The sequence below is a fragment of the Bacillus sp. NTK074B genome, assembly GCF_017303375.1.
In the GTDB taxonomy this organism is placed as follows: domain Bacteria; phylum Bacillota; class Bacilli; order Bacillales; family Bacillaceae_B; genus Rossellomorea.
This window is the reverse complement of the sequence record NZ_JAFKOH010000007.1, coordinates 115,134-220,460: the sequence shown is the minus strand read 5'-3', so window position 1 is coordinate 220,460 and position 105,327 is coordinate 115,134. Positions and strand designations below refer to the sequence as shown.

Here is a 105,327-nt window from a genome sequence, read left to right as displayed (position 1 = left end):
GGAAAGCGAGCACCACTCGCTGCAATCAACAGCCACTCGCTACATCCAAAAGCAACAATGTTTACGAAAACAGCCTTCTTTTAAAATAAAAGTCTTGTTAGTAATGAATATTCGGAAGACTACAAAAACAAAACCATTAACTCTTCATCATAATATTCTCCATTATATTTCAATGCTCTTTTTTCCGTTCCGTAGGGCTTAAAGCCGCACGAATGGTAAAGACCCCTTGCTGTTTCATTTGTTGTAACCACTGTGATCAAAAGCTGTTCAATTCCATTTGTTTTCCTGGCACGGTTTACGGCCGATTCCATCAATCCTCTGCCTACACCTTGTCCTCTGTGTGAAAGGTTCACATACATAGCGTAGATGGATGCTTTATGATTCATTTTTATCCCTTTTTCCCGCACCATTGTCACTGCCCCTACCAATTGATTCCCTGAGAAGCAGCCAAACGTGCAGTTCCCATCATGTGAAAGTCTTTCAGCTGCATTCTTGATTGGGTGCTTATGATTTATCGCTTCTGCATAACTGCTGCCAAAGCTTTCAGGGTTCTGTTTCAGCATTTCAAGCCTAAGGTTCCAATAATCCTCAGCATGAGTTTCGTTTAATAATATGATTTCCAATATTTTCTGACCTTCCTTCCATTACATGATATGATAAAGGAAACTATTATATTCTTTATTCAACAGGATTCGACATCCATAAAGAAAATACCTTTAAAATAATGACGATCGGAGGAACTCTCATGAACGATTGCCTTGGCTGCAAGCTTGCCAATGGGGAAGAGAAAGTATACATCGTTTACGAAGATGAGCATGTCACCTGCTTGTTGGATCATGCTCCACATCACCCGGGTCATACACTGATCCTTCCTAAGAAACATAGGGTGGAGGTAATCGAAATGGAGCTAGAAGTGAGCCTCTCGATCATGAAGGCATCACAACTCGTGACGACAGCCATTCATGCCTTATACCATCCATATGGAGTGACAATCTGCCAGAATGGGGGCATCTACAATGAATTGACTCATTATCATATGCATGTCATACCACGAAATGAAGAAGCAGACCGATTTGGTGATTTATTCTTTGGAAATGCTGAGATCGAAGAACCATTCGAAACATTGGAAGAAACCGTAAAAAAAATGAAAAGCCACATCAATCGAATACTGGAATAGGAGAATTCAGAATGACCCTACATAAAGACTTTCAAGATAAAGTAAAAAAATATGCCGAGCTTGCCATCAAAGTCGGGCTGAACGTACAGGCAGATCAACCCGTTTGGATCTCTGCGCCGCTAGGAACAGAAAATTTTGTACGTATCGTTGTGAAAGAAGCCTATCTTGCCGGGGCAAGAAATGTACATGTCCAATGGTACGATGAGGAGATTATGAGAACCCATTATGAAATGGCGCCGGAAGATGTCTTCTATGAATATCCAAGCTGGCTTGCTGCTGCGCATGAATGGGTGGTGGACGTTAAAGGAGCGTTTCTGCAAATAGAAGCTAATGACCCAGATCTCCTAAAAGGAATCGAACCTGACCGAATCCTTAATTATGAGAAAGCCAGTGGAGATGCACTAGATCGGTTTTATGAAGCGATCGAAAAGGACGAAATCAGCTGGTCGATCGTCGCCATCCCTTCCGAGAAATGGGCTGATAAAGTATTTCCCGAACTACCGCAGCCTGATAGAGTCCCAAGTCTGTGGGAAAGGATATTCACATCGGTTCGAATCGACCGTCCGGATCCCATTACCGCTTGGAAATCCCATATCCAAGCCCTCTCCGATAAAGCGACGCAACTCAATTCCCTGAGTCTCCGCAGCCTTCACTATACTGATAGAGGGACGGACCTTTCAATCGATCTGCATGAGGACCATATTTGGCTTACAGGTGCAAGCAAGACACCTCTGGGTACCAATTTCATAGCGAATATGCCGACTGAAGAGGTGTATACTGTCCCTGTGAGAACAGGGGTGAATGGAACGGTCACCAGCACCAAACCCCTGGCCTATAACGGAAATGTGATTGAGGGCTTCACCCTTACTTTTGCTGACGGGAAAATTACTGAAGTGTCGGCTGAAGCAGGGGAAGAGATCCTAAAGAAATTAATTGAGACCGATGAAGGCGCAGCCTACCTGGGTGAAGTGGCTCTGGTTCCACATCAATCACCGATCTCAAATTCAGGTGTTCTTTTTTTCAATACTTTATTTGATGAGAATGCATCAAATCATTTAGCGATCGGATCTTCTTACCCTACTTGCATTAAGGATGGGAACATCTTATCGGATGAAGAGCGTGAGGAAAGAGGACTCAATGAAAGTGTAGTACATGAAGACTTTATGATTGGTTCAGAAAGCATGGATATTGATGGTGTTTGCCGTGATGGAAGAAAGATTCCTATCTTTAGGAATGGGAATTGGGCCTTTTAAGACGGTAAGGTGAAATAGAAAAATATGGACACGATCGATTTGTAGTTTGAAAGAATTCACTATAAAAGTACGTTCTTTCAGATTCATTTTTTGTGAGGACACGCAAAACAAGGTGGATTGATTGTTTAAGATGAGGATTAATAAAATGACATGGGGATTGATAAATTTAAAACAGGAGCAATAATATAAGATCAAGATTCTAAAAGGGTGATCAGGATTAGTTCTCTTATTGGAAAGGTAAACGTTGGTTTTACTCTAATTCCGTCCTCCTGGGAGAACGTCCCATAAAGGTTCTCCTTTTGCCAAAATCCAAAAAGTTGGTCATACCAGTTTAGTTCACCACCATTTACATATTGTGGTAAAATCAATTTATACAACTTTGAAACCATGCCAATGTAACTATGGTATAATTTCTCCTTGTGAAAACCATACGTAGAATATGTACTAAGGAGTGGAAGAAAGTGAGTTTTGAAGGTCAAAAGATTCTGCCAGCCATACGATCCATGAAAGATTTTGATAAAATGCTCGAAACCTCTTTCGAATACGGGGTATTTCTCGATCTTCATGTCGGAATGCTGAAAAGCGTATTTGAATTTGCCCGTAAAGAGAATCGCAAAATGTTTTTACACCTGGATCTCATGCATGGTCTGGCGAGTGATGAATATGCAGCGGAATATGTTTGTCAGGAGATCAAGCCTTATGGCATCATTTCCACTAAAGGGAACGTCATAAAAAAAGCAAGGCAAAAAGGGGTCTTTGCCACACAGAGAATGTTTGTCATTGATTCCAGCGCCATGAATCGAAGCATCGAATTGATTCAGAAGACGGATCCGGATTTCATCGAAGTACTTCCCGGAGTCGTCCCTAAGATCATTAAAGAGATCGGAGAAAAAACTGGTAAACCTATCTTTGCAGGTGGTCTGATTGACACGGTGGAAGAAGTGAAAGCTGCTCTTGATGCAGGTGCTACGGCAATCACAACTTCGAACCGAATCCTGTGGAAACATTTTGACAGGTAAAAAATAATGAAAACCCATTGACACCGCTTTCATTATGGAGTAACATAATGCACAAGTTAATACATTGTGAAAGAGACGAAGAGACTCACGTGAAGTGCCTGTACCATTGGGCATATTCCGTGAGTCTTTTTGTTTTACAATCCAACAGGTTCTGTTTTTAACTTCCAAGGTAATTAATGCGATTATATTCTGTAATTATAGGGTAAACGAGCTTAAAAGCCTCGAAACTGTATTCGATGCACTTGGATGCGATTCGTCACAAATGCCGCGGACATATTTTTTAGATATCGCTTTAAACAGGACTATATCAATCGAAACGAGGGATGTTACATGAATGCATTTTTAGGAGAAGTGGTTGGTACAGCGATGCTGATTATATTCGGTGCCGGGGTTTGTGCCAATGTGAATTTGAAGAAGTCATTTGCTTATAACGCCGGGTGGATCGTCATCACATTTGGATGGGGATTAGGTGTTGCCATGAGTGTATATGCTGTCGGGCAGTTCAGCGGCGCTCACTTAAATCCGGCTGTCACACTGGGACTTGCTTTTAACGGGGATTTCCCATGGACTGATGTTCCGAAATACATCCTTGCTCAAATGATCGGGGCGATTATAGGGGCATCCATCACATATTTACACTTTCTGCCGCATTGGCACGCAACAAAGGATCCAGGAGTTAAATTAGGCGTTTTTGCTACAGGTCCTGCCATTCCACATTATTTTTCAAATTTATTGAGTGAAATCATTGGAACTTTTGTGTTAGTAGTAGGATTATTATCTATAGGGGCGAATACCTTTACAGACGGATTAAATCCATTTATTGTCGGTTTCCTTATTATCGCGATTGGGATCTCACTTGGTGGGACAACCGGCTACGCCATTAATCCTGCCCGTGATCTTGGACCGCGCATTGCACACTTTCTACTTCCCATTCCAGGAAAAGGACCATCAAACTGGGGATATTCATGGATTCCGGTAGTCGGACCAGCCCTTGGGGGATCATTAGGTGGAGTATTTTATAAAGCGATCTTCATTGGACAAGTCACTGCTAGCTTCTGGATCGTTCTGATCATCACATTTGCCGTGCTTGGACTTGCTTATGCAAGTGACAGAAAGACCAGTTTAGCGAAAAAAGTACATCAATTATCAACTGAAAATTAATATTTGGAGGGGTTTTCAATGGAAACATTCATCTTATCTTTGGATCAAGGAACAACAAGCTCAAGAGCGATTCTTTTCAATAAAAAAGGGGAAATCGTTCATACCGCACAAAAAGAGTTTACACAGTATTTCCCTAAACCGGGCTGGGTGGAACACAGCGCAAATGAAATTTGGGGGTCTATCCTGGCTGTTATTGCAAGCGTTTTATCTGAATCCAGTGTAAAACCTGATCAGATTGAGGCAATCGGTATAACAAATCAACGTGAAACGACTGTAGTATGGGATAAAGAGACCGGTGATCCTGTTTACAATGCGATTGTGTGGCAGTCCCGTCAAACAGCCGGGATCTGTGAAGAATTAAAATCAAAAGGATTGAACGAAACCTTTCGTGATAAAACTGGATTATTGATTGATGCGTATTTCTCCGGTACAAAGGTAAAATGGATCCTGGATAATGTTGAAGGGGTAAAAGAAAAAGCGGAAGCAGGCAAGTTACTGTTTGGAACGATCGACACCTGGCTGATCTGGAAAATGTCAGGAGGAACCGCACACGTGACGGATTATTCCAACGCTTCCCGCACCTTAATGTACAATATCCATGAATTGAAATGGGATGAAGAGATCCTTGATATTCTTGGAGTACCGGCAAACATGCTTCCAGAGGTCCGTCCCTCTTCAGAAGTGTACGGAAAAACGGTTCCGTATCATTTCTTTGGAAGGGAGATTCCGATTGCGGGTGCCGCAGGAGACCAGCAGGCTGCGTTATTTGGACAGGCATGTTATGAGAAGGGTATGGCCAAGAACACGTACGGTACAGGATGTTTCATGCTGATGAACACTGGTGAGAAGGCTGTGAAATCTGATAATGGCCTATTAACGACTCTTGCATGGGGAATCGACGGAAAGGTAGAATATGCTCTTGAAGGAAGCATATTCGTAGCCGGTTCTGCCATCCAATGGCTTCGCGATGGATTGCGCATGCTGAAAGATGCAAAGGATAGTCAGGATTACGCAGAGAAAGTGGACTCAACTGATGGGGTCTATGTCGTTCCAGCATTTGTAGGACTGGGGACTCCCTATTGGGATAGTGACGTACGAGGGGCTGTTTTCGGACTGACACGAGGGACTTCAAAAGAACATTTTGTAAGAGCGACTCTCGAATCACTTGCTTACCAAACAAAAGATGTGTTGACAGCGATGGAAGCAGATTCCGGGATTTCCCTCAAGAAACTCAGAGTTGATGGGGGGGCTGTCAAGAATGATTTCTTAATGCAATTCCAGAGCGATCTATTATCCGTACCAGTCGAACGCCCAGTAGTCAATGAAACGACCGCTCTTGGTGCTGCCTACCTTGCAGGACTTGCCGTCGGTTTCTGGAAAGACCGCGAAGAAATTTCCAAGCAGTGGAATAAAGATAAACAATTCGAACCTGAAATGGACACGCACACTCAGCAAGAATTGTATGACGGATGGAAGAAAGCAGTAAATGCAGCTATGGCTTTCAAATAATAGAATCCTATGATATAATGGTTACAAGTTAATAAACGGTTAGAGACTTAGAGAGACCGAGCATACATTATGGCACATTACAGTCATGATGTTTGTTTCGGTCTCTTTTTTTATGGATAAACAGTAAAGTATAAACGATTTCAATAATCCCTAGGAGGAACTTAAACCATGACATTTTCAAGTACTGCAAGAAGAGAAGTAAAACATACATTGTCCGAGAACCATTTCGACCTGATCGTAATCGGTGGAGGAATTACGGGAGCTGGGATCGCTCTCGATGCATCCAAACGCGGAATGAAGGTTGCCCTCGTCGAAATGCAGGATTTCGCAGCGGGAACGTCCAGCCGTTCAACCAAATTGGTGCATGGAGGATTACGGTATTTAAAACAATTCGAAGTAAAAATGGTGGCAGAAGTAGGGAAAGAACGTGAAATTGTTTACGAAAATGGACCACATGTCACCACTCCCGAATGGATGCTGCTACCTCTTCATAAAGGAGGGTCATTTGGCAAATTCAGTACTTCAATTGGATTGAAGGTATATGACTACCTTGCCGGTGTAAAGAGAAGCGAAAGACGGTCCATGCTCTCTGTCTCGGAAACGTTGTCGAAAGAGCCCCTCGTCAAAAAGGACGGCTTGAAAGGCGGCGGCTACTACGTTGAGTATCGTACCGATGATGCCCGTTTAACGATCGAAGTCATGAAAGAGGCAGTCGCTCATGGGGCCACGGTCTTAAACTATACCAAATCCCAACGTTTCCTCTATGACAATAAGAAAGTTGTGGGAATTGAAGCAGAAGACCTCGTTACTGGGGAAGAGATTCAAATCCGTGGATCTAAAATCGTCAATGCAGCAGGACCATGGGTGGATGATGTCCGTGGAAAGGATTACAGTACCAATAACAAACAGCTTCGTCTGACCAAGGGGGTTCATCTTGTCATTGATCAGAGCAAATTCCCTCTTCACCAGGCTGTTTATTTCGATACCCCCGATGGACGCATGGTTTTTGCGATTCCCCGTGACGGGAAGGCATATGTAGGGACTACTGACACATTCTTTGACTCGGAGAAAGCATCTCCCCATATGACATCGGAAGACAGGGATTATATATTGAACGCCATTCACTTCATGTTCCCTGACGTATCAGTCGGGAAAGAGGATGTTGAATCCAGCTGGGCAGGTGTTCGTCCACTGATATTCGAAAAAGGCAAAGACCCTTCAGAAATTTCCCGGAAAGATGAAGTTTGGGAAGCGGAAAGCGGCCTCATTACCATTGCAGGAGGTAAATTGACAGGTTACCGGAAGATGGGGGAACATGTCGTTGACCTTGTTTCTAAAAGATTAAAAGAAGAGAATAAACAAAAGTTCCCGGCTTCTTCAACGAAGCATATGCCGATTTCAGGCGGACATTTCGGAGGATCCAAGAACTTCCCATCCTTCATTGATCAAAAAGCAGGAGAAGCCCTTCATTATGGTTTAACTGAGGAAGAGGGCAGAAAACTTGCCGGCATGTACGGTTCAAACGTGGATCAGCTCTTCAAATTGGCTCATGCTTATAGTGGCACTACTGATGAAATGTCCGTACCTCCTTATTTATACGCCCAACTTATTTATGCCATCCAGGAAGAAATGGCAGCCACACCTGTGGATTTCTTCATTCGACGAACAGGGGCATTATTCTTCGATCGTGAGTGGGTAGAAAAGTGGAAAGAACCTGTCATCGAAATCATGTCGAAGTTATTGAATTGGAATGATGAGCAGAAAGCAAAATATACCGCAGATTTAAATAATGAATTGAAAAATGCGGTGATACCAGTTGATTTACAGGAATAAGAAAAAAACGGCAGAAATTCTGCCGTTTTTTCTTATTCACTTTTCCCCCTCCAAATTGGTAGAATGAGGATATAACTCTATGTATCGAACTGGAACAATTGGACTATACTTTCAACCAACTGTCTGAAGCGGCTTCCTGAATAATGAACCATTTATTGTCTACGGTAACAGAAAAGCGTTGGGAGCTGACTACTTTACTTATCGAAGAAATATTGAATTCAAACGAGTGAACTTGCCCCAAAAGGACTATTACATCAAAATTGAAACATTTGAGGATCGTTTATTTGTTTCGAGTCTTAATTTCTATTCGAATGCAGGGAGATTCGTTATATCAATACGTGCTAAATAAAATTATGCTTACAATTATAGAAACTTACGAAAGGGAGCTGAAATTGCCTAAAGCCTACCGTTCATTTCTTTAGACACCCACTCACCACATCTGGTGACAGTTGTAAAAGAGCCGCTAAAGATTTAAATTTATAATAGATATTGACACGACTCCTTGTCTAAAGGCTGGCTTCAATGGGATGAAGCCAGCCTTTTTTTTGTTTTCTTAAGAATACCCTTAAAGTGACGATTATAAATTTGTTATACTGGTAGCAAAAAGAGAGAGTACGCGTGGGGGAAAAAATAGCCGGAGTGACTGGATTCAACAGCGGCTTCGGATTACTGACAACCTTGGAACGTGCTCAGATTGGGTTTACGGTAATTGCGACGATGAGGTATCCTTATAAAAGAGAGAATTGCTCAAGCTAAGAGCTTAAGTGTAGAACCTTTCATCCGTATTGTGGCCCTCTTAGTGAGTAATGCGGGATATGCAGCCAGGGGATTTGCCGAAGAGATAAGCGTCGTAGAATACAGGGAACAATTCGAGACGAATGAAATCGGTGTTATGAGTATGACTCACTTGTCCTTTCCTATATGAGAAGCCAGAACTGTCTATAAGTCTGAATATAAAGAATTTTATCCACAGGAAGGAGAAATTTTTCAAAAAGGCGAATATGCTAAGGGAGATAGTATCTTTTACACGTGAAACGAGGTGAAAGGATGTACGACTGGATGGGGGCATCGGCTCTTTGTATGAAGGAAGGCCGTTTATTGATGGTATTACAGGGAAAAGAAAACGAGGAGAAGCGGTGGTCTATTCCATCAGGAGGACTTGAACCAGAGGAAACCTTACGGGAATGCTGTAAGCGTGAAGTGTGGGAAGAAACCGGCTACGAGGTGGAAGTTGGAGGACACCTCTATACAAAATGGGGAAATGAGGGAAGCATTAAGACAAAGATTCATTATTATGAATCAGAGATTGTCGGAGGGAAACCAACTCTTCATGACCCAGATCAATTAATACATAAAATCGATTGGATTTCACTATCCGAGTTAAAGAATCTACCCCTGTGCTTTCCTGAAGATGAATCAATCCTTGAAGCATATATGTATAAAAAGCAAAGCGCGACGGGGAATAAAGATGTTTTAGCTAAGTAGACTATATAAACCAACACATTAAGGAGAGATTAGAATGGTAAAACGTACTGGAGAAGTCATCATGGGAGTAATAGGGATTGTATTATCCGCCCTATTTTCCATCATTGGAATTGTGTTGAATATGGGGATGAACAGCCCCGAAGTAATGTCTCAAATTGAAGAGGGAATGGAAAGTGATCCGAATCTTCAGGAATCGGGGATGTCAGCAGGAGATATGAATTCCATTATGGAAGCAGCTGAATCAATGGGATCTTACCTGGTCATATTGGGCATCATTGCAGCCATCATCGGAATCATTGCTGTCTTTACAATTGTTAAGAATAGAAAGCCCGTTCTATCCGGTATCATGTTTATCATAGCAGCACTAGTCATAGGTTTAGGCACCCTCGGTTTCGGATTTATTCCGGGCCTCCTGTTCTTGATCGCAGGCATTATGGCGTTCGTACGCAAACCTAAGAAGACAGACCCGGTTTATTAATAAACTGCTCCAGATCTTTTTTGGTACCGGTTTGTACTCATCTTGCTTTCCAACCGGTTTTATATTATCTTATAAGAAGAGATAATGAAACGAAAAAACAAGAGACACTGGCGGCAACCAGCGTCTCCTGCTACACAGCAAACTGCAAGGAAAGCAGTGGCCCAATAGAGAAAGGAATATAACTCTACCCTTCAAAGTTCAGGCGCTTCATGAGGGTGGGGTTATTTCTTATTGTCATTCGAAATAACTATGGCAATGATGGAGACAATTAAAGAGCCAAAGGTAATCATCAGCGTTAACGCCTCGTACGTTGTCACTATAAGCACCACCTCCTTTACAAGGAAGTGGCCACTCCCACCCTACATTCACTGTATACTGAAAATTATATCACAATCACTCTCCGTGCTTTATAGGCAAGAGGTAGGAAAAGCTTCCCTCGGCAAAAAAAGAAACAACAACTTTGAATTCCCTCCGAGGAACAAGGCATTTCAAACTTCCACTGAAATATGTTAGCATAGATATGCTCATACGAAACGACTACATAACATCACGATAACTCAAGGAGGAATATAGTATGAAACAACGTATAGAACAACTGAAAAATTGGTTAAAAGAAGAAAAAATCGACGCAGCATTTATCAATTCAACTGAAAATGTATTCTACTTAACGAATTTCCACACTGATCCACATGAGCGATTAATGGGACTATTCGTATTCCCGAATGCCGAACCATTTGTTGTCTTACCAGGAATGGAAGTACGTCAAATTAAAGATGCTGGGTGGAGCCATGAAGTAATTGGCTACTCTGATCATGAAAACCCTTGGGAATTCATAAAAGAAGCCATTCAATCAAGAAGCGTAGCGGGAAGCAGGGTTGCTTTCGAGAACGAGGTTGTAACCTACGGCCGCAGTCAAGCGTTCCTAAGCATCTTTGATTCACCGAAAATCGTGAATGCCGAAGACAAATTAAACCAGATGCGATTAGTAAAAGATGAAAACGAGATCGAAATCATGCGCCGTGCTGCTGAAATGGCTGACTTCGGGGTAGAAGTAGGTGTAAGTACCCTTCAGGAAGGCGTAACAGAGATGGAGGTCCTTGCTAAGATTGAGTATGAACTGAAGAAAAAAGGCATTCGTGAAATGTCATTTTCAACAATGGTTCTTTTCGGTGAAAAGGCTGGGGACCCTCACGGAAACCCGGGGGATCGAAAGTTAAGAGCAGGAGATCTTGTTCTGTTTGATCTTGGGGTTGTTCTTGAAGGATACACTTCAGACATCACCCGAACGGTTGCCTTTAAATCCGTATCGGATAAACAAAAGGAAATCTACGACACAGTCCTGAAAGCAGAGCTTGCCTCTTTAGAAGCGAGTAAGCCCGGAAATCGAATTGGAGACCTGGATCAAACTGCCCGTGATATCATCACTGATGCAGGTTACGGAGATTACTTCCCCCATCGTATCGGTCATGGATTAGGAATTAATGTCCATGAGTTCCCTTCCATGAGTCATTTAAATGACGGCATATTGAAAGAAGGGATGACCTACACGATCGAACCTGGTATATATGTACCTGAAATCGGCGGTGTGCGAATTGAAGATGACGTTCTCATCACAAAGGACGGCTACGTCACCTTAACCAATTATCCAAAAGAACTACAAATTATCGAATAAATACGAAGAAGGCTGACGAATGAGAGTCAGCCTTCTTTTAATGATTTCTAAGGGTTGTATGACTTCATACTCAATCCCCCTATTTTATAGAACAAGAGTTCTAAAAAATGCTATAATAAAAGAATCAAAAAAAGGAACAGGAGAATGATATGAAAGTCGTAATCGCTGAAAAACCCGACCAAGGAGCAACCCTTGCCAAGCCTTTTCCCCATAGGAAACGACAAGGATACATTGAAATCCATCCAACCGATGTGTTCCCTGAAGGTGCTTATATCACGTGGGCAGTAGGACATCTTTTTCAGCTTCAAGCACCAGAGAATTATGAAAGCAAATGGAAGAAATGGTCACTTGAAGACCTTCCGATCATTCCTATTAGATTTCAATATGAGTTGCAGAGGTCTAAAGCGAAACAATTCGCCGTCATTAAAGACCTTCTGAGAAAAAGGGAAGTCACAGAGATCATTCATGCAGGGGATGCTGGTCGTGAAGGGGAATTGATCATCCGGAATATCATCTCCATGTCCAAGGTTCAGAAACCTATGAAAAGGTTATGGATTTCTTCCCTTACCGAGAAAGCCATCATTCAAGGTTTCGAAAGTTTACGGGAAGAAAGGGAGATGAGAAGCCTTTATTTTGAAGCCTATTCACGCGCCTGTGCCGATTGGCTGGTAGGGATGAATGCTTCGAGGGTGTACAGTATTCTCCTCAAACAGCAGGGGATGTCAGATGTATTCTCTGCAGGGAGGGTTCAGACCCCGACACTTGCTTTGATCGTGAGAAGGGATGAAGAAATTGATCGATTTAAGAGTGAACCCTTTTGGGAAGTGAAAGCAAACTTTCAAATCGGCGGGTATACCTATGATGGGATATGGCAAAAAGATGGGGAAAGCCGGATTCAATCCCAGGAGCTTGCCGGGAAGATTGCTTCTTTCTGTCAGGATAAGCCCGCTGTGGTAAGTAAGATGAATATAGAAAAGAAAGAGTTCTCACCCCCCTTACTGTTCAATCTTTCAGCCCTTCAGGCAACAATCAATAAAATGTATAAGTTTTCACCTAAGAAAACACTGGATGTGCTGCAGAAGCTTTACCAAAAAGGGATCGTATCCTATCCAAGATCTGATTCCCAATATGTAACAAGAGGCGAAGCTGAAAGCTTTCCTGAAATTTTGACTAAACTGAAAGAATACAGTCCTTACAATCAATGGATCCCAACTCCCCAAGGAAGCTTACTGAACAATAAGCGGTTTGTAAACGATGCGAAGGTTTCAGATCACTACGCCATCATTCCGACTGAGCAAGTAACAGACCCAAAATCCTTATCAGAGGATGAAACGAAGATTTATGATGTGGTCGTAAGACGTTTTATTGCAGCACATCACGATAAAGCCATCATAAATTATACAACCATCATTACAACCGTTGATGGAAGGGCTGAGTTCATTTCCAAGGGTAAGCAGATCCTCCAGGAAGGCTGGCGAAAGGTCCTAATCCAAACTGAGAAAGAAGATGAACCACTCCTGCCACCTGTAAAAGAACAGAATAAAGGTGTGGTGAACAGCCTCCATACAAAGGAAGGCAAAACACAGCCCCCCAAACGATACACAGAAGGACAACTTATCACCTTAATGAAGACTGCAGGAAAGTATATGGAAAATGATGAGCTGGAGAAAGTGTTGAAACAAACCGAGGGACTGGGCACGGAAGCTACGCGGGCAGGAATCATCACAATGTTGAAGGATCGGAAGTACATCGACATTCAGAAAAATATCGTGTTCCCCACTGATAAAGCAAAGGTACTCATAAGGGCCATAGGGCAGAATGTGTTAGCATCTGCAGAAATGACGGCAAAATGGGAACAGCGTCTTCAGGAAATTGGAACAGGCAAAGCCTCAGCCCCTGAGTTTATGGAAAAGGTGAAAAAATTGAGTTCACGCCTGGTTCAGAACGCCCTCGAGGAATCTCGAACATGGAAGTTCGAGGATCTCGATACAGATTCCATCCAACGAACGAAAGGAAGAAAAGGCAAAGGCCATTCCAAAACGAGTGTCGGCAATTGCTTGAAATGTGGTGGGAAAGTGATTGATAAAGGGAAGTTTTACGGCTGCTCCAATTATCAAAGTACAAAGTGCAGCTTTACCATTTCCAAAACCATCCTATCAAAGAGAATCACTCAGAAAATGGTCAAAAAGGTATTAACTAATGGAAAATCTGATCGCATAGACGGATTCAAAAAAGGGGAGAAAGAATTCTCGGCATACCTTAGCTGGGACTCCCATCAAAAAAAGATTCAATTTCAATTTGATGTAGATTAATCAGGATAGAAGTATACGGCTTCATTCACTTAGAGCCGTTTTTCTGTTCCTTTTTCCCAACAGGTGTGAGAATTCCTATTAGAATAAGTTTATTTTTGTGTGAATTGGTTAAAACAATAGAGTGATAGAAAATCAGTACTTTAAAATGGAGGGTGTATATTGAAAAAGATATTAATGGTCTTAACCAATGAAAGTAAAATTGACGATGAACACGAAACAGGTCTTTGGTTATCTGAGTTCGCTGAACCATATGAAGAATTTACGAATCAGGGCTTTAGTGTGGATGTAGCAAGCTTGAAAGGTGGTCGCATCCCATTGGACCCGAACAGCCTTGATGATGAACAAGTGGAAAAATGGAAAGGGGTCTCGAAGGAACTGGATCAAACCTTAGTCCTTTCCCAGTTAAATGTGAATGAGTATTCCGGCATTTTCCTGCCTGGCGGACATGGAACCATGTTTGACCTGCCTGAAAGTCCTGAGCTTCAGAAAGCACTTGCCCATTTTGCCGAAAATGATAAAGCGATTGGTTCTGTATGCCATGGTCCGGCAGGATTTGTCGGAACAAAATTATCAAATGGTAAATGGCTGGTCGAGGGAAAAAGCTTAACAGCATTCACGAACGAAGAAGAGCAGCAAACGGGGCTCGACTCTTTGATGCCTTTCTTGTTGGAAACAAAATTGAGGGAGCAGGGAGCTCAATTTGAAAAATCAGATGCATGGAGCAATCATGTGATCACCGACGGTAAATTCGTGACTGGCCAAAATCCACAATCCAGTCAGTCAGCAGCGGAAGCGTTCGTAAAAGTGTTGTAAACTACCATTCAATTCTGTGATGAAAGAGCATGGATCTTGAGATCCATGCTCTTTTTGTTTTCTCCTCGACAATATCCTCTAATGAATCTTCGTATATGATAAAATTGGGAGAAGAATGTATTGGAAAGGGGAGACATATGCAAGCGATTCGGGTCATCATACAAGTGTCTATTCTTTGTCTATTTTACGAAACAGGCAGGTGGTTGACGAACATTTTTCACTTACCCATACCCGGGAGCATCATCGGGATGCTATTATTATTTCTCTTATTATCAACAGGATTAATGAATGAACGTTTATTAATGGACGGTGCCAGTTTCTTCTTACAACATTTTTCCTTCTTTTTCCTGCCGCTATCTGTTAGCGCCATCGTTCTAGGACCCTACTTCATTGAATTTGGATGGAAACTGATCATTATTCTAGTTGCCAGTGGACTGATAGGCTTCTTGGCCACTTCTGTTTCAACAGATCGTTTCATTAGATGGAAGGAGAATAAGATTCATGACAGGTCTCATTAATCCATTAATTGCGATTGGCCTTACACTGCTCTATTTTTTCTTGGGGGTGAAGGTTTACAAACGTTGGACAAGCCCATTAACGATCCCCATCTTCTTAAGTACAATCGGGATGGTGATTACTTTACTTGCACTGGATATCCCATACAAACAATACGCACATGACACTTCCTTCATCACTTATTTACTTGGTCCTGCGACAGTGGCCCTGGCATATCCCCTATATCAGCATCGACATTTACTCACGAGAAATATTCAGCCTATCCTCATAGGCATTCTGACGGGAAGCGGATTATCCATGTTTGTGTCCTATTGCCTCAGCTTGTGGTTTGACATCCCAACAGACTGGAACCGTTCCTTATTAATTAAGACGATTACAACCCCGGTGGCGGTGGATATCGGATATACCATCGGGGCAAAGATCGAGGTCATCCCAACGGTTGTAATAGTTACAGGGATGTTAGGAGCAATGATCATACCGACGATCCTGAAATGGATGGAAATCAAGAACCCTATTGCAAAAGGGTTGCCATTCGGGGTCATTTCCCACGGGGTCGGTACAGCCCAGGCTATCAAAGAAGGAGAGAGAGAAGGGGCCGTAAGCGGTGCTGCTATGGCATTGACTGCAACCATCATGTCCTTTGTCATTCCTTTCCTTTTTATTCTGCTTTTGTAGAAGTACTTTAAAAAATATCCCCCCCATCAATCAGGGTTTACGATTTTAATAAATATGTTATTTACGGGATGGAAATGGAATATTATTTAAATGAAAAAATGGAAAGACTGAAACCTGATCAACCAATAGATTCAAAAGATGAATGGTGCTCAATTTTGTATTTACTCAACACAACAGGGGCTTTCCCTTTAAAAATGGAGGATCTTTCTGTATAGTAAGAGAAGGAAATTCAATTAGAGAAGGAAGATATTATGATTGTCAAAACTGATGAAGATCTACAGGCATTAAAAGAAATCGGGCGTATTGTCGCCAGTATACGGGATGAATTACGCGCCCAGACAAAACCTGGTGTAACGACGAAGGAACTCGACAAGGTTGCGGGAAGAATGTTTGAGGAAAATGGGGCTGTCTCCGGACCCAATGGAGAATATGACTTCCCTGGATTTACATGCATTAGTGTTAATGAAGAAGTTGCCCACGGCATTCCCGGTGATAGGGTCATAAATACCGGGGATCTTGTCAATATAGATGTCTCAGGTTCAAAAAATGGATATTATGCAGATACAGGCATTTCATTCGTTGCAGGGGAAGGCGATCCTAAATTGACGGATTTATGTGATGCTGCATTAAAATCTTTTCAAGCGGGACTTAAAAAGGCGAGAGCCGGTTCAAAACAAAATGGTATTGGAAAAGCCGTGAATAACGAAGCAAGGAAAAACGGATATACAGTTATCATGAATTTGACCGGCCATGGGATCGGCCGTTCTCTGCATGAGAAACCGGATCATATCCTGAATTATTTCGACCCTTGGGATAACGCCCTATTAAAGGAAGGAATGGTCATTGCATTTGAACCATTCATCTCTACTAAAGCCCAAAACGTAGTGGAGAAAGGCGACGGTTGGACTTATATCACACCTGACAACAGCCACGTTGCCCAAATCGAACATACCATCATCATCACCCAAAACGAACCTATCATCATAACTGAATAAATCATAAAGGGACGGACCTTGATTCCTAGGAATCAAGGTCCGTCCCTTTATGTATATGTTTTGTACAACTACTGGTGCATAAATGAGTAACGAGAAGGATATGCACAATCATTTCTTACCTTTCGTTACGCTTATATATGCTAAAAATCTCCAATAGTATCAAGGTATAGAGAGTTTTTTATATTTTTCGGATAAAATGATTGTCATAGGAAATAAGTTGGGGTAAAGTAAAGATATTGATGTTGTACAAAATTTATACATACTCACCAAAAAATAACAATATTATCGGAGGAACCCCTTAATGGTTGTACTATTCTCTAGAAAACCTAAGACAGAACCGATTGTGGTTCGCGAATCAAATACCATAGTCCTCAAAGACAAGAAACTGAATGAAAGACTTCATTATATGCAGTTTCAAGAGCACCACTTACAGGAATTGAATGAAATCCTCCCGATTTACGACCAATTATCGGACACTATCCTCGATACTGTCCTAGATCACCTGTACAAGCATCCCAGTTTAGTTGAAATTGCTGTGAATCATTCAAGCAGGGAACGATTAAAGGCCGTCTTTCATGACTACTTCAAATCATTATTCTCAGGGAAGCTGGACGATGAGTATTTTGCCATGAGAGAACGAATGGGAAAAACCCATAATCGTAATGGGGTTACAATCGATTGGTTTATTTCCACTTACACCACGATTCAACACCTGTTAATTCCAAGAATTGTGGAATTATATCAAAATGACCCTTCCAAACTCGCCTCTGTACTTATTGCGATTGATCACGGTATCCATTTAGATGCGAGCATCGTCTCAGAATATTACATTCAGAGCCGCATGGACGAACTTGAAAAACTGCATCAAGAAAACCAAACCCTTCAATTGGAAATGCTCAACATGAATACAGAACTCGGTTCATCTCTGAGTCAAACGGAACAAAGCCTGAATGATACAGCTGTAAAAGCCGAAAGAATACGTGCAGAATCGGAAAATACTGAAAAAAGCAGTAAAAATCTCCTTCAGCTATCTAAAATGAATAAAGATCAAACAGATCATATGATTGACAGCTTTGGGGCTATCACAGAACAAATCGAAACCCTTCTCAGAGAAATCCAAGGAGTTAAGAATATAGCCGAACAAATCACACCCCTTTCTAACTCAATCCAACAAATTGCAGAGCAAACCAATCTTCTGGCATTGAATGCATCTATCGAGGCAGCCCGTGCAGGAAATGAGGGAAGGGGATTTGCAGTCGTTGCATCAGAGGTAAGGAAGCTTGCGGAAGATTCAAAAGAATTGAGCACATCCATTCATAAGCTTGTGAACGAAAGCAATAAGCAAATCGGGGTTGTTTCAAACCGTGTACTCAACATGACTGACCTAACAGAAAACTCACGCAAGGAAATCTTGAATGTCCAAAGCGGGATCATGACGGTTCAAATGGAAATGGAAAACTATATGGATATGTTTAAACGAAACCAATGGGAGTTAAATCATATAGTTGAAGCAATCAGGAAAATCAACCATACAACGGATGAATTGGTTCAATTCGCATCCACCATCATTCAAAAGATGAACAAATAGAAACCAAAAGGGAAACCGTAATTTTTTGCGGTTTCCCTTTTGGTTTCTAACGCCTGTTTATACGATTTTTGTTTTTCCACACTCTTGACACTTTCGATAAAACTTTCCATCCAACACTCTGGATTTAAATATATTGTTTCCACATTCGCAACGACCACTATGCTGATCGGGATCATCTTTATAAAGTACCACCATTTCTTCCGGTTTTTCCAATGTTCTTTTCCTCCAATACAAATCATGTTTCTTTCTATAGTATAGAGGGAATCTATCTGCATGTTAAGAAAAATCGACACAGTCAGCCTAATTATACTTTACCTTTACGAACTATTTAAGGCTTTCTTACCGTCAGTATAATTCCAATTCCTAATTGAAACATATTGTCGTTTGCCATCTACACGTAACCAAATACATCCTTTATATCTATATTTCTCCTTTTTATTTTCCATAGTATTCCTTTACATAATAGTTTATACAAGAAATCGCTTACTATTACAGTAGTGAAATATTCTTGACGCACGATATTAAAGTTCCTGTTATTGAAATGAGATTTTACTATGTTAGTATTTTCCCTGTTAGCAAAAATAAATAAACCGCTAGCTACATAAGGAGGAATTTTTCTATGAAACTAAAAAAATCGATTATTTCTGTGGCTGCATTTACAACTCTTGCAGTTTCTGGTGGAGCTAGCGCTTCAGCACAAAACATAGAAGTAAAAAAAGGCGACACCCTTTGGGGACTGGCACAAGAGTATGGAACATCCGTTGATCAACTTATGACATGGAACAATTTAGGTTCACACGTAATCTATCCTGACCAGGAACTCCAAGTATCTTCAAAAGAATACTATACAGTCAAAAAAGGTGATACACTATGGGGAATCTCTTCCCTATATGGAATTTCAGTGGACAGCCTCATTGGCTGGAATGCATTGGAAAGTGACATTATTGTCCCAGGACAAGAATTAGTCGTTAACTTAGACGATAGAACAACTTCAGCTGCTGTAAATACTTCTGAGACAGCCTCAGCGCCTGCTCCAGAACAAAAAGCAGAAGTAGCTCCAGAAGCTGAAGCGAAAGCAGCTCCTGCAGCTGAGGAAGCTCAGCCTGCTCAAGCAGCACCTGCAACCGAAGAACAAGCAGTAAAAGAAATCTCTGTAGAAGCAACTGCATATACAGCTGACTGTGAAGGTTGCTCGGGTACAACGGCAACCGGCTTAAATTTAAAAGAAAACCCTGATGCTAAAGTAATTGCAGTAGACCCGAACGTCATACCGCTCGGATCAAAAGTGTATGTTGAAGGATACGGATATGCGACTGCAGAAGATACTGGCGGAGCTATTAAAGGCAACCGGATTGACGTGTTCCTTCCTTCTAAAGATCAAGCAGTTGACTTTGGTAGAAAAACTGTAAATGTAAAAATTCTTGAAACAAAATAATAGATATCAAAAACCACTGAGAGTTCATCTCAGTGGTTTTTTTGTGTTCCTTCCCACAACCTCATTATTAGCCTGCAATATTTCCCTTCAAAGAATAAAACTACCACAGATCGCGTTCCAATCGACAGAAAAGAAAAAATATTACACGCCTGTCATCTAATTGTTATTGGTTTATAAACAGTCTGTTATGTAGCTGAGGTAAGTCTATGTTACCATTTCAACTGTTGGTTTCATTACCAATCACAAAAGGAGGAATTTAACAAGATGAAAAAAGTATTATTTTCCATTTTTTCCTTCACAGTTTTTCTTTCAATCGGAGTTGCATCTGCTTCTGCAGAGAGCGATGAGACGGCTATCAATGACTATCACAATATAGAAGAAGGCGATATCCTTTGGGAAATCGCTAATCGATATCATGTTTCGATCGATGAGGTTGGAACTCGCAAACAATTGTTAGAAGAAGGATATCCTGTGAATGATGAAACACAAGGAAAACAAGCGGTAAAAGCAGCCAAAACAACTGATGAAAAGGAAGCTGATGTTGTCAAGGAACTAAACATCACAGCAACGGCTTATACGGCCCATTGTGAAGGTTGTATCGGCATCACCAAGACAGGGATAGATTTAATCAAGAACCCTGATGCCAGAGTGATTGCGGTAGACCCAAGCGTCATACCACTTGGCTCTAGGGTATATATTGAAGGATACGGTTATGCACGGGCCGAAGATACAGGTGGAGCAATTAAAGGTAACCGCATTGATATTTATATGGAAAAAGAAAAAGATGCGCTTCAATATGGAGTCAGAGATGTAAAAGTAAAAATCATAAAAGAATAAGTACAAGGACGCCGGTATTGGCGTCCTTTCTTATTTGTATTCATACTTAGTAGAGGAGCATATAGAATTAATCCTTCTCCGGCAATTTTCCCTGTCTTGCGGATGGAGCTACGGATTTCAACTCGATTTCCTCGCCCATCTGTTTCTGAGCCAATTTTTTTGCTGCTTCATGCTGTGATGAATTTTTATTTTTCATCTATTTCCCTCCTTAATTTAACTTCTTGATTAGTTTCTCCCAGACGCTCCTGTTTAGCCTTTAAAAACGAATCCAGAATTTCCAATTCATTTAATCAGTACTTATGTTAAAGAGGGTTCATACATTTTTATTTACTTCATATTAGACAAGGTATAAGAGAGCATTTAGCATTGGGAATTCATCATTATCAAGGTTCATTACTAAAACGATTTCATTTCCATATAATCATTTTATTACGGGGGGCGCTCAATCAGAAGAAATCTTATAAAAGAAAAGGAATGAAAACAAAAAAATGACAAAGACTATTAAAAATAATAATGGTTTTCACTTGCATAGTTAAACTTCTTTCTGATAGGGTAACAAATGTTGGTTTTATAAGAGAGTGACAAGGGAATAGGTAATAAGTAATCATTCCCTCATCCTCAGAATGCACATTTTCCCATCGGCATTAACTGAGACTCTTTCGACATGATGGGTCCGAATACAGTAGGTGTACATATCACCTAAAAATAAACAACTCGAATCCCACTGTAATTCCCATCACTAAGAAAAGAGCTAAAAAACCTTAGAATATGGAAAGGAGAATTTTATGAAGAGAATATCAAATGTTTTCTGGATTACCGTATTACTGGTTGCTGCTGCCGTAGCATATGGAGCATTGGCACCTAAATCGTTTGAAACCGTAACAGCAAATATGCAAACATTCATCACTTCAACTTTCGGTTGGTATTATCTTATTTTAGTTACAGTGATCGTCATCTTCTGTGTGTTCTTAATCTTTAGTCCCATGGGAACGATCCGTTTAGGTAAACCTGATGAAAAACCTGAATACACAAAAGGAACATGGTTTGCCATGTTATTTAGTGCAGGAATGGGAATTGGTTTAGTATTCTGGGGGGCAGCGGAACCGCTGTCTCACTATATGACCCCTCCAATGGCTGAAGGGGGAACCGACCAGGCAATTAAAGAATCGATGCGCTATACTTTCTTTCACTGGGGCATTCATGCATGGGGGATTTATGCGATTGTTGCATTAGCACTTGCCTATTATAAATTCCGTAAAGATGAACCGGGATTAATCTCCGCTACGTTGAAGCCTATCTTTGGAGACAAAGTGAATGGACCACTGGGAACGGTCATCGATGTCCTTGCCGTATTCGCCACGGTCGTAGGGGTTGCAACAACTTTAGGATTCGGAGCAGCACAAATTAATGGTGGGCTTTCCTACCTGCTTGGTATTCCGAATAACTTTACAGTCCAAGCAATCATTATCGGTATTGTAACCGTCTTATTTATGATTTCAGCCTGGTCAGGATTAAGTAAAGGAATTAAGTACTTATCCAATACCAATATGGTTTTGGCCATAGCACTTCTTGTACTACTGTTCTTCATTGGACCTACATTATTGATCTTGAATATGTTTACGGATACTATCGGTGCTTATATTCAAAATATCGCCGCAATGAGTTTCAGGATTGCGCCATTAAACGAAGAGCATCGTTCATGGATCAATGGATGGACCATTTTCTACTGGGCTTGGTGGATTTCCTGGTCACCATTCGTCGGCATCTTCATCGCACGTGTTTCAAGAGGAAGAACCATTCGCGAATTCTTGATAGGAGTACTTCTGCTACCTGCCCTTGTCAGCTTTATATGGTTCGCTACTTTCGGTACTTCTGCCATTGAAGTACAACAAGCCGGTGCGGCTCTTTCTGATCTTAAGACAGAAGAAGTTCTGTTCGCCGTTTTTAACGGACTTGAATGGTCAACCATCCTTTCTGTAATAGCCATTACCCTTATTGGTACATTCTTTATCACATCAGCTGATTCAGCTACATTTGTGTTAGGAATGCAAACGACTTACGGTTCGTTAACACCACCAAACTATGTTAAATTAACGTGGGGACTTGCACAGTCTACAGTGGCATTGATATTACTTTACAGTGGTGGATTACAGGCTTTACAGAATGCATTGATTGTCGCAGCGCTGCCGTTCTCAGTGATTATGGCACTCATGATGGTTTCCCTGTATAAATCACTGAATCAAGAGAAAAAGGAACTGGGCTTATACATTAAACCGAAGCCTAGAAAACCGAAGGAACCTAAAGAACAAATATAAAAGACCAAAACGCCTGGCAGCTGCCAGGCGTTTTTTCTTCACCTACATTTGTTGCAGCTAGACGTTTTACTCATTTTTTATTTTCCAAAACAACAGAAACCCTTTATTCATGCGCTATCCATCCAAATGGTTAAGTGGGACCGGGTAGTGGTTGATGATTTTATTAACCTACATCTTGTCCACTTCATACATTAATATCGTAGTAAGATAACTGGAGGTGACTGATGATGTATGGATATGGATACCCTGGATATGGATACGGCTGCGGTGGTGGTGGCTACGCTGGTGGTTTCGCGTTAATCGTAGTTCTATTCATCCTTTTAATTATCGTTGGAGCAGCGTTTGTTTGTTAATAATAAATAGATAATGGTTCGTTGCCCCGGGAAGCTACTGATGAAAACCGCTTCCTGGGGCATTTCTTTATACATAAATGGATTGTCACAATGGTCAACTTCTATTAAAATACAAGGTGCACCCATCATCTTGTAAAGGATCGACTTCACAATGACAAAAAATAAGGCTAGAAAAAAGAGGCCAAGTAAGAAAAAACGATCATCCCCTTTTAGGATACTCCTTATCCCCATCGTCATTTTGGCGATTTATTATGCTGTCAATCTTGGTGGCCATTCTTACCATCTCTCCTCAATAGGGAAAGATGAGATACCTTCAGAGTATATGCCCATCTATAAAGCTGCAGAGGATAAATATGGTGTACCCTGGTATCTGTTGGCTGCCCATCATAGGGTTGAAACCAAATTTTCCACCATGAAGACTCTCGTCTCACCTGCTGGGGCAGAAGGCCCCATGCAATTCATGCCATGTACCTTTGTAGGATGGTCCCACCCGAGCTGTACGGGGCTCGGGAAGGGTGATATTCCTTCAGATCAAAAAACGGATCCTGCCATCATTGATAAATATGGCGGGTATGGTGTCGATGCAAACGGAGATGGAAAGGCGGATCCTTTTCAAATTGAGGATGCCGTTTTCAGTGCCGCAAACTACCTTGCGCGGAATGGAGCAGCTGACGGAAAGATTGAACAAGCCGTTTTTGCGTATAATCACAGCGAACAGTATGTAGAAGACGTATTATATTATGCCGATCGCTTCGTGGAAGAAAATGAAAAACAAACTGGAAAGCCTATGTAGGCCGGCCATGAAAAAAGGAACCGTTCGTTGAAGACGGTTCTTTTTTCATTGTCCTGCTTGCTATACACCCACTGTATAAATTGGTATGATAAAGTTCTTGGTTTTTTAACGATAGATTGACGAAGGTGATATTTATGAAAACGACAAACATGATTGAAGAGTGGCAAACCGCCCTTGATATGGAAATCCTCCAACTGAAAAAAAGTGAAAATATCGGAATGCCAATAGAAGAAGGCCGATGTATACGAAAAGAGGAAGGCGCGTATATTTATTGGTTCACCCTCCACTTTCCCTCATCCCTGCCTGAGGGAGGCAGTGTCGTTTATAAGGGGAAGAACTCCTCTTATCAGGGTATAGTGATTAGCTCAGAGGACCGGGAGTGCATCATTGAGTTTGATCAATTCCTGGGAGATGTTTTGCCCTATGGTCATATCCTCCATGCGCCCTGGGACATCCTTTTAAAACTCATGGAGCGATTGAATGAAGCAAAAGAACGTCATGGAAAAACCCGGCGGATCGAGAATGTCTTACATCATGGCAAAAGCACCAGACACCCATCCGATTCATACAAGACCCCACTGCATGAAGCGTATGTCAGGAGCAAATACAATCCTGTTACCTACCTGTGGGGACCACCTGGAACCGGAAAGACCTATACACTTGCCAGAGTGGCGGCTTATCATTATTCAGAAGGGAAAAAGGTACTGATTCTCTCTCACAGCAATGCGGCAGTGGATGTATTAATAGAAGAAATGCACCATTTCCTAAACAACCATAACCGCTGGAAACCTGGGGATATCATCCGATATGGAACAAATCGTAAAAGCTACAGCAGTGATGTGACGGATTTAAGTGTCCTTCAATTACTGGAACAACAGGATCCATCTCTTTCAGAAGAAAAAGGCAGAGTCGAAATGTATAGAAGAAGATTGAAAAATAAATTGTCCAAATCCTATTCATCCTATGACTCTGAACGATTGTCACATCTTGAAGTTCATTATCAAAAAATCAAAGAAACATTTAAGAGGAGGGAAGGAGAATTGGTGTCTGACGCCAAAGTGATTGGCACGACACTATCTAAAGCTGCCATTGATCGTATTCTTTATGAAGATGAGTTCGACCTGGTAGTTGTGGATGAGGCAAGCATGGCATATGTCCCTCAAGTCGCCTTCGCTGCTACCCTTAGTGAAAAAATCATCATTTGTGGGGATTTCAAACAGCTTCCACCGATCTCGACTTCCTTTCATCCCATGGTAACCAAATGGTTAAAAGAAGACATCTTTCATTCAGCAGGCGTGGCAGGTGCTGTCGAGAAAGGGCAAAATCACCCACATCTCTTATTACTTCCGGAACAGAGACGAATGCACCCCAGTATTTCAGCATTCACCAATCAATATATTTATCATTCAAGGGTGGGTGACCATCCTTCCGTCAAAACGGTTCGGGAAGACATCACGAATAAAAAGCCATTTCCCTTCCATGGAGCGGTACTGTTCTCACTCATTGAAGGGACGGAGTGGGCAGAAATGCATAAAGGCTCAAGATGGAATGCATTATCCAGCTTAGTCACCATTCAGCTGATCCTTCAAGCATTGAATGATGGTTTATACTCGATAGGAATTGTCACTCCATACAGGGTTCAGGCGAAGTGGTATAATCTTTTGCTTGATGAGGTGGTTAAGAAAGAATTTCCTTCTGTTGATGTATATGCCGCCACCGTTCATGGCTTTCAAGGGTCTGAAAATGATATGATCTTATTTGATTTAGTGGATGGGGTTTCTCACGGTAAGCCCGGTACTTTGATAACCAGAAAAGGAAGTGAAAGGCTGATCAATGTAGCGGTAACCCGTGCCAGAGGAAAGTTTATTCTGGTGGGAAATGACCGTTTCATACAGGAGAAGACCAATGCCTCCAAACCTGTCCATCAACTTATTACTCACCTTCGGCAGGAGGGACGAACTGAAACCAGTTCGTCACTGTTTCCGACTTCTACAAAGAAGATGAAGTGGTTCCCATCAAATGAATATAAGAAGATGGAAAATGATTTTAATGCGGCTGTGAATCAAATCATTGTGAATGTGACTGATCCACATGATATCCCTAAACAGATGATGGATACATTGATAGCAGCTTCTGAGGATAAAGATGTCACCATTCAATCCGAATTTGGCCCCAATTTACCTTCAGCTTCAAGGATTGTAGTAAAACAGTCGACTACTTCTATCCCTTTCATTGCCATAGATGAAAAAGTGATCTGGTTCCATGCTTTCTCAAAGAAGGGTAAGGCATTTCCCTTCCACATAAGAATTTTATCCAGGAAAATAACCGACCGATTCTTTAAGATGATGGAAGAAAAATAAAAGATGATCCCCCCTGTGAGAAACGAGCAGGGGGGATCACCGACTATCGGTTTACGAATATACTCCATGTTTGTTTTGATCGAACTTCTCCTATGATTGTTGCAGGAAGGGAAAGCTTGTGAAGTTCTTCTATATATTGCTCACCCTGATAACTTGGTAAACTTATGAGTAGACCACCTGAAGTGATCGCATCGCAAAGAATCCATTGATCTTGCAGTGAAAGACTCTCATGGTAATGTACATTTTCCTGTAGCCATGAGTGGTTCGCTTTCGATCCGCCTGGTATGATTCCCTTTTCCGCTAACCGTTTAGTACCTTCTAACATAGGAATGGAGGAATAGGTAAATTCAATGGATACTGAACTTCCTTTAGCCATTTCATACGCGTGACCCATCAAGCCAAACCCGGTCACATCGGTCACGGCATTCGGACTGAACCTTTGCAGTACCTCTGCAGCTGTTTTGTTCAACATGCTCATTACATTGATGACCGCAGTCTCCTGAGTGGGAGTCACAGCTTTACGCTTGATCCCTGTTGTCAAGATTCCTACACCCAATGGTTTTGTCAGGACGATGACGTCTCCTTCTTGAGCACCCGTATTCGTCCAATATTTATTAGGATGAACGATTCCGGTGACACTTAGACCGAATTTAGGCTCTTGATCGTCGATGGAATGACCACCCACTGTCACGGCACCTGCTTCTATCACTTTGCTTTGAGCGCCTTTCAGAATGGCGGCAAGCATATCGCTTCCCAGCTTTTTGATAGGGAATCCTACGATATTCAAGACGGTTTTCGGCGTACCGCCCATGGCATAAACATCACTCAGAGCATTTGCGGCAGCAATTTCACCGAATTGATAAGGGTCATCTACAATCGGGGTGAAATAATCAACCGTTTGTACCATGGCGAGATCATCGGTAAGCTGAAAGATCCCGCCATCATCCGATGATTCATTCCCTACTAGTAATTCTTCCTTAAATGGTTGAGGAGGCAGCTGACGCAAAACTTGCGTCAAGTCACTGGGACTAAGTTTACAGCCTCAGCCAGCCTTTGAAGAAAGTTCTGTTAAACGGATGATCTCTTCCTTGCTCATATACTTCACCTCTTTATGTATGAATTAAACCCATTGTACAGGATAAAAATACGATAGAGCAAAGCAGAAGCTAGTTCTGAAGAAGAATTCCTCCATTTGCACAACCAATTTCTCTATTATAAAATGAAAAGACATAAACAAAACTATCTCAACTTGAAGGAGGAGGATATGTATGGACAAAGTAAAAATGACGATAGAATTTTGCATGATGTGAAACTATGCACCTAAAGCCGCGAGTTTCGCGGAACAATTATTCAATCATTTTAGATCCGATATTGAAGAATTAAGGTTAGTGCCTTCCTCCGGGGGCGCCTTTGAAGTTACTATAGGGGAAGAAAAGATCTATTCAAAGCTCGATACCGGTGTTTTCCCCGAAGTCGATCGAATTATTTCGACCATAGAAGCTTTATGACGAAAAAAGGTCTTAGCTTCCGCTAAGGCCTTTTTCTTCTATTCTGTAATAATGAATATTGGTTATTCATTCGACAATCCTTGAACCCGGATGACGTAAGATGAGGGGTTCGAACACTCCTTTTTGGGAACATTGATCTCGATCGTATGATGCTCAATGGAATAAGTGATCGCCCTTTGCTTTAAACAAAAAGGGAAACGTATAGTGCGTTTCCTGATCTTACATTCGTCCTTCAGCATGATCGATACCAACAATTGAGTATCCTTTTTCTTAATAATCATTTCCTCTGGACATATATTTGCTGTTTCGATTTCTAATATGAACGACTCTGTCGTGTCAAGGAAGTCTACACGAAATTCCTGTTCATCCAATTGAACTGTAGCAGGATCCAACAACCAATCCTTCATACTCTCCTCCCAGTTCTCTAAATAGAAATCCTCCTTATCCTTACTCATTTACACCTGACCCCCAACTACATCTTTTACATATTGTATTCGTTCTAATTTAAATGGTGAGGGTGTTATAATGGAGGCAAAGAGTGAAAGGGGAACATCCATGAATCAACTTGTCAGAAACATACCAGCCATAAACGAATTACAGAAAACCATACTCTTCCATACATTTCTTCATGATCATAATCTATCGAGAGAAAGAGGGACGGACCTCCTGAGAAAGGTGATTGCTTCCTGCAGGACTTCCATATTGAACGACGAGTGGAAAGGACCCCATCCTTCTTCAGAACAATTTATTGGCGAGGTCTTCGACCGATTAGAAACATTGATACACACTTCTTATTCCCTATCCCTTAAAAGGATCATTAATGCTACCGGAACTATTCTACATACAAACTTAGGACGAGGGCGGTTAGGCCGCGAGACAATGAATCATGTTCTGGCCACCGGTCACCATTACAGCAATCTGGAGTTTAACATTGACGAAGGGAAGAGAGGATCACGTCATACCCATGCGGAGAAGTTCATCTGTGAGTTGACGGGTGCAGAAGCGGCCATGGTTGTAAATAATAATGCCGCAGCTGTTTTTCTTATACTCTCAGCCCTTGCCAAACAAAAAGAAGTCATCGTTTCACGGGGAGAGCTGGTTGAAATCGGCGGATCATTCCGAATTTCATCCATCATGAAGGAAAGCGGTGCCTGCCTTCATGAGATTGGAACTACGAACAAAACCCACTTAGTGGATTATAAAGATGCAGTGAATGAAGAGACAAGAATGATCATGAAAGTGCATCAAAGTAATTTTATCATAAAAGGATTCACTTCTTCCGTAGCCTCAGATGAACTGGTTGCCGTAACCAAGAAGCATCCCCACGTTATTTATTACGAAGACTTAGGGAGCGGTGCACTTTACGACTTCACCCGTATGGGGATCGGAAATGAGCCCCTTGTGAAGAACGTCCTGGATAAAGGGGTGGACATCGTATCATTCAGCGGGGACAAATTATTAGGGGGGCCGCAAGCAGGAATCATCGCAGGGAAAAAGCAGTGGATCGACCAGCTAAAGAAACATCAGCTTGCCCGCGTACTCCGGGTTGACAAAATGACACTTGCAGCATTAGAAATGACGCTTCTACACTATATCAGGGGAGAGGAAAGAGAAAAAATCCCAACCATTGAAACCATTACCCATACTAAAGAGGACATCCTGAACCAATCAAGACAATTCGCAGATGATGTCACATCACTCGATTTCGGTTTCACATCAGACATTCTTGAAGGCCAGAGTCAGATTGGAGGAGGTACTATGCCAGAGGTTGGATTAGACACGTACTTTGTGTTCTTAAGACATCCTGTTCTATCATCACAGGTGATTTATGAAAAATTACGAACAGGTAATCCTTCCATCCTCACGAGAATTCAGGACGGTTCAATCCTTTTTGATTTACGAACCGTTTCTGGGCAAGAACAAATGGAGATCATCCAAGCTCTTAAATTCATTTACGAAACAAACTGAAAAGGGAGTGCAGACACCCCGCACTCCCTCGTTTTTTGATTACATATCATGGTGACTGTTGTTTTTTTGCCTCGTATGATTTCGATTCTTCACTTTATGTGACCCACTCAAAGGCTCCGGCTGGCCTGATTGTTTAGGAGCATTTTTGCGCATATCCTTACCATCATTTTTGTTCATATTCCATCCCTCCTACCCATTAGGATGCTAAGTTGATGAACAGATTATTCACGTATGGCCCCTGTCATTATTGGCTATACTATAAAGGCCAATTTCTGTTTAAGGAGAGATGATCAATGCCTTACCATAAAAATAAACAACAGGCGTTTCAAGCTGCTGATCAAGGTGTGACAGAAGTACAACATACCATCAATGAACTTGTATTGGATGGAGCTAGTTATGCTTCTCAACTGGCTCATTTGAAAAATGAGGTCAATGAGGCATACCAACAAATTGAAAATGCACTTGAAGTCGCATCGGATACACAAAGGGCACAGCTGCAACAATTCAAGTCCGATCTTTCTTCTATCGTCAATGAAGTGAACGAACAATAGGTGCACGACTCTGCCTTAAATGAAATAAAACCCGCTCTGGTGATTCAATCACCAGAGCGGGTTTTATTTGTCTATAAACAGGGTAGGGGAAAATAGATGCTGCAAACATCTTTCCCTATTCTTATTGTTATTGATTGGTTTTACGCTTTTTATTAAACTGTCGTTGTTCTGCCGTCAACGGTTCATTTGAAATCTCTTCATTATATCCGACACCCTGCCCCTGTGCTTTAGTTGCATTCATACCACTTATAACATGGTTTGCTCTTCGTTTAGCCAATGTAGAACACCTCCATAATGGTAGAATGCCACCTTCAGTCACTTCCTATGAAAGGAAAAGGCTAACAGATTTATTTTTTCGGAATAATGTTTTTTGTGATCTGACACGATTTGACATGGAGAGAAATGTTGTTATATCAATATTTCTTCTGAAACAAAAAGGAGTTTAACCATTTAGATAAGTAAAACTTATCAAAAACAATAACTTTATTGTTATTTACTTATGTAATCGCTTGTATTAAGATGTAAATGTGAGAAAAGTTCGTTTAGAACGAAAACTTTTCGACTTATTGTGTGATGTAGTTTAGAGGGGGAATCGAAATGGCAAAGAACGATGTATTTAATGCACGATCTTCTTTCGAACTAGAAGGAAAACGTTATCATTACTATCGTTTAAAAGCGCTTGAAGAAGCAGGAGTAACAAAAATTAACCGTTTACCTTACAGTGTAAAGGTACTCTTGGAGTCTGTACTTCGTCAATTTGACGGACGTGTCATTAACAAAGACCATGTAGAAAACTTAGCAAACTGGGGATCGACGGAAGTGAAGGATGCAGAAGTTCCTTTCAAACCTTCACGTGTTATCCTCCAGGATTTCACCGGTGTGCCGGCAGTAGTTGATTTAGCATCTCTACGTAAAGCTATGGCTGATATCGGCGGAGATCCTCAAAAGATCAACCCTGAAATCCCGGTTGACCTTGTCATTGACCACTCTGTACAGGTAGATAAATACGGTACAGCGAATGCATTGCAAGCCAATATGGACCTTGAGTTTGAACGAAACGCTGAGCGTTATCAGTTCCTTAGCTGGGCACAAAAAGCATTTGAAAATTATCGTGCTGTTCCACCGGCAACAGGGATCGTTCACCAAGTAAACTTAGAATACTTAGCAAATGTCGTTCACGCTGTTGAAACAACGGAAGGTGACTTCGAAGCCTATCCTGATACTTTGGTTGGTACTGATTCTCATACTACTATGATCAACGGTATCGGTGTACTTGGTTGGGGCGTAGGTGGTATTGAAGCGGAAGCGGGAATGCTTGGTCAACCTTCATACTTCCCGATTCCTGAAGTCATCGGAGTTAAAATGACCGGTGAACTTCCTAATGGAGCGACCGCGACTGACTTAGCCCTTAAAGTAACCCAGGTATTGCGTCAAAAAGGTGTTGTAGGGAAATTCGTTGAGTACTTCGGTACAGGTGTCGCAACATTACCACTTGCTGACCGTGCAACAATCGCCAACATGGCTCCGGAATACGGTGCAACTTGTGGATTCTTCCCGGTTGATTCAGAGTCACTGGATTATCTTCGTCTGACTGGCCGTGACGAAACACATATCAAAATGGTTGAAGAATACTTAAAGAAAAATGACATGTTCTTCACTCCGGAAAAAGAAGAGCCAACTTACACAGATATAGTGGAAATTGATCTTTCAGTAGTGGAACCAAACCTTTCTGGTCCAAAACGTCCACAGGATTTAATTCCTCTTTCTGATATGAAGGAGTCTTTCCATAAATCCATTACGGCCAAAGAAGGCGTACAAGGTTTTGGCTTGGATGCGTCTGAAATTAACAAAACAGCCAAGTACACAACTGAAGATGGTAAAGATGTTGTGATGCCAACTGGTGCGATCGGTATTGCTGCCATTACGTCATGTACAAATACATCGAATCCATATGTTATGTTAGGTGCGGGCTTAGTTGCGAAAAAAGCAGTGGAACTTGGAATGAATGTCCCTGATTACGTTAAGACTTCCCTTGCACCAGGTTCTAAAGTAGTAACTGGTTACCTGAGAGATTCAGGTCTATTATCTTATCTGGAAGATATCGGTTTTAACCTTGTAGGATACGGTTGTACAACTTGTATCGGTAACTCCGGTCCACTTCGTCCTGAGATTGAGAAAGCTGTATCAGATGCAGATTTATTATTAACATCTGTCCTTTCAGGTAACCGTAACTTTGAAGGCCGTATTCATCCATTAGTGAAAGCAAATTACCTTGCTTCACCACCACTCGTTGTTGCATATGCATTAGCAGGTACTGTGGACATCGATCTTCAAACAGATTCTTTAGGTAAAGATAAAGATGGTAATGACGTATTCTTCAAAGATATCTGGCCGTCACAGGAAGAAGTGAAGGATGCTGTCAAATCAACTGTCACTCCAGAATTATTCCGTAGAGAATATGAGCATGTTTTCTCTGAAAACGAGCGTTGGAATGAGATTAAAACAAGTAACGAACCACTTTACAGCTTTGATGACAAATCGACATACATTCAAAACCCAACTTTCTTCACAGGACTTGCGACAACACCTGAAGACATCCAGGGCTTAAACGGACTTCGAGTTGTTGGCAAATTTGGGGATTCAGTTACAACTGACCACATTTCACCAGCAGGTGCTATCGGAAAGGATACACCAGCAGGTAAATATTTACGTGCGAATAATGTAGAGCCTCGTGACTTTAACTCTTACGGTTCTCGTCGTGGTAACCATGAAGTAATGATGCGTGGTACGTTTGCAAATATCCGTATCCGTAACCAAATTGCTCCTGGTACTGAAGGTGGATTCACTACTTACTGGCCTGAAGACGAAGTAATGCCAATGTATGATGCGTGCATGAAGTATCAACAAGATGGTACGGGACTAGTTGTTCTTGCCGGAAAAGACTACGGTATGGGATCTTCTCGTGACTGGGCAGCGAAAGGTACGAACCTTCTTGGTATCAAGATGGTCATTGCTGAAAGCTATGAGCGTATTCACCGTTCAAACCTTGTGATGATGGGTGTTCTCCCTCTTCAATTCAAGAAGGGGGACAGCGCTGAATCATTAGGGTTGACAGGTAGAGAAACAATTTCTGTCAATGTGACGAACGATGTAAAACCTCGTGATATTTTAACGGTTACAGCTGTAGCTGAGGATGGAACGAAAACAGAATTCGACGTACTGGCTCGTTTTGATTCTGACGTAGAAGTAGACTACTACCGTCATGGTGGAATTCTGCAAATGGTGCTGCGTAACAAATTACAGTCATAATGATGCTTCTGAGCCCCGGGTTCCCGGGGCTTTTTTTATATCCCCTAAGACCCTCAAAAAAATACACGACTAAAGGAAGACAAGCCTACATAAGATGATAATAAAATCATTTCCATGAAAGGAGAGACTCCTTTGAAGGCCATATTCGGCATTTTGCTTGTCTCTTTACTAGTCTTCTCTTTCTATATTGACAACAAATCAGACCCTAGCTTATTTTCCAAAGACACATTTCAACAAGCCGATGGATATGACCAGTTAATCGATATAGAAGAAGGAGAGGCTGCTGAAACCACTCCCTTAGAGAACTATCCCGGTCCCAATGTCGGAGATAAGGCTGTTGATTTTAAGCTGGATACACTGAATGGAGGATCCAAGACATTATCTGAATTGAAAGGAAAGAAAGTGATTATAAACTTTTGGGCTACCTGGTGTCCACCTTGCAAAGAAGAAATGCCTGTCTTACAGGAATTTTATCGCAAACATGGAAAAAATGTAGAGATCCTGGCCATCAACATAGACCCTCAATACAACGTGAAAGAATACCAAAAAGCAATGGGACTGACCTTCCCCATCCTTATGGACACTGATGACAAAATTAATACTGCCTATGAAATCCTGACTGTACCGACCACCTTCATCATCAACGAAAAAGGCATCATTACCCACAAACAAATCGGTGCCATCACCAGTATTGACTCCCTTACATCCATGATTAAGTAAGGGACGGACCTTTCATATGCGAACAGTTGCGTCCCCCATCCCTACCTATTCCAGCTTCTATTGTGACCTTTGTTTAAAATATCTGACATTTGGATATACTACTTATACAAACAAACACAATAGAAAGGGAGGGAATGATATGCGCAGACCAAGGAAAAAATCGTTTGCAGACCTGGTAAAAGAAAATAAGCAGCAGCTCCTGCTCGACCAGGATGCCATTGATGCCATTGAAGAACGGATTGATGCAAGACTTGAAATAAAACGCCCTATAGGCAAAGCCGAGTAAGGAATTACAAGGCTTTTTTTTTTGCTTATAAATCTTTCTGCCAATAATTACGCCTTTTCTTCCTGCTCTTTTTGGTAATCATACTAGTAAGGGGGGAAGTTCATGAGTAACTCAAAGGGAAGTCCGAACCACTTTGCACCAAACCACATCGGAACACAGTCAAGGTCCGCTGGCGGCAACAAAGGGAAACAAATGCAGGATAAATCAGGGAAACATGCACAGGTCATCCAAACCAAGGGTGAATGACCATTATATTACCCTTAGGGACTGGGTCTTGAAGGTCCGTCCCTCTCACAGAATGTTTTAGGAGGAATATGAGATGGCATGGGATAAACCGAATCCGGATGATCGCAGTGATAACGTAGAGAAGCTTCAGGGCATGGTACAGCATACGATTGAAAATATCGATCGGGCTGAGGAATCGATGGCTTGCACGGACAGTGAAGAGCAGCTTCAGTCCATACAGGCAAAGAATGAACGTCGTCGAGAGAGCCTACAGGCCTTTCGCAACGAGATAAAAGACGAAGCGAATCAAACTCCTCAATAACAAATAAATAAATTTCCATTAACCCGGACAGAAGAGATTCAATCCTCTATTTGTCCGGGTTATTATTCCTCTCCATTTTTGGGTAGAGGGGATGGAAGATACGACACTTAAGGCCAATTAATTCTATGCCAATTATAACTATGATAAAATGAAGGATGAAATGATTAGATAAAGAAGGTGGAAAGAATGCAAATTTCTGAAAAAACCATTGAAGTACGATACGCGGAAACAGATCAAATGGGGGTTGTGTACCATGCCAATTATCTCGTTTGGATGGAACTTGGTCGTACACAACTGATAGAAGACCTTGGCTTCAAATACATCGATATTGAAAAAGAAGGGATCTTATCCCCTGTCATTGATCTGAATGTAAGCTATAAGTCACCGGTCCGCTACGGTGAAAAAGCGTTGATCAAAACATGGGTGGAAGAGTATGATGGGCTTCGCATTACATATGCTTATGAGATCTATAATGGACAAAATCAACTTGCCATCACCGGACAATCGAAACATGTGTGTGTAAAGCAGGAGAACTTTCGTCCGGTATCCATCCGAAAAATGTTCCCGCAGTGGCATGATGCTTACGAAAAAGCAAAAAAATAGGACCTACATAATGAGGTAATCGAAACATGACGGGGGACTCCACAAGAGCATGTTGGAAAGGAAGAAATTCATGGCATTCGGACTAACCAAGAAGGAGCTTAAAGGTTGGAAGCAACGTGTGAAGAATGGAGAGATTGCATTTCTGACCCATTACTGGCTGGATGACCGATTTCCTGGTACTCATTCTGTAACCAAAGTGGGTTGCTGTAACATCGAAGCCCTATCCAAATGGGGAGAGATGTATGGATTGAAGAAAGAATGGATCCATCATAGGAAAGATGGTTTTCCCCATTTCGACCTTTTAGGTGATATTCAATATGAGGTTCTTCATAAAGAAGGCCTTCATGAGCACATTAATCGTTTTCTTAACAAGTAAACAGTTAATTCGTTGAAGGTAAGGAATCACATAGTAAAAGGCTGGCATATGCCAGCCTTTCAACAAATTATTTTCTGTAATCGTATAAAGGTTCTTGAAGTTCTTCATCAAACTCGACATATAGATCATGACCATCAAAAAACCATAAATCTCTTTCTTCAATAAAAAATTCCCGGTTTTCAATTTCGACTCGTTCACCAACAATCACCGGCTCGTCTTTGTTCACTCCTAATGAAAAACCATCGTGCAGAGGACTGGAACCTCCATATCGCACATAAAAACGAACCTGTTCACCTTCCTCAACAAGCATTTCGTCTTTAAACCACGTTAGAGCTTCTTTTGAAATATGTATGTTCATTGATGAGACTCCTTTCTCTACAGGTATTTTCCAGAGTGGCTCCCCGAATTCTGGACAAAGAAAGTTTCATTCCATATTATATACATAGTGAAGTCAGAACATCTACTAAAACGCATAAAGGATGAGATAGATGAAGACACAAGCATTATTATATTACATAGGAGCTTTTATATTTGCGGGACTAAGTGTATTAACTTTCTTGCAATTGCACGTGGCCAAGTATCAGATTGAAGCTGGTGGGTTCATAATCATGGCTGCGCTAATTTATTACGGCATGGTCACTTTATTCTTTAAGGGCCGCCGGAAGACATTTATATTGGCCAATGCATGTTTGGCTATTTTGGCCCTCTGTGGTATATTCTTCAATTCTTTACTATTTGGAAGTCATTAAAAAAACGGGCTTTCCTTTAAGGGGAAGCCCGTTTATTGTTGTGCATTCATTTCACGGCAGTGGTATTCTAATCATTGCGCTAGTCCGTCTACCATATGTGAAACCATTTCTTCTTCGGTATATGCAATCATTCCATTTTTCCTGGCAAAATCAAGAGGATAGATTCTGTAATTATGATAGTGGTTCTCAGACACAAAGGTAGGCTGGAATTGAATGGAGGGATAAGTGATTTTAGAACCCGCAGGATTCATCATTTTTTCTACTTGGACTGTAACCATGCCACCGATGTCTTTAAAATCGTCCTTCTGTCCAGATAGGAAATTCCCTAATGAATAAACCACGACGGCTTCCCGACCATCACTGGTTTTATATGTTTGTAGGGGCTGGAGAACATGGGGGTGATGCCCGAAAATGATATCCACTCCATGATCCGTCAACACCTTTGCCAATCTTTCCTGTTCTTCAGTAGGGAAGCGTTGATATTCATTTCCCCAATGCAAGGACATGACGACCAGATCCACGTTAAGGCTTTTGGCTTTTGTGATTTCCTGTATCATCTTATGTTCATCAATTAAATTGACTAAATACTCTTTCCCTTCTGGAACAGGGATCCCATTTGTTCCGTATGTAAAGGAAAGAAGAGCAAACTTTATTCCATTCACATTAAAGGTACGAATCCGTTCTTGGTCTTCCCGGCTCTTAAACGCCCCTACATACGGCATGGATATTTTTTCATAGTATTCAATTGCACTTAAAAGTCCTTTTTCTCCCTGATCCAACGAGTGGTTGTTTGCATTCGTGACAGCATCGACTCCAACCTCCTGTAAGGATTTAACAATATCTTTCGGACTGTTAAATAGCGGATAACTTGAGACGCCAAGTTCCACACCACCCGGGGTGGATTCCTGATTTGCGATCAGGAAATCAGGAGTTTCCAACATATCCTTTATAGGAGAGAACATAGGGGTGAAATTATATCCGTTGTCATTTTTTGCATCATTGTAAACTGTGTCATGCAGGAGAATGTCTCCAATTGCTGCCAGGGACGCACTCGATGTCATAGATTTCCCCGATGCTTGTACTTCTCTCGTTGAATGGAGCAGTGAAGTGATCTTTTTTTCACCTTTCACAGAGCTGGACCAATCTGTTAATTGTTTATCTATAAGCAATCCAATAGTGAAGAGGAATGAAATACAAAGGAACACTCCAACTATTACACGCTTTTTATTCATATTCATCATCCTTTATTTATACACTACCTCCATTTTACAAAAAAAAACAGATAAGATGGGGGTATATTTAAGAAAATTTGAAGAATATTCTCATATTACCATCATCTTTCTCAAAGAAAGCATGAGATATACTTTCTTTGTTTGAGCCGTTAAATAAAAAAGCGACTGAATCCCCAAGGACCCTATTAAAAAAGGTTTCTTGGGGATTCGGTCGCTTACATTCTAAAGCCATTTGATTTTTGGTTCGGTTTTATTTCTAATCCGTGTTATATTTGCCCGATGTCTGTAAATGACAAAAATGGTGAGGATGCCAACTACAATGATGAGAGGAAGATCTCCAGTGAAGATGGAATACGTAAAGGCGAGCACCGCTGCAATCATAGAAGAGAGGGATACATACTTCGTTACGTATAAGCAAACAAAAAAGACCGCTAGCAGGATTAAGAATAAAATGTAATTATAGCCAAGGAGGACACCAGCAGAGGTTGCTACAGCTTTTCCTCCCCTGAAGTTTGCGAAAATGGGATACATATGTCCGATTACGGCAAATACCCCTGCGAGCAACATATGAACATCACTTGCCAACACCAGCGGTAATAGAGTGGCGACCGTTCCTTTTAAGATATCCATGATGGTCACGATCATCCCGGCTTTCACACCAAGGGTTCTGAATGTGTTCGTCCCACCGAGATTTCCGCTTCCATGTTCACGAATGTCCTTTCCATAAAACGTCTTACCAATCAGCAATCCAGAAGGAATCGATCCTAATAAATATGACAGTACAAGTATAAGGGCAAAAATCATCATCACTGCTCCTTTAAAAATAACTAATCCGTTCTTATTTTAACATGTTTTCCAAAGAATGGGGAGAAAATAAACGAAAAAATTAGTACCTGTTCATAAAAGTAGCTAATATTTATATTACCCGCCGTCCTTCCCAACGAAGTATGTTAAAATAGACACACTTTACATAGTGGAAATGAAGGTGTATACACATGCAAATACTTTTATCCGCGCTTCAATGGGTGGCGTTTATGGTGGCTGGATCGATCGCCGCACCGATTGCGATTGCAGACTTATTTCAATTGTCTCCTGCAGATACAGCCGGATTCATCCAAAGAACAATCTTCGTATTGGGGGCAGCCAGCCTCATCCAGGCATTGGTGGGTCATAAACTTCCCATCAACGAAGGACCTGCAGGATTATGGTGGGGTGTTTTTGCCATTTATGCAGGTTTTGCCGGGACATTATATAGTAGTCACGAAGAAGTCCTGACGGTTTTACAGGGAGGAATGATTGTCAGTGGAGTCATTTTCTTTATTCTATCTGCCACTGGACTGCTTAAGAAGTTATCGTCGCTGTTCACACCAACCATCACGTTTATTTATTTGATGCTGCTGATATTGCAATTAAGCGGATCCTTTATTAAAGGGATGTTTGGAATTCAGCATGAAGGTCAATCCATGGAGCCGTTGGTCCTGTTGGGGAGTTTTCTGACCATTCTTGTGGCATTATACTTCTCCAGCCACAGGCGAAAGTGGATACAGCAATATTCCATCATCCTTGCATTGGCAGCAGGATGGATCATTTTTATACTGATGGGACTGGGGGAAACCACCACCGTTTCAGACAGTTGGTTTTCATTTCCTGAGGTGTTTGTGTTTGGAGCACCCGTGTTTGATGCAGGGGTCATTGTTACGTCTATCTTTATTACATTCCTGTTAACGACCAACATGATCGCTTCCATCAGGGTGATGGAAGAGGTGATGAGAGCCCAAGGACGACCAACATATGAACGATATTCCAGGAGTGGCTTCGCGTCCGGCCTTAATCAGCTATTCGGTGGAATATTCTCAGCCATCGGATCTGTACCCATATCCGGATCTGCAGGGTTTGTAGCTGCAACGGGGATGTATTCCATTCTGCCCTTCATTCTTGGTAGCGGGATCATTATGATCATCAGCCTGATTCCAAAAATCATGAATCTATTTGCAAGTCTCCCAGCGCCGGTTGGATATGCGGTTACAACGGTCATTTTCATTAAAATGGTAGGGCTTGCCCTTGGTGAATATCGAAAAGAAGAAGCCGTGGAGAGAATTCATTTTGTGTCAGGAATCTCCCTTATTGTAGGAGTAGGGGCAATGTTCGTCCCATCCAGCGCCTTTAAGGAAATGCCGGTAGTCGTTGCTTCCATATTGAATAATGGATTAATATTGGGGACCATTACGGCGATCATGGTAGAACAATATATACTAAAGAAAGAATCACCTCATTCTAAAACCAGTAAACAGTAGTTTACTGGTTTTTTTGTTTGCCTAAACCTCTTTTGTTAGGCAGGTAGTATGCACAACTCTTAATCATCACAAACTATAGGGGAGAAGCCATTTTCTTTTACAACATGTTTACCTTTTGTATAATGAGGGTATCCCTTCTATGTTTACTAAAATTTCTCAGTTCATAAAGCAGGTGGAATAATGATTGAATTTAAAAATGTCACAAAAATCTATGAAGATGGTACGGAAGCAATAAAGGGGATCAACTTGACAATCCCTAAAGGGAAGCTTGTTGCCTTAATCGGTCCGAGCGGGTGCGGAAAAACGACTACGATGAAGATGATCAATAAGCTTATCTCGCCTTCAGGCGGGACCATCCTCATTAACGGGAAAGATACATCCGAAACGGATGAAGTGGAGCTCAGACGAAACATTGGCTACGTCATACAGCGTATCGGGCTTCTTCCCCATATGACGATTGAAGAAAATATCAGCCTTATCCCTCGTTTGAAAGGATGGAAAAAGGAAAAATACGAAGGCCGTGTTGATGAACTTCTTAATCTGGTAGGCCTTGAACCGGACATCTATCGAAAAAGGTATCCATTGGAATTGAGCGGAGGACAGCAGCAGCGTGTCGGAGTGATCCGTGCACTTGCTGCAGAGCCCCCGATCATTCTTATGGATGAACCATTCAGTGCCCTGGATCCCATCAGTCGCGAACAGCTCCAGGATGAATTGAAAAGTATTCAAAATACAATACATAAAACGATCGTTTTTGTTACACATGATATTGATGAAGCATTAAAGATCGCTGATGAAATCGCCGTCATGAGGGATGGGAGGATCGAGCAGTTTGCTTCGCCTGATGAGCTCCTGACAGAACCTGCCAATGAATTCGTCCGCGCTTTCATCGGTGAAGATCGTCTGAAATCTCATCCAGGACAAAAGCAGGTTGTGGACATCTTGAGCGACGATAGGGATGCGCACATGCAGTTGGAAGAGTCTGAATACTCGTTGATTTCATATGATGCAACCATTCAGGAAGCGGCAAGAATGCTCTTGGCAACCGGAAAACCTTATCTTATGGTGACGAGAAGCGACAAAACGATCGGGATTATCACATCCAGTGACATTCTTCGAGCTGTCGCCCTATCTGATAAAAAGGAGGCAGGTTCAGTATGAATGCATTTTCCATCCTTTTCATCCATACCATATCAAACCGTTCTGATGAAATCTTAACGGGATTATTGGAACATCTATATTTATCCTTTGTATCGATTTTCATAGCAATTGCCGTATCTCTGCCATTGGGTATATACATATCCCGAAAAAAACAGTCGGCGGAATTTTTCATCGGAATCACTGCCGTTTTCCAGACGATACCCAGTCTGGCTCTATTCGGTTTTCTTATTCCACTTTTAGGTACGGGAAGTATAACAGCCATTATCGCTCTTACGGTATATGCCCTTTTACCGATTCTCAGAAACACATATACAGGCATTATCGGGGTCGATGAGGGAGTCATAGAGGCGGGAAGAGGAATGGGAATGACTAATTCCCAACTTTTATTTAAAGTAGAGCTTCCTCTCGCCCTTCCATTTATCATGGCGGGTATACGAACCGCTACTGTCTTAACCGTTGGGGTCGCCACGCTTGCAACGTTTGTAGGGGCTGGTGGACTTGGTGACCTCATTTACCGGGGACTGTCTACCTGGAATAATGCACTTGTCCTTGCAGGGGCGATTCCCGCTGCCTTACTCGCATTAAGTTTCGACTTTTTATTGAAGCTGCTTGAAAGATTGACCACACCTAAAGGGTTAAAGGCACGAAAATAGACCATAATTCAAAGGAGAATAAGAATGAAAAAGAAATTACAACCATTCATATTATTAATCGTATTATCCATCGTGATCTCAGGTTGCGGAAATGGAGGCGGAAAAGATACCATCACAGTGTCAGGAAAAATGTGGACCGAGCAGTTCATTCTGACTCAGATGATGGCGGAACTTCTCAAAGAAAAAACAGATTTGGATGTGAAAGTTGAAGAAGGATTAGGAGAAGTCTCGATCCTTACACCCGCTCTTGAAAAAGGAGACATTGACGTTTATGTGGAATATACAGGTACTGGCCTAGAAGCTGTACTGAAAGAACAAGCCAAGAAAGGCGCATCAGCAGATGAAATCCTTTCACAAGTGCGCAAAGGATACGAAAAAAAGTTTGATGTTACCTGGTTGAAGCCGTTAGGTTTTGAGAATACGTATACTCTCGCCTATACAAAGAATCAGGATTTTGATGCTAAGACTTTCTCTGACATTGTCCCTCTTTCCAAGGATCTGAGCTTCGGTGCACCTCATCAGTTCTATGAGCGTGAAGGGGACGGGTACGAGGCTTTCTCTAAAGAGTATGGTTTCGAATTTAAAGAAAAAGAAAGCTTTGATCCTAATATTATGTATGAAGCGGTTAAAAACGGAGATGTAGACATTATTCCAGCGTTTACTACAGACGGAAGAATACAACGTTACAACTTGAAAACAACGACTGATGACAAAGGATTTTTCCCTCCGTACGATGCTGCCCCAATCATTCGTCAAGAAGTACTGAAAGAACATCCTGAAGTCGAAAAAGTGCTGAATGAATTAGCAGGAAAGATCTCTGAAGAAGAGATGAGTGAGTTGAATGCCAAAGTCGATATGGATAAGCAGGATCCCAAAGACGTAGCACGTGATTTCCTTATTTCCAAAGGCTTGATCGAAAAGTAAGGATCATAGAAGTGTCAGGCACGGAAAAGGAGCTGATTGTTCTTACAAAATTGCTCCCTGATTTCTTCCTGACACTTCCTTTTATTTAAACAATTTTATAAATTTTTGAAATATTAAAGGAAAATATGGTATAAAAGAAGAATAGGACTTAAGAAACAGTTGAAGAGTAAAAGGCATGAAGGAGTTGTGAACATTTATGGAAAATCCATCCCGAAATGAAATTGGAAGCATACTCAAACAATCCAAGCGTATTGCAGTGATTGGTTTAAGTGATAATCCAGCACGCACATCTTATATGGTTTCTAAGGCGATGCAGGATCAGGGATATGACATCATTCCAGTGAACCCTACCATTGAGTCGGCCTTAGGGGTCAAGGCTGTATCTTCACTCCAGGACATTGATGGACCAGTTGATATCGTTAATGTATTTCGCCGGTCAGAATTTTTGCCACAAATCGCGGAAGAATTTGATAAAATTGATTCTAACGTATTTTGGGCACAACTAGGTGTAGAGAATGAAGAGGCTTATCGCTTTTTAAAAGAACGAGGGTATACAGTCATTATGGATCGCTGTATTAAGGTTGAACATGCTTTAACCAAATAATTTTCACTCGTAACAAGCGGCTCTTACCGCTTGTTTTTTTACGGACTGTCCGCTCTTAAATCAGGACGAGGAACAAATGGTATTTAAGCCGGATCACGGAAATACCATTTGCGAAAATCAAATAAAACGCTACAATAAGCAATAGTGGTTTACCTCAAAATGACCAAAACAGGTAAACGAACAAACGTTCTTGTGTTATAGTTAATAGATACATAACCAATAATAGCTTACAAGAACCCAGATATTATGGTTAGAGAAGTTTTGAAAGGGGAATGTTCGTGGCCAACCAGAATAAGACCATGGATTACAATGATGATGCCATACAAGTATTAGAAGGCTTAGAAGCCGTCCGTAAGAGACCTGGTATGTATATAGGCTCTACAGATTCAAGAGGCTTGCATCATTTAGTATACGAAATTGTCGATAACTCGGTTGATGAAGCGCTGGCAGGCTTCGGAAACGAGATTATTGTTACGATACATAAGGATAATAGCATCTCTGTACAGGATAAAGGCCGGGGCATGCCAACAGGGATGCATAAGCTTGGAAAGCCTACTCCTGAGGTCATCTTGACCGTTCTTCATGCGGGAGGGAAATTTGGTCAAGGTGGATACAAGACAAGTGGTGGGCTGCATGGTGTTGGTGCCTCAGTTGTAAACGCTCTGTCTGAATGGCTTGTTGTCACAATTGAGCGTGACGGGATGAAATATGAACAGCGCTTCTTAAATGGCGGAAAGCCTGAAACTACTCTTGAAAAAATCGGCAAAACAAAGAAATCCGGAACATGTATTCATTTCAAACCTGATCCTGAGATTTTTAGTACTATCACCTATAATTACGAAACGCTTTGTGAGCGTCTAAGAGAATCTGCCTTCCTGCTTAAAGGGTTAAAGATTGAAATCATCGATGAACGTCATGATCAAAGAGAAGTCTTTCACTTTGAAAGCGGAATTCAGGCATTCGTTCAATACTTAAATGAAGAAAAAGACGTCCTTCATACAGTGGCTTTCTTTGAAGGAGAAAATCATACGATTGAAGTGGAATTTGCATTCCAATTTAATGATGGGTTCTCTGAAAACATCCTTTCGTTTGTAAACAATGTTCGTACGAAAGACGGCGGAACCCACGAAGCAGGTGCCAAGACGGCAATGACCCGGGTCTTCAACGAATATGCACGGAAAGCAGGTATCCTGAAAGACCGTGATAAAAACTTAGAGGGTACTGATATTCGTGAAGGTCTTGCTAGCATCGTATCCGTACGCATACCCGAACACCTCCTTCAGTTTGAGGGTCAAACGAAAGGAAAGCTAGGCACAAGTGAAGCGAGATCCGCAGTGGATGCTGTCGTATCGGAGCACCTTCTATATTTCTTAGAAGAGAATCCTGATACAAGTTCCCTACTGATCAGGAAATCCATCAAAGCGGCGCAGGCCCGTGAAGCCGCACGTAAAGCAAGGGAGGATGCTCGAAACGGTAAGAAACGGAAGAGATCTGAAACGGTTCTTTCAGGCAAATTAACGCCGGCTCAATCGAGAAATCCTCAGCGTAATGAACTGTATCTTGTGGAGGGTGACTCTGCAGGAGGTTCTGCCAAACAGGGACGTGACCGTAAATTCCAGGCTATCCTTCCCCTGAGAGGAAAAGTCATAAACACAGAAAAGGCAAAATTACAGGATATCTTCAAAAATGAAGAAATCAATACAATCATTCATGCGATTGGAGGCGGAGTCGGACCCGAATTCAATGTAGATGACATCAACTATGACAAAATCGTCATCATGACCGATGCTGATACGGATGGTGCTCATATACAGGTGCTACTGTTGACCTTCTTCTACCGCTACATGAAGCCGTTATTAGAAGCCGGGAAAGTGTATATTGCTCTTCCTCCCTTATACAAGGTAAGTAAGGGAACAGGAAAGAAAGAGAAGCTTGAATATGCTTGGACGGATGATGAGCTTCAAGGGGCCATTTCCAAAGTCGGAAAGGGATATATGATTCAGCGCTATAAAGGGCTCGGAGAAATGAACGCCGATCAGTTATGGGAAACGACGATGGATCCGGAAACTCGGGCGTTGATTCGCGTACGGATAGACGATGCTGCACGTGCTGAACGCCGAGTTACTACGCTTATGGGTGATAAAGTAGAACCACGCCGTAAATGGATTGAAAGCAATGTTGCGTTTGGTTTGGAAGAAGACGGAAGCATTTTGGAAAATGAAAACATTACGGTCGCAGAGGAGGGGTAATACATGACAACAGTGGAAAGATATCAAGATTTACCTCTGGAAGAGGTGCTTGGCGACCGATTTGGACGTTATAGTAAATATATTATCCAGGAGCGTGCACTGCCAGATGCGCGAGACGGATTGAAACCGGTACAAAGACGTATTCTTTACGCAATGTATGTAGATGGGAACACTCAGGAAAAAGGATTCCGGAAATCAGCGAAAACCGTTGGTAACGTAATTGGGAACTATCATCCCCATGGTGACACGTCTGTCTATGATGCCATGGTCCGTATGAGTCAAACGTGGAAGGTCCGCAACTACCTGGTTGAAATGCATGGAAATAACGGCAGCATTGACGGAGACCCTCCAGCAGCAATGCGTTATACAGAAGCACGCCTTTCTGCGATTTCCATGGAGCTCTTGCGTGATATCGATAAGAAAACAGTGGACTTTGTTCCAAACTTTGATGATACATCAAGTGAACCGACCGTTTTACCATCCCGTTTCCCGAACCTTTTAGTCAACGGGTCTACTGGTATTTCGGCAGGGTATGCAACCGACATCCCGCCTCATCACCTTAATGAAGTCATTGATGCCGCCATCATGCGGATGGAAAAGCCGGATAGTACTGTAGATGACCTCATGACGGTCTTAAAGGGACCTGATTTCCCTACAGGCGGTATCATCCAAGGGGTAGACGGCATAAAGAAAGCCTATGAAACAGGAAAAGGAAAAATTGTGGTAAGAGGGAAAGCGGATATAGAGAATATCCGTGGAAGTAAACAGCAGATTGTCATAACAGAAATCCCTTATGAAATAAATAAAGCAAATCTCGTTAAGAAAATGGATGAATTCCGCGTAGATCGTAAAGTGGAAGGGATTGCAGAAGTACGGGATGAAACCGATCGCGATGGAATGCGCGTCGTGGTAGAGTTAAAAAAGGATGCAGATGCAACCGGTGTTCTGAACTACCTTTATAAAAACAGTGATCTTCAAATCACCTATAATTTTAATATGGTTGCCATACATAATCGCCGTCCTAAACTGATGGGACTCCGTGAACTATTGGACGCGTACATTCAGCACCAAAAAGAAGTGGTGACCAACCGTACGAAACACGATTTAAATAAAGCGAAGGACCGCCAGCACATTGTCGAAGGTCTGATGAAAGCACTGTCTATCTTGGATCAGGTCATCGCAACAATTCGTGCATCGAGGGACAAGCGGGATGCAAAGGATAACTTAATTCAAAAATTCCAATTTACAGAAGCCCAATCGGAAGCGATTGTCAGTTTGCAGCTATACCGCTTAACGAATACCGATATCACAGCACTTCAGGCGGAAGCGGAAGAATTGGCGGAAACGATTGCAGAACTGACGTCTATCCTTGAAAGTGAAAATAAGCTTTATAGTGTCATTAAAAAAGAACTTAAGGGCATTAAAAAGCAATTCGCTGACGAGAGAAGGACGCAAATTGAAGATAAAATAGAGGAAATCAAGATTAACCTTGAAGTTCTGATAGCGAGCGAAGATGTCATGGTAACAGTGACCCGTGATGGTTACATGAAACGTACAAGCCTTCGTTCCTATTCTGCTTCAAACGGTCAGGATCTTGCTATGAAAGAAACGGACAGGCTCCTGGGCCAATTTGAAATGAATACAACCGATGTCCTTCTAGTGTTTACAAACAAAGGGAATTACATCTATTGCCCAGTCCATGAGCTACCGGATATTCGTTGGAAAGACCTTGGTCAGCATGTAGGGAACATCGTGCCGATCGATCGGGATGAACAGGTTCTCAAAGCGATTCCGATTAAAGAATTTGATCCTGCCCACTATTTACTGTTTGTAACTAAGAACGGTATGATCAAGAGATCCGAACTGCCTCAATACAAAGCGCAGCGTTACTCCCGTCCACTTGTCGGGATTAACCTAAAAGGTGACGATGAGCTCTTAGAGGTCTACTTAACAGATGGATCACATGATGTATTCATCGCTACACATTTAAGCTATGGACTATGGTTCTCAGAAGAAGATGTAAATATAGTAGGACCAAGAGCAGCGGGAGTGAAGGGGATTAACCTTAAGGAAGACGATTTTGTTGTATCGGGTAAGATCGTGAAAAATCCAACGAAGGATTATATTTTCTTAGCAACCCAGCGTGGGGCCGTGAAGAAAATGAAATTAGCCGAATTCGAAAAGACATCCCGTGCCAAACGTGGAGTCATTATGCTTAGAGAATTGAAATCGAATCCTCATCGCGTTGTGAGTATAGAAGTTGTGAAAGATACGGACAAAGTAGGACTGATGACGAAAAAAGGCAAGTATGAAGAGGTAAAGATTACAGACCTCAGACCAAATGACCGCTATTCGAATGGATCATTTGTGATCGACGAGGGAGACAGCGGATCTGTATGTGAAACGTGGACAGAATCATTGCTGCCTGAAACAAAAGAATAGCATTCATCAAAACGACCAGAAGAAATTTTGGTCGTTTTTTTGCTGGAGATGACCATTATAAATGAATAGTGCATATTCATTCGTAATTGTAGTACAATGTCGGCATATAATTGTACTACAATTAATATTCTTTCAGCAATATGAATTTATCAGTTGAAGGAATATCTTATTTTTGATAGATTAAAACAGTGTCTGAATGGGTAAACATACATATGTTCATACATTATTTGTCATAAACAAAATCAACCGGGGGGAACATTTATGGATTTATTAACTAGTATAGTAGGTACATTGAATGATTATATGTGGTCATACATACTGATTGTGGCTTTAATCGGACTTGGTTTATACTTCTCTTTACGGACAAAGTTTGCACAGTTCAGGTATTTAGGTGAGATGGGGCGACTATTAACTGATAAAACGACCATTTCTTCGGAAGGAAAGCGAGGAATCTCTTCTTTCCAGGCTTTCACGATCAGCACGGCATCCCGTGTCGGTACCGGTAACCTTGCCGGTGTTGCGACTGCCATCGCAGGTGGAGGACCTGGGGCTGTTTTCTGGATGTGGCTCATCGCCTTACTTGGTGGGGCAACGAGCTTCGTAGAAAGTACACTTGCTCAGATTTACAAAGTGAAAGATGGAAAAGACGGCTACCGCGGTGGTCCTGCTTATTATATGGAAAAAGGATTGAATGCCCGCTGGATGGGTATCCTGTTCGCTGTCATCATTACATTCTGTTTCGGTCTTGTATTTAACTCCGTACAATCGAATACAATTTCACTTGCTATGGAAGAAGCGTATTCATTTGATCGTATGACAGTCGGCATCATTCTGGCCGTATTAACTGCACTTGTTATCTTTGGTGGAGTCAAGCGAATCGCCAGTGTCACCCAAATTGTCGTTCCGATTATGGCCGTCCTTTATCTGATACTTGCATTCTATATTTTAGTTACCAACATTACGATGCTCCCGGATATGTTTGTCGTCATCTTTGAAAATGCATTCGGTATTCGCGAAGTAGCAAGCGGTGGAGTCGGAGCAGCAATCATGATGGGAATCAAACGCGGCCTGTTCTCAAATGAAGCGGGTATGGGTAGTGCCCCTAACGCTGCAGCATCTGCGGGTGTCACACACCCTGTCAAACAAGGATTGATTCAAACACTGGGGGTCTTCACAGATACTTTACTTATCTGTACGGCAACTGCCTTCATGATCATACTATCTGATCAATATACGACCGGAATCGATGGCATTCAGTTAACACAGGCAGCTCTAAGCTTCCACGTTGGGGCATGGGCGGATACCTTTGTCGCTGTCGCCATATTCCTGTTCGCGTTCAGTTCCATAATCGGAAACTATTATTATGGTGAAACCAATATCGAGTTTATCAAATACAGTCCCGTTACCTTAGTCATTTACCGCATTGCGGTTCTCGGCATGGTGATATTCGGAGCTGTTGTGAAACTGGATATCGTATGGAGCTTAGCAGATCTGTTCATGGGTCTGATGGCGATCATCAACCTGATTGCCATCACATTACTTGCAAAGATATCCATAGCCGCACTAAAAGATTACAGGGAACAAAAAAGGCAGGGGAAGGATCCCGTCTTCTACTCCAACTCTATTAGTGGATTAAAAGGAATCGAGAGCTGGGAAGCTAAACCTGAGGCAACAGAACAGAAATAGAATGAAAGGACCAACCTTGAGGGGTTGGTCCTTTATTGAATTTGGATACTGGAGGATGACAGGATGCGTGATTTCAGCGAGTTAATGATTGAAATGGAGATACACGTCAATGAAACCATCATGAAAAGAGGATTGACATACTATAGAGAAAATCGAATCATGGATGCAGACATATTTCCTACCCATGTTCATGGAATAGTGAATGGAAAAGGGGATGACTATGATACCATTGTTTATCTGGATCAGTTTGAAAACAGTATTTGTACATGTCCCTTTAATGGCTACTGTAAGCATATCGCAGCCCTTGTTTTTTACGTGCAAGATCATAATGAGTTTATGGTGGAAGAAACAAACTCCTTTCCAGCTGAAATTAGAGGCTTCTCAAAAGATGACCTGGTGCAAATGATTCAAACTCTAGGAGAAAGAAATAGCTTCATTCGCCAAGCAGTACTTGATTATATAAGAAAAGAAAAGCCATAATCATTACATAGAATTTCCTTCTTTGGTGAAAATAATATTGAATAATTTTTCAGCCAAGGAGAGAGAATCATGAGAAAAGAATTACTATTTGCATTCGGTGCTTTCTTTGTTATGTCCCTCCACGCCATAGCCGGAAATCTCTCAACCCAACCACCGGAAAAAGAGCCGGTGAATGAAATGACGGTATCTGTTTATAAAAAGGATGTAACCGGTGATGGTAAGAAGGATACCATCACACTCAAGGCGATTCCGTATTCTCCTGACACCCTGTTTATGAAACAAATCTGGGCAGATATCAAAACGTCCAGGGGAAGTGACATCCGTATTGATTATGAAGGTGGATACGAACCAAAAATCCAATTCGTTGATTTAAATCATGATGGAATTAAGGATATGCTGTATTCATCAGCAACAGGTGGAAGCGGTGGCCTATACACTATGGCTCTCCATACACTGGCAGATAATAAACTGGTGGATATCGGACTACCAGAACCCCTGACCATTACAGCGCAATTTGAAGATCAGTACAAAGCAACCATTATCTTTGTCGATACTAATCAATCCTACTCGATTGATTTGAGGGATCGGAAAGAGGATTACGAAAGATTGGGAATTTACACCGATGGAAAATTAAATGAGCCAATGGAATTAATGGTTGGTCCATATTCCTTTTTCGAACCAGCCAAGATATTCGGAAAATCCGGCAAAGGGTTAAAAGGTTACCAGCAAATAAGCGGAGCCTATCATGCTGATGGCATTGGAACGGCCACTTCCTACTGGTATTATGATGATGGTAAATGGAATTTAGTAAAAATAAAGTGGAGGGAGAGCTAGGAACCGTTATTAGGCTATCGTCATACTCTGTTGTAAGCCCATTATTGTGAAGGAGGCTTACACATGAGTGAATTTAAGCCGGAAAAGTTAACCGTTCAATATGTCCTGCCTGCATCGGTTTTTAATCCAATCGATAATAGGAAATACACGTTAACGCATTCTGATTTAACAGGTGACCTATTCCTAAGCATCGGCTGCCAGTACGCTGTTGAGAAGATTAACATGTCCATGAGGGACGAAGTATTGGGAGAGTGGAAACGAAACCTCGGTCAATATACTCTTACCGGGACTGTATATGTCAGCGGAGGGGAATTTGATCAGCAGCTTTCCAACGTACGGTTCATGATTTTCAAGAAGGAACTGCCCCTGGCACTGGCTGCAATGGTGAACGGTGATAAAGGCTTTTATACGTACTATCCATGGCTACTTGATGCGCCGATCATCATTTGCTTTGAATCCGTTTTTCCAGAATATCAGCAAACGCTTTATTTCGGAACACCAAGACAATATTTACTTAAATAATGCACAAGCATAGAGAGGACCCTACAGGCTCTTTATGCTTTTTCTTTTGCTCTGATGAAAAGAAAGCCAAGCTTTGATGAAACATGATTGAAATGAAGTATGCAGGTAACATTATGTAAACTAATCAGTTGTTATAATGGTGGGAAACCGGAGCGGCTTATGAAGATGGAACGTCATATTCAAATATTGAACATTGCCGAGCAGTCAGATAATTCTCGTATAAAGTTTTTTAGTGAAAGGAACTAAGAAACGCGACCAAGGGTGACAACTCAAAGAACATGAACTGATTAATCGGTAGAAAATTTGAAGATATAACCGGATTGGAAAATTCGTTGATTTTTTCTTCTGTCTCATTGTAAACAGTATACTTATGATATGAGATTATAAATGATTATTTCATTCAGCTTCCGATAATATATATTATGGTAACTAGAAAAACTAAAGTCTGGTTTATTGCCCCCTCCGTTGTTCATAACATAAAAAACTTCACTTTTTTAAGTGAAGTCTTTTACTGCCTTTTTAACCTGTTTGAAATGGTTCTTGAATTCTAAATCATTTCTCAGCCATATATCCAGTGTTTTAAGATCAATCCCAATTTCTTTACATGCTTTATTTTCATCATAACAATGGCTAAACAACTCTAAAAAATTCTTCTTTTTTTCTAGAGATATTTTCGCTGTACTGATTTTACCTCTAATTTCTGCAACTTCTAAAAGTTCCTTTTCAAATTCTAAATACTTCCGTTCCAAATACATTTCTTTTTCGCTGTAGATCCAATCTGCAAACATCTTTAAAGATAAGCGACTTATAATGAATAGTCTGAAATGATTTTTGACTATCTTCATTTTTGTTGTAAAACCTTTGTGTTCAAATATAGACTTTAAAGTTAACAGAAAAGATAATGAATTCCCTACAAAGGTTACCGTATACCCTTCGTAAGACACATTTCCATCCCCATCAAAATACCCTCTGACAAAATGACTCAAATACTTTTCTGGAATTTCAGGCATCTTAAGAGCATTTGATTTGTCAATGGTCATTCCATGCAGGTTCATCAGGTCATACTTCATGACCTTGCTCCCAATGATAAGTGTATAGACACCCGTATTATTCATCACGAATGGATGATTTGACTGTAGTTCCTCCCGGATCTGCTCCAGTATGTCAGGATCCTTCTGAGAAAAACAAACCGTATGATTTCGGCTGCTGATATGCCCGTCTGCTGCAAAAAAACCGAGTATATAAGCCATGTTATTGCTCCAGGTCTTAAAGTAATCCTCATGAACCCTGTATTTTCGTTTCCAGCTCCCGTGTGGAGTTCTCTCCACCTTATTCTGTTGTAATACTGAATTGATATAACGAGTGGATACATTGGCTCTTTGGGCAATATCTGCCGTCTTTTCCCCTTCTTCGTACATTTGTATGATTTCAGTTATTTCCAAGGTGCATTTCTTTTTTCTTGTCATGTTAAGCACCACCTTCAATCATTGTGTATCTTCATTATACAGAACAAATGTTCGATAGTCGAAAAAGAGGCACTAAATTAAACGTGAACTTTGTAAAAATCACACACTCTCCCGTCAATAGCAGCAATCGGCTCTGGTAAGCAGCGGTTGGATTAAAACCATATTCGTGTGCATGTATTCCATTTCACGATAATAAATTCTTATCATAGGATATAGATAAGAATTTATCGTTATATACTCAAATTGGTTAAGAAAGCTGTGATTTTATAAGATGAAAAATAATCACTATCCATTTCAAAATCTACAGGAATCCGGGATGTCATTTGACCAGGTCTTTGAACATATTGTGAAGTTCATGCAATCCGATCCAAATGGTCACTAACGATTAATGGTGGGGACTGATTCTCAAGTTCATCACTCACATACCACCTTCATAACAGGAATAGTGATATTAAATGAAGGAAAAGGTGTGTGGGCATGTATAAGAAAAGTATTAATCCCAAGAAAAATGCTGCAATTACATGAGAGAATTTCATATGAGCTATCTCTATCTGAAGAAATTGTTTCTTTATTTACAGAGGAAAGAAAAAATAAGTTAATCAATATCGTTCTTCCTTATATTTATTCTGGGGCCACATTTACTATGGAGGGTCATATTGATATCGGGAATGGAAAACAGAATAAAACAAGTAAGTTTGTGAAGGAAATGGTCGCAAGGATGGAAGCAATGGGAGTGGAACCGAAAATTAAACCTGATGCATTCGTAGCTTCCAGTTATGCCAACCGTTATACAAAATAAAGCCCTACATGTTCAGTATGGGCCTAAACCTCCTCTTAAATGATTATCATTTTTATGTTGTAGAGCACCGACAATATACGGAAACACCCTCCCCATGCCCTCCTCCTTGTCTCTACCACCAGCTGTGAAGAATAAAAAAGATGCCAGGGACATAAATCCCAGGCATCTTTTTTACATTCTCTTTATTTCTCCATTTATCTCTCATTTACTGCCTTATCTGTCTGAATTCTAATATTAGAACATATGTTCCAATATTTTTTTTACTATAAGAAATCAGTAGTATTCCTTATCGTTGCTTTTCCCTTTTACTCAGGTTCTCCCTCAACAAGAACTTTTGAATTTTCCCACTTGCATTACGAGGAAGTTCTTTCACAAAAAGGTATTCCCTTGGACGCTTATAATCTGCCAATAAATCTCCATCCTTCAGAAATGAATCCAACTCGGAGGACGTAAGGGAAGGATTCTTAGATACAATCACAGCCAGTACCTGTTCCCCCCAATTTTCATCAGGCTGACCCAGGACGGCGACATCCAGCACATCTTCATGTGCATGAAGGGCGTCCTCCACTTCCCTTGGATACACATTCTCCCCACCTGAAATCACCATATCATCCACCCTGTCAGCCACATACAGGTAGCCTTCTTCGTCCATATAGCCTAAATCACTTGAATGGTACCATCCCTTATACAGTGCTTTTTCCGTTGCTTCCTCCAGGTTAAAATACTGTAGCATCGTACATGAACCCCTTACGATGATTTCACCCACTTCACCAGGTGTACAGATATTATCAGGTTCAGATGGCCCGTTTTCATTCGGTCTTACCACCCTTATCTCATGATTGTAAGCGGCCCTTCCAGCAGAACCCGTCTTCGTCAGCTGCTCATCCTGAAGGAGGAACGTAACCGCCGGTCCCATCTCTGTCTGTCCGTATGCCTGGATAAGGTCAATGTTCATCTTATCATGAAGGGTCCTGACAAGAACAGGCGCCATGGGAGCCGCACCGTACAGACCAATCCGAAGGGAAGTTGTATCATATCCTTCCACCCCATGCTGAAGGATCATATTCCACATGGTCGGCGCTGCGAAAAGAGTGGTGACCTTCTCGCGCTGAATGACTTCCAATACGGTTTCCGGCTGGAACTGATGCACAATGATATTTTTCGCACCTGCTTGAACCCTGGGCAGGAAACAGCAATGAAGTTCGGCACAGTGAAACATCGGTGCCGTCACAAGACCGATATCGTTCGGAGTCAGCCCCATGACCGATGTACATATCAGGCTCTGCTCCGCCATATCCCTATGCCTGTGAACGACACCCTTTGGTCTGCCTGTAGTCCCGCTCGTGTACATAATGGCATATACTTCCGTCTCTTCTACCATGATGGGTTCTAATTCCCTGGAACAACAGCCGACTGTCTCATTGTAGCTTTGTGCAAAGGAGGGTACCTCCTCACCCACATGCCAAAAAAGGGTATGAGGGAAAAATGATGATATCCCCTCGATCGGCTTTGAAAGGGATTCTTCAAAGATCACGACCTTTGGCTCCGCATCCTTTAATATATAGTGGATTTCCTGCCCCTTTAACCTGAAGTTAATCGGATTGATCACTGCACTAATCTTCCCGCACGCAAAAAATACGTTCGCAAGCTCCAGTGTATTAAATAGATACGTAGAAACCAGGTCCCCCTTTTTCACTCCTGCATTCAAGAGTGCATTTGCCACACGATGGACTTCATCCTGCCACTCTCCGAAGGTTAACCGTTTACCTGTCTTCTCTTCTACAATAGCCTCCTTATTGCGGAATTTCTCTACCGTTTGGTCAAAAATAGATCCAGTCGTTGCGTACATGTTTCTCCTCCTTTAATAAAAGCTGACTATTTACTGTCCGATCCCTACACAATTAATGTTCGTTACTTATTTACGTTTTCCTTCCTTATTAATCTGATAATTCAGAAATAAACCATAAAAAAACCGCCACCTCTTATATCTAGCCGAGATGGCGGTTGTTGATCGTATGTTTATGACGCTTTTTGCTCACTCATGACAACGTTCAACTTGCGTTTAGATAACACATTAAAGAAGATATTCAGCCCGATCGCGGTTAAACTGCCGGCCACAATCCCGTTATCCGTCAAGATGCGGATGCTTGAGGGCATTTGCGCAAAAAGTTCCGGTACTGCCGTAACCCCGAGTCCCATTCCCACAGAACACGCAATGATTAACAGGTTTTCCTGAGAAGAAAAATTCACCGTACTCAGCATTTTGATTCCGTAGGCTACAACCATCCCGAACATGGCCACCATCGCCCCGCCCAATACGGAGGCAGGAATCACAGTGGTAAGTGCGCCTATTTTTGGCACTAAGCCCAGAATGACGAGAAATGCTCCCGTTGCATAAATCACGTTCTTCCGTTTCACACCTGAAAGCTGGACCAATCCGACATTCTGGGAATAGGCCGTGTATGGGAATGCGTTGAATAATCCACCAAGCACAATGGCTAACCCTTCTGCCCGATACCCTCTCGCTAAATCTTCTTCCGAAACCTTTCGCTCAGTAATATCCGCAAGGGCGAAATAAACACCTGTTGATTCTACCAGGCTCACCATGGCGACAAGAATCATCGTGAGAATGGCCGTTATTTCAAATGTCGGCATTCCAAAGTAAAAGGGCTTTGCCATATGAAACCATGAAGCATCACCAACAGCGCTGAAGTCGACTTTACCGAGTATGAACGCCACGGCCGTTCCTGCCATCAATCCGAGTAAAATCGAAACGGAACGGACAAACCCTGTAAAGAATTTATATAGGAATAAAATAAATAATAATGTACCAAACGCTAAAGACAGATTTTCCAAAGAACCGAAATCAGCACTTCCCTGTCCACCTGCCATATTATTCATGGCGACGGGAATCAAGGTAATCCCGATGATAGTCACAACTGAACCCGTTACGACAGGAGGGAAGAAACGGACGAGTTTTCCAAAGTATTTGCTGATTACAACGACAAATACGCCTGAAACGAGGATCGATCCGTATATAGCGGAGATACCATATTGACCCCCGATGGCGATCATCGGCCCGACCGCAGTGAACGTACAACCCAGCACAACGGGAAGCCCGATACCGAAGAAGCGATTCTTATAGACCTGGAGCAAGGTAGCAATTCCGCACATAAAGATATCGATAGAAATAAGGTATGTCAGCTGCTCACCCGTCAATCCGAGTGCCCCGCCGACGATGAGGGGGACAATGACTGCTCCCGCATACATGGCAAGAACATGTTGAATACCAAGAGAGGCGAGTTTAAGGTGCTGATTCTTCATTATACATGCACCTCCTCTTGCTTAAATTGTACTTTTCCATTTTCAAGAGATTGAATTTCTGCTAGTGATTCCACTCGATATCCCGTTTCACGGACAAGCTTCCCTCCGTTTTGGAAAGATTTTTCGATGACAATCCCGATTCCGGCAACTTCTGCGCCAGCTTGTTTCACTAGATCAATTAAACCGAGTGCGGCCTGTCCGTTTGCCAGGAAATCATCAATCAGTAATACCCGGTCATTTTCTTTTATGTATGTATTTGAGATCGAAATCGTATTTTCTTCCTGTTTGGTGAATGAGTATACCTTTGAAGTAAGCACTCCTTCTGATAGTGTCAACGATTTCTTTTTACGTGCAAACACAAGTGGAACATTCATGTGAAGGGCAGCCATCACACCGGGAGCGATCCCCGATGATTCAATGGTCAGTACTTTTGTGATTCCTTGATCTTTGAAACGATGCGCAAATTCTTTTCCTATTTCCAGCATCAGTTCCGGATCAACTTGATGATTAAGAAATGAGTCTACCTTTAATACAGTTTCTGAAAGGACAACGCCCTCAGTATTGATTTTATTTTTTAATAAGTTCATGAAAAAAATCGCTCCCTTACCTTTTGTAGATTAAAAAAACCCAAAGGATATTGTACTCACTTATTGAGTGAGACAATGACCTTTGGGTTAGGCAAAGAGCGTCCATGAAAGACGCATCTATCACTGCTCACCCATAGTCGGATCATTTAAGGTAATCCGGTAGAAACTTGCAGGCCATATCCCCGCTATTATATGAGTGAAACGAATATTGATTTGATATTGGATAGTATACCGGCAACCCGGTAATTTGTAAAGGCTCATTTCCTAACATTTAGACCATTATTTCATTTAACGTTCGTAATTTATCCAACTCTTAAATGCTCTTATTATTTTCTCTTGTTCATCCTGTTAAAAGAGTCATATCTTTAGGATCAGAACGATAATCATATTATGTAGTCATTTTTACACATTTTTGGTAAACAGGGAGGGGAAAGGATGAAACAAAATGCTGTAGCCATAGGTCTAAAGATCTTTGCATGGCTTGTATTCTTCATCGGTTGTATTACCGCAATGGAATTGGATGTTGCCCATTCCGGTATTTTTGGCATGGAGAACACAACATCGGTTATTTGGCTGATATATCTTTTCACACTGGGAACAACTTTGTTTTTCTTAGGATTAAGTGAGATTGTCAAATTGAATCAGCAAAAAATAAATCAAAGCCTTGTTGAAGGCCAATCATAATCTTGTGAAATGACAGAGGACAAGATGACGAACTTAAATACTTCTTCATGAGTAGCCTGTTTCAAATCGTAAAGCATGGTAAGCTATACATCACCATGCTTTACTTCTTTTCAACTCTATCCAGTTTAGAAGAAAGTTCTTTTAAAAGGTCTCTTTTTTCCCCATCAGATAAATCTGAAGCCTTAATTTCTTTTCTTTCAGAAGAAATGATAGCAAGTTTCTCTATATATGTGTCATCAAATAATTGGATGAATTCATTCGTAAGCTTCTTTGCTAAGAATGGACTGGCTCCACCGGTTGAAACAGCGATCGTTAATTTTCCTTTTTGCTTAAATGACACCATCTGCATATTTCCGCAATCCCCATCGTCCACAACGCATAAGAGCTGGTTTTCCTCGGAATATACTTTCACCTGTTCGTTCACCGATCGTTTATTCGTTGCAGCGATGACGATAAACGCATTTCTTACATCAGCCCTTCGCACGTCCCTCTTAATCCATACAATCTTATTCTCTTCATATAGTACTTTGATCTCATCGACGATCTCCGGACTGATGACGGTAATCCTTGCTCCCTGCTCATAAAATACAGAGAGCTTACGAAATGCTACTTTCCCTCCACCCACAATAGTTATTTGTTTCCCTTTCACATCAATCATGACAGGAAGCATAGCATTCTCCTTTAGCCCCTAGTGATTCATTTATCCGGTCCAGGAAGGCTTCTTCCACAAGTGGATCATATCCTAAATAATTTCCCAAAATGATTTGATCATTCTTCGTTCTGCCTATTTCCTTTTCAATGCCTTTCATCAGTAACCCGGTAAATAATAAATATGGGATGAAGATGACGTTTTTATCTGAATACCTTACAGACTCCAAAGTTTCAGTAAAGCTTGGAGAAGCTGCTGTTAAATAGCAAGTTCTCACGTCTCCTAACGTGGTTCTTCTATGGACAAGTGCCGCTATAGTATCAAGATCTCTCCTGACATCAGGATCAGAGCTCCCTCTTCCAATTAATATAGCAACGGCAGATGAATCAATTGATATGGCTTCCTCAATCTTTTTAATGACACTTTCGACCATTTTATCGTGAACACCTATGGGGCGACCGTAATTCACATGGATATCCGGATAGGTATCCCTGCATTTATGAATTTCATCCGGGATATCTTTTTTGGCATGGACGGCAGTCAGAAGGAGAAGTGGCACGACTGTTATATGCGTTGCTCCCCTTTCAACACAGACAGCGAATCCTTCTTTAATGGAAGGGGATGCAAGTTCCAGAAAGCTGATTTCCTGAATATCGGCTTCAACGTATTTCTGGCATCGCATGATAAAGTTTACCGCCTCTTCACGTGCTTTCTCAATCCGGCTGCCATGACAAACGTACAGGACTGCATGCTTCATCTATAATGCCTCACTCATAAGCATTTTCTGTTCAAACCATTGGATCTTCTCTCGATACCGTACCACTTCTCCAACGATGATCATGCTTGGATTTTCAATGTTCTCGTTTTTAACAATATCGACGATCGTGTCCAGCGTCCCTGTAACGGTTTTTTGTACTTCTGTCGTTCCCCAGTGAACAAGGGCCACAGGAGTATCTTTGGACTTTCCATATTGTATAAGCTTTTCCTTGATATAAGGAAGATTGCTGACCCCCATATAGATGGCAAGGGTGTCAATTCCTTTCGACAGGCTTTCCCATTTCTCATCTTCGAGTTGATTGTTTTGTTTATGACCTGTCACAAACGCAACGCTGGAGCTTGCATCCCTGTGAGTGACCGGGATGCCGGCGTAGGCAGCGGCCGCTATCCCCGAAGTGATACCCGGGACGATCTCAAATGGGATCCCTTTTTTCGCACACGCCTCCGCTTCTTCTCCTCCTCTACCGAATACGAAAGGATCGCCACCCTTTAATCTCACCACTACTTTTCCACCTGACGCGTATCGAACAAGAAAATGATTGATTGTATCTTGTTTCATCGTATGATAGTTTGGCAGTTTTCCACAGTAGATCAAGTCTGCCCCTTTCTTCGCGTAGGAGAGAAGTTCTTTATTCACCAAGCGGTCATATAGGATGACGTCTGCTTTTTGGATAGATTTCAACGCTTTTACCGTAATCAGTTCCGGATCTCCTGGACCCGCTCCCACTAAATATACCTTACCCATTGTCTTCCTCCTTACGATTTGATGATCGTTTCCTGTTCATGCAGAACAAAGCCTGCTCCATTTCCCCGAATTCTACGCTTTTCATAAAGAGAAATATCCACGACATCCGGCTTTTTCAAAAAGTACTTCTCAAGTTCGATTTCCACCAGATCGAAGGCTTTCTCATCTGATTCAGCCGCTACTACAACAATTGTGACGAAATCACGTGCCGTGACTTCGAATCGATACAAATTCATTTCTCTTGACCTCCTTATGCTTCCTGAAGCAGTTGATCCAGCGATTCCTGAAGTGGAGAAGTACCGACCCGGTTGATGTAGTCAAAAAAGGTTTCTCCCTGTTCCTTGGTTTGTTTAAAATGAATCAATAATTGCTTCACAACCTCAGTCAGGTTGGAGGCTTCCACTTTTCCTTTCAGTTTTTCATTCAATTTCCCGCCGTCTTGAAGGGTTCCTCCTACATAGATTTCAAAAGCTTCGATCATTTTTTTATCTTTCGTTCTCATTTTGATACCCTGGAGACCAATGTCTGCAATTTGTCGCTGTCCGCATGAGTTTGGGCATCCAACCATATGAATCCGAACCGGTACGTCCAGCGTCAATTCCTGATCCAGCCCGTTTGCAATTTGTCTCATCCGCTCCTTCGTCTCAACAAGAGCCAGATTGCAATATTCGATCCCTGTGCATGATACGGAATATCCGATAAAAGAAAGGGGACTCGTTGAAATACGATCAAAAATCTTCTCGGAAAGCAAAGCATCCACATGCTCATCTGGGATATTTGGAATGATGAGATTCTGAGAGTTGCAGTTTCTGAGTTCTCCGTTCCCGTATTTCTTGGAGATTCTCGCAAGCTCATACACTTCATCCGAGTTCAGCCTGCCAACTGGAACATTCAGCCCAACGTAATTTAGTCCCTCTTGTTTCTGAGGGTGAACCCCGTAGAAATACCCTGCGTTCCATCCCTGTACTGCATCTAACCCGGCTGGAAGGAGTTCTACGTACTCCAGTAATTTCTCCTTGAATTTCTCCGGTCCCCAGTCGGCCATCAGGAATTTCAAGCGTGCTAAATGACGTTTCTCACGATAACCGTAATCACGGAATATGGTCGTAAGGGCAACCGTCACGTCCTTCACTTGATGAGGAAGGACGAATACATCCAATTCTTTAGCCAGGAACGGTCTTGCAGACAGCCCGCCTCCGACTTTCACATGAAATCCGGCTTCTTCTTTCCCATCTATCCTTTTTTTCGCAGGAACAAAAGAAACACAGTTGATTTCGGCATTTGATGCATTGTTGATGTTAGCGGAAATCGCGACTTTATACTTTCTCGGTAAATTTGAAAAATCTTCGTTATGCTGGAAGAAATCGTAGACCTCCTTCACAACGCTGCGTGTATCGAATAATTCATCAGGATCGATTCCAGCCAGAGGGTTTCCGACGATGTTACGGGTAATATCCCCACATGCCCCTGCAGAAGACAGTCCTACTTCCTCCAATCGTTTGAATATGTCTGGAATCTGTTCGATCTTCAACCAGTGAAACTGGATGGCCTGACGAGTGGTGATATCATAGACATCCCTTCCATATTCTTTACAGATGGAGGCAAGTGCCCTTGCCTGATCATAGGTCAAGATACCAGAGGGAACGTTTACCCTCATCATAAAGTAGCCGTCCTCCTTAGGTCTTTGCAGATAAAGGCCAGCCCACTTGAATTTATCCCATTCTTCTTTCGGGATGGAAGAGAATCCGTTTTCGGCATAATACGGAATATCATCAAAGATGGATAATCCGTCTTTTTCCAGTTTCCATTTTTCCGTTTTGTTCAATTTTTCATTTGACTCCCATGATTTGCTATACGCCATGATTTTCTCTCCTTATATCAATTGTTTTTGCTTTAATTCGAACAGAAGGCTTTCTACACATTCTTCAATGGAATTCTTTTCTGTATCCAGAACGATTTCCGGATTTTCTGGTTCTTCATAGGGGGCACTGATTCCCGTGAAATGAGTGATCTCCTGTTTTCGGGCTTTTTTGTACAACCCTTTTGGATCACGCTTTTCACACTCTTCTATAGAACATTGGACATATACTTCCATGAATTCTTCCGGTCTGACTAATGTGCGTACCAGATTCCGATCCTCCCTGTAAGGGGAGATAAAGGCAGTGAGAACGATTTGGCCGCTATCAATGAAAAGTTTGGACACTTCTCCGATACGTCTGATGTTCTCTCTTCTGTCCTGTTCATCGAAGCCTAGATCTTTATTTAATCCGTGTCGGACATTGTCACCATCAAGAACATAAACCTGCTTCCCCTGTTCGAACAGGGAGGCAGCCAAGGCATTGGCTACTGTCGATTTGCCTGAAGCAGATAAACCTGTGAACCATAGGATGAAACTCTGGTGTCCATTTTGCTTCCTTCTATCCTGTTTCGTAATGGCTGTTTCATGCCATACGATGTTTTCTTGTTTTTCACTCAAGCTACCTTCCTCCTCAAGACGTGTGTTTTGATTCCTGTTTCAGCCCGTTGATTAATACCTCAATCACCTCTGGACGACTAAAGGTTGAAGGGGGGACTTCTCCGCTCCTCAGCATCCCTCTCACCTTTGTTCCTGAAAGGATGACGTGATATTCCTTTCCATGAGGACAGGTCTTCGTCGTCGCCATCCCTTCACATTTCTCACAATAAAAGCTATGTTCAAAGCGAAGGGGGGTAATTCCGATCTCTTCTTCCGTAAACTGATCAAAAATCTTTTGGGCATCATAGGTTCCATAATAATCACCAACCCCTGCATGATCCCTACCGACAATGAAGTGAGTACAACCATAATTTTTTCGCACTAATGCATGAAAAATGGCTTCCCTTGGCCCTGCATATCTCATAGCAGCAGGAAAGACGCCGAGAAACACACGGTCTTTCGGGTAATAGTTCCGCAATAGCACCTCATAGCTCTCCATCCGGATTTTCGCTGAAATATCATCTGCTTTCGTTTCACCCACTAACGGATTCAAGAAGAGGGCATCCACCGTTTCCAAAGCGGTTTTCTGAATGTATTCATGCGCCCTGTGTACGGGGTTTCTGGTTTGGAAACCGACAATCGTTTTCCACCCCTTTTGTTTAAATCTTTTACGCGTTTCAACAGGATCGAATGTATACTCATTGAAAGGTTTTGATAGTCTCTTCACTAGAGTGATCTTTCCTCCGACATACACATCACCCCGCTGGAATAATTTCTTTACTCCGGGATGTTCCCCGTCCGTCGTTCCATAGACAAGAAGGGCTTCTTTATATTTGTCAGGTTCGTAGATATCCTCCACATCGATAATCCCGTATGTTTCTCCTTTATATACAAGCCGGCTCCTTTTCCCTATCTGCACAAAACCAGCCTGCTCATTGTCGATGGGCAGAGTGATGGGAATGCTCCATACACATCCGCTCTCAAGCCGTAATGATTCCACCACGGTCTGATAATCCCTTTTGGTCAAGAATCCTTCTATGGGACTGTAAGCACCGATTGCAATGAGTTCCAGATCACTTAACGCGATATCGTCCAGTGGTATTTCTTGTCGGATGTCCTTATAGGATTCCTGAGGTAAATAGGCTTGAACTAGTACTCCTCCGTGCGGCTGTAAACTCATGTAAAATATCCTCCTTAACACATTTGTATAATCGGAATTAAGGTTAAATTCCCCCTCCATCTTCGTGGACAGACCGTCTTTCCTCGTTAATGACCCTCATCAGGGACAGAGCTCCCACTGTAGCTATAATGACGCTAATCGGTACGACAACTGAGTACAGATCACTATCGATTAACAATTTGACCAAAAAGTATGAAATACTGAGTGAAATCAATGGAGAAACCACCCAGATTTTGACGATTTTTTTGACGATTTTCTTTTGCAGCATGTGCTTCCCGTTTTTAGCTACGCCTAAGCCTATAATGGATGAGGACGTAACCTGTGTAAGAGGGATTGGCAATCCATACAGTGAGCTCAAGATGACGAGGAAAGCCCCTGTTGAGGAAATGACAATTCCTTCTGCCTTTGAGTATTGCGTAATCTTCTTACCGTTTGTTTCGACTACTTTCTTTCCCAGTAAGACAGCTCCGAGTGCAACAAATGCACCACCAATCAAAATTCCACGTGAAGGAGAGATCAGCTCTGCCCCCACCAAAGGACCAACGGCATTGGCAACATTATTCATCCCTGCTGAGAAAGCTTCAAAGAATCCAGCGATGATCAACAGATAAGCAAGCCACTGTTTATCAAAATGGTATCCCCGCTTTCCAAGCTGGACTAAACCTAATCCGGCAAGCCAGGTCACGAAAAAGGCGATAACAGGGACGATAACCCAGAAAGACATGATCGTAATAAGTGATTTTACATACAGAACCTGATAGGCTACCCCGACTCCTACCACTGCTCCCACCGTTACCTCACTCGTAGACAGGGGAATCCCGATCACATTCGCCAGAAATAGTGAAATCGTCGCAGATAACAAAATAATGAGTACAATTTTGATCGACAATAGATTTTGCGGGATGATCCCTGAACTGATTGTCTTGACAACCTCTCCACCACCGAGAACCGCACCGCTCAAAACACCTGCAGCACAAATCCACAAAGCAGTCCTGATATTCCTGATCGCTCCCGCTCCATATGCAACCCCCATTGATGCTGCCGCTCCACTGGCACCAATGTTCATGGCGAAGAACAAGCTGATGAGAAGGGCAGAGATTTCAAGCAAAGCTTATCCCCCGTCTCCATGCAGGCCGCATTCTGTCTTCCCTTTTCCTTTCCATCTTCCGGAGCGAAGATCATTGATATCGATGGCAGGTGTGGTGCAGTGAAAGCAGCCTATACTCGGATATCCCTGATCATGAAGGATGTTATAGGAGAGATTATGTTTATGGGCATACCGCCAGATCTCCTTCCAGGTCCAGTGAATCAACGGACAAATTTTGACCGATTGAAACTTTTCATCCTTATTAATGAATTCAATATGTCTCCTTGTTGGGGATTGTTCCCTCCTTAATCCCGATATCCATGCATGACCCTTGGATAAGGTTTCTTTTAACGGGTCCAGCTTCCGTATTTGACAGCATAGGTTCGGTTTGGTTTCCCATAATTTATCCTCATATGCTTCAGCCTGCTCCTCGAGGGTCAACTGGGGTTTTTTCATTTGAATGGTCAAACCGGGATAAATCTCCTTCACTTTCTCGATGATTTCGTACGTTTCCTTGAAATGAACCTCTGTATCAAGGAATACAATGGTTGCCTGAGGCTGTATCTTGGATATGAGATCGATGAGCACAATGCCTTCAATCCCAAAGCTGCAAGCATATACAACTTGGTTACCATAATGATCATATGTCCATTTCAAAACATTCAACGCGCCTTTGTAGACCGGATCCACTTCAAATTCCAAGCTTGGCTTTTTCCAAGTCCGATACGTTAACATAGTACACTCCTTTCCCAGATGCTTATCCAAAGAAAAAAGGCGCTAACAAGATCAAGGGATACCCCTTATCTGTGTTATGCGCCTCTAGTTTGTCTAGTCAGCTTATTTTATTCGTACTTTTTCATTTTTCTCTAATTGAATGACTTTGCCGTCTTGGACGACAATGGTGATCGAACCGTAATTCATGGATGCAAGCATGGACTGGATTTTCTCTGCCACTATATCAAACTGTGCCTGTTGACCTTTTTCTCTTGTCACACGATTCCCCCAATTTTCGTCTTATCCAGTTCATTCAAAAAGAAAAAACAACCTTCCATTTTGGAAAGTTGTTCAGGTAAGGATACCTTATCTTCCAAAATGGATAAACATTTTGCTGGAATTAGCACCTTACAATACGTAGGTTGCTGGGCTTCACAGGGCCAGATCCCTCCACCACTCTGGATAAGAGTTATTAATTTTAATATTCTAAATAATATCACATTCCCGAAAGAAGTCAACCCGACTTTTTCGATCGGATTTATGTCTTTTGACTTATTTTATGGAAACATCCATTCTCTTTATGTCTATTCAATCCCAATGGAATTTAAGACAATATTTTCAGATATCCCTGTTTCACTTATCTGTAACTCTCTTTCTCCCAAACTAAGAAATCAACTGGAAGACGACTTTCCCTTCAATCACTGTTTTTTCTGCTTGATTGATTGCCGAGACATTAAAGTGGAGAAGGTTATCCTGTCTATCCAGCATTTCTGCCCGTAATGTAATCACATCATTCAGCATGACCATCCCTTTAAAACGTACAGAGTAATCCTGGATAAAACCTTCTTCATAATAGGGACAGAAGAGTTTTGATACATTGCCCATCGTCCACATGCCATGAGCGATGATTCCTGGCAGGCCAAGCTTCAGGGCTTCATCATCTATAGTATGAATGGGATTATAATCCCCGGAAGCACCTGCGTATTTGATCAGATCGATTCTCGATACCGGAGCCAATTCAACCAGGGGTAGTGATTCGCCAATCTGAACGGATTGTAGTGTTGTCATTGATTCAACCTCTTTCTGACTGCTTCTGTAATGATGACAATCGCTTGGGAGGAGAAAATCCTTTCCCCACCCGCCTCTTCACCCACATCTTCTATGACAAGAAATCCCAGTGTCCCGCTTGAACTGTTTCGTTCATAATAGTCTTTGATTTCCGTGTAACATTGTATGCTTTCGCCAACCTTCAATGGTCTTTCGAAATGAAAGGACTGTTCACCGTGAATCAATCCCACGTTGGGTAAATGAAAACCTTTGACAGTGCCATAGTCAAACACTCTCGGAAAAGTGGGAGGAGCGATGTTCCCTCCATATCTCGAGCGTCTCCCTGCATCCTCCTCCACATATATGGGATGGGGGTCGCCTATGGCTTCAGCAAACTTCTTCACGGCTCCTTTTTCCACAGTATTGTTGACAGGAGTCGAACGTTTCCCAATGTATGATTGAAACATATTCTCCACCTCTTTCTCCTCTTTTAATCTTTCGGGCCCCCTGCAACATAAAGGACCTGTCCATTGACAAAAGATGACTTTTCATCTGCAAAAAAGGCCACTGCGTTCGCAATATCTTCAGGCAGTCCGCTTCTTCCCACAGGGATTTCCTGCAGGCTCGCCTCTACCAATTGCTCGAATGTGATTCCGATTCGTTTCGCCGTCTCTTTCGTCATCTCGGTTTCGATGAATCCGGGTGCTACCGCATTGGTCGTGATTCCAAATGGTCCGAGCTCAATGGCAAGGGTTTTCGTAAGCCCTTGAAGACCCGCTTTTGCTGTTGCGTAGTTTGCCTGTCCCCGGTTTCCGAGTGCAGAGGTGGAAGAAATATTGATGATGCGGCCATATTTTTGTTTCACCATATACTTCTGTGCTGCCTTCGCTACATTAAATGAACCCTTCAAATGCACATCCATGACGGTCTGCCAATCAGTCTCGGTCATTTTAAACAACAGATTATCCCTGATGACCCCTGCATTATTAACGACAATGTCCAGGGAGCCAAAAGATTCATACACTTCCTTCATCGCATTTTCAACTTCCTGTGATTCTACGACATTAGCTACTTTTGTATACAATTCATACTGCTTTAATTCCTCGGCTGCTCCATTCAACGCCTCTTCGTTCACGTCGATGATGGCCACCTTTGCTCCTTCTTCAGCCAAGAGCCCCGCGATCGCTCTGCCGATCCCTCTACTTCCACCTGTCACCATTGCCACTTTTCCTCTGAATCGTTCTCCCATTCCTTTTGCCTCCTTGTAAAATTATACAAACTGCCCCAGTTTCACATGCCCCTTCAATAGGTTTCTGGAGATGATCAGCTTTTGAATTTCATCGGTTCCATCATAAATGCGCCATAATCTTGCTTCACGATACCAGCGTTCGATGGGAAGCTCTCTTGTGTAGCCCATTCCCCCGTGAATTTGCAGAACACGGTCGACCACCCGATTTCCCATATTGGAACCATAGAGTTTTGCCATGGATGCAACATGGCGATTGTCTTCTCCCTGATCAAGGGTATAGGCTGCATTTAACACGAGCCAGCGTGCCGCTTCAATTTCCACGGCAGAGTCGGCAATCTGCCATTGAATCGCCTGCCTGTCCGCAATGGGTTTTCCAAAGGTCTCCCTTTCTTTCGAATAGTCGATGGCCATTTGAAGAAGGCGTTCTGATGCTCCGACCGCCTGGGCACCTACGATCCAACGGGCAAATCCGATCCATTCCAATCCCAGATTGTAGCCGCCATCGATCTCACCAAGGATGTTCTCTTCAGGAACCCTAACATCGTCAAAAATAAGGCTCGCCGGCCCCCATTCACCCATCGTATGGATATATTCGGATTTCCAGCCCATACTTCGATCGGCAATGAAGCAGGTGACACCATCTCTCCCGGTACGACGATGTTTTTCTTTATCCGTGACGGCCATGACCATGACAAAATCGGCTTCGTTTCCACCCGTAATGAACGTTTTCTCACCATTTAAGATCCATTCGTTTCCGTCTTTCACGGCTGTGGTCCGGATATTACGGGTATCAGATCCCGCTCCGGGTTCCGTCATGGCAAAACACGATTTCTTTTCTCCATTAATAGTGGGGATCAAGTAGTTTTTCTTCTGTTCCTCGTTGGCGTAATAAAGTATGTTATCGGCATATCCACCAAAGGAGAATGGGACAAAGGTCTTTGAGATTTCCATATAGACAATCGCCATCATCATTTGACCGAGATCTGCCCCTCCGTATTCCTCCGGAGTATTGATGCCCCAGAATCCGGCATCCTTCGCCTTTATTTGCAGCTCTTTCCTTTTTTCTGGAGAGAGGCTCGGCTTTCCTTCCCGTTCATTACGGAGGACTTCATTTTCTAAAGGGATCAATTCTTTCTCTACAAATCGGCGGATGGTCTTCTGGATCATCCTTTGTTCGTCTGATAAGCGTAAGTTCATCTTACTTCCCCCTTTTTTTATGAAATTATTTCTGCAGAATCACTTTTCCCACTGGTTATCTTCCCTGCATGAGGGAATGAACCTTATTCGCTTTATCCAATGGAAATACATTCCCCTCTGTGACCTTTACATGAAAATTGGACCGCTTTCATCAATACTCCTCCTAATTTCCTGAAAAAGACGGGGTTCTTTTTTCTTTAAACGCTGAAACTCCTTCTGCATGATCTTCCGTTGTAATCATCAGAGTTTGAGTGATTCTTTCCTGTTCCAGGATTTCATCCAGGGTAGTGGTGAATGAACGATCAATCATTTTTTTCATCATTCCGTAGGCTTTGCTTGGACCCGTAGCTAACGCAGAAGCCAACTCATTTGTTTTTTCCTCTAGACTATCAGCCGGTACCAGCCTATTAATCACACCTAATTCATACATCCTCCGGGCAGACACAGGTTCTCCTGTAAAAAAGAACTCCTTTGCAAGATGAGGACCGATCAACCGTGGGAGAAAATAAGAACCCCCTCCATCTGAAATGAGCCCTACTTTAGAAAAGCTCAGTGCAAATTGACTATTCTCAGAAGCAATGATTAAATCACTGGCCAATGCTAAATTAAATCCAGCTCCCGCGGCGAAACCATGGACGGCGGCAATGACCGGCTTTTCTATTGTTTTGATGGCTTTTATACATGAATTCAGTATTCCGATATGTTCATAGACTTGAGCTGATGTCGCACTTCCCATCGTTTTCACGTCGCCACCGGCAGAGAAAGACCTTCCTGCACCGCGTATCACGATCGCCCTGATCTCCTGATTCCCTCCAGCTTCTTCTAACGCTTCAATCAATCCAGTAAGCATGTTCTCATCAAATGAGTTTAAGCTGTCTGGTCGATTTAAGGTTACATTCAACACCCGGTCATTCTTTTCGACTAATAGTGATTGCATCGTATTCATCCCCTTATATTTGTTCCCTGAAATCAAATGCTGCCTGATTCCCCAGGGTAATTAGTGATTGTGCAAACCGATCGAATCCAGAAAAGCGGGCGTCACTTGTCTGCCCCATCTTAAAACGGTAATAAATTTGCTGTACGATAACCGCGAGCTTAAAGTAGGCAAAAGACAAATAGAAATGAATATGGTTCACGTCCCGGCCGCTTTTGATGGCATATTCTTCAATAAATTGTCTTCTGCTATAAAAACCGTCCATGATTGTCACAGGAGGCTTCCCCAGGCCGTTTTTTAACAAGTCGGGATCATCTTGCTGTATCCAATACCCCATGGCGACACCCAAATCTGCAAGGGGGTCTCCGACGGTTGCCATCTCCCAATCAAATAATCCCACCATGGATGACAGGTCCTCAGAAAACATACTATTGTTTAATTTATAATCATAATGAATGATCGTCGACTCAGCATTTTCCGGAACATTTTCGATTAACCACTGTGTCAGATGACCCACTTCACGAATCTCACTTGTCTTGGCACGTTCATAACGATTGATCCACCCGTGAACCTGTCTCTCCATAAAGTGTTCGGGTCTACTAATTTCGTGAAGTGATGTTTTGGTATGATCAATGGAATGAAGCTCGACCAATTTTGTAACCATTTCTTTTGAGATCCTCCTGCATACCTCAGGTGCCACATCTAGATGCGGGGGAAAGGATGTATCAAAGACTTCCCCCTTTTTTCGTTCCATGATGAAGAATGGGCTTCCGACTATCCCTTCATCTTCAGAGAATACATATGGTTTTGGTGTAACGTCGAATAAAGGATGGATCTCTGAAAGGATCCTGAACTCCCTTTTCATATCATGTGCCTTCGGTGCGACGGGTCCTAAAGGTGGACGCCTCAAAACCCCTTGCCATTTTCCCATTGAGAGCAGATACGTTAAATTTGAATGACCGGCAGCAAACTGTTTAATGCTCAACTCTTCTTGTTGCAGATCAGGAAAGTGCTCTACCAGGAAGCTCTTTAATTTACTTTCATTTAATTCTTCCCCTTTTCTGACTGAAACCGTTTCATATTCCACCCGTTCCCTCATTTTACCCCCTCCTTTTTTCAAGAATATTCAGTTTTCTCAGAACGAAAATGAGTGTTTAACTGGGTTTTTAACAGTTCAGTGATCGCTTTACTTCGTTGTTCCTGAAAATCAAAGTAAACAATGACCGCGTTTCCTCTTGCAATCAATTGGTGAGTATTCGCGCACAGGATATCATGCTCTAACTGAAAGCTTTTTGATCCGATCCTGGAAATATAGGTGGTGATCTCCAGTTCTTGATTGAAATAACCCTGTGATACGAAGTCACATTTGGTGGAAGCTAAAATAAACCGCCAATCCTTCACGTCCATGTCGAATCCGATTGTTTGAAAGAATTTAATTCGAGCTTCCTCTAAATAGACAAAATAGGTGGTATTGTTTATATGCCCCAGGGCATCTGTTTCGCAGAACCTACTCGTTACGGTAATGGTCTCCATATATCCGCCTTCTTTCAAGTAAAATACTAACCAGTCGGTATGTTAGAGGGAGAGGAAATGCTGAAACTGATTTCCCCTCTACTCTGTTTCAATCCCTTTTAAGACCATATCGACAAACGTACCTGCTATTTCTTTATCCGTTTTCGCCCCACCCGGCTTATACCATTGATAGCTCCAGTTCATCATGCCGAGTATACCGAAGGCGACTACGGAAACGTCAAAGTCGTTCCGGAAATCCCCGGATTTTCTTCCTTCTTTCAAGAGCTTTTCAATATGGTAGCGGTACATATCCCGTTTTGGTTCGATTTGGTCCAGGCTTTCATGGCTTAAGTGTCTCATTTCCCTAAAAAACACTTTGGCACTGGCTCCCTGTTCTTTGATGTCCAGGATGGAAAGATGAATGATGTCAAATAGTTTCTCACGGAAAGATTTGCTGTCATCTTCCAATATTCTTTCCTGCTTGGACAATAAGCCGTCTATATATCTCATATGAATTTCCTTTAAGAGCTCTTCTTTACTGGAAAAATAATAGTAAAATGTTCCTTTTGTCACCCCGATGGATTCGACGATATCCTGTATGGAAGTGACGGTAAAGCCTTTTTGATCAAATAACCGCACTGCTTGTTCTGTCATTTTTTCTCTCATTTGAAGTCTCCTCAATCTGCAATTATCACCTGAATTATATCATATTTTCCCGGAGGGCCCTTCTCAATATCTTACCTACACTCGTCTTTGGAAGTTCATCCCGGAATTCGATGATCCTTGGGACTTTGAATGAAGACATATTCTCCTGACAGAACCTGATCAACTCTTGTTCTGACACCTTTTCCCCTGCCTTTAACACAATTACGGCTTTCACGGTTTCTCCCCGATATGAGTCAGGGACCCCGATCACGACCGCTTCCTGTACGCACGGATGTTCATAGATGACTTCTTCCACTTCCCGGGGATACACGTTATATCCTGAAGCAATGATCATATCTTTCTTTCGATCCACGATCGATACATACCCTTCATCATCCATACGGGCAATGTCTCCTGTATAAAGCCAACCTTCACGCAAAGCATTGGAGGTTTCTTCAGGTAAATTCCAATAGCCTTTCATGACTTGGGGACCTTTGATGATCAGTTCGCCGATTTCTCCCACTGGAACTTCCTTTGTACCAGTGGCCAAATCGACTACCTTATAATCGGTAGACGGGAGGCCGATTCCGACGGTTCCAGGCTTTCTTTCTGCGAAGGCGGGATTACAATGGGTCGTCGGGGAGGCTTCGGATAAACCATACCCTTCCAATATCTTTGCCCCTGTTTTCTTCTCGAACTGATTTAATAGCTCAACAGGCATAGGGGCACTACCGCTGTTACAAAGCTTGATCGAACGGATTCCATACTCTTCAGCAGATGGGTGATTCGTAATCGCTACATACATGGTCGGCACTCCAGGAAACAAAGTGGGTTTCTCCCTTTTAATGGTTAATAATACTTCTGAGAGCTCAAACCGTGGCAGCAGGATCATTTCATTTGCAGAATAGATGGAAAGATTCATGCATGAATTCATTCCGAATACATGAAAGAAGGGTATCACACTCAAACTTCTTTCTTTCCCTGTTTGAATGCTGTCTTTAAAAAAGAGCTGACTTTGCATAACGTTTGAAAGGATATTGCTATGTGTAAGCATCACACCCTTTGACACGCCGGTTGTTCCACCTGTGTATTGAAGGACGGCCACATCTTCCGGCTTTATGGAAATGGGAGAAGCCCCTCCGTCTCCAACCTTTAAAAACTCATCAAACGTATAGTCAGACACAGGATTCTCCCCTTGGAAGCTGACAACGATGATTGTATTCACCTTTGTTTCTTTTTGAATGGATTTAATAATGGGATAAAAGCGGTCTAATACAACGATTGTTTCCGCTCCTGAGTCATTTAATAAATGAATGAGTTCCCTCTCAACAGACATCGGATTCACTTGTGTGACAATCCCGCCTGCCGTAAGGATTCCATAATACGAAATGACATATTGGGGGCAGTTAGGGAGCATAATGGCGATCCGGTCTCCTTTTTCCGTCCCTAGATGCATGAGTGAAGACGCAAACAATGTAACAGCACCTTGAATTTCATCATACGTCATGCGCTTTTGATAGAAGCTTAAACAAGGATGCTTGGGGTACCTGGAAGCCGTTTGCTGAAGCATATCAGGTATTGAGAAATCAATTGCTGGAATATCAGTGTCGAACGATTCAGGATAATGAACGTGCCAGGATTTAGTTGTCACAAAATCATTCCTTCCGTTTTGATTATTCAGATGACACAGCATGTTCCTAATAGATCAATCCACCACCATCTACCGATAATGTGGCTCCGGTAATAAAGGAGGCTTCATCCGATGCCAGGAACAAAATCGCAGATGCCACTTCATCCGGGTTTCCAATTCTCTTAAGGGCATTAGATTGAGAAATCACCGACCATTTCCTTTCATCCTGTTTCCACCCCTCAATGATGTTTGTATCGATGACACCAGGAGCTACAGCATTTACCCGTATACGATCTTTTCCGTACTCCAATGCGGCATTTTGCGTCAACAACACCACTCCGCCTTTTGACGCATTATAGGCTGCTACGTATTTTCTTCCCTTCAAACCCAGTAGGCTCGAAACGTTCACGATGACCCCGCCTTTTTTCATCAGTTCCGGTACGCTATATTTCATGCCAAGGAATATGCTCTTTAAGTTGGTATCAAGGACATCATTCCATTCTGTTTCTTCTAAATCGATACTCCTGACTTCCGACTGCCCGATTCCGGCATTATTCACAAGGATTTCCAGACTTCCGAAATGCTCGACCGTTTTATGTACGAGCTCTTGAATGCTTGCACTGTCCTTCACATTGGTCCTTACATAAATGGCATGACCATTCTTTTCCCTGATGAGTCTTACCGTTTCCTCCCCTCTCGATTCATTCAGATCTGCTACTACTACGGACGCCCCTTCTTCGGAAAATCTCAGAGCGGTTGCACGTCCTATTCCACCTCCCGCCCCGGTTATGATCGAAACCTTTCCCGATAATCTCATCATCACTCACTCTTCCTAGCTCTCTACCGGAGAGGCTTTTTGATATTTCTTAAGCTCTAATTTGGCCAATTGGGCACGATGTACTTCATCAGGTCCGTCGGCAAGTCGTAATGTTCGGGCGTTCGCCCATTGTGCCGCCATCGAATGATCACCTGATACCCCGGCCGCCCCAAATGCCTGAATGGCCCTGTCTATGACACGTAATGCCATGGAAGGCGCCACTACCTTGATCATCGCGATTTCCTGTTTGGCCAATTTATTCCCGACGGTATCCATCATGTAAGCGGCTTTCAAGGTCAGAAGGCGTGCCTGCTCGATTTCAATTCGTGAATCTGCGATCCATTCCATGACGACCCCCTGTGTTGAAAGCTTCTTACCGAAAGCTTCCCTGTCTTGAACGCGCTTACATAATTCTTCAAGCGCTCGTTCCGCTGCACCGATTAAGCGCATGCAATGATGGATCCTGCCTGGACCTAATCGGCCCTGGGCAATGGCAAAACCTTTCCCTTCCGACCAGATCATATTTTCTACGGGCACCCGGACATCGGTAAAGGTGATTTCCCCGTGGCCATGCGGAGCATGATCGTATCCAAAGACAGGCAGCATCCGTTCGACTTTCACTCCCTCCGCGTCCAGTGGTACAATGATCATCGATTGCTGTTCATGTCGTCTTGCATCAGGGTCTGTTTTCCCCATCAAGATGGAGAAGCTGCACCGTGGATCACCGGCGCCGGAAGACCACCATTTCCTTGCATTGATGACGTATTCACCCCCGTCCCGAACGATACTAGCCTTGATATTTGTAGCATCGGAAGAGGCGACTTCCGGCTCCGTCATCGAGAAACAGGAGCGGATCTCACCACTCAGGAGGGGGGTCAGGTATCGCTCCTTTTGGGCAGGGGTGCCATAACGCTCCAGCACTTCCATATTGCCTGTATCCGGAGCGCTGCAGTTGAATACTTCCGGACCGATCAATGACCTGCCCATGATTTCGCAAAGCGGTGCATATTCCACATTACTTAATCCAGCCCCATACTCACTATCTGGTAGGAATAAGTTCCACAACCCTTGTTTCCTTGCTTCGGATTTTAATTCTTCCATGATGGGCGGGACGGCGCTCCAACGTGTTTCTTGCCTATTAAGCTGTTCCTCATATAATGATTCATTCGGATAAACGTAATCTTCCATAAAACGGGATAGTTTATTTTGATATTCTTGAACTTTCGGAGAGTAGGAGAACTCCATGACATCCTTCCTTCCTTATTGATTTATTTCCACTTGCTACATGGCTGATGAGCCGCCATCCACTACAAGAACCGAACCCGTTACAAAATCAGATGCACGGGAAGCAAGGAAAAGAGCCGCTCCCTTTAGATCATCTTCGCTGCCGAATCGATTTAACGGCGTGCCTTCTAAAATGGCTTCTCCTGCGTGGGAGAGGATTCCCTTCGACATTTTTGTCGGAAAGAAGCCTGGTGCGATCGCGTTAACATGGATTCCTCGGGAGCCCCATTTCACGGCAAGATCCTTGGTGAAATTGATGACTGCTGCTTTACTTGTACTGTAGCCGATGGCATCCATATACCTTGGATCCGTTCCTTGAAGACCTGCTACAGACGCGATGTTGATGATTTTACCTGCCTGTTGCGCAAGCATCAGCTTTCCTGCGGCCTGTGACATAATGAAGGTCCCATTCACATTTACGTTGATGACTTTATGCCACGCCTCAAGTGGCATTTCTTCTGCAGGTGCCCCCCACGAAGCTCCGCTGTTATTCACCAGGATGTCTATGCGGCCAAACGCTTTTTGGGTTTCATCCACAACCTTCGCGACGTCTTCCGGATTCGTGACATCACATGGAAAGGAAAGAGCTTGAACGCCCAAACCCTTTAAATCCTTTTTGACTTCATCACATGCTTCTACATTTCTCGAACAGACGACAACATTTGCCCCTGCTTCAGCAAAACCGGTCGCGATCTGCTTTCCAAGACCCCTGCCTCCACCAGTCACCAATGCCACCTTACCAGATAAATCAAACAAGTCCTTTACATGCATTTTCCTGCCTCCCTATGTCATACAGTCATTCACACACCTAAGATACTAACCGGTCGGTATGTTACTTCTATAGTAATGAATATAGTCTGAATTTTCAATCATAAATACTCGAAAAAGAAAATTCCCCTTTTCCAATAAACAAGCCGGCTCATTAAATCATGAGCCAGCCCGGCATTTAAGCTTCTGCTTCAATTATTTCTTTATTATAGGTCTCCGTATCCAGTTCTCCCGTTACCTTACTCGTGATGATACCTGATGTCATTGCACCACTCACATTAACCGCCGTCCGGCCCATGTCGATTAAAGGTTCGATTGAAATCAAAAGACCCGCTAACGCCACCGGCAGATCCATGGCAGAAAGGACGAGGATAGCGGCAAATGTGGCACCACCGCCAACTCCGGCAACCCCGAAGGAACTGATGGCAACGACGACAATGAGCGTGAAAATAAATGAAGGGGTAAATGGATCGATGCCGACCGTCGGTGCGATCATGACGGCAAGCATAGCCGGGTACACACCGGCACATCCGTTTTGCCCGATGGATAATCCGAAAGATCCCGAAAAGTTGGCGATCCCTTCTGATACACCCAGTTTATTCTTCTGTGTTTGAATGTTTAGTGGGAGTGTCCCGGCACTTGATCTGGACGTAAAGGCAAAAGCCAATACGGGAAGTACTTTTTTCACGTAGGTGACTGGATTCAGTCCTGTAAGCGTCAATAGTATTAAATGAATCAAGAACATGATGAGTAGGGCAATATAGGACGCACCTACAAATTCACCCAGTTTCATGATGGCATCGAAATCACTCAGTGCGACTGTTTTCGCCATAATGGCAAGCACACCGAATGGCGTCAGCCTCAATACCAGGGTCACGATTCTCATTACGACTGCATAGATGGACTCCACGATTTTTTTGAAGAAATCCGCATCTGGTTCCTTACGCTGAACCCCTAAATAGGCGACACCGATGAAGGCTGCAAAGATCACAACCGCTATGGTCGACGTTGCTCTTTCTCCGGTCAAATCAAGGAAAGGATTCTGAGGCAGGAGCTCCAGGATTTTCTGAGGGTAGCTTTGACCTTCTAAAGCCGCTGCCCGCTCCTCCAGTTGAACACCTCTTGCTGCTTCTGCATTTCCTTGATCGATTTGGATGGCTTCCAGATCGAATGCCGCGGTTGTCGCGATTCCCACTGCAGCCGCCACAGCAGTCGTACCGACAAGCAATCCGATGATCAATACAGAAATTTTCCCTAGATTAGAAGATCGTTTCAATTTTGTAAAAGCAGATAATATCGACACAAACACGAGGGGCATGACAATCATTTGAAGCAGTTTAATATAACCCGTTCCGACAATATTGAACCATTCAATCGATTGGGAGACATTTTCATCTCCTGCCTCATACACCCACTGTAAACCGAGACCAAAAACAATTCCCAATCCGAGCGCGGCAAACACCCGTTTTGAAAACGAAACATTTTTTCTTTGCATATGAAATAGTACACCAATGAGAACAAGAAACACCAAAATGTTCAATAAAACAAACCAGACATTCATTCAAAACCCTCCCTCTTATCGTTGATGATGATACAAGTTAGACCGGGGTCTACTGTATAGTATGATTGGGGAGGGCAAGATATGTTGCTTTGTCCGATAAAAGTTCATCTACATTGATTGTAAAAGACTATCCTGGACCGATTGAAAAAGCGAACGAGTTTGTTCTGGTCGTTTCGAAATCGCTGAGATGACCGCTACACCATCTGCACCTGCTTCCATTACCTCATTTACATTCCCGGGATGGATCCCACCAATCCCGACCAAGGGGAGATGGATTCCCTTTGCCCTTATGGATTCAATCACCTTTGGTCCTTTAACGATTCTACAATCAATCTTTGTTGTCGTATAAAACATCGGGCCGACCCCAAGATAATCTGCACCTGACTCTAATGCGAGCCTGGCTTCCTTCACATTATGGGCTGAGACACCAAGAATTTTATCCTTGATTTTTTCACGGACTCCCTTAATGGATTCGTCTTCTTGCCCTATATGTACACCATCTGCGTCCAATAACAATGCTAGCTCCACATCGTCATTGATGATGAAGGGAACACTGTACTTTTGGCATAAATGCTGGAGTTCAAGGGCGAGTTCAATTATAGGCTTTCCTTTCAAACAAGAGACCCCCTTCTCACGAAATTGAAACATGGTAACGCCGCCTGAGAGTGCCTCTTCCAACACAAGGGCAGGAGATCTCTCACAATTTTGGGTGCCCATCACAAAATATAGCTTTAAGCATTCTCTCAGAGTCATAGTTTCACCTTTTGATAGTAAGCCCAATGGTTCGTTGGTCCGTGTCCACTCCCGATCCCTAGTGAATGTGAGATGGCTGCTGTGATAAATTCCTTGGCAGTCAGGACTGAATCATAGACGCTTTTCCCTTTCGCCAATTCTGCGGTGATGACCGCAGAGAACGTACAGCCAGTTCCATGCGTATGGGGTGTAGAGATTCTGGGACTTGTAAACTCATAAAATTCTTTTCCATCATAAAGAATGTCAGTCGCATAGAATGATTGAGATTGTGACTGGTGACCGCCTTTAATAACCACATGTTTAGCCCCCATCTTGTATAGGTCCTCCGCAGCTTTACGGGAATCATCGACATTCAGGATCTCTCTTCCCGTTAATGTTTCTGCTTCAGGTATATTGGGAGTGATGACGTAAGCAATTGGGATTAAGTGATTGATCAATGTTTCAATCGATTTTTCTTCCAATAAAGAAGCTCCACCTTTCGCAATCATCACAGGATCCACTATAAGCTTTTCCCAGCCTGAGGAGCTGGCAAAATCCGCAACAGATGCAATGATCTCATCATTCACTAACATTCCTGTTTTTACGGCTTGGGGAGGTAAATCTTCAGCTACGGATATCAATTGTCTTATGACTCCCGATACCGACAGTGGATATACACCTTGCACACCATTTGTATTTTGAGCTGTAACGGCCGTAATGGCAGACATACCATAGACATGGCACTCTTGAAAGGTTTTTAGATCCGCTTGAATGCCTGCGCCGCCACCGCTATCAGATCCTGCTATCGTCAACGCTTTATACACCATCTAAATTCACTCCCTCTTTCAACCAAAATAACGATGATAAACTGATTTTGCTTCCTTTATTTCTTTCGTTCCATGAACAAGCGCCCGTCCATCATAGAATAATACGACCTTGAGGGAATCGTCCTCGAACCTAATCAAGTAAGGATTCCTTTCCACTTGCTTGCCCTGGTTCTCAAGTATTCTAGCTATGTCCAAGAGGTCAACAGAATGGCTTGAAGCTGGCCGGATTTGAACGGAATCCCGTCCACATAGGACGGCCGTTTTGGTTTGATTTTCATAACGAAGACTTGGGTACGTTCTATGAATGCCACATGAAGGACATTCTTCTCTTTTCAACTTCCTTACATCCAGGGACACATGCTCATTTTTCCATAAATCGAAAGAGACGACCCTTTGACTAAGAGATTCATAGTCTTCCACCAAAATCTTTAGTGCCTCTGTCGTTTGATAGGCTACTACCTGTGAGACGGCAGGACTGATGATTCCTGCTGTATCACAGGTCAATCCCCCTAGCGGAACTTCATCGAGTAAACATTGAAGACACGGTGTGACACCGGGAAGAATTGTGAATGAAATACCATAGCTCCCCACGCAGGCTCCGTAGATCCAGGGTATGGAACGTTTTTGGGATACATCATTCATGATCATCCTTGTTTCAAAGTTATCTGTGGCGTCGATGATCAGGTCCACACCCATGGCCAGGTTCAATAACTCTTCAGGCATCGCATCCAGAATATGTGCTTTGATATCAACTGTAGAATTAAGTTCCTCCAGTCTCCTTTTGGCTGCTATTGCCTTAGGAAGACGACTTTTTGCATCTTGCTCATTGTAGAGCTGCTGTCGTTGCAAATTGCTCCATTCGACGTAATCACGGTCCACTATCGTCAGCTTTCCAATGCCGGCACGAACAAAGACTTCCGCGTTCCCTGTTCCCAAAGCTCCTGCACCAATAATGAGCACATGTTTACCCCTTATTCTTTCCTGGCCCTCTGTTCCAATAGGCGAAAACAAGATCTGTCTTGAATATCTCTCCACATTCAAACACTCATCCCATCCATCGGACTGCTTGCCGATGCATAGCGCTTTCGGGGAATTCTCCCGGCTTCATACCCAAAACGGCCACCCTCAATGGCAAGTCTCATGGCATTGGCCATTTTAATTGGATCTTTCGCTTGTGACACCGCAGTGTTCAATAACACAGCAGCCGCTCCCAGTTCCATAGCATAAGCAGCATCTGCAGGTGATCCAATCCCAGCATCAACGATGACCGGTACATTTGCCTGTTCAATAATGAAGCGAAGATTTACCGGGTTCACAATTCCTTGCCCCGATCCGATTGGTGATGCACCGGGCATAATGGCATGTGCTCCCAACTCTTCCAATTTCCTTGCAAGAACCACATCATCGGATGTATAAGGAAGAACGGTGAATCCTTCTTTAATCAGTTCTGCCGTAGCCTTCAGCGTTTCCACGGGATCGGGCAATAATGTTTTATCACATCCAATCACTTCTACTTTAATCATGTCACAAAGTCCTGATGCTCTGGCCAACTTTGCATGCCGCACTGCTTCTTCAGCTGTCTTGGCACCAGCCGTGTTGGGTAATAATGAGTAGCTATCCAAGTCGAGTTTTTCTAAGAAATTGGGTTGGCTGGGCTCGAATATATTCATTCTCCTTACCGTGAACGTAAGAATCTCTGCACCAGAAACCTCAACTGCTTTCTTCTGAATATCAAAATCTGGATATTTCCCTGTTCCTAACAATAATCTGGAATGGAATGTATAGTTTCCGATTTTCAACATATCAACCGCCTCCAACAAATTGGACTAATTCAATCGTATCTCCGTTTTCAACTGCTGCCTTTTCATGTTCTTCTTTTCTTAAAATGGTGTGATTCTGTTCAACCATAATCGTTCGATTCTTCAGTTTGAAATGGTGTATAAGATCTTCTATCGTAGTGATTGTGTCAGGCACTGTCACCAGCTGTCCATTTATCTTTAATTCCACTTTCTAAAACTCCCAACATGTGAATGTAGTAATGGATTCTCTTTTCTCTCCATTAGGTCTGCCATCATGACTCCCGTTATGGGGGCAAGAAGAATGCCATTCCGATAGTGACCTGTTGCAATGGAAAGCCCTTCCCACCTTTCGCTCCTTCCGATAGTAGGAAGACCACCGTGTGTTTGAGGCCGTATTCCTGACCAGGCTTTTTCCCAATCTGCATGAACCAGGTCAGGAATGATATCTGTAGCTTTCTTCATCAACTTCATTATTCCACTGACGGAAATGGTCTCATCGAAGGTATGAGGATGTTCTGTTGCTCCTATTAGAAACTGACCACCAACCTTCGGAACAATGTAACAACCCTCAGTGAAAATAGTCCTCACCACTAATTTCCGGGAGTATTTCACCGAAAAGCATTCCCCTTTGACTGGAAAAGAGTGAAGTGTCACACCGATTCTCTCCAATAGGGATTGACTCCACGCACCACCTGCAACGATTATTTCAGATGCATAAAAGGAACCGATTGACGTTTGAACTCCCGATATCCTGCTTCCTTCAACTATAAAGTCATAAACATCTGTATACTCCTTGACATCTGCCCCTAATCTGACTGACGCGACCCCCAACGCTTCTGTCAGCTTCGGTGCCGAGACGTTTCCATCTCGCGGAATGAATAAACCACCTGTCGCTTGCTTCGAAAGATGAGGCTCGAAGGCTGATAGCTTAAGAGGGGATAACCACTCTATTCCTTCATCCTGATCTGTTTGGGAAGCAGCACTTCTTAAAGCCTGTGCCTCTTCCTCTGTCCCAGCCATTTTGATCATTCCATTTTCCACATACTCTATATCCATACCGGCTACTTCTTTCAATTCCTGTGCAAGTACCTGATACATATTGCGGCTGTTCTTAGCCAAACGATAGAGGGGGCTTCCCCCATTTAACTCCGTATGGACCCCTAGCATTCCCGCTGCTGCTTTGGAGGCTCTGGATGCCAATTGATTCTTCTCGATCAACAATATTTTCTTTCCTCTTTTGGCAAGCTGATACAGAATGGAGCAGCCGATCACACCTCCCCCTACAATCAACACATCATATTGTTTCCTCAAGTTGTATCACCTCCTTATGAATTGACTTATAATAAGCCCGAGCTGCTTCAAGAGGGTCTTCAGAAAGGAATATACCTGACAATACCGCTATACCCTTTGCACCGGTTCTCAAAATGTCTTCAACTCGTCCGGGTGATATACCCCCGATGGCAATTATGGGTAGAGGGATGTTCAAAACAATTTCTTCTAAATTGCCAATCCCTGTACCTTGCTTCCCTGGTTTCGACGTTGTTTCATAAACATTCCCGTACAGAAGGAAATCTGCCCCTTGTTCATATGCCAGAAGTGCTTCGAGCATGCTGTGCACCGATGCCCCGATTTTTAAAGATGGAAAAACCTTCTTCACTAAGTCAACAGGAGCACTATGGTGTCCAAGTTGGACTCCTCTCATGTGCTTCATAAAAGCGATGTCTGCCCGGTCATTGATGCACAGCTTTCTTAACGGAACACAAGCTCCTGTTAATTCATCAACAGTTTCAGCCAACTCCGCACCTGTCCAGCTTTTTTCACGAATATGAAGCATATCTATATAGGGGTGAATGGTTTTCGAGATTTTCACCAATTCTTCCCTTGATTGCTGACCAGTGGAAATGACATGTAAACTCCTTTTCTTTTCAATTTCTATAGCGAACATCCCCCGTCGGAAAAATTGGCAGATAAATAGAAGCAGCATAACTTACCGTCATGATGAGGATGATGCTCCAGATAAAATAACCATCATATTTCGAAAATCTTACTCTGTAGAAATAGGTCCTCTCCCCTTCACCTTTGAACCCTTTCGTTTCCATTGCTACCGCTATTCTGTGAGCCCTGCGGATACTTTGTGCCAGTAAGGGGATGGAGTAGGACAGTATACTATGGACTAGTTTCTTAATGCCCTTTCGTTCCCGGGTGCCCCTGACTTTCAGGGCATTCCGGATCGTATTGAATTCTTCCATCATGATGGGAATCAGCCTCAGACCCGCCATGAAACTGTATGCATACTTCGGCTTCAGTTTTAATTGTTGCATCAGGGAATAAAAAAGCAGGACAGGTCTTGTGGTAAGAGCAAATAATAGCCCTAAAACAGCGAATACAAACGCTCTCAATCCAATGTGGATCCCCCTGAAAAAACTTTCCTCCGTCACATGGATCACTCCCCACGTAAACCAGGTCATCTCTCCTTTCCCAAACATGATCATAGAGGAGGCTGTAGATAGAAAGACAAGCAAAAAAGGAAGAACCATCAACAGCACCAATCTCTTAGAATATCCCGAGAAAGACCATAGTAAGAAGACAGAGAGTAAAGTGAAATATAGAAGCCAATTCAGGTAATGAACAAATAGTAAAAATAATAATAGTCCGATCATCACTAGTAATTTCAGACTTGGATTTATGTGATGGAGCCAGGTAGGTCTATGAACGAACTCCATATTCACAACACGTTGTCTCCCACATTTACAGCAACATCTCGAATCAATCGTCCCTTTTCTATTGTCCACACCCTGTTGGCAAAGTGATGGATGATTCTTTCATCATGGGTGACCATCAAAATTGCAGAGCCTTTCCGTTGTAACGTTTGAAGCATTTCAATCAGGCTGAAGGTATTGTGAGCATCCTGTCCAAAGGTAGGTTCATCCAGTAACAAAATCTCCTTACTGGAGACAGTTGAAGCCGCAACACTTAATCTCCGTTTTTGACCCATGGATAGTGAATAGGGATGATGATCCTTGTATGGACTGAGCTTGAATCTTTCAAGTAACTCTTCTACCCTTTTCTCTACACGCTCTTCATCCAAATTCTCAAGCCGATAACTATAGGCAACTTCGTCAAAAACGGAATGTGTGACAAACTGTAACTCAGGATTTTGAAAAACAAACGCACACTCTTTGGGAACCTTTTTTCCTTTCACCTGTATTCCACTTAGTTCGTACGTCCCGGTGGTCAGGATGAATTTCATGAAGCTGTGAAGTAACGTAGATTTCCCCGCACCATTCCTGCCTGTAATGACGACCCATTCCCCTCTATGAATGACAGCACGCGGAAGATGTATCTTCTCTTTTCTTTGGATATAGCCCCTAAAGTTCTCGATTTTTGCGGCCACTGGTCCAAAGGAGGGAATTTCCCTTTGGGTGCGGGAAGCCAAATACTCATCCCACGCTCCCGGGTACCAAACACCTAAGGACTTTAACGTTTCTTTGTAATGGTGAAGTATCCAAGCTTTCTTTCCATCCGCCAGTATGGTTCCATCCGCATCAAACAAAATGATTCGATCTATGATTTCCAGAACATGGTCGAGCTTATGCTCTACAACCACCAGTGTCTTATGTTTACACGTTCCTTTAATGGTTTCCCACACAGATTCTGTACTCTCCTCGTCCAACAGCGAGGTCGGTTCATCCAGGAACAGAGTCCCTGGGTTCAAAGCAAGGGCAGAGGCAATCGCCAACTTCTGCTTCATTCCTCCTGATAATGTTGAGATTTTCGTATGTGGGTCATCAAGCTCCAGTCCCACTTCTGATAGCAGAAATCGTATTTCTCCTTTCATCTCTTCACGAGGGGTCCGTAAATTCTCCAGCACAAAGGCCAATTCTTCATCCACAAAGGGCATACAAAATTGAGAGTCGGGATCTTGAAATACATAGCCATATGACTCACAAATCTCAACGCTTGATACTCTCATGGGAACATCCACAGACCGGGGGATCACCCCGGATAAAACATGGAGAAGCGTTGATTTACCACATCCTGATGGTCCCAATAGCAATACTTTTTCCCCTTCATTGATTGAAAGACTGACATCATTAAACATCCGTTTCTCGGACCCTGGAAATGTAAGTCGAAGGTTTTCAACATGCAAAGCCGTCACCCCTTAATGATTCAATGCATCGTATTCTTTTTGATCAGCACGTCTTACAAGACTTGTGACTCCGGTCCTCTCGAGTGCCCTTACCAAGTAAAAAGAACCTACACCTGCGATAACGATCGAACCCAATAATCTCGCAACGATGAATAATGACAGATTCCAAAGAACCAAATCTCCCATATATCCTTTCGTGTAGTCCATAAAGATGGAACCACATGCAGAACCAACCGCCGCTAAACTTATAATCCAAAGATCATAGCGTTTATATTTCGTAATCAAGAAAATCAGCTCTGCCATCAACCCTTGTATGATGCCAAATAAAAGGACCTCCAGTCCCCATTCAGAACCCATCAGAAACTCCCCGGAAGAAGCGGCTATTTCGGCTAAAAGGGCGACTCCCGGTTTACGGATGATCAAAAATGCCACCGTGGCCGCCATGAACCACATCCCATAGATGAATTGATCCGCATGTAGTCCGATTGGCTTCAACACGTTGTACAATGGTCCCCACAGCTTATAAATCACCCCGAACATGATGGAAATGACAACCGTGACTAAAATGTCCGTTAATTTTAATTTAGACATGAAGCTCACCTTTTTTCTTTCCGGCATCGGGAGTGAGAGCATGCTGAAACGGCCATTCTTCAAGTGTGTAAGCCATCTCCCAAAACTGTAATTCATAGATGCTACTCAAGATGAAATTTTCTTTCATTCTTTCTTTATCCGATTCGGTCATGCTCTCTGCCAATTCATCAAGTCGATTGATCTGTTCTTCCACTAACTCCTTGAACCATTCCCCGCCATAGGCTGAAATCCATTCCTGATAAATCGGCTCTTCAGGCGTGCATGATTTCAAGCGTTCCCCTATCTCGTAATAAAGCCAGTGGCATGGGAGGATCGCCGCCAGGATATCGGCCAGTCCCCCATATCTAGCGGAACGATACATATGCGAGGTATAGGCATAGGCTGTAGGGGCTGGTTTAAAATTATTTCTTTCTTCTTCCGTGATTCCTAATCTCTTGGAGAAATTTTCATGAAGCGAAAGCTCTGCTTCATTTGTTCCCACAGCGTGCGTTGCCATTCGCGATGTCGTATGTAGGTCCATTGCCTTTGATGCACCGAGCGCCTGCACCTTTGAGAAGTGTGAAAGGTAATAGGCATCTTGCAGAAGATAGTACTTGAACTTCTCGATTGGGAGTGTTCCATCACCGATTCCTTTGACGAAAGGATGATAAAAGCTCTCTTCCCAAATCTCGTTGACTTCGTTCCGTAATACTTTTGAAAATGACATGATTTCCTGCTCCTTTTCCAGACGACCCGAAATGGGCAACAAAAAAGCCACTTCCCGTGATGCATACAGCATACAGAAAGTGGCTTGAGATCAGAATAATAGAATCGTATTCTTCGCGACCGTCAAACACCACTTCCCTCCGCTGGTCTCAACCAGATCAGGTTCAAAGGGTCTTAAAGTCACACTTTAATCTCAGCCTTTTTAAAGGCACCCCTAGTGGATCGTCTTATGAAATTTTGTTTTCGATGTTATCGTATCATGATTCATTGAGTTGTCAACATAAAAAAACATATCATGATTTTTTTGCAGTTTCCAATCGGGCCTCAGATTCAGTAACAGCAAAAGGTGCAGCAGTATTCATTTCAGGAAATTTTTTTATCTAAAATTCGTCTTTTCATTTCTACCATTCCAGCATAACCGAATAAACATTCGATTCTATGCAAGGTTATAAAAAGAGGGACGGACCTTCAAAAAGGTCCGTCCCTCTTTTTATTTAAACCATCCTTTTTCTTTGGATTGTGTGATGGCTTCAATTCGATTTTTCACTTCAAGCTTATCGAGTATGGTAGAGATATAGTTTCTGACAGTACCTGTTTTCAGGCTTAGTTCATCGGCGATTTCCTTTGTGTTCTTCCCGTCGGCTACGAGCTCGAGCACTTCTTTTTCACGGTCGGTGAGGGGGTTCTCTTCACTGTAGACATCATCCATCAGCTCCGGTGCGTAGATACGTTTCCCATCCATGACAAGGCGGATGGAGTTTGCGAGTTCTTCACTGGGACTGTCCTTCAACAAATAACCTTTCACTCCTCCTTTTAGGGCACGCTGGAAATAACCTGACCTTGCAAAAGTAGTCAGGATGATCACTTTACAATCTTCACCTTTCAGCTCCTCTGCAGCTTCAAGGCCCGTCTTTTTAGGCATTTCGATATCCATGATGCAGATATCCGGCTTCAGTTCATGCACGAGGGCAATGGCTTCTTCACCGTTGCCGGCTTTACCTACCACTTCCATATCATCTTCCAAACTCAAAAGAGAGCCCAGAGCCCCCAAAAGCATACGCTGATCTTCGGCAATCACAATTCGAATCATTCCATTCCCTCCCTGTCTGTCTGTTTGATTATTTTAGGCACCCTCATGATCAGGGTGGTGCCATCTTCTGAAACAATGTCCAGGCTTCCGTTGACAAATTCCAACCGTTCCCTCATCCCGATCAAGCCGCTCCCTCCTGACTGTGTGTAATCATTCCCGAGCCCCTCACCGTTATCTTTCACCACAATCGTCAGTTCTTTATCGGATTCTTCAAAGATGAGTTCACAGTAAGAGGCCTTACTATGTTTGACCACATTCGTTACAGCCTCTTTTAAGCACATGCTTAAAATATTCTCCATGAAGAGAGATGATTGAGGGAGGGAAACGTCTTCACTCATACGGAACTCGATTTCAGCTGCCTTTAAGAGCTGCTTGATCCGGACAATCTCATCCTTCAAACGGATTCCCCTCATCTGGGAAACCATCGTTCTCACTTCACTCAAAGCGGTTCTCGCTGTTTGCTGAACGTCTTTTAATTCATGTCGTGCCTGCTCAGGGTCTTTATACACCAACTTCCTCGCCAGATCACTTTTCAAACCGATCAGTGAAAGCTTCTGTCCCAGCGTATCATGCAGATCCCTCGCAATCCTCTGCCGTTCCTCCTGCTTGACTAGGTCTGAAATGCGCTTATTGGCATCTTCCAACTGGTCTTCAAGCTGTACTTGCTTATTTCGATTATAGATATTGAAAGGCAGCAGAATGACGCTGATCCAGATGATCAGGATAAACGGAAATTGTGACAGGAACAATTCATCCTGCAGAACGAAGTTGTAGTTGATGGAAGCAGTTGTCAGTACAAGATGGATGATATAAAGCGTCAAAAAAGCGACCCGATTTTTTATATTCCCATTGTAATAGGCAATGTAGAAAGCGAAATAGATGAAATTAAACTGTATGGTCATAGTGATGGAAATTGCAATCAATATCGAAGTCCATAAATACACCGGCCAATCCTTCGAAATAAAAGCAAAACGTAAAGAGATAAAAAAAGCGATGGTCAAAGAAATCCCGACCGCAATTTCAATCGTTGAAGAAGACTGAAAGATAAAGTAAAAGGGCAGGATGCTGATGATGCTCCATATGTATGGTGATATCCCAGAGCCTCTTTGAATATTGATTATTTTTTTCGGCATTTGCATGCTGAATACCTCTTTTGCTTTCAATATTTTGACTATGTCTCCTATATTATGACATAGATGAACCTGATTTTCATATGTAGTCCATGAGAAATTGTATACCTTTAACGGCTCTGTAATAAGTGGCTAGTATTTCCGATTTTGAATTCTTTTTTGCTTCTCCATGACCTCATAGGATTTGTGAATGATGTCTGTTAAGACGTCACCTTTATAGATCCTTCCAATTTTTGTATTCTGTTGATAATATTCTACGATTTCATCCAATTTCTCCGATGTTTCTCTATCAACCCTTACATTAAGTTGCATTTTTCCTTGATCTGACAAGGTTCGCCCCCCTTTTCTATCATATTGATATCATTTGCTATCATATTATTATCACTAGTATAGCAGATGCTATAGAGCATATACACAGTACAAATGTCATAATTAATCTTTGAATAACGAATAAGCCCGGGCAAATTCTGCCCAGGCTTTTCTAGCACTTTAGTTGTCTTCAATCGTGACTTCTATCGGATCAATATCCATCTCAACCTCGATAAATGAATAATCATCCTTGTTCCCGTCCCGGTACCCCCAGAACCCTTCTGTCTGATTTCCTTTTCTGAAGGTAAGCTGAAATCCTTCATCTTGAGAAAAGCTAAAGCTTTTCACTTCATCCTGCCCTTCATTATCAAGCAGGTTATAGCTTAAGTAATTTGCAAGTGTCGGGTGTGGAGTTAAAACTCCCGTATGTGGTGCCGCGTTATATTTGTAGTATTCATAGTCTTTTGTCGACATTTTCTGGTCGCTGATTAAGAATTCTTTCGATTCTATATTGTATTGATCACCTGATGTGATCCACGATAAACGGATATCTTTATACGTATGAGTTGATGGTGACAGCACTGACTGACTTAAATCCACTAGTGATACACCACCTCTTCCTTTTACTTCAACCGTATTGGATGCGTTATCCACGATCAATGCGGTGTCTTCATCGATTCCATAAGCTAACTCATTTTCTTTTCCATAGACTGCTGCCGTTGCAATCAACCGTCCCAATCGTGCTTTTTTATCAAAGTGCTGGTCAACGATGCCATATGGGAAGAATCCAAGCCCCTTCTCAAGGTATCCGGGTCCGCCTTCTTGCTGGGAGATGCCATCATAGTTTTCCGTAAACCCCTTTGATAGTGTGTCGTAGCTTCCACCGCCTGCAATCATCACATCACTCATGATGGCGGCTCCTGCACTTGTACCACCAAGGACCGCTCCATTTCTGTAAATTTCCCACATACTGCTGAGCGCCTGTGATTTCGTTCCGTCTTCATTCAATAAAGATTGTGTGATATTCGTTTGATCGCCTCCCACAAACCAGATCCCATCATACTCCAGGATGCGTTTTGCAAGATCAGTGTCATTCTTATTGTCCATCCAATCTTCTTCATTTTCTTCAGTCCCTTTAAAGTCATGATTGGATATAGGAAGGATATCGATGTTTTCCGCCAGTACACCATATGAGGCCAAATCCTCTTTAAAGGCATGTGAAGACTTTAAACTGGAACTTGCTGCCGGGACGATCCCGATTTTCCCATTTTCACCGGCACGTTTAATGAATTCGTTATAAACCTCTTCATTGCTGCTGCCTAGAGCCCCTCCGACGATCACCAAGCTTCCTACTGTTTCAGGATCAAAAGAACTCTCGGGAAAGTCGAGGGTGGATTCCTTAAAGTCTTGTTTCAGCCGATCTTTCCCACTAAGGTTGATTTTCACAGGAGATACATCCATTTTCACATGCAGGATGGAGTAGGAATCTTTTTGACCATCCTGATAACCCCAGTAGCCATTCGTTTCATCCGTTTGTTTGAATATAAGCTCAAATCCATTTCCTTTACTATCATAAAGATAGCTGGATACTTCTTCTACCGCTTCATTGTCTACCAACGAATAAGAAAGATAGTGCGGCAATGTGCCATAAGACGATAAGACCCCGGTGGCCGGAAGAGGTATAAAGTTGTAATATTCATAATCCTTTGTTTCAAGCTTATCCTCATCTATGGTGACTTCTTTCGTTTTCACCTGTAACTCATCACCGGGTGAAAGATAACTGATATCAAGATCACGAATCCCGTTTTCGGTTGTAGTTGAGCCTGAAGTATCTACAATGGTCACATTGGTTCTGCCCAATACGGAAATGGTCCTTTCCTGATTGTTCACAACCATCGCCGTATCCTCATCGATTCCATAAGCTAAATCATCAGCTTTATTGTAACGTAAGGCTGTGGCGGCTAACCTGCCAAGGCGGGAGCGTTCATTGAAATGTTGATCGACAATTCCCCATTGAAAGAATCCCAGTCCCTTCTCAATATAGACTGGTGCATATTCATCTTCAGGATTAGATACATCCTCTGTTGTAAATTCCTGACGGAGACCCCCTAAGCTGTCTCCACCCGTTATCATCACGTCACTCATGATGGCGGCTCCGGCGCTTGTCCCGCCAAGTACGGCACCTTTCCGGTAAGTACCCCATATTTCTTCCAGAGCTTTTGTCCTCTCCCCATTCTCTTTCATCAATGTATCGGTGATTTTAAGTTGGTCACCACCGACAAACCAAATACCTGTGAGTTTTTTTATCCTTTTGGTGATGTGATGATTTTCAGCGTTTCTCTTCCATTTACTTTCATCCTCTTCTGTCCCTTTGAAATCATGAGAAGAAAAAGGAAGGATTTCAATGGATTTTTCATCCACTCCATATGACATTAAATCTTCTTTGAATTGAACGGAAGATTTCATAGAACTGGAAGCGGATGGAATGATCCCTATTTTTGCTTCCTTCTTTCCTCCGGATAATTCAATGAACTTTTCATACACATCCGAGTTACTGCTCCCTAATGCCCCCCCGACAATCACCAGGTTCCCTTTAATGTTCTTTTCATTCTTTTTGGCCATAATTCCAGTAGTAGCCATACTGCCGACCACCGCCAAAACAGTCAATACAACGATTCCTCTTTTCACTTTTCTCCAATAATCAATCATCAACCATTCTCCCTTCCATTCATTCATAAAGTTAACATGCAAATTCCATGCCAACTCTGAAATCTCTGAATTATCAGTCATAAAAGCAAGAATGGGTTATAATTGGACCTTTCTGGCCACCCGGACTTTTACCCAATAAAAAAAAGCATCATCCCCAGAAAAGAAGGGGATGATGCTCTCGATTCACTTTACGCAATATGTTCCACGCAGTAGGCAAGAAGGAGTCTCTCTTCGTCTTCTTCCAATTCAAAGTCCAGGAAGGACTCCGTGTTTCTTTCAATGATTGCAGATTGTACGAGTCTTGCTCCATTCTCGTCCCGAACAAAAATGGCTTTTATGTATATACCCTCTTCTGAATACAGTTCATCATCCTCGGGTACTTCGATATCAAGAATCACTTCATAGCGATCCCCAGTTAAGATACCTGTGGGATCTTTCAGTTCTTCAGCATGGTGCTTGGTAATGTTCATTCATCTAACTTCCTTTCAATATGAAACATCTTTCTTTCATTCTCTTATTATACACCTATCCTTACTCAATTAAAAACGTATTCATTATCTGCTCTTAAAAAGGATATGGATAGGCTTCCTTCTAAAACTTCGCTATAATATGGATAGAGCCATCGTGTAAGGAGAGATAGGAAATGAACTCTAAAGAAATGCAAGAAAAAATCATCCAAAACTACCAGAAGGACGAACATATGATGATCCTTGTGTTTGCACAGTGGTGTGTGAATCATGACCTGGATCCCGCTGAACTTTATCAAAGGGCCTACCCTCAGCAAGGAGAGAATCCTGCACTGCAGGAAGGAATTGACTTAACCGTTTCCAAAGAAGAATCTGAAGAAATTCCAGACACCACATTACTCGGTGTCCTGTCCCTATTCGGGAATGATGACCTGGCCCATGTCGTGACAGAAGAAATCAATAACCTCCCCAAAAAAAGTGAATGAAAATCCAGAGAGGGACGGACCTTCACCATGGTCCGTCCCTCTTTGTTTCTTCACATGAAATCAAAATAATAACGAATGATATGAAAGAAGATGGGCGAAGTGTATGCTAAGCTGTCGACTCGATTGAGGTAGCTCTCTTTTAAGGCGGCAAATCTTTCTTGGTCACCGATGAGAAGATCCCGTTTCAATACTGAGATCGTCAAACTGCCTACAAATCCACTGACGGCGATGATCAGCCCTGAAAGGATCCCGAACTTCAAATCAAGAGGTGTTAAGAAAGGGTAGATGAAATAGGACACTCCTGTGGTAACGAGGATCGCTGCAAAAAAACCTTCCCATGTAAGGGCGGGATTAGCTGTAGGGACCACCTTTCCCTTTCCAATGTATATGGACACTACAAATTGAACGATATCACTCACTTGGGTGAGCACAACCAGGTAAAGGACAAGATTTGCACCAAATTCAGGATTTGCAACCTGATAATAAGCGAGGTGACTCAAACCAAATACCATGAGCATAAGCCCCCATTGAGTAGAGCTTACGGATCGAAGGAAGCCCAATGTTCCCTTTCCCAGCAGCCTGGGCAGAGGTAAAAGTAAAAATACGTATACAGGAATAAACACAATGAACATCCCATACCATCCAATATATATCCAGTAAAACTGAATCGGAATCGATAAATAAGCCCATAAAAAAATTCGCCGGTCGGCTTTTCGGGTTTTCATCATCGAGAAGTATTCCTTGAGGGAAAAGAAACAGAGAACCATTAAAGATAACATGGATACAACGGGATTGAACAAGGTGGCCAAACAAAAGACCACAAACATCCCCCACCACGTTTTAACCCTCAGGGAAATCCTTGAAAAGTCTCTCTCCTTCTGATTTCTCTTAATCTGCAAAAATAAGACATTCACAACGAGCAATCCTATAAAAATAATGCATAAAGTCCAAATGGCCGATTCCATATTCATCCCCCTCATCAAATGACCGTATTCAAGTGATTCATTTATTGTATAATTAAGCATATGGGAAATTCTACTACTTTAAAAGAGGGAATGAGATATGCAGGGGAAATTCTACTACTTTAAAAGAGGGAATGAGATATGCAGGGGAAATATATTTATATTTTACTGACAGATACGGGAACACTGTTTACAAAGTCCATCAAGAAATATACGAAAGCACCTTACAATCACGCGTCGATCTCGTTTGACCGTGAACTGAATGAGCTATACAGTTTTGGACGCAAACACCCCAGCAACCCGATAAATGGAGGATTCGTGAAAGAGGATATCTTTCATGGAACATACAGCAAATACCCCCAAACTACGTGCGTGATCTATCAATTGGAAGTAACCGGCCGTCATATCGAAAAGATGAAGCGAGTATTGAATGTATTTAAAAGAAGTCGAAATAAATTTCTCTATAATCTTTTGGGGGTATTCGGGGTATCGATGAATGAGCCTGTTGAATTCAGCAACTCCTACTTTTGTTCTCAGTTTGTAGCAGAAGTCCTTCAACGCTCCGGCATCAAACTATGGGATAAGCTGCCCGCCTTGATCACCCCCGAGGATTTCAGGGAGCATCCCCAACTGCACCTTTTGTATGAAGGGAAATTATTCGACTATGAGCCGGTCAAACGGAAAAAGGCAAAATAAAGTCCCCCTTCGAAATCGTTCATTCAAAAGGGGGATCTCCCATTCAGTTCTCATCAATATATTTCAGGAGATTAAAAAGGAATTCATATATAAGACCGTAAACCTCAAGCATCAGAAGTCCTTCATGAAAATCGGCATGATCATTCAAAGTGACATTCAAATCCCATAACCCATCTTCCCCATTAAACAAAAGATCATAAGAGGAATCATCTTGAAGGACCTCTTCCAGGTACCCTTCAATCTGACTACGATATTTCTTTTGGAGCTTTAATCCAAGCATGGCATCATAGGTACCGAACACGTCGTCCACTTCCACAGAAACAGCTTCCACTCCAATGACGGAAAACCATTCAGATTCAAGGTAAACGAACTCGTTTTTGTGTTCTTTCAGGTACGCGATTGGCTTATTAAGAAATTCGACAGTTTCTTGATTGATAAGTTCTTCCGTTTCTTTGTCACAACGCTCGATGTACGCACTCTGAAATCGCGAATCGCCTTTCGCGGGGGTCACGTCCTCTGCATGGAGTATTCCGTGCTTCAACGCGTACTCTCTCTCCAGCTCATACAAAGGAACGGTTCCCTTGGATTCTTTTGTTTCTTCTATGAATTGCTGCAATTTTTTCCTCAACATACTTTTCCCTCCATGAACATTTCCTTTTCTACTTCTTGTATGGACTACTCTAACTGTAAGTATACCGGACAGTGATCGCTGCCCAGGACAGGAGAATGAATTTCCGCACTTTTTATTGCTGGGGATAAACGACTGGAGACAATAAAGTAGTCGATCCTCCAGCCAATATTCCGTTCACGCACCTTATTCATATAAGACCACCAGCTGAATGCATCGTCCTTTTCAGGATGTAAAAATCGAAAGCTGTCGACAAACCCCTCTTGGAGTAGCAGCGTCATTTTCTCCCGCTCTTCATCCGTAAAACCTGAATTTCCCCTGTTTGATTTATCATTTTTCAGATCAATCTCAGTATGGGCCACGTTTAAGTCCCCACAAAGAATAACCGGTTTATGGAGATTCAATTCAACGAGATACACTCTTAATGTATCCTCCCACTCCAGGCGTTCTTCAATCCTTGAAAGATCCCTTTTTGAATTCGGAGTATAGACATTCACCAAATAAAACGAATCAAATTCGCATGTAATGATTCTCCCCTCTGACTCGACCTGTCCTTCTTTGAATCCATAAAAGACAGCCAAAGGTTTCTTTTTAGTGAAGACCGCGGTACCTGAATATCCCTTTCGCTGGGCGTAGTTCCAATATTGGTGGTATCCATCCAGATCCAGTGTGATCTGGCCTTCTTGAAGCTTTGTCTCTTGAAGACAAAAAATATCTGCACCCACTTCATAAAAGTAATCTAAAAAACCTTTTTTCACACATGCCCTAATTCCATTTACGTTCCATGATACCAGCTTCATAGTAATCTACTTAACTCCTTTTCGTACATCATTTCTCCTTATTATCCTACCATAAAATAAAAGTCTATCAATCATTATACTAATATAACAATAAAAACCCCTTTTGTTATATTAGTATAACTACTACCATGGACCAACATTTTTTCACAATAAAAACCATGCCTAGGCATGGTTTTACCAGTTATTCATTTTAATAGAGAGACGGTTTTTTCGGTTTTTCTCCCTATACTACTTTTTTATGAACTCAGTTATCTCCTGAAAGATTTCTTCTCTTATCGCATTTACCTTTGAAAAGTCCATCGCTTTTATATAAATGGCTTCAAGCTGTTCGCGGAGGGATTTGGCTTCTTTCAGATAGGAGAGGGCCTCTTTCATTTTATCCTTATAGGCTTTGGTCGTGCGTTCTATCTCCGCAGCGTATTTTTCATCTGTCCCTGAAGTGATGCATCTTTCATACATATCGATGATTTCATCAGATTGCCGCTCAGGAAAATATTCATGTGGTGAAGTGCTGTCGAAAATGGCGATTCCTTTTTCTCTGATAATCAACATATCCAGACTATTGGGATCAAATCCACAATGATAAACCTCTACATCATAGCCCTTCTCTTCTCCGGCAGAAGCAATTTTCTTTAACATCGTTGATTTTCCGGATCCCGCACGGCCTTTTATAAAGTAGCGCTTATCTACATCACCTGTTAAATTCTGAATGTAATCAACTGCCCCATCAGGAGTCGCCGCACCCAAGAAACGATGTTTGATTGTGGAGGATTTAGTGAGGCACTTATCTTCAAATAAGTGTGAAATTAACTCATTAGTCAATTCATTCGCTTTGGTGAAGTCCATATTGGAAATGTAGATTTCTTCTATGTCGTCGTGGGCCCGGAGAGATGATGCAAAGGTTTCGTAAGCCTTCTGAAAGAATGAGGAAATTTGATCGTTTAAGCGAAGAATGTCTTCCTTATGACCGGACAGCTCTTCGCGATCCCATGCCACTCCCAGGTTCACATATTCTTCAATGACACCGGGTGCTTTAGGTTCAATAATATGAGGAGCCGTCCCGTCCACAATCCCCACACCGAACTCAGGGAGGATTACACCGTCGATGGATTGATTATCGGAAGCACAATGCAGATAGTCCACCTCTATCCCTTTCTCATGGAAGCGTTCCCCAATTGTCTTCATCAGGGAGGATTTCCCAGTCCCTGGACCGCCTTTTAGTATATATAGCCTTTGCAGACCCTCCAACACTGAATCATATAGACTGTAAAAACCTTTGGCCGTGTTGCCTCCAGCATAATAATGTCGAATCTTTCCTTTCACGGAATCACCCTTTCACATCGTTTAATTAAACATATGTCTCGGGACGCGAGTAGGTGAATACCCAAAATAAATCGGTCAACTCTTGAACATTTAAAAAAGCACTTCCACGAATGGAAATGCTTCTTTATAATCTCCGGGATCAATCATCTCCGTTCAGGAAATCCCCGATTCCACCAAGTATGCTTCCCTCACCCGTCGAACGGCCGCCACCAGGAGCATTCGCATAGATTCTTTCCGCCAGACGACTGAACGGAAGAGATTGAATCCATACCGTGCCTGGACCACGGACGGTAGCAAAAAACAATCCTTCCCCACCAAAGAAGGCGGATTTGATTTTGCCAACATATTCGATGTTGTAATCCACTTCCTTTGTCATGGCTACCAAACACCCGGTGTCCACTCGTAACACTTCCCCAGGTTGAAGCTCTCTTCTATAGATGGTTCCACCTGCATGGAGAAAAGCTAATCCGTCACCTTCAAGCTTCTGCATGATGAAGCCTTCCCCGCCAAAGAAGCCCGTCCCTAATTTTTTTTGAAAATCGATTCCAACGGATACTCCCTTTGCTGCACATAGAAAAGCATCCTTTTGGCAGATGACTTTGCCTCCTAATTCACTTAAGTCAACAGGGATGATCTTACCTGGATATGGTGCCGCAAAAGATACATGCTTCTTGCCTGTGCCTTCGTTCGTGAATACGGTCATGAATAAGCTTTCACCCGTCAAAATACGCTTTCCGGCACCCACAAGCTTACCAAGAAGTCCACCAGTACGGCCACCTTGAGAACCGTCTCCAAAGATTGTTTCCATCCCGATTCCATCTTCCATCATCATCATGCCGCCAGCTTCTGCTACAGCACTTTCTCCGGGATCTAATTCTATTTCCACAAACTGCATATCATCTCCGTGCAATTTGTATTCGATTTCATGTGAATTCATTCCTTGATCCTCCTCTATTTACATGCATATGTAACTATTCTTCAAGGGGCTCAAGATACCCTTCTGAACATCCATTTTCATAATAATAAGATTTTAATAAAAAACCCCTTTGCTGACTTCTGCACAAAGGGGAGTGATTTCTTATGGTCTGGGTATGTTTTTCCCGTAAAATATCTCATCCATTTCCATTTTCACTTTATCCGTAATTTCATCTACCTCATCATCTTCCAGTCTGTCTTTCGTATACCCGAATAGATAGTTATTTAAATCAAATTCCTTCAGCTTACATTTAGTATGAAAAATATTCTGGGGATAGACATTCACATCGATCATATCATACTCATCCTTGATTTCTTCCGGAATGTAATTCTGAATTGAGTTGATGTCATGGTCGATGAATAGCTTTCTCCCATTGATATCCCTGGTAAAGCCCCTTACCCGGTAATCCATCGTCATGATATCCGTATCGAATGAATGAATCAGATAGTTCAATGCCTTAAGGGGAGAAATTTCCCCACACGTCGATACATCTATATCAGCCCTGAATGTCGAAATCCCTTCATGAGGATGATACTCAGGGTAAGTATGAACTGTGATATGGCTTTTATCCAGATGCATCGTCACCGTTGAGGGGAGGGGTCCGGGTGATTCATCAAAATGATCTGTCGGTACTTCAACAATTGGACCTTCCGATACAAGGATTGTCACACTCGCACCCTGGGGAACATAATCCTGTTTCGATATGTTCAGCACATGCGCTCCGATAATATCCGAAACATGAGTCAGAATCTTCGTCAATCGATCGGCGTTGTACTGCTCATCAATGTATTCAATATACGATTCCCGCTCTTCCCTGGTCTTTGTATAACAGATATCGTACATATTAAAACTTAATGATTTCGTTAAGTTATTGAATTCATGGAGTTGAATTCTTTCTTCATGAGATAATTTCATTGTGCATTTCCCCTTATATGTAAAGTTTTTGTAGTGTGCCCTATTCATTTATCTTACCCAGAGCCAACTATACTAAAACAGGAAGATTGGATTGAAAATGGTGTAGAACGGGTACTGCCTATATGTAATAAGCCTTTCTATTTTTACTTCTTAATTATATTGGATACAATGGAAGATAGAATGGAGTGTTAACATTTGAAACGACTATTTATTTTTATCATGATTATCGTGATTGCTTATATATCAAAACCCTTTTGGGAAGAAAAAGTCGAAGCTGCAGGGTTCGATTCCGTTCTCTCCAAAATTGAAGAAATGAAGGATAACCCCAGGGTGCAAAATGCATTTGAGCAAATTCATAGTAAAGTGAACCTTCTTCTGATAAAACTCGACGACTCATTCCGGGATCTTGAGAATCCTTCTGACAATAAGAAAGTGGATCCTGTAGAGAAGCCGACACTGACTATTCCAAGTGATCAAAAGTTCTCAATTTACAACATTGAAATCGGGAATCCCAAAGAAAGTGTCGAGGGAGAGCTCGGTGAAGCCAAAAGACAATCTACCAATGAGTACGGAGTTTCATGGTATGCCTATCATGAAAACTATCGGAACTTCTTGATGGTTTCCTATGATCAAAAAGGGAAGGTAAACGGCCTGTTCACAAATCAGGATCTCCTCTCCTCCGATTCGGGGATTAAAATGGGCGTTTCAAAAAAAGTGGTACAAAACGAACTTGGTAAGCCACTATCGAATATACGTAAAGGACTGACATTATATCAGCTGCAAAATAATGGGGAACAGGAAGTATATCAAGTCGATGGAAGCTATGTGACCATCTTCTACGACAAGCATGAAAACGATACAGTCACTTCCATCCAGATCATCAAAGAAGACCTGGAATCAAATAAGAAAAATTTCTATTCCCATGGAAGTTCCAATCTAAAAGAAGGATTTGAATTTCAGCTATTCGACCTTACTAATGCAACTCGTGTTGAAAAAGGTCTGAGCGTTCTCTCATGGGATGATCAAGTAAAAGACACCGCACGGGAACATAGTTTGGATATGGCGGAACAGAACTATTTCAGTCATACGAATCTTGAAGGACAGTCACCCTTCGACCGGATGGAAGAAGACCAGGTTGCCTTTAGGACGGCTGGAGAAAACCTTGCCTACGGTCAGTTAAGTTCGATCTTCGCCCACGAAGGACTGATGAATTCCAAAGGTCACAGAGAAAATATCCTGCAGCCTCACTACGACCATGTAGGTATAGGCGTAGCCTTTAACGAAAAATCACAGCCGTACTATACAGAGAATTTTTATAGTAATTAAAAGCGGAAACGGCTTGCTCAGAGGCGACAAGCTTAAGACGATTCAGACGGGAAGGCGCCCTTTGCCTACTGTCTGAATTGACTTAAGACCTCGAGCCTCTAGCCGTTGGAGCTGGATGAGTAAAAGCGGAAGCGGCTTGTTCAGAGGCAGTAAAAACAACCAAAAGAGCAAGCGGATGATTCCGCTTGCTCTTTTCATTTTTACCGCTGTTTTCATTAACCCTTGTTCGAAGGAATCTCACACCCATTTTCATCACATGCCAATCCATCCGTTCCAAGAGGCTCCAGTGCATTGGTTTGGTTTTCCTCATCCCACACTTTTTGAATTGAATTCAGGAAAACGTCACTTGGCTGTGCACCGGATATGGCATATTTACGATTGATGACAAAGAATGGAACCCCTTGAACCCCAATCTGTCTTGCTTCATCCTCGTCATTTCGCACGTCTTGAGAGAAATCACTGCCTTCAAGGACAGCGATTGCCCCTTCTTTTTCTAACCCTGCTTGTTTTGCCAGTTCAAGCAGGACATCCCTGTCACCAATGTGCTTAGAAAGGGTAAAGTGAGCATGCAGCAATATTTCTGTCAGCTCTGCCCCTTTTCCTTTCGTTTCCGCATATTTCGTAAGGCGATGAGCATCAAACGTATTCGTCGGTATATTTGTATCAAACCGGAAATCAAGTCCGACAGATGCAGCTTGCTGGCTCATACTGTCAGTCATATTTTTAGCTTGTTCGAGAGAGGTTCCATACTTTTTTGACAGGATCTCCTGAATACTCAAGGATGTATTTACCGGAGCGGTTGGGTCCAACTCAAAGCTTTTAAATGCTATTTCAACCCCATCCCTTTGAGGGAATTTCTCAAGAGCTTCTTCTAAATGGCGTTTGCCTATATAGCAAAATGGACATACATAATCTGACCAAATTTCAATTTTCATGATAAAACACCTCAATCAACGTTTTCTTATTTCGTACTTGATCGTATCATAATATCTTCTCTCTTACATATGATGTGCTCATAGATCAGAAATGAGGAGGCTTTCTTTTTGTTCTTCTTTTTACCCTTTTTGTGTGACAGCTGTCACAGATTGGAAATCCAAAGTCCGGGGGAAGCTTCTTTCCGCATTGTTTACGCGTTTGGCTCATACTTGTGACTTCCGTCCTTAAGCTTTCGTGAACTCCATCTGCAATTTCACTTCGGACCCTCTCCCAGTAGAATGCTTCTGTTTGCCTGCCCAAGCGGTATAGAAATAGGAGATGTAGTCCGACAGCTTTATACGAAACTTCCTTTTGCTCAAGGTTATGATTCTTAAGCTCTGGTTCCGGCAGGTCTTCCCCATCAACAATCGCATACATACACTGAAGCCATTGTTCGGTTAATTGAGCTTCTTTCTTTGAGAATGGAAGATGAAGAAAACCGTATAAATCATCTAACGACAACTTCGCTTCAATATCCGTGCCACGTATTAATTCATAGAGCTCTCTTTCTTCAAAAAGCGATGCTTTCTCCGTTCCAAAGGGACTTTTGAATTGGTCCCACAAGCAAAAAAACGTATCCATATCATGGTAATAGCGTTGAAACCGCTCAAATACCCCACTCGTAGGCGCAATCGCAAACGTGCGGAGAGATTGATCAGGTTGTTCAAGACGTTGTTTCATCATCTTGATGTCTTTTGCGAAGGCGACCCTTCCCTCATTGTACATTCCTTTTCTACCAGCTCGACCTGCAATCTGCTTTACTTCCTGAGAAGTGAGTCTCCTTCTTCTCGTGCCGTCAAATTTTTCCGTTTCCAAGAATACGATCCTGCGTATCGGTAAGTTCAATCCCATCCCTATTGCATCAGTGGCAACGATCATATTGGTTTTCCCATTGATGAACTGCAGCATTTGCCTTTTCCGGGTCTCAGGGGGCATACTACCGTAAATCATACTGACTTTATGTCCATTGTTTTGCAATCTTGAGGCCGTATCCAATACCTTCTTTCTGGAAAAACAAACGACGGCGTCCCCTTTTTTTGCATGCTTCAGTTGAAATTCCTTTGATTCAACCTGTAGAGGAATTTCTCTCTTATAATTGTGAATTTCAACGCTTCCTTCCCCGACCAGTTCCAATAGGAGTTCCCGGGCGTTTTCACTGCCTATGATATGTATCTCTTTCGCTCTGGATTTCGTAATGGCCCTGTACCATGCAAAGCCTCTATCCTGATCGGCCAACATCTGGGCTTCATCGATCACAATCACTTCATATTCATCTTTTTCACGAAACATTTCAACAGTAGAAGATACATGGTTTGCTAATGGTACTTCTTTTTCTTCTTCACCTGTTTTTAAATTACAGGGCACATCTTCGGAATTTAATTTGTCGAACACTTCTAAAGCAAGCAGGCGAAGGGGTGCCAGATACATACCACTTTTAGCTTCTTTCATCCGACTGATCGCATGATGGGTTTTTCCTGTGTTGGTTTCCCCGATATGAAGAATATAGTTGATATTTCCCCTGAATGATGGACTGTATTCCCTGCCGAAGATGTCTTCCAATACACGCTCTTCTTCTTCCTTCTTTCTTTTCATTTCAGCCATTTCAGCTGCTTTTCTCTTTTTACGCTGCTCCAGGTCCTTTTCATACAAAGCAAGATGAACATCCATATTAAAAGGAATGTCTGAAATCTTGTATAAATCTTCAACGTACTCTTCTTGGATCATGTTAAAAAAAGTCGACTTTAACGTAAGAAGGATATGATGACTGATTCTGCTCAGTCTTTCTTCTGATAGCTGCTGTCCGAAAACAGTTTCATAATCAGTCTTTAACCCTTCAGGAATGCGCTGAAATAAAGAACGATAGACGAGCTGCTCGGAGTGATAGAAAACAAATCGTTCGTATGGATAGAAATATGATTCATATTCCCATACGTGTCCATTCCAATGTTCACTCTTCTTATGGATCGATCCCGTAAATTCACGTAAGAAATCCGCAACAGTAGTGAATGAAGTAGTTGAGAATCTCCCTTCTTCTTCTAGTTTCTCTTCCCGCATGTATGGTTCAATGGAACGATATTTAGATTTTGTTTCCATATCATTAATACATTTCTTCGCGAATAAATAGCGTAACTCCACATACCAACGAAGCTCTAATTGATCCATTGTCTCGTTGACAAAGGACAAGATATCTTTTTGGATATCCTTTTGAAGGAGTGCCTGTTTTCTTTCTTCATGATTCTTAAGGGATTCCTTCCTTACCCGTATGTGTTGTTTTTGCCACTCGCTTTCAGTAGGAGGATTTTCCTCTAACCAATTCAAAATATGAAAAGGATCGTACGCTCTA

General features: G+C 42.4%; 108 protein-coding genes, 5 pseudogenes and 3 riboswitches (1 of these 116 cut by a window edge). Of the genes and pseudogenes, 51 read left to right on the top strand and 62 right to left on the bottom strand.

Annotation, left to right across the window (positions count from 1 at the left end; translation table 11 throughout):
• Positions 1–119 precede the first annotated feature (119 nt).
• The gene (locus JI667_RS13940; protein ID WP_244668321.1) at positions 120–623 is read right to left on the bottom strand and encodes a GNAT family N-acetyltransferase; all 504 of its coding nucleotides are present in this window, start codon (positions 621–623) and stop codon (positions 120–122) included.
• Positions 624–745: 122 nt separating this feature from the next.
• Between JI667_RS13940 and JI667_RS13935 the strand changes: the two genes are divergently transcribed.
• The 10 genes and pseudogenes from JI667_RS13935 to JI667_RS13895 all read left to right on the top strand — a co-directional run bounded on the left by JI667_RS13935 (position 746) and on the right by JI667_RS13895 (position 9,915).
• A complete protein-coding gene (locus JI667_RS13935) occupies positions 746–1,177 on the top strand; it encodes an HIT family protein (protein WP_206855562.1) in 432 nt (143 codons plus the stop codon).
• Positions 1,178–1,188: 11 nt separating this feature from the next.
• A complete protein-coding gene (locus JI667_RS13930; RefSeq protein WP_206855558.1) occupies positions 1,189–2,430 on the top strand; it encodes an aminopeptidase in 1,242 nt (413 codons plus the stop codon).
• A 461-nt stretch (positions 2,431–2,891) separates the two neighbouring features.
• Positions 2,892–3,449, top strand: coding sequence for a glycerol-3-phosphate responsive antiterminator (locus tag JI667_RS13925; protein ID WP_206855544.1), 558 nt, complete (start codon positions 2,892–2,894; stop codon positions 3,447–3,449).
• Positions 3,450–3,779: 330 nt separating this feature from the next.
• Positions 3,780–4,610, top strand: coding sequence for an MIP/aquaporin family protein (locus tag JI667_RS13920; protein ID WP_206855542.1), 831 nt, complete (start codon positions 3,780–3,782; stop codon positions 4,608–4,610).
• A gap of 18 nt (positions 4,611–4,628) precedes the next feature.
• Complete coding sequence (glpK, locus tag JI667_RS13915; RefSeq protein WP_206855539.1) at positions 4,629–6,119, top strand: glycerol kinase GlpK; 1,491 nt, start codon at positions 4,629–4,631, stop codon at positions 6,117–6,119.
• A gap of 168 nt (positions 6,120–6,287) precedes the next feature.
• On the top strand, positions 6,288–7,952 hold the full coding sequence (locus JI667_RS13910; protein ID WP_206855523.1) for a glycerol-3-phosphate dehydrogenase/oxidase: 1,665 nt from the start codon (positions 6,288–6,290) through the stop codon (positions 7,950–7,952).
• Between the two features lie 618 nt (positions 7,953–8,570).
• Positions 8,571–8,675: pseudogene (locus tag JI667_RS13905) on the top strand (short-chain dehydrogenase); the annotation flags it as partial.
• 64 nt (positions 8,676–8,739) lie between these two features.
• Positions 8,740–8,885 (top strand): annotated as a pseudogene (locus JI667_RS24045) (short-chain dehydrogenase); the annotation flags it as partial.
• A 114-nt stretch (positions 8,886–8,999) separates the two neighbouring features.
• The gene (locus tag JI667_RS13900) at positions 9,000–9,437 is read left to right on the top strand and encodes an NUDIX domain-containing protein (protein WP_206855517.1); all 438 of its coding nucleotides are present in this window, start codon (positions 9,000–9,002) and stop codon (positions 9,435–9,437) included.
• 34 nt (positions 9,438–9,471) lie between these two features.
• A complete protein-coding gene (locus JI667_RS13895; RefSeq protein WP_206855514.1) occupies positions 9,472–9,915 on the top strand; it encodes a DUF4064 domain-containing protein in 444 nt (147 codons plus the stop codon).
• 221 nt (positions 9,916–10,136) lie between these two features.
• On the opposite strand, the gene JI667_RS22725 is transcribed toward JI667_RS13895, so the two are convergent.
• The gene (locus JI667_RS22725) at positions 10,137–10,232 is read right to left on the bottom strand and encodes a putative holin-like toxin (RefSeq protein ID WP_231938044.1); all 96 of its coding nucleotides are present in this window, start codon (positions 10,230–10,232) and stop codon (positions 10,137–10,139) included.
• 257 nt (positions 10,233–10,489) lie between these two features.
• Here JI667_RS22725 and JI667_RS13890 point away from each other — a divergent pair, with 257 nt between their 5' ends.
• The 8 genes and pseudogenes from JI667_RS13890 to JI667_RS24035 all read left to right on the top strand — a co-directional run bounded on the left by JI667_RS13890 (position 10,490) and on the right by JI667_RS24035 (position 18,486).
• Complete coding sequence (locus JI667_RS13890; protein ID WP_206855511.1) at positions 10,490–11,587, top strand: M24 family metallopeptidase; 1,098 nt, start codon at positions 10,490–10,492, stop codon at positions 11,585–11,587.
• A gap of 149 nt (positions 11,588–11,736) precedes the next feature.
• The gene (locus JI667_RS13885) at positions 11,737–13,899 is read left to right on the top strand and encodes a DNA topoisomerase III (RefSeq protein ID WP_206855508.1); all 2,163 of its coding nucleotides are present in this window, start codon (positions 11,737–11,739) and stop codon (positions 13,897–13,899) included.
• A 159-nt stretch (positions 13,900–14,058) separates the two neighbouring features.
• Complete coding sequence (locus JI667_RS13880) at positions 14,059–14,712, top strand: type 1 glutamine amidotransferase domain-containing protein (RefSeq protein ID WP_244668320.1); 654 nt, start codon at positions 14,059–14,061, stop codon at positions 14,710–14,712.
• Between the two features lie 137 nt (positions 14,713–14,849).
• Positions 14,850–15,230: a CidA/LrgA family protein gene (locus JI667_RS13875; RefSeq protein WP_206855497.1), complete on the top strand. Its 381-nt coding sequence runs from the start codon at positions 14,850–14,852 to the stop codon at positions 15,228–15,230.
• On the top strand, positions 15,214–15,903 hold the full coding sequence (locus tag JI667_RS13870; protein ID WP_206855495.1) for an LrgB family protein: 690 nt from the start codon (positions 15,214–15,216) through the stop codon (positions 15,901–15,903). The genes JI667_RS13875 and JI667_RS13870 overlap by 17 nt, the downstream gene beginning before the upstream one ends.
• A gap of 251 nt (positions 15,904–16,154) precedes the next feature.
• A complete protein-coding gene (map, locus tag JI667_RS13865) occupies positions 16,155–16,898 on the top strand; it encodes a type I methionyl aminopeptidase (RefSeq protein WP_206855493.1) in 744 nt (247 codons plus the stop codon).
• 301 nt (positions 16,899–17,199) lie between these two features.
• Positions 17,200–17,727: pseudogene (locus JI667_RS24040) on the top strand (protoglobin domain-containing protein); the annotation flags it as partial.
• Positions 17,728–17,739: 12 nt separating this feature from the next.
• Positions 17,740–18,486, top strand: coding sequence for a methyl-accepting chemotaxis protein (locus JI667_RS24035; protein WP_414635243.1), 747 nt, complete (start codon positions 17,740–17,742; stop codon positions 18,484–18,486).
• 57 nt (positions 18,487–18,543) lie between these two features.
• On the opposite strand, the gene JI667_RS13855 is transcribed toward JI667_RS24035, so the two are convergent.
• The gene (locus tag JI667_RS13855) at positions 18,544–18,699 is read right to left on the bottom strand and encodes a hypothetical protein (protein ID WP_206855607.1); all 156 of its coding nucleotides are present in this window, start codon (positions 18,697–18,699) and stop codon (positions 18,544–18,546) included.
• A 406-nt stretch (positions 18,700–19,105) separates the two neighbouring features.
• Between JI667_RS13855 and JI667_RS13850 the strand changes: the two genes are divergently transcribed.
• Positions 19,106–19,921, top strand: coding sequence for a 3D domain-containing protein (locus JI667_RS13850; protein ID WP_206855466.1), 816 nt, complete (start codon positions 19,106–19,108; stop codon positions 19,919–19,921).
• A gap of 264 nt (positions 19,922–20,185) precedes the next feature.
• Positions 20,186–20,758: a 3D domain-containing protein gene (locus tag JI667_RS22945; protein WP_206855455.1), complete on the top strand. Its 573-nt coding sequence runs from the start codon at positions 20,186–20,188 to the stop codon at positions 20,756–20,758.
• Positions 20,759–20,825: 67 nt separating this feature from the next.
• Here the strand turns inward: JI667_RS22945 and JI667_RS22940 are convergent, their stop codons facing one another.
• Positions 20,826–20,954, bottom strand: a complete 129-nt coding sequence (locus tag JI667_RS22940; RefSeq protein WP_280515494.1) for a hypothetical protein — start codon at positions 20,952–20,954, stop codon at positions 20,826–20,828.
• A gap of 589 nt (positions 20,955–21,543) precedes the next feature.
• Between JI667_RS22940 and JI667_RS13840 the strand changes: the two genes are divergently transcribed.
• The 4 genes from JI667_RS13840 (at position 21,544) to JI667_RS13825 (ending at position 26,579) form a co-directional block, all read left to right on the top strand.
• Complete coding sequence (locus JI667_RS13840; protein WP_206855452.1) at positions 21,544–23,073, top strand: glycine betaine uptake BCCT transporter; 1,530 nt, start codon at positions 21,544–21,546, stop codon at positions 23,071–23,073.
• A 227-nt stretch (positions 23,074–23,300) separates the two neighbouring features.
• Positions 23,301–23,426, top strand: a complete 126-nt coding sequence (locus tag JI667_RS13835; protein ID WP_106298454.1) for a YjcZ family sporulation protein — start codon at positions 23,301–23,303, stop codon at positions 23,424–23,426.
• Between the two features lie 151 nt (positions 23,427–23,577).
• Positions 23,578–24,219, top strand: coding sequence for a lytic transglycosylase domain-containing protein (locus JI667_RS13830; RefSeq protein WP_206855451.1), 642 nt, complete (start codon positions 23,578–23,580; stop codon positions 24,217–24,219).
• 134 nt (positions 24,220–24,353) lie between these two features.
• Positions 24,354–26,579, top strand: coding sequence for a DEAD/DEAH box helicase (locus JI667_RS13825; RefSeq protein ID WP_206855449.1), 2,226 nt, complete (start codon positions 24,354–24,356; stop codon positions 26,577–26,579).
• Between the two features lie 43 nt (positions 26,580–26,622).
• Here the strand turns inward: JI667_RS13825 and selD are convergent, their stop codons facing one another.
• Positions 26,623–27,675 carry a selenide, water dikinase SelD gene (gene selD, locus JI667_RS13820; RefSeq protein ID WP_206855446.1) on the bottom strand — a complete coding sequence of 351 codons (1,053 nt, stop codon included), beginning with the start codon at positions 27,673–27,675 and terminating at the stop codon, positions 26,623–26,625.
• Between the two features lie 226 nt (positions 27,676–27,901).
• Between selD and JI667_RS23170 the strand changes: the two are divergent.
• Positions 27,902–28,087, top strand: a pseudogene (locus JI667_RS23170) (Rdx family protein); the annotation flags it as partial.
• A 62-nt stretch (positions 28,088–28,149) separates the two neighbouring features.
• On the opposite strand, the gene JI667_RS13810 reads toward JI667_RS23170, so the two are convergent.
• Positions 28,150–28,542 (bottom strand): Hsp20/alpha crystallin family protein, encoded by a 393-nt coding sequence (locus JI667_RS13810; protein ID WP_206855444.1) that lies wholly within the window; start codon positions 28,540–28,542, stop codon positions 28,150–28,152.
• Between the two features lie 100 nt (positions 28,543–28,642).
• Here JI667_RS13810 and selA point away from each other — a divergent pair, with 100 nt between their 5' ends.
• Positions 28,643–30,055 carry an L-seryl-tRNA(Sec) selenium transferase gene (gene selA / locus JI667_RS13805; RefSeq protein WP_206855442.1) on the top strand — a complete coding sequence of 471 codons (1,413 nt, stop codon included), beginning with the start codon at positions 28,643–28,645 and terminating at the stop codon, positions 30,053–30,055.
• Between the two features lie 39 nt (positions 30,056–30,094).
• Here selA and JI667_RS13800 read toward each other — a convergent pair whose 3' ends face one another.
• Positions 30,095–30,232, bottom strand: coding sequence for a small acid-soluble spore protein P (locus JI667_RS13800; RefSeq protein ID WP_098352048.1), 138 nt, complete (start codon positions 30,230–30,232; stop codon positions 30,095–30,097).
• 116 nt (positions 30,233–30,348) lie between these two features.
• On the opposite strand from JI667_RS13800, the gene JI667_RS13795 reads away from it, so the two are divergent.
• Complete coding sequence (locus JI667_RS13795; RefSeq protein ID WP_206855438.1) at positions 30,349–30,606, top strand: hypothetical protein; 258 nt, start codon at positions 30,349–30,351, stop codon at positions 30,604–30,606.
• Between the two features lie 127 nt (positions 30,607–30,733).
• Here JI667_RS13795 and sspO read toward each other — a convergent pair whose 3' ends face one another.
• A complete protein-coding gene (sspO, locus tag JI667_RS13790; RefSeq protein ID WP_206855435.1) occupies positions 30,734–30,883 on the bottom strand; it encodes a small acid-soluble spore protein O in 150 nt (49 codons plus the stop codon).
• A 320-nt stretch (positions 30,884–31,203) separates the two neighbouring features.
• Here sspO and acnA point away from each other — a divergent pair, with 320 nt between their 5' ends.
• From acnA to JI667_RS13755, 7 genes are all read left to right on the top strand, one after another.
• Entirely contained in the window at positions 31,204–33,915 is a 2,712-nt protein-coding gene (acnA, locus tag JI667_RS13785; protein ID WP_206855432.1) for an aconitate hydratase AcnA, read from the top strand.
• A 132-nt stretch (positions 33,916–34,047) separates the two neighbouring features.
• Positions 34,048–34,635: a TlpA disulfide reductase family protein gene (locus tag JI667_RS13780; protein WP_206855422.1), complete on the top strand. Its 588-nt coding sequence runs from the start codon at positions 34,048–34,050 to the stop codon at positions 34,633–34,635.
• A 139-nt stretch (positions 34,636–34,774) separates the two neighbouring features.
• On the top strand, positions 34,775–34,921 hold the full coding sequence (locus tag JI667_RS13775) for an FbpB family small basic protein (RefSeq protein ID WP_098354592.1): 147 nt from the start codon (positions 34,775–34,777) through the stop codon (positions 34,919–34,921).
• Positions 34,922–35,023: 102 nt separating this feature from the next.
• Positions 35,024–35,167, top strand: coding sequence for an acid-soluble spore protein N (locus JI667_RS13770; protein ID WP_034759295.1), 144 nt, complete (start codon positions 35,024–35,026; stop codon positions 35,165–35,167).
• Between the two features lie 73 nt (positions 35,168–35,240).
• On the top strand, positions 35,241–35,468 hold the full coding sequence (tlp, locus tag JI667_RS13765) for a small acid-soluble spore protein Tlp (RefSeq protein WP_206855420.1): 228 nt from the start codon (positions 35,241–35,243) through the stop codon (positions 35,466–35,468).
• Positions 35,469–35,654: 186 nt separating this feature from the next.
• On the top strand, positions 35,655–36,071 hold the full coding sequence (locus tag JI667_RS13760) for an acyl-CoA thioesterase (protein ID WP_206855416.1): 417 nt from the start codon (positions 35,655–35,657) through the stop codon (positions 36,069–36,071).
• Between the two features lie 70 nt (positions 36,072–36,141).
• Entirely contained in the window at positions 36,142–36,447 is a 306-nt protein-coding gene (locus JI667_RS13755) for a hypothetical protein (protein ID WP_206855414.1), read from the top strand.
• A gap of 67 nt (positions 36,448–36,514) precedes the next feature.
• On the opposite strand, the gene JI667_RS13750 is transcribed toward JI667_RS13755, so the two are convergent.
• Positions 36,515–36,805 carry a HesB/YadR/YfhF family protein gene (locus JI667_RS13750; RefSeq protein ID WP_206855411.1) on the bottom strand — a complete coding sequence of 97 codons (291 nt, stop codon included), beginning with the start codon at positions 36,803–36,805 and terminating at the stop codon, positions 36,515–36,517.
• A gap of 130 nt (positions 36,806–36,935) precedes the next feature.
• Between JI667_RS13750 and JI667_RS13745 the strand changes: the two genes are divergently transcribed.
• The gene (locus tag JI667_RS13745) at positions 36,936–37,196 is read left to right on the top strand and encodes a hypothetical protein (RefSeq protein WP_206855407.1); all 261 of its coding nucleotides are present in this window, start codon (positions 36,936–36,938) and stop codon (positions 37,194–37,196) included.
• A gap of 71 nt (positions 37,197–37,267) precedes the next feature.
• Here JI667_RS13745 and JI667_RS13740 read toward each other — a convergent pair whose 3' ends face one another.
• A complete protein-coding gene (locus JI667_RS13740) occupies positions 37,268–38,428 on the bottom strand; it encodes a CapA family protein (protein ID WP_206855404.1) in 1,161 nt (386 codons plus the stop codon).
• A gap of 222 nt (positions 38,429–38,650) precedes the next feature.
• On the bottom strand, positions 38,651–39,235 hold the full coding sequence (gene plsY / locus JI667_RS13735) for a glycerol-3-phosphate 1-O-acyltransferase PlsY (RefSeq protein WP_206855403.1): 585 nt from the start codon (positions 39,233–39,235) through the stop codon (positions 38,651–38,653).
• A gap of 188 nt (positions 39,236–39,423) precedes the next feature.
• Between plsY and JI667_RS13730 the strand changes: the two genes are divergently transcribed.
• From JI667_RS13730 to JI667_RS13680, 11 genes are all read left to right on the top strand, one after another.
• A complete protein-coding gene (locus JI667_RS13730) occupies positions 39,424–40,722 on the top strand; it encodes a purine/pyrimidine permease (RefSeq protein ID WP_206855400.1) in 1,299 nt (432 codons plus the stop codon).
• A 180-nt stretch (positions 40,723–40,902) separates the two neighbouring features.
• On the top strand, positions 40,903–41,883 hold the full coding sequence (locus JI667_RS13725) for an ABC transporter ATP-binding protein (protein ID WP_206855397.1): 981 nt from the start codon (positions 40,903–40,905) through the stop codon (positions 41,881–41,883).
• Positions 41,880–42,536 (top strand): ABC transporter permease, encoded by a 657-nt coding sequence (locus JI667_RS13720; RefSeq protein ID WP_206855394.1) that lies wholly within the window; start codon positions 41,880–41,882, stop codon positions 42,534–42,536. Before JI667_RS13725 ends, JI667_RS13720 begins: the two co-directional genes overlap by 4 nt.
• A gap of 24 nt (positions 42,537–42,560) precedes the next feature.
• Positions 42,561–43,460, top strand: a complete 900-nt coding sequence (locus tag JI667_RS13715; RefSeq protein WP_206855391.1) for a glycine betaine ABC transporter substrate-binding protein — start codon at positions 42,561–42,563, stop codon at positions 43,458–43,460.
• Between the two features lie 196 nt (positions 43,461–43,656).
• Positions 43,657–44,064: a CoA-binding protein gene (locus tag JI667_RS13710; RefSeq protein WP_206855388.1), complete on the top strand. Its 408-nt coding sequence runs from the start codon at positions 43,657–43,659 to the stop codon at positions 44,062–44,064.
• 278 nt (positions 44,065–44,342) lie between these two features.
• A complete protein-coding gene (gene parE, locus JI667_RS13705) occupies positions 44,343–46,313 on the top strand; it encodes a DNA topoisomerase IV subunit B (protein ID WP_368077911.1) in 1,971 nt (656 codons plus the stop codon).
• Positions 46,314–46,316: 3 nt separating this feature from the next.
• The gene (parC, locus tag JI667_RS13700) at positions 46,317–48,755 is read left to right on the top strand and encodes a DNA topoisomerase IV subunit A (protein WP_206855385.1); all 2,439 of its coding nucleotides are present in this window, start codon (positions 46,317–46,319) and stop codon (positions 48,753–48,755) included.
• Positions 48,756–49,016: 261 nt separating this feature from the next.
• The gene (locus JI667_RS13695; RefSeq protein WP_206855382.1) at positions 49,017–50,441 is read left to right on the top strand and encodes an alanine/glycine:cation symporter family protein; all 1,425 of its coding nucleotides are present in this window, start codon (positions 49,017–49,019) and stop codon (positions 50,439–50,441) included.
• A gap of 63 nt (positions 50,442–50,504) precedes the next feature.
• On the top strand, positions 50,505–50,921 hold the full coding sequence (locus JI667_RS13690) for an SWIM zinc finger family protein (RefSeq protein ID WP_206855380.1): 417 nt from the start codon (positions 50,505–50,507) through the stop codon (positions 50,919–50,921).
• Between the two features lie 69 nt (positions 50,922–50,990).
• Positions 50,991–51,755: a hypothetical protein gene (locus tag JI667_RS13685; RefSeq protein WP_206855362.1), complete on the top strand. Its 765-nt coding sequence runs from the start codon at positions 50,991–50,993 to the stop codon at positions 51,753–51,755.
• Between the two features lie 63 nt (positions 51,756–51,818).
• Positions 51,819–52,277 (top strand): staygreen family protein, encoded by a 459-nt coding sequence (locus JI667_RS13680; RefSeq protein ID WP_206855359.1) that lies wholly within the window; start codon positions 51,819–51,821, stop codon positions 52,275–52,277.
• Between the two features lie 494 nt (positions 52,278–52,771).
• Here JI667_RS13680 and JI667_RS13675 read toward each other — a convergent pair whose 3' ends face one another.
• Entirely contained in the window at positions 52,772–53,743 is a 972-nt protein-coding gene (locus tag JI667_RS13675) for an LAGLIDADG family homing endonuclease (RefSeq protein ID WP_206855357.1), read from the bottom strand.
• Between the two features lie 271 nt (positions 53,744–54,014).
• Here JI667_RS13675 and JI667_RS13670 point away from each other — a divergent pair.
• Positions 54,015–54,542 (top strand): annotated as a pseudogene (locus JI667_RS13670) (ribonuclease H-like YkuK family protein).
• Between the two features lie 286 nt (positions 54,543–54,828).
• Here JI667_RS13670 and JI667_RS13665 read toward each other — a convergent pair.
• The 3 genes from JI667_RS13665 to JI667_RS13655 all read right to left on the bottom strand — a co-directional run bounded on the left by JI667_RS13665 (position 54,829) and on the right by JI667_RS13655 (position 58,453).
• Positions 54,829–56,391 (bottom strand): long-chain-fatty-acid--CoA ligase, encoded by a 1,563-nt coding sequence (locus JI667_RS13665; RefSeq protein WP_206855355.1) that lies wholly within the window; start codon positions 56,389–56,391, stop codon positions 54,829–54,831.
• A gap of 170 nt (positions 56,392–56,561) precedes the next feature.
• Complete coding sequence (locus tag JI667_RS13660) at positions 56,562–57,866, bottom strand: nucleobase:cation symporter-2 family protein (RefSeq protein WP_206855352.1); 1,305 nt, start codon at positions 57,864–57,866, stop codon at positions 56,562–56,564.
• Positions 57,866–58,453 carry a xanthine phosphoribosyltransferase gene (locus tag JI667_RS13655; RefSeq protein ID WP_206855349.1) on the bottom strand — a complete coding sequence of 196 codons (588 nt, stop codon included), beginning with the start codon at positions 58,451–58,453 and terminating at the stop codon, positions 57,866–57,868. The genes JI667_RS13660 and JI667_RS13655 overlap by 1 nt, the downstream gene beginning before the upstream one ends.
• Before the next feature lie 114 nt (positions 58,454–58,567).
• Positions 58,568–58,669: riboswitch (purine riboswitch) on the bottom strand.
• A gap of 219 nt (positions 58,670–58,888) precedes the next feature.
• On the opposite strand from JI667_RS13655, the gene JI667_RS13650 reads away from it, so the two are divergent.
• The gene (locus JI667_RS13650; RefSeq protein ID WP_206855347.1) at positions 58,889–59,137 is read left to right on the top strand and encodes a hypothetical protein; all 249 of its coding nucleotides are present in this window, start codon (positions 58,889–58,891) and stop codon (positions 59,135–59,137) included.
• A gap of 100 nt (positions 59,138–59,237) precedes the next feature.
• Here the strand turns inward: JI667_RS13650 and JI667_RS13645 are convergent, their stop codons facing one another.
• From JI667_RS13645 to JI667_RS13455, 39 genes are all read right to left on the bottom strand, one after another.
• The gene (locus JI667_RS13645; RefSeq protein ID WP_206855345.1) at positions 59,238–59,807 is read right to left on the bottom strand and encodes a precorrin-2 dehydrogenase/sirohydrochlorin ferrochelatase family protein; all 570 of its coding nucleotides are present in this window, start codon (positions 59,805–59,807) and stop codon (positions 59,238–59,240) included.
• Positions 59,788–60,543, bottom strand: coding sequence for a sirohydrochlorin chelatase (locus tag JI667_RS13640; RefSeq protein WP_206855343.1), 756 nt, complete (start codon positions 60,541–60,543; stop codon positions 59,788–59,790). The genes JI667_RS13645 and JI667_RS13640 overlap by 20 nt, the downstream gene beginning before the upstream one ends.
• A complete protein-coding gene (gene cobA / locus JI667_RS13635) occupies positions 60,544–61,308 on the bottom strand; it encodes a uroporphyrinogen-III C-methyltransferase (RefSeq protein ID WP_206855341.1) in 765 nt (254 codons plus the stop codon). It abuts the gene before it with no gap.
• An 11-nt stretch (positions 61,309–61,319) separates the two neighbouring features.
• Positions 61,320–61,544, bottom strand: coding sequence for a DUF3906 family protein (locus JI667_RS13630; protein WP_098354550.1), 225 nt, complete (start codon positions 61,542–61,544; stop codon positions 61,320–61,322).
• Positions 61,545–61,558: 14 nt separating this feature from the next.
• Positions 61,559–63,169, bottom strand: coding sequence for a nitrite/sulfite reductase (locus JI667_RS13625; RefSeq protein ID WP_206855338.1), 1,611 nt, complete (start codon positions 63,167–63,169; stop codon positions 61,559–61,561).
• 12 nt (positions 63,170–63,181) lie between these two features.
• Positions 63,182–63,784 carry an adenylyl-sulfate kinase gene (gene cysC / locus JI667_RS13620; RefSeq protein WP_206855335.1) on the bottom strand — a complete coding sequence of 201 codons (603 nt, stop codon included), beginning with the start codon at positions 63,782–63,784 and terminating at the stop codon, positions 63,182–63,184.
• 13 nt (positions 63,785–63,797) lie between these two features.
• Positions 63,798–64,943 (bottom strand): sulfate adenylyltransferase, encoded by a 1,146-nt coding sequence (sat, locus tag JI667_RS13615; RefSeq protein ID WP_206855332.1) that lies wholly within the window; start codon positions 64,941–64,943, stop codon positions 63,798–63,800.
• A 43-nt stretch (positions 64,944–64,986) separates the two neighbouring features.
• Positions 64,987–66,009, bottom strand: coding sequence for an inorganic phosphate transporter (locus JI667_RS13610; protein ID WP_206855594.1), 1,023 nt, complete (start codon positions 66,007–66,009; stop codon positions 64,987–64,989).
• Positions 66,010–66,054: 45 nt separating this feature from the next.
• Positions 66,055–66,765: a phosphoadenylyl-sulfate reductase gene (locus JI667_RS13605; RefSeq protein WP_206855318.1), complete on the bottom strand. Its 711-nt coding sequence runs from the start codon at positions 66,763–66,765 to the stop codon at positions 66,055–66,057.
• A 102-nt stretch (positions 66,766–66,867) separates the two neighbouring features.
• Positions 66,868–67,023: a YezD family protein gene (locus tag JI667_RS13600; RefSeq protein WP_368077910.1), complete on the bottom strand. Its 156-nt coding sequence runs from the start codon at positions 67,021–67,023 to the stop codon at positions 66,868–66,870.
• Positions 67,024–67,107: 84 nt separating this feature from the next.
• A riboswitch (SAM riboswitch) is annotated at positions 67,108–67,213 on the bottom strand.
• A gap of 194 nt (positions 67,214–67,407) precedes the next feature.
• Positions 67,408–67,812, bottom strand: a complete 405-nt coding sequence (locus tag JI667_RS13595; protein WP_206855316.1) for a MaoC/PaaZ C-terminal domain-containing protein — start codon at positions 67,810–67,812, stop codon at positions 67,408–67,410.
• Positions 67,809–68,258, bottom strand: a complete 450-nt coding sequence (locus JI667_RS13590) for a MaoC family dehydratase N-terminal domain-containing protein (RefSeq protein ID WP_206855313.1) — start codon at positions 68,256–68,258, stop codon at positions 67,809–67,811. Before JI667_RS13590 ends, JI667_RS13595 begins: the two co-directional genes overlap by 4 nt.
• A 23-nt stretch (positions 68,259–68,281) precedes the next feature.
• On the bottom strand, positions 68,282–69,040 hold the full coding sequence (gene fabG, locus JI667_RS13585) for a 3-oxoacyl-ACP reductase FabG (RefSeq protein ID WP_206855310.1): 759 nt from the start codon (positions 69,038–69,040) through the stop codon (positions 68,282–68,284).
• A 21-nt stretch (positions 69,041–69,061) separates the two neighbouring features.
• Positions 69,062–70,237: an acyl-CoA dehydrogenase family protein gene (locus tag JI667_RS13580; RefSeq protein ID WP_206855307.1), complete on the bottom strand. Its 1,176-nt coding sequence runs from the start codon at positions 70,235–70,237 to the stop codon at positions 69,062–69,064.
• Between the two features lie 163 nt (positions 70,238–70,400).
• On the bottom strand, positions 70,401–71,174 hold the full coding sequence (locus JI667_RS13575) for an enoyl-CoA hydratase/isomerase family protein (RefSeq protein ID WP_414635240.1): 774 nt from the start codon (positions 71,172–71,174) through the stop codon (positions 70,401–70,403).
• A gap of 13 nt (positions 71,175–71,187) precedes the next feature.
• A complete protein-coding gene (locus tag JI667_RS13570) occupies positions 71,188–72,270 on the bottom strand; it encodes a phosphotransferase family protein (protein ID WP_206855275.1) in 1,083 nt (360 codons plus the stop codon).
• A gap of 17 nt (positions 72,271–72,287) precedes the next feature.
• Positions 72,288–72,704, bottom strand: coding sequence for an acyl-CoA thioesterase (locus JI667_RS13565; RefSeq protein WP_206855272.1), 417 nt, complete (start codon positions 72,702–72,704; stop codon positions 72,288–72,290).
• Between the two features lie 78 nt (positions 72,705–72,782).
• Positions 72,783–73,349, bottom strand: coding sequence for a TetR/AcrR family transcriptional regulator (locus tag JI667_RS13560; RefSeq protein ID WP_206855269.1), 567 nt, complete (start codon positions 73,347–73,349; stop codon positions 72,783–72,785).
• A gap of 34 nt (positions 73,350–73,383) precedes the next feature.
• Positions 73,384–74,979, bottom strand: coding sequence for a long-chain fatty acid--CoA ligase (locus tag JI667_RS13555; protein WP_368077909.1), 1,596 nt, complete (start codon positions 74,977–74,979; stop codon positions 73,384–73,386).
• A gap of 46 nt (positions 74,980–75,025) precedes the next feature.
• Positions 75,026–75,775: an SDR family NAD(P)-dependent oxidoreductase gene (locus JI667_RS13550; RefSeq protein ID WP_206855588.1), complete on the bottom strand. Its 750-nt coding sequence runs from the start codon at positions 75,773–75,775 to the stop codon at positions 75,026–75,028.
• A 15-nt stretch (positions 75,776–75,790) separates the two neighbouring features.
• On the bottom strand, positions 75,791–77,020 hold the full coding sequence (locus JI667_RS13545) for an acyl-CoA dehydrogenase family protein (protein WP_206855229.1): 1,230 nt from the start codon (positions 77,018–77,020) through the stop codon (positions 75,791–75,793).
• 36 nt (positions 77,021–77,056) lie between these two features.
• Positions 77,057–77,830, bottom strand: a complete 774-nt coding sequence (locus tag JI667_RS13540) for an SDR family oxidoreductase (RefSeq protein ID WP_206855213.1) — start codon at positions 77,828–77,830, stop codon at positions 77,057–77,059.
• Between the two features lie 175 nt (positions 77,831–78,005).
• On the bottom strand, positions 78,006–79,388 hold the full coding sequence (locus JI667_RS13535; protein ID WP_206855209.1) for an L-cystine transporter: 1,383 nt from the start codon (positions 79,386–79,388) through the stop codon (positions 78,006–78,008).
• Between the two features lie 108 nt (positions 79,389–79,496).
• Positions 79,497–80,141 carry a thiamine phosphate synthase gene (gene thiE / locus JI667_RS13530; RefSeq protein ID WP_280515493.1) on the bottom strand — a complete coding sequence of 215 codons (645 nt, stop codon included), beginning with the start codon at positions 80,139–80,141 and terminating at the stop codon, positions 79,497–79,499.
• The gene (gene thiD, locus JI667_RS13525; RefSeq protein WP_206855203.1) at positions 80,138–80,947 is read right to left on the bottom strand and encodes a bifunctional hydroxymethylpyrimidine kinase/phosphomethylpyrimidine kinase; all 810 of its coding nucleotides are present in this window, start codon (positions 80,945–80,947) and stop codon (positions 80,138–80,140) included. Before thiD ends, thiE begins: the two co-directional genes overlap by 4 nt.
• 18 nt (positions 80,948–80,965) lie before the next feature.
• Positions 80,966–81,982: a thiazole biosynthesis adenylyltransferase ThiF gene (locus JI667_RS13520; protein ID WP_414635242.1), complete on the bottom strand. Its 1,017-nt coding sequence runs from the start codon at positions 81,980–81,982 to the stop codon at positions 80,966–80,968.
• 2 nt (positions 81,983–81,984) lie between these two features.
• Entirely contained in the window at positions 81,985–82,749 is a 765-nt protein-coding gene (locus tag JI667_RS13515) for a thiazole synthase (RefSeq protein ID WP_206855172.1), read from the bottom strand.
• Position 82,750: 1 nt separating this feature from the next.
• Positions 82,751–82,954 carry a sulfur carrier protein ThiS gene (gene thiS / locus JI667_RS13510; RefSeq protein WP_206855171.1) on the bottom strand — a complete coding sequence of 68 codons (204 nt, stop codon included), beginning with the start codon at positions 82,952–82,954 and terminating at the stop codon, positions 82,751–82,753.
• Complete coding sequence (gene thiO / locus JI667_RS13505) at positions 82,945–84,057, bottom strand: glycine oxidase ThiO (RefSeq protein WP_206855166.1); 1,113 nt, start codon at positions 84,055–84,057, stop codon at positions 82,945–82,947. Before thiO ends, thiS begins: the two co-directional genes overlap by 10 nt.
• Complete coding sequence (locus JI667_RS13500; RefSeq protein ID WP_206855163.1) at positions 84,041–84,691, bottom strand: thiamine phosphate synthase; 651 nt, start codon at positions 84,689–84,691, stop codon at positions 84,041–84,043. The genes thiO and JI667_RS13500 overlap by 17 nt, the downstream gene beginning before the upstream one ends.
• Positions 84,672–85,475 (bottom strand): energy-coupling factor transporter transmembrane component T family protein, encoded by an 804-nt coding sequence (locus tag JI667_RS13495; RefSeq protein ID WP_414635239.1) that lies wholly within the window; start codon positions 85,473–85,475, stop codon positions 84,672–84,674. Before JI667_RS13495 ends, JI667_RS13500 begins: the two co-directional genes overlap by 20 nt.
• On the bottom strand, positions 85,472–86,848 hold the full coding sequence (locus JI667_RS13490; protein ID WP_206855583.1) for an ABC transporter ATP-binding protein: 1,377 nt from the start codon (positions 86,846–86,848) through the stop codon (positions 85,472–85,474). Before JI667_RS13490 ends, JI667_RS13495 begins: the two co-directional genes overlap by 4 nt.
• 60 nt (positions 86,849–86,908) lie before the next feature.
• Complete coding sequence (locus JI667_RS13485) at positions 86,909–87,487, bottom strand: ECF transporter S component (protein ID WP_206855149.1); 579 nt, start codon at positions 87,485–87,487, stop codon at positions 86,909–86,911.
• Entirely contained in the window at positions 87,480–88,193 is a 714-nt protein-coding gene (gene tenA, locus JI667_RS13480; protein ID WP_206855146.1) for a thiaminase II, read from the bottom strand. Before tenA ends, JI667_RS13485 begins: the two co-directional genes overlap by 8 nt.
• A gap of 117 nt (positions 88,194–88,310) precedes the next feature.
• A riboswitch (TPP riboswitch) is annotated at positions 88,311–88,418 on the bottom strand.
• A 264-nt stretch (positions 88,419–88,682) separates the two neighbouring features.
• Positions 88,683–89,282: a response regulator gene (locus JI667_RS13475; RefSeq protein ID WP_206855128.1), complete on the bottom strand. Its 600-nt coding sequence runs from the start codon at positions 89,280–89,282 to the stop codon at positions 88,683–88,685.
• Entirely contained in the window at positions 89,279–90,415 is a 1,137-nt protein-coding gene (locus tag JI667_RS13470; RefSeq protein WP_206855582.1) for a sensor histidine kinase, read from the bottom strand. Before JI667_RS13470 ends, JI667_RS13475 begins: the two co-directional genes overlap by 4 nt.
• A gap of 129 nt (positions 90,416–90,544) precedes the next feature.
• Entirely contained in the window at positions 90,545–90,742 is a 198-nt protein-coding gene (locus JI667_RS13465) for a hypothetical protein (protein ID WP_098354524.1), read from the bottom strand.
• Between the two features lie 159 nt (positions 90,743–90,901).
• Complete coding sequence (locus tag JI667_RS13460) at positions 90,902–93,430, bottom strand: cyanophycinase (RefSeq protein ID WP_206855125.1); 2,529 nt, start codon at positions 93,428–93,430, stop codon at positions 90,902–90,904.
• 188 nt (positions 93,431–93,618) lie between these two features.
• A complete protein-coding gene (locus JI667_RS13455) occupies positions 93,619–93,900 on the bottom strand; it encodes a DUF6509 family protein (protein WP_206855123.1) in 282 nt (93 codons plus the stop codon).
• Positions 93,901–94,073: 173 nt separating this feature from the next.
• Between JI667_RS13455 and JI667_RS13450 the strand changes: the two genes are divergently transcribed.
• On the top strand, positions 94,074–94,382 hold the full coding sequence (locus JI667_RS13450) for a hypothetical protein (protein WP_206855120.1): 309 nt from the start codon (positions 94,074–94,076) through the stop codon (positions 94,380–94,382).
• A 50-nt stretch (positions 94,383–94,432) separates the two neighbouring features.
• On the opposite strand, the gene JI667_RS13445 is transcribed toward JI667_RS13450, so the two are convergent.
• The gene (locus JI667_RS13445; RefSeq protein ID WP_206855117.1) at positions 94,433–95,347 is read right to left on the bottom strand and encodes a phosphatidate cytidylyltransferase; all 915 of its coding nucleotides are present in this window, start codon (positions 95,345–95,347) and stop codon (positions 94,433–94,435) included.
• A gap of 138 nt (positions 95,348–95,485) precedes the next feature.
• Between JI667_RS13445 and JI667_RS13440 the strand changes: the two genes are divergently transcribed.
• Positions 95,486–96,040 carry a hypothetical protein gene (locus JI667_RS13440; RefSeq protein ID WP_206855114.1) on the top strand — a complete coding sequence of 185 codons (555 nt, stop codon included), beginning with the start codon at positions 95,486–95,488 and terminating at the stop codon, positions 96,038–96,040.
• 43 nt (positions 96,041–96,083) lie between these two features.
• On the opposite strand, the gene JI667_RS13435 is transcribed toward JI667_RS13440, so the two are convergent.
• The 5 genes from JI667_RS13435 to speD all read right to left on the bottom strand — a co-directional run bounded on the left by JI667_RS13435 (position 96,084) and on the right by speD (position 100,682).
• A complete protein-coding gene (locus JI667_RS13435) occupies positions 96,084–96,671 on the bottom strand; it encodes a branched-chain amino acid aminotransferase (protein ID WP_206855109.1) in 588 nt (195 codons plus the stop codon).
• A 44-nt stretch (positions 96,672–96,715) separates the two neighbouring features.
• On the bottom strand, positions 96,716–97,468 hold the full coding sequence (locus JI667_RS13430) for an exodeoxyribonuclease III (protein ID WP_206855106.1): 753 nt from the start codon (positions 97,466–97,468) through the stop codon (positions 96,716–96,718).
• Between the two features lie 228 nt (positions 97,469–97,696).
• The gene (locus JI667_RS13425) at positions 97,697–98,791 is read right to left on the bottom strand and encodes a PRK06851 family protein (protein WP_206855103.1); all 1,095 of its coding nucleotides are present in this window, start codon (positions 98,789–98,791) and stop codon (positions 97,697–97,699) included.
• 139 nt (positions 98,792–98,930) lie between these two features.
• A complete protein-coding gene (locus JI667_RS13420; protein WP_206855100.1) occupies positions 98,931–99,728 on the bottom strand; it encodes a TIGR00266 family protein in 798 nt (265 codons plus the stop codon).
• 141 nt (positions 99,729–99,869) lie between these two features.
• The gene (speD, locus tag JI667_RS13415; RefSeq protein ID WP_206855097.1) at positions 99,870–100,682 is read right to left on the bottom strand and encodes an adenosylmethionine decarboxylase; all 813 of its coding nucleotides are present in this window, start codon (positions 100,680–100,682) and stop codon (positions 99,870–99,872) included.
• 195 nt (positions 100,683–100,877) lie between these two features.
• Here speD and JI667_RS13410 point away from each other — a divergent pair, with 195 nt between their 5' ends.
• A complete protein-coding gene (locus tag JI667_RS13410; protein WP_244668319.1) occupies positions 100,878–102,008 on the top strand; it encodes a CAP domain-containing protein in 1,131 nt (376 codons plus the stop codon).
• A gap of 215 nt (positions 102,009–102,223) precedes the next feature.
• Here JI667_RS13410 and JI667_RS13405 read toward each other — a convergent pair whose 3' ends face one another.
• Together JI667_RS13405 and JI667_RS13400 are read right to left on the bottom strand one after the other, a co-directional pair.
• Positions 102,224–102,943 (bottom strand): DsbA family oxidoreductase, encoded by a 720-nt coding sequence (locus tag JI667_RS13405; protein ID WP_206855095.1) that lies wholly within the window; start codon positions 102,941–102,943, stop codon positions 102,224–102,226.
• A gap of 85 nt (positions 102,944–103,028) precedes the next feature.
• Positions 103,029–105,327 carry the 3' portion of a helicase-related protein gene (locus JI667_RS13400; protein WP_206855092.1) on the bottom strand. The gene runs 284 nt beyond the window's last position, so the window shows 2,299 of its 2,583 coding nt (coding positions 285–2,583); its start codon lies off the right edge, out of view; it ends in the stop codon at positions 103,029–103,031.

Excerpts from the sequence above, each read along its gene's own strand:
- JI667_RS13935 (WP_206855562.1), top strand. The coding sequence starts at position 746 with ATGAACGATTGCCTTGGCTGCAAGCTTGCCAATGGGGAAGAGAAAGTA.
- JI667_RS13930 (WP_206855558.1), top strand. The coding sequence starts at position 1,189 with ATGACCCTACATAAAGACTTTCAAGATAAAGTAAAAAAATATGCCGAG.
- JI667_RS13920 (WP_206855542.1), top strand. The coding sequence starts at position 3,780 with ATGAATGCATTTTTAGGAGAAGTGGTTGGTACAGCGATGCTGATTATA.
- glpK (WP_206855539.1), top strand. The coding sequence starts at position 4,629 with ATGGAAACATTCATCTTATCTTTGGATCAAGGAACAACAAGCTCAAGA.
- JI667_RS13910 (WP_206855523.1), top strand. The coding sequence starts at position 6,288 with ATGACATTTTCAAGTACTGCAAGAAGAGAAGTAAAACATACATTGTCC.
- JI667_RS13900 (WP_206855517.1), top strand. The coding sequence starts at position 9,000 with ATGTACGACTGGATGGGGGCATCGGCTCTTTGTATGAAGGAAGGCCGT.
- JI667_RS13895 (WP_206855514.1), top strand. The coding sequence starts at position 9,472 with ATGGTAAAACGTACTGGAGAAGTCATCATGGGAGTAATAGGGATTGTA.
- JI667_RS13890 (WP_206855511.1), top strand. The coding sequence starts at position 10,490 with ATGAAACAACGTATAGAACAACTGAAAAATTGGTTAAAAGAAGAAAAA.
- JI667_RS13885 (WP_206855508.1), top strand. The coding sequence starts at position 11,737 with ATGAAAGTCGTAATCGCTGAAAAACCCGACCAAGGAGCAACCCTTGCC.
- JI667_RS13875 (WP_206855497.1), top strand. The coding sequence starts at position 14,850 with ATGCAAGCGATTCGGGTCATCATACAAGTGTCTATTCTTTGTCTATTT.
- JI667_RS13870 (WP_206855495.1), top strand. The coding sequence starts at position 15,214 with ATGACAGGTCTCATTAATCCATTAATTGCGATTGGCCTTACACTGCTC.
- map (WP_206855493.1), top strand. The coding sequence starts at position 16,155 with ATGATTGTCAAAACTGATGAAGATCTACAGGCATTAAAAGAAATCGGG.
- JI667_RS24035 (WP_414635243.1), top strand. The coding sequence starts at position 17,740 with ATGGACGAACTTGAAAAACTGCATCAAGAAAACCAAACCCTTCAATTG.
- JI667_RS13850 (WP_206855466.1), top strand. The coding sequence starts at position 19,106 with ATGAAACTAAAAAAATCGATTATTTCTGTGGCTGCATTTACAACTCTT.
- JI667_RS22945 (WP_206855455.1), top strand. The coding sequence starts at position 20,186 with ATGAAAAAAGTATTATTTTCCATTTTTTCCTTCACAGTTTTTCTTTCA.
- JI667_RS22940 (WP_280515494.1), bottom strand. The coding sequence starts at position 20,954 with ATGAAAAATAAAAATTCATCACAGCATGAAGCAGCAAAAAAATTGGCT.
- JI667_RS13840 (WP_206855452.1), top strand. The coding sequence starts at position 21,544 with ATGAAGAGAATATCAAATGTTTTCTGGATTACCGTATTACTGGTTGCT.
- JI667_RS13835 (WP_106298454.1), top strand. The coding sequence starts at position 23,301 with ATGTATGGATATGGATACCCTGGATATGGATACGGCTGCGGTGGTGGT.
- JI667_RS13830 (WP_206855451.1), top strand. The coding sequence starts at position 23,578 with ATGACAAAAAATAAGGCTAGAAAAAAGAGGCCAAGTAAGAAAAAACGA.
- JI667_RS13825 (WP_206855449.1), top strand. The coding sequence starts at position 24,354 with ATGAAAACGACAAACATGATTGAAGAGTGGCAAACCGCCCTTGATATG.
- JI667_RS13810 (WP_206855444.1), bottom strand. The coding sequence starts at position 28,542 with ATGAGTAAGGATAAGGAGGATTTCTATTTAGAGAACTGGGAGGAGAGT.
- selA (WP_206855442.1), top strand. The coding sequence starts at position 28,643 with ATGAATCAACTTGTCAGAAACATACCAGCCATAAACGAATTACAGAAA.
- JI667_RS13800 (WP_098352048.1), bottom strand. The coding sequence starts at position 30,232 with ATGAACAAAAATGATGGTAAGGATATGCGCAAAAATGCTCCTAAACAA.
- JI667_RS13795 (WP_206855438.1), top strand. The coding sequence starts at position 30,349 with ATGCCTTACCATAAAAATAAACAACAGGCGTTTCAAGCTGCTGATCAA.
- acnA (WP_206855432.1), top strand. The coding sequence starts at position 31,204 with ATGGCAAAGAACGATGTATTTAATGCACGATCTTCTTTCGAACTAGAA.
- JI667_RS13775 (WP_098354592.1), top strand. The coding sequence starts at position 34,775 with ATGCGCAGACCAAGGAAAAAATCGTTTGCAGACCTGGTAAAAGAAAAT.
- JI667_RS13770 (WP_034759295.1), top strand. The coding sequence starts at position 35,024 with ATGAGTAACTCAAAGGGAAGTCCGAACCACTTTGCACCAAACCACATC.
- tlp (WP_206855420.1), top strand. The coding sequence starts at position 35,241 with ATGGCATGGGATAAACCGAATCCGGATGATCGCAGTGATAACGTAGAG.
- JI667_RS13760 (WP_206855416.1), top strand. The coding sequence starts at position 35,655 with ATGCAAATTTCTGAAAAAACCATTGAAGTACGATACGCGGAAACAGAT.
- JI667_RS13755 (WP_206855414.1), top strand. The coding sequence starts at position 36,142 with ATGGCATTCGGACTAACCAAGAAGGAGCTTAAAGGTTGGAAGCAACGT.
- JI667_RS13750 (WP_206855411.1), bottom strand. The coding sequence starts at position 36,805 with ATGAACATACATATTTCAAAAGAAGCTCTAACGTGGTTTAAAGACGAA.
- JI667_RS13745 (WP_206855407.1), top strand. The coding sequence starts at position 36,936 with ATGAAGACACAAGCATTATTATATTACATAGGAGCTTTTATATTTGCG.
- JI667_RS13740 (WP_206855404.1), bottom strand. The coding sequence starts at position 38,428 with ATGAATAAAAAGCGTGTAATAGTTGGAGTGTTCCTTTGTATTTCATTC.
- plsY (WP_206855403.1), bottom strand. The coding sequence starts at position 39,235 with ATGATGATTTTTGCCCTTATACTTGTACTGTCATATTTATTAGGATCG.
- JI667_RS13730 (WP_206855400.1), top strand. The coding sequence starts at position 39,424 with ATGCAAATACTTTTATCCGCGCTTCAATGGGTGGCGTTTATGGTGGCT.
- JI667_RS13725 (WP_206855397.1), top strand. The coding sequence starts at position 40,903 with ATGATTGAATTTAAAAATGTCACAAAAATCTATGAAGATGGTACGGAA.
- JI667_RS13720 (WP_206855394.1), top strand. The coding sequence starts at position 41,880 with ATGAATGCATTTTCCATCCTTTTCATCCATACCATATCAAACCGTTCT.
- JI667_RS13715 (WP_206855391.1), top strand. The coding sequence starts at position 42,561 with ATGAAAAAGAAATTACAACCATTCATATTATTAATCGTATTATCCATC.
- JI667_RS13710 (WP_206855388.1), top strand. The coding sequence starts at position 43,657 with ATGGAAAATCCATCCCGAAATGAAATTGGAAGCATACTCAAACAATCC.
- parC (WP_206855385.1), top strand. The coding sequence starts at position 46,317 with ATGACAACAGTGGAAAGATATCAAGATTTACCTCTGGAAGAGGTGCTT.
- JI667_RS13695 (WP_206855382.1), top strand. The coding sequence starts at position 49,017 with ATGGATTTATTAACTAGTATAGTAGGTACATTGAATGATTATATGTGG.
- JI667_RS13690 (WP_206855380.1), top strand. The coding sequence starts at position 50,505 with ATGCGTGATTTCAGCGAGTTAATGATTGAAATGGAGATACACGTCAAT.
- JI667_RS13685 (WP_206855362.1), top strand. The coding sequence starts at position 50,991 with ATGAGAAAAGAATTACTATTTGCATTCGGTGCTTTCTTTGTTATGTCC.
- JI667_RS13680 (WP_206855359.1), top strand. The coding sequence starts at position 51,819 with ATGAGTGAATTTAAGCCGGAAAAGTTAACCGTTCAATATGTCCTGCCT.
- JI667_RS13675 (WP_206855357.1), bottom strand. The coding sequence starts at position 53,743 with ATGACAAGAAAAAAGAAATGCACCTTGGAAATAACTGAAATCATACAA.
- JI667_RS13665 (WP_206855355.1), bottom strand. The coding sequence starts at position 56,391 with ATGTACGCAACGACTGGATCTATTTTTGACCAAACGGTAGAGAAATTC.
- JI667_RS13660 (WP_206855352.1), bottom strand. The coding sequence starts at position 57,866 with ATGAAGAATCAGCACCTTAAACTCGCCTCTCTTGGTATTCAACATGTT.
- JI667_RS13655 (WP_206855349.1), bottom strand. The coding sequence starts at position 58,453 with ATGAACTTATTAAAAAATAAAATCAATACTGAGGGCGTTGTCCTTTCA.
- JI667_RS13650 (WP_206855347.1), top strand. The coding sequence starts at position 58,889 with ATGAAACAAAATGCTGTAGCCATAGGTCTAAAGATCTTTGCATGGCTT.
- JI667_RS13645 (WP_206855345.1), bottom strand. The coding sequence starts at position 59,807 with ATGCTTCCTGTCATGATTGATGTGAAAGGGAAACAAATAACTATTGTG.
- JI667_RS13640 (WP_206855343.1), bottom strand. The coding sequence starts at position 60,543 with ATGAAGCATGCAGTCCTGTACGTTTGTCATGGCAGCCGGATTGAGAAA.
- cobA (WP_206855341.1), bottom strand. The coding sequence starts at position 61,308 with ATGGGTAAGGTATATTTAGTGGGAGCGGGTCCAGGAGATCCGGAACTG.
- JI667_RS13630 (WP_098354550.1), bottom strand. The coding sequence starts at position 61,544 with ATGAATTTGTATCGATTCGAAGTCACGGCACGTGATTTCGTCACAATT.
- JI667_RS13625 (WP_206855338.1), bottom strand. The coding sequence starts at position 63,169 with ATGGCGTATAGCAAATCATGGGAGTCAAATGAAAAATTGAACAAAACG.
- sat (WP_206855332.1), bottom strand. The coding sequence starts at position 64,943 with ATGAGTTTACAGCCGCACGGAGGAGTACTAGTTCAAGCCTATTTACCT.
- JI667_RS13610 (WP_206855594.1), bottom strand. The coding sequence starts at position 66,009 with ATGAACATTGGTGCCAGTGGAGCGGCAGCATCAATGGGGGTTGCATAT.
- JI667_RS13605 (WP_206855318.1), bottom strand. The coding sequence starts at position 66,765 with ATGTTAACGTATCGGACTTGGAAAAAGCCAAGCTTGGAATTTGAAGTG.
- JI667_RS13595 (WP_206855316.1), bottom strand. The coding sequence starts at position 67,812 with ATGACAACACTACAATCCGTTCAGATTGGCGAATCACTACCCCTGGTT.
- JI667_RS13590 (WP_206855313.1), bottom strand. The coding sequence starts at position 68,258 with ATGTTTCAATCATACATTGGGAAACGTTCGACTCCTGTCAACAATACT.
- fabG (WP_206855310.1), bottom strand. The coding sequence starts at position 69,040 with ATGGGAGAACGATTCAGAGGAAAAGTGGCAATGGTGACAGGTGGAAGT.
- JI667_RS13580 (WP_206855307.1), bottom strand. The coding sequence starts at position 70,237 with ATGAACTTACGCTTATCAGACGAACAAAGGATGATCCAGAAGACCATC.
- JI667_RS13575 (WP_414635240.1), bottom strand. The coding sequence starts at position 71,174 with ATGCAATCACTATTAGTCGAAAAGAATGACCGGGTGTTGAATGTAACC.
- JI667_RS13570 (WP_206855275.1), bottom strand. The coding sequence starts at position 72,270 with ATGAGGGAACGGGTGGAATATGAAACGGTTTCAGTCAGAAAAGGGGAA.
- JI667_RS13565 (WP_206855272.1), bottom strand. The coding sequence starts at position 72,704 with ATGGAGACCATTACCGTAACGAGTAGGTTCTGCGAAACAGATGCCCTG.
- JI667_RS13560 (WP_206855269.1), bottom strand. The coding sequence starts at position 73,349 with ATGAGAGAAAAAATGACAGAACAAGCAGTGCGGTTATTTGATCAAAAA.
- JI667_RS13550 (WP_206855588.1), bottom strand. The coding sequence starts at position 75,775 with ATGAGATTATCGGGAAAGGTTTCGATCATAACCGGGGCGGGAGGTGGA.
- JI667_RS13545 (WP_206855229.1), bottom strand. The coding sequence starts at position 77,020 with ATGGAGTTCTCCTACTCTCCGAAAGTTCAAGAATATCAAAATAAACTA.
- JI667_RS13540 (WP_206855213.1), bottom strand. The coding sequence starts at position 77,830 with ATGCATGTAAAGGACTTGTTTGATTTATCTGGTAAGGTGGCATTGGTG.
- JI667_RS13535 (WP_206855209.1), bottom strand. The coding sequence starts at position 79,388 with ATGAATGTCTGGTTTGTTTTATTGAACATTTTGGTGTTTCTTGTTCTC.
- thiE (WP_280515493.1), bottom strand. The coding sequence starts at position 80,141 with ATGACTCTGAGAGAATGCTTAAAGCTATATTTTGTGATGGGCACCCAA.
- thiD (WP_206855203.1), bottom strand. The coding sequence starts at position 80,947 with ATGGTGTATAAAGCGTTGACGATAGCAGGATCTGATAGCGGTGGCGGC.
- JI667_RS13515 (WP_206855172.1), bottom strand. The coding sequence starts at position 82,749 with ATGTTGAAAATCGGAAACTATACATTCCATTCCAGATTATTGTTAGGA.
- JI667_RS13500 (WP_206855163.1), bottom strand. The coding sequence starts at position 84,691 with ATGTTCGCTATAGAAATTGAAAAGAAAAGGAGTTTACATGTCATTTCC.
- JI667_RS13490 (WP_206855583.1), bottom strand. The coding sequence starts at position 86,848 with ATGTTTAATGATGTCAGTCTTTCAATCAATGAAGGGGAAAAAGTATTG.
- JI667_RS13485 (WP_206855149.1), bottom strand. The coding sequence starts at position 87,487 with ATGTCTAAATTAAAATTAACGGACATTTTAGTCACGGTTGTCATTTCC.
- tenA (WP_206855146.1), bottom strand. The coding sequence starts at position 88,193 with ATGTCATTTTCAAAAGTATTACGGAACGAAGTCAACGAGATTTGGGAA.
- JI667_RS13475 (WP_206855128.1), bottom strand. The coding sequence starts at position 89,282 with ATGATTCGAATTGTGATTGCCGAAGATCAGCGTATGCTTTTGGGGGCT.
- JI667_RS13470 (WP_206855582.1), bottom strand. The coding sequence starts at position 90,415 with ATGCCGAAAAAAATAATCAATATTCAAAGAGGCTCTGGGATATCACCA.
- JI667_RS13460 (WP_206855125.1), bottom strand. The coding sequence starts at position 93,430 with ATGATTGATTATTGGAGAAAAGTGAAAAGAGGAATCGTTGTATTGACT.
- JI667_RS13455 (WP_206855123.1), bottom strand. The coding sequence starts at position 93,900 with ATGAACATTACCAAGCACCATGCTGAAGAACTGAAAGATCCCACAGGT.
- JI667_RS13450 (WP_206855120.1), top strand. The coding sequence starts at position 94,074 with ATGAACTCTAAAGAAATGCAAGAAAAAATCATCCAAAACTACCAGAAG.
- JI667_RS13445 (WP_206855117.1), bottom strand. The coding sequence starts at position 95,347 with ATGGAATCGGCCATTTGGACTTTATGCATTATTTTTATAGGATTGCTC.
- JI667_RS13440 (WP_206855114.1), top strand. The coding sequence starts at position 95,486 with ATGCAGGGGAAATATATTTATATTTTACTGACAGATACGGGAACACTG.
- JI667_RS13435 (WP_206855109.1), bottom strand. The coding sequence starts at position 96,671 with ATGTTGAGGAAAAAATTGCAGCAATTCATAGAAGAAACAAAAGAATCC.
- JI667_RS13430 (WP_206855106.1), bottom strand. The coding sequence starts at position 97,468 with ATGAAGCTGGTATCATGGAACGTAAATGGAATTAGGGCATGTGTGAAA.
- JI667_RS13420 (WP_206855100.1), bottom strand. The coding sequence starts at position 99,728 with ATGAATTCACATGAAATCGAATACAAATTGCACGGAGATGATATGCAG.
- speD (WP_206855097.1), bottom strand. The coding sequence starts at position 100,682 with ATGAAATTATCTCATGAAGAAAGAATTCAACTCCATGAATTCAATAAC.
- JI667_RS13405 (WP_206855095.1), bottom strand. The coding sequence starts at position 102,943 with ATGAAAATTGAAATTTGGTCAGATTATGTATGTCCATTTTGCTATATA.